The organism is Streptomyces sp. NBC_00503, from assembly GCF_036346895.1.
Classification (GTDB): domain Bacteria; phylum Actinomycetota; class Actinomycetes; order Streptomycetales; family Streptomycetaceae; genus Streptomyces.
This window is the reverse complement of the sequence record NZ_CP107855.1, coordinates 1537844-1648716: the sequence shown is the minus strand read 5'-3', so window position 1 is coordinate 1648716 and position 110873 is coordinate 1537844. Positions and strand designations below refer to the sequence as shown.

105 protein-coding genes, 7 tRNA genes and 3 pseudogenes (1 of these 115 cut by a window edge) are annotated in these 110873 nt (G+C 71.5%); 78 read left to right on the top strand and 37 right to left on the bottom strand.

Translation table 11 applies throughout. From position 1 onward, the window contains the following. The 3 genes from OG490_RS07730 to OG490_RS07720 form a co-directional block, all read right to left on the bottom strand. Window positions 1-321: the 5' portion of a gamma-glutamyl-gamma-aminobutyrate hydrolase family protein gene (locus tag OG490_RS07730; protein ID WP_330295539.1), read on the bottom strand. 426 nt of this gene lie to the left of the window's left edge; 321 of the gene's 747 nt are visible here — the first part of the coding sequence; it begins with the start codon at window positions 319-321; its stop codon lies off the left edge, out of view. Window positions 322-359: 38 nt separating this feature from the next. Beyond that, window positions 360-1859, bottom strand: a complete 1500-nt coding sequence (gene eat, locus OG490_RS07725) for an ethanolamine permease (protein ID WP_330295538.1) — start codon at window positions 1857-1859, stop codon at window positions 360-362. Between the two features lie 118 nt (window positions 1860-1977). Next, on the bottom strand, window positions 1978-2724 hold the full coding sequence (locus OG490_RS07720; protein WP_330295537.1) for a FadR/GntR family transcriptional regulator: 747 nt from the start codon (window positions 2722-2724) through the stop codon (window positions 1978-1980). A 77-nt stretch (window positions 2725-2801) separates the two neighbouring features. On the opposite strand from OG490_RS07720, the gene OG490_RS07715 reads away from it, so the two are divergent. From OG490_RS07715 to OG490_RS07700, 4 genes are all read left to right on the top strand, one after another. Next, complete coding sequence (locus OG490_RS07715) at window positions 2802-4181, top strand: glutamine synthetase family protein (RefSeq protein ID WP_330295536.1); 1380 nt, start codon at window positions 2802-2804, stop codon at window positions 4179-4181. Between the two features lie 61 nt (window positions 4182-4242). Further along, complete coding sequence (locus OG490_RS07710) at window positions 4243-5622, top strand: aldehyde dehydrogenase family protein (RefSeq protein WP_330295535.1); 1380 nt, start codon at window positions 4243-4245, stop codon at window positions 5620-5622. A gap of 5 nt (window positions 5623-5627) precedes the next feature. Continuing rightward, a complete protein-coding gene (locus OG490_RS07705; RefSeq protein ID WP_330295534.1) occupies window positions 5628-6431 on the top strand; it encodes a 3-oxoacyl-ACP reductase in 804 nt (267 codons plus the stop codon). 118 nt (window positions 6432-6549) lie between these two features. After that, window positions 6550-7848, top strand: coding sequence for a haloacid dehalogenase-like hydrolase (locus OG490_RS07700; protein WP_330295533.1), 1299 nt, complete (start codon window positions 6550-6552; stop codon window positions 7846-7848). A 30-nt stretch (window positions 7849-7878) separates the two neighbouring features. Here the strand turns inward: OG490_RS07700 and OG490_RS07695 are convergent, their stop codons facing one another. Beyond that, a complete protein-coding gene (locus OG490_RS07695; protein ID WP_330295532.1) occupies window positions 7879-9081 on the bottom strand; it encodes an amino acid deaminase/aldolase in 1203 nt (400 codons plus the stop codon). A 220-nt stretch (window positions 9082-9301) separates the two neighbouring features. Between OG490_RS07695 and OG490_RS07690 the strand changes: the two genes are divergently transcribed. The 4 genes from OG490_RS07690 (at window position 9302) to OG490_RS07675 (ending at window position 12639) form a co-directional block, all read left to right on the top strand. Next, the gene (locus tag OG490_RS07690) at window positions 9302-9724 is read left to right on the top strand and encodes a hypothetical protein (RefSeq protein ID WP_330295531.1); all 423 of its coding nucleotides are present in this window, start codon (window positions 9302-9304) and stop codon (window positions 9722-9724) included. Window positions 9725-9821: 97 nt separating this feature from the next. Continuing rightward, window positions 9822-10595, top strand: a complete 774-nt coding sequence (locus OG490_RS07685) for a hypothetical protein (protein ID WP_330295530.1) — start codon at window positions 9822-9824, stop codon at window positions 10593-10595. Continuing rightward, on the top strand, window positions 10592-11866 hold the full coding sequence (mycP, locus tag OG490_RS07680; RefSeq protein ID WP_330295529.1) for a type VII secretion-associated serine protease mycosin: 1275 nt from the start codon (window positions 10592-10594) through the stop codon (window positions 11864-11866). The genes OG490_RS07685 and mycP overlap by 4 nt, the downstream gene beginning before the upstream one ends. A gap of 32 nt (window positions 11867-11898) precedes the next feature. Next, on the top strand, window positions 11899-12639 hold the full coding sequence (locus tag OG490_RS07675; protein WP_330300816.1) for an SseB family protein: 741 nt from the start codon (window positions 11899-11901) through the stop codon (window positions 12637-12639). An 82-nt stretch (window positions 12640-12721) separates the two neighbouring features. On the opposite strand, the gene OG490_RS07670 is transcribed toward OG490_RS07675, so the two are convergent. Next, window positions 12722-13093: a DUF1844 domain-containing protein gene (locus OG490_RS07670; RefSeq protein WP_330295528.1), complete on the bottom strand. Its 372-nt coding sequence runs from the start codon at window positions 13091-13093 to the stop codon at window positions 12722-12724. 322 nt (window positions 13094-13415) lie between these two features. Between OG490_RS07670 and infC the strand changes: the two genes are divergently transcribed. From infC to OG490_RS07625, 9 genes are all read left to right on the top strand, one after another. Next, on the top strand, window positions 13416-14183 hold the full coding sequence (gene infC / locus OG490_RS07665) for a translation initiation factor IF-3 (protein ID WP_330295527.1): 768 nt from the start codon (window positions 13416-13418) through the stop codon (window positions 14181-14183). A 103-nt stretch (window positions 14184-14286) separates the two neighbouring features. After that, the gene (rpmI, locus tag OG490_RS07660; protein WP_030157249.1) at window positions 14287-14481 is read left to right on the top strand and encodes a 50S ribosomal protein L35; all 195 of its coding nucleotides are present in this window, start codon (window positions 14287-14289) and stop codon (window positions 14479-14481) included. Between the two features lie 103 nt (window positions 14482-14584). Next, on the top strand, window positions 14585-14971 hold the full coding sequence (gene rplT / locus OG490_RS07655) for a 50S ribosomal protein L20 (protein WP_330295526.1): 387 nt from the start codon (window positions 14585-14587) through the stop codon (window positions 14969-14971). Between the two features lie 118 nt (window positions 14972-15089). Next, on the top strand, window positions 15090-15950 hold the full coding sequence (locus tag OG490_RS07650) for a TrmH family RNA methyltransferase (protein WP_330295525.1): 861 nt from the start codon (window positions 15090-15092) through the stop codon (window positions 15948-15950). Between the two features lie 55 nt (window positions 15951-16005). Then, a complete protein-coding gene (locus OG490_RS07645; protein ID WP_330295524.1) occupies window positions 16006-17268 on the top strand; it encodes a sensor histidine kinase in 1263 nt (420 codons plus the stop codon). 153 nt (window positions 17269-17421) lie between these two features. Then, the gene (gene pheS / locus OG490_RS07640) at window positions 17422-18549 is read left to right on the top strand and encodes a phenylalanine--tRNA ligase subunit alpha (RefSeq protein ID WP_330295523.1); all 1128 of its coding nucleotides are present in this window, start codon (window positions 17422-17424) and stop codon (window positions 18547-18549) included. Continuing rightward, entirely contained in the window at window positions 18549-21077 is a 2529-nt protein-coding gene (gene pheT, locus OG490_RS07635; RefSeq protein WP_330295522.1) for a phenylalanine--tRNA ligase subunit beta, read from the top strand. Before pheS ends, pheT begins: the two co-directional genes overlap by 1 nt. Before the next feature lie 680 nt (window positions 21078-21757). Next, the gene (locus OG490_RS07630) at window positions 21758-23101 is read left to right on the top strand and encodes a transcriptional regulator (protein ID WP_330295521.1); all 1344 of its coding nucleotides are present in this window, start codon (window positions 21758-21760) and stop codon (window positions 23099-23101) included. 17 nt (window positions 23102-23118) lie between these two features. Next, the gene (locus OG490_RS07625) at window positions 23119-23685 is read left to right on the top strand and encodes an NUDIX hydrolase (protein ID WP_443065766.1); all 567 of its coding nucleotides are present in this window, start codon (window positions 23119-23121) and stop codon (window positions 23683-23685) included. 57 nt (window positions 23686-23742) lie between these two features. Here the strand turns inward: OG490_RS07625 and OG490_RS07620 are convergent, their stop codons facing one another. Further along, window positions 23743-24639, bottom strand: coding sequence for a 3-hydroxybutyryl-CoA dehydrogenase (locus OG490_RS07620; protein WP_330295519.1), 897 nt, complete (start codon window positions 24637-24639; stop codon window positions 23743-23745). 151 nt (window positions 24640-24790) lie between these two features. On the opposite strand from OG490_RS07620, the gene OG490_RS07615 reads away from it, so the two are divergent. Beyond that, window positions 24791-26068 carry a glycoside hydrolase family 10 protein gene (locus tag OG490_RS07615; protein WP_443065765.1) on the top strand — a complete coding sequence of 426 codons (1278 nt, stop codon included), beginning with the start codon at window positions 24791-24793 and terminating at the stop codon, window positions 26066-26068. A 27-nt stretch (window positions 26069-26095) separates the two neighbouring features. Here OG490_RS07615 and OG490_RS07610 read toward each other — a convergent pair whose 3' ends face one another. Both OG490_RS07610 and OG490_RS07605 read right to left on the bottom strand, forming a co-directional pair. Next, the gene (locus tag OG490_RS07610; RefSeq protein WP_330295517.1) at window positions 26096-26293 is read right to left on the bottom strand and encodes a DUF1918 domain-containing protein; all 198 of its coding nucleotides are present in this window, start codon (window positions 26291-26293) and stop codon (window positions 26096-26098) included. A 58-nt stretch (window positions 26294-26351) separates the two neighbouring features. Next, complete coding sequence (locus OG490_RS07605; protein ID WP_330295516.1) at window positions 26352-27329, bottom strand: DMT family transporter; 978 nt, start codon at window positions 27327-27329, stop codon at window positions 26352-26354. Between OG490_RS07605 and OG490_RS07600 the strand changes: the two genes are divergently transcribed. Genes OG490_RS07600 through OG490_RS07590 form a run of 3 tightly spaced genes read left to right on the top strand, consistent with a single transcriptional unit; the run spans window position 27328 to window position 30203 of the window. Then, window positions 27328-28770 (top strand): aminotransferase-like domain-containing protein, encoded by a 1443-nt coding sequence (locus tag OG490_RS07600; protein WP_330295515.1) that lies wholly within the window; start codon window positions 27328-27330, stop codon window positions 28768-28770. The genes OG490_RS07605 and OG490_RS07600 overlap by 2 nt on opposite strands. 31 nt (window positions 28771-28801) lie before the next feature. Then, window positions 28802-29377: a histidine phosphatase family protein gene (locus OG490_RS07595; RefSeq protein WP_330295514.1), complete on the top strand. Its 576-nt coding sequence runs from the start codon at window positions 28802-28804 to the stop codon at window positions 29375-29377. Between the two features lie 49 nt (window positions 29378-29426). Continuing rightward, window positions 29427-30203 carry an N-acetyltransferase gene (locus tag OG490_RS07590; protein ID WP_330295513.1) on the top strand — a complete coding sequence of 259 codons (777 nt, stop codon included), beginning with the start codon at window positions 29427-29429 and terminating at the stop codon, window positions 30201-30203. On the opposite strand, the gene OG490_RS07585 is transcribed toward OG490_RS07590, so the two are convergent. Further along, window positions 30200-30784, bottom strand: a complete 585-nt coding sequence (locus tag OG490_RS07585) for a chitin binding peritrophin-A domain-containing protein (RefSeq protein ID WP_330295512.1) — start codon at window positions 30782-30784, stop codon at window positions 30200-30202. The genes OG490_RS07590 and OG490_RS07585 overlap by 4 nt on opposite strands. Window positions 30785-30963: 179 nt before the next feature. Next, entirely contained in the window at window positions 30964-31743 is a 780-nt protein-coding gene (locus OG490_RS07580; protein ID WP_330295511.1) for a LysR family substrate-binding domain-containing protein, read from the bottom strand. A gap of 58 nt (window positions 31744-31801) precedes the next feature. On the opposite strand from OG490_RS07580, the gene OG490_RS07575 reads away from it, so the two are divergent. The 7 genes from OG490_RS07575 (at window position 31802) to OG490_RS07545 (ending at window position 37781) form a co-directional block, all read left to right on the top strand. After that, window positions 31802-32215: a DUF5997 family protein gene (locus tag OG490_RS07575; RefSeq protein ID WP_330295510.1), complete on the top strand. Its 414-nt coding sequence runs from the start codon at window positions 31802-31804 to the stop codon at window positions 32213-32215. Window positions 32216-32346: 131 nt separating this feature from the next. Continuing rightward, window positions 32347-32784 (top strand): helix-turn-helix transcriptional regulator, encoded by a 438-nt coding sequence (locus tag OG490_RS07570; protein WP_330295509.1) that lies wholly within the window; start codon window positions 32347-32349, stop codon window positions 32782-32784. Window positions 32785-32923: 139 nt separating this feature from the next. After that, window positions 32924-33952: an N-acetyl-gamma-glutamyl-phosphate reductase gene (gene argC / locus OG490_RS07565; protein ID WP_330295508.1), complete on the top strand. Its 1029-nt coding sequence runs from the start codon at window positions 32924-32926 to the stop codon at window positions 33950-33952. Continuing rightward, the gene (argJ, locus tag OG490_RS07560; protein WP_330295507.1) at window positions 33949-35106 is read left to right on the top strand and encodes a bifunctional glutamate N-acetyltransferase/amino-acid acetyltransferase ArgJ; all 1158 of its coding nucleotides are present in this window, start codon (window positions 33949-33951) and stop codon (window positions 35104-35106) included. The genes argC and argJ overlap by 4 nt, the downstream gene beginning before the upstream one ends. Continuing rightward, window positions 35103-36026 carry an acetylglutamate kinase gene (argB, locus tag OG490_RS07555; protein WP_330295506.1) on the top strand — a complete coding sequence of 308 codons (924 nt, stop codon included), beginning with the start codon at window positions 35103-35105 and terminating at the stop codon, window positions 36024-36026. The genes argJ and argB overlap by 4 nt, the downstream gene beginning before the upstream one ends. After that, complete coding sequence (locus OG490_RS07550) at window positions 36023-37222, top strand: acetylornithine transaminase (RefSeq protein ID WP_330295505.1); 1200 nt, start codon at window positions 36023-36025, stop codon at window positions 37220-37222. Before argB ends, OG490_RS07550 begins: the two co-directional genes overlap by 4 nt. Window positions 37223-37244: 22 nt before the next feature. Continuing rightward, on the top strand, window positions 37245-37781 hold the full coding sequence (locus tag OG490_RS07545; RefSeq protein WP_267761227.1) for an arginine repressor: 537 nt from the start codon (window positions 37245-37247) through the stop codon (window positions 37779-37781). A gap of 55 nt (window positions 37782-37836) precedes the next feature. On the opposite strand, the gene OG490_RS07540 is transcribed toward OG490_RS07545, so the two are convergent. Genes OG490_RS07540 through OG490_RS07530 form a run of 3 tightly spaced genes read right to left on the bottom strand, consistent with a single transcriptional unit; the run spans window position 37837 to window position 40671 of the window. After that, window positions 37837-38505: a L,D-transpeptidase family protein gene (locus OG490_RS07540; RefSeq protein WP_330300815.1), complete on the bottom strand. Its 669-nt coding sequence runs from the start codon at window positions 38503-38505 to the stop codon at window positions 37837-37839. Between the two features lie 33 nt (window positions 38506-38538). Beyond that, window positions 38539-39120, bottom strand: coding sequence for a pyridoxamine 5'-phosphate oxidase family protein (locus OG490_RS07535; protein ID WP_330295504.1), 582 nt, complete (start codon window positions 39118-39120; stop codon window positions 38539-38541). 45 nt (window positions 39121-39165) lie between these two features. After that, window positions 39166-40671: a HEAT repeat domain-containing protein gene (locus tag OG490_RS07530; protein ID WP_330295503.1), complete on the bottom strand. Its 1506-nt coding sequence runs from the start codon at window positions 40669-40671 to the stop codon at window positions 39166-39168. A gap of 172 nt (window positions 40672-40843) precedes the next feature. On the opposite strand from OG490_RS07530, the gene OG490_RS07525 reads away from it, so the two are divergent. Both OG490_RS07525 and argH read left to right on the top strand, forming a co-directional pair. Next, the gene (locus OG490_RS07525) at window positions 40844-42037 is read left to right on the top strand and encodes an argininosuccinate synthase (protein ID WP_330295502.1); all 1194 of its coding nucleotides are present in this window, start codon (window positions 40844-40846) and stop codon (window positions 42035-42037) included. 92 nt (window positions 42038-42129) lie between these two features. Further along, a complete protein-coding gene (argH, locus tag OG490_RS07520; protein ID WP_330295501.1) occupies window positions 42130-43560 on the top strand; it encodes an argininosuccinate lyase in 1431 nt (476 codons plus the stop codon). Window positions 43561-43635: 75 nt separating this feature from the next. Here the strand turns inward: argH and OG490_RS07515 are convergent, their stop codons facing one another. Together OG490_RS07515 and OG490_RS07510 are read right to left on the bottom strand one after the other, a co-directional pair. After that, window positions 43636-44055, bottom strand: a complete 420-nt coding sequence (locus tag OG490_RS07515; RefSeq protein ID WP_330295500.1) for a hypothetical protein — start codon at window positions 44053-44055, stop codon at window positions 43636-43638. A gap of 26 nt (window positions 44056-44081) precedes the next feature. Continuing rightward, a complete protein-coding gene (locus OG490_RS07510; RefSeq protein WP_330295499.1) occupies window positions 44082-44630 on the bottom strand; it encodes an HAD domain-containing protein in 549 nt (182 codons plus the stop codon). A gap of 85 nt (window positions 44631-44715) precedes the next feature. On the opposite strand from OG490_RS07510, the gene OG490_RS07505 reads away from it, so the two are divergent. From OG490_RS07505 to OG490_RS07495, 3 genes are all read left to right on the top strand, one after another. Further along, window positions 44716-45267 carry a TetR/AcrR family transcriptional regulator gene (locus OG490_RS07505; RefSeq protein WP_330295498.1) on the top strand — a complete coding sequence of 184 codons (552 nt, stop codon included), beginning with the start codon at window positions 44716-44718 and terminating at the stop codon, window positions 45265-45267. Beyond that, on the top strand, window positions 45264-46808 hold the full coding sequence (locus OG490_RS07500; protein ID WP_330295497.1) for an MFS transporter: 1545 nt from the start codon (window positions 45264-45266) through the stop codon (window positions 46806-46808). The genes OG490_RS07505 and OG490_RS07500 overlap by 4 nt, the downstream gene beginning before the upstream one ends. Before the next feature lie 69 nt (window positions 46809-46877). Then, window positions 46878-48365, top strand: coding sequence for a membrane-associated oxidoreductase (locus OG490_RS07495; protein ID WP_330295496.1), 1488 nt, complete (start codon window positions 46878-46880; stop codon window positions 48363-48365). Between the two features lie 14 nt (window positions 48366-48379). Here the strand turns inward: OG490_RS07495 and OG490_RS07490 are convergent, their stop codons facing one another. Next, window positions 48380-49012, bottom strand: coding sequence for a lysophospholipid acyltransferase family protein (locus tag OG490_RS07490; protein WP_330295495.1), 633 nt, complete (start codon window positions 49010-49012; stop codon window positions 48380-48382). Window positions 49013-49312: 300 nt separating this feature from the next. Between OG490_RS07490 and OG490_RS07485 the strand changes: the two genes are divergently transcribed. The 3 genes from OG490_RS07485 (at window position 49313) to OG490_RS07475 (ending at window position 51648) form a co-directional block, all read left to right on the top strand. Beyond that, window positions 49313-50476, top strand: coding sequence for a glycerophosphodiester phosphodiesterase (locus OG490_RS07485; protein WP_330295494.1), 1164 nt, complete (start codon window positions 49313-49315; stop codon window positions 50474-50476). Between the two features lie 73 nt (window positions 50477-50549). After that, the gene (locus OG490_RS07480) at window positions 50550-51104 is read left to right on the top strand and encodes a sigma-70 family RNA polymerase sigma factor (protein WP_330295493.1); all 555 of its coding nucleotides are present in this window, start codon (window positions 50550-50552) and stop codon (window positions 51102-51104) included. Window positions 51105-51141: 37 nt separating this feature from the next. Next, window positions 51142-51648 carry a GNAT family N-acetyltransferase gene (locus OG490_RS07475; protein WP_330295492.1) on the top strand — a complete coding sequence of 169 codons (507 nt, stop codon included), beginning with the start codon at window positions 51142-51144 and terminating at the stop codon, window positions 51646-51648. Window positions 51649-51658: 10 nt separating this feature from the next. On the opposite strand, the gene OG490_RS07470 is transcribed toward OG490_RS07475, so the two are convergent. Together OG490_RS07470 and OG490_RS07465 are read right to left on the bottom strand one after the other, a co-directional pair. Next, window positions 51659-52033, bottom strand: a complete 375-nt coding sequence (locus OG490_RS07470; protein WP_330300814.1) for a hypothetical protein — start codon at window positions 52031-52033, stop codon at window positions 51659-51661. 70 nt (window positions 52034-52103) lie between these two features. Continuing rightward, the gene (locus tag OG490_RS07465) at window positions 52104-52472 is read right to left on the bottom strand and encodes a hypothetical protein (protein WP_330295491.1); all 369 of its coding nucleotides are present in this window, start codon (window positions 52470-52472) and stop codon (window positions 52104-52106) included. Window positions 52473-52540: 68 nt separating this feature from the next. On the opposite strand from OG490_RS07465, the gene OG490_RS07460 reads away from it, so the two are divergent. The 11 genes and pseudogenes from OG490_RS07460 to OG490_RS07410 all read left to right on the top strand — a co-directional run bounded on the left by OG490_RS07460 (window position 52541) and on the right by OG490_RS07410 (window position 67217). Further along, the gene (locus OG490_RS07460) at window positions 52541-53212 is read left to right on the top strand and encodes an HAD-IA family hydrolase (protein ID WP_330295490.1); all 672 of its coding nucleotides are present in this window, start codon (window positions 52541-52543) and stop codon (window positions 53210-53212) included. A 380-nt stretch (window positions 53213-53592) separates the two neighbouring features. Continuing rightward, window positions 53593-54663 (top strand): methionine ABC transporter ATP-binding protein, encoded by a 1071-nt coding sequence (locus tag OG490_RS07455; RefSeq protein ID WP_330295489.1) that lies wholly within the window; start codon window positions 53593-53595, stop codon window positions 54661-54663. Next, on the top strand, window positions 54660-55328 hold the full coding sequence (locus OG490_RS07450) for a methionine ABC transporter permease (protein WP_330295488.1): 669 nt from the start codon (window positions 54660-54662) through the stop codon (window positions 55326-55328). Before OG490_RS07455 ends, OG490_RS07450 begins: the two co-directional genes overlap by 4 nt. A gap of 101 nt (window positions 55329-55429) precedes the next feature. Continuing rightward, window positions 55430-56293 carry a MetQ/NlpA family ABC transporter substrate-binding protein gene (locus tag OG490_RS07445; protein ID WP_330295487.1) on the top strand — a complete coding sequence of 288 codons (864 nt, stop codon included), beginning with the start codon at window positions 55430-55432 and terminating at the stop codon, window positions 56291-56293. A gap of 213 nt (window positions 56294-56506) precedes the next feature. Continuing rightward, a pseudogene (locus OG490_RS07440) lies at window positions 56507-57118 on the top strand (GNAT family N-acetyltransferase); the annotation flags it as partial. A gap of 244 nt (window positions 57119-57362) precedes the next feature. Further along, entirely contained in the window at window positions 57363-58574 is a 1212-nt protein-coding gene (cbiE, locus tag OG490_RS07435; RefSeq protein ID WP_330295486.1) for a precorrin-6y C5,15-methyltransferase (decarboxylating) subunit CbiE, read from the top strand. Between the two features lie 273 nt (window positions 58575-58847). Next, window positions 58848-62081 (top strand): nicotinate-nucleotide--dimethylbenzimidazole phosphoribosyltransferase, encoded by a 3234-nt coding sequence (cobT, locus tag OG490_RS07430; RefSeq protein WP_330295485.1) that lies wholly within the window; start codon window positions 58848-58850, stop codon window positions 62079-62081. A 276-nt stretch (window positions 62082-62357) separates the two neighbouring features. Continuing rightward, entirely contained in the window at window positions 62358-63578 is a 1221-nt protein-coding gene (cobA, locus tag OG490_RS07425) for a uroporphyrinogen-III C-methyltransferase (RefSeq protein WP_330295484.1), read from the top strand. 85 nt (window positions 63579-63663) lie between these two features. Beyond that, window positions 63664-64476 (top strand): TrmH family RNA methyltransferase, encoded by an 813-nt coding sequence (locus OG490_RS07420; RefSeq protein ID WP_330295483.1) that lies wholly within the window; start codon window positions 63664-63666, stop codon window positions 64474-64476. A gap of 84 nt (window positions 64477-64560) precedes the next feature. Continuing rightward, complete coding sequence (locus tag OG490_RS07415; protein ID WP_330295482.1) at window positions 64561-65055, top strand: very short patch repair endonuclease; 495 nt, start codon at window positions 64561-64563, stop codon at window positions 65053-65055. A 152-nt stretch (window positions 65056-65207) separates the two neighbouring features. Next, entirely contained in the window at window positions 65208-67217 is a 2010-nt protein-coding gene (locus tag OG490_RS07410) for a GmrSD restriction endonuclease domain-containing protein (protein WP_330295481.1), read from the top strand. Window positions 67218-67271: 54 nt separating this feature from the next. On the opposite strand, the gene OG490_RS07405 is transcribed toward OG490_RS07410, so the two are convergent. The 3 genes from OG490_RS07405 to OG490_RS07395 are packed head-to-tail and all read right to left on the bottom strand — an operon-like array spanning window position 67272 to window position 71294. Then, complete coding sequence (locus OG490_RS07405) at window positions 67272-68078, bottom strand: protein NO VEIN domain-containing protein (protein WP_330295480.1); 807 nt, start codon at window positions 68076-68078, stop codon at window positions 67272-67274. 19 nt (window positions 68079-68097) lie between these two features. Next, the gene (locus OG490_RS07400; protein ID WP_330295479.1) at window positions 68098-69930 is read right to left on the bottom strand and encodes a DEAD/DEAH box helicase; all 1833 of its coding nucleotides are present in this window, start codon (window positions 69928-69930) and stop codon (window positions 68098-68100) included. Then, window positions 69930-71294 carry a ParB/RepB/Spo0J family partition protein gene (locus OG490_RS07395; RefSeq protein WP_330295478.1) on the bottom strand — a complete coding sequence of 455 codons (1365 nt, stop codon included), beginning with the start codon at window positions 71292-71294 and terminating at the stop codon, window positions 69930-69932. The genes OG490_RS07400 and OG490_RS07395 overlap by 1 nt, the downstream gene beginning before the upstream one ends. A 121-nt stretch (window positions 71295-71415) precedes the next feature. Here OG490_RS07395 and OG490_RS07390 point away from each other — a divergent pair, with 121 nt between their 5' ends. Together OG490_RS07390 and OG490_RS07385 are read left to right on the top strand one after the other, a co-directional pair. Next, a complete protein-coding gene (locus OG490_RS07390; RefSeq protein WP_330295477.1) occupies window positions 71416-72153 on the top strand; it encodes a hypothetical protein in 738 nt (245 codons plus the stop codon). Window positions 72154-72390: 237 nt separating this feature from the next. After that, window positions 72391-73749 carry a DNA cytosine methyltransferase gene (locus OG490_RS07385; RefSeq protein ID WP_330295476.1) on the top strand — a complete coding sequence of 453 codons (1359 nt, stop codon included), beginning with the start codon at window positions 72391-72393 and terminating at the stop codon, window positions 73747-73749. 33 nt (window positions 73750-73782) lie between these two features. Here the strand turns inward: OG490_RS07385 and OG490_RS07380 are convergent, their stop codons facing one another. Both OG490_RS07380 and OG490_RS07375 read right to left on the bottom strand, forming a co-directional pair. Then, entirely contained in the window at window positions 73783-74370 is a 588-nt protein-coding gene (locus tag OG490_RS07380) for a hypothetical protein (RefSeq protein ID WP_330295475.1), read from the bottom strand. Between the two features lie 98 nt (window positions 74371-74468). Further along, the gene (locus OG490_RS07375; RefSeq protein WP_330295474.1) at window positions 74469-75944 is read right to left on the bottom strand and encodes a PIN-like domain-containing protein; all 1476 of its coding nucleotides are present in this window, start codon (window positions 75942-75944) and stop codon (window positions 74469-74471) included. Window positions 75945-76104: 160 nt separating this feature from the next. Between OG490_RS07375 and OG490_RS07370 the strand changes: the two are divergent. Continuing rightward, a pseudogene (locus OG490_RS07370) lies at window positions 76105-76476 on the top strand (TrmH family RNA methyltransferase); the annotation flags it as partial. An 18-nt stretch (window positions 76477-76494) separates the two neighbouring features. Here OG490_RS07370 and OG490_RS07365 read toward each other — a convergent pair. Next, window positions 76495-77721, bottom strand: a complete 1227-nt coding sequence (locus tag OG490_RS07365) for a serine/threonine-protein kinase (RefSeq protein WP_330295473.1) — start codon at window positions 77719-77721, stop codon at window positions 76495-76497. Window positions 77722-78273: 552 nt separating this feature from the next. Between OG490_RS07365 and OG490_RS07360 the strand changes: the two genes are divergently transcribed. From OG490_RS07360 to OG490_RS07345, 4 genes are all read left to right on the top strand, one after another. After that, window positions 78274-78459 (top strand): hypothetical protein, encoded by a 186-nt coding sequence (locus OG490_RS07360; protein WP_330295472.1) that lies wholly within the window; start codon window positions 78274-78276, stop codon window positions 78457-78459. A 268-nt stretch (window positions 78460-78727) separates the two neighbouring features. Next, window positions 78728-79114 (top strand): hypothetical protein, encoded by a 387-nt coding sequence (locus OG490_RS07355; RefSeq protein ID WP_330295471.1) that lies wholly within the window; start codon window positions 78728-78730, stop codon window positions 79112-79114. Further along, window positions 79111-80115, top strand: a complete 1005-nt coding sequence (locus tag OG490_RS07350) for a phosphotransferase (protein ID WP_330295470.1) — start codon at window positions 79111-79113, stop codon at window positions 80113-80115. The genes OG490_RS07355 and OG490_RS07350 overlap by 4 nt, the downstream gene beginning before the upstream one ends. A 64-nt stretch (window positions 80116-80179) precedes the next feature. Beyond that, the gene (locus tag OG490_RS07345; protein WP_330295469.1) at window positions 80180-80497 is read left to right on the top strand and encodes a TFIIB-type zinc ribbon-containing protein; all 318 of its coding nucleotides are present in this window, start codon (window positions 80180-80182) and stop codon (window positions 80495-80497) included. 136 nt (window positions 80498-80633) lie between these two features. On the opposite strand, the gene OG490_RS07340 is transcribed toward OG490_RS07345, so the two are convergent. The 5 genes from OG490_RS07340 to OG490_RS07320 all read right to left on the bottom strand — a co-directional run bounded on the left by OG490_RS07340 (window position 80634) and on the right by OG490_RS07320 (window position 81105). Then, a tRNA-Val gene (locus OG490_RS07340) sits at window positions 80634-80708 on the bottom strand. A 40-nt stretch (window positions 80709-80748) separates the two neighbouring features. Continuing rightward, window positions 80749-80820, bottom strand: a tRNA-Val gene (locus OG490_RS07335). Between the two features lie 19 nt (window positions 80821-80839). Next, window positions 80840-80911, bottom strand: a tRNA-Val gene (locus OG490_RS07330). A 1-nt stretch (window position 80912) separates the two neighbouring features. Next, window positions 80913-80986, bottom strand: a tRNA-Cys gene (locus OG490_RS07325). A gap of 46 nt (window positions 80987-81032) precedes the next feature. Beyond that, window positions 81033-81105, bottom strand: a tRNA-Gly gene (locus OG490_RS07320). Between the two features lie 180 nt (window positions 81106-81285). Between OG490_RS07320 and OG490_RS07315 the strand changes: the two genes are divergently transcribed. The 3 genes from OG490_RS07315 to OG490_RS07305 all read left to right on the top strand — a co-directional run bounded on the left by OG490_RS07315 (window position 81286) and on the right by OG490_RS07305 (window position 84164). Then, window positions 81286-82362: a chorismate-binding protein gene (locus OG490_RS07315; RefSeq protein WP_330295468.1), complete on the top strand. Its 1077-nt coding sequence runs from the start codon at window positions 81286-81288 to the stop codon at window positions 82360-82362. 93 nt (window positions 82363-82455) lie between these two features. Further along, window positions 82456-83283: an aminotransferase class IV gene (locus OG490_RS07310; RefSeq protein WP_330295467.1), complete on the top strand. Its 828-nt coding sequence runs from the start codon at window positions 82456-82458 to the stop codon at window positions 83281-83283. Window positions 83284-83339: 56 nt separating this feature from the next. Then, window positions 83340-84164: a GNAT family N-acetyltransferase gene (locus tag OG490_RS07305; RefSeq protein ID WP_330295466.1), complete on the top strand. Its 825-nt coding sequence runs from the start codon at window positions 83340-83342 to the stop codon at window positions 84162-84164. Window positions 84165-84177: 13 nt separating this feature from the next. Here the strand turns inward: OG490_RS07305 and OG490_RS07300 are convergent, their stop codons facing one another. Further along, a complete protein-coding gene (locus OG490_RS07300; RefSeq protein WP_330295465.1) occupies window positions 84178-84672 on the bottom strand; it encodes a DsbA family protein in 495 nt (164 codons plus the stop codon). Window positions 84673-84871: 199 nt separating this feature from the next. Here OG490_RS07300 and OG490_RS07295 point away from each other — a divergent pair, with 199 nt between their 5' ends. Beyond that, on the top strand, window positions 84872-85324 hold the full coding sequence (locus OG490_RS07295) for a hypothetical protein (RefSeq protein WP_330295464.1): 453 nt from the start codon (window positions 84872-84874) through the stop codon (window positions 85322-85324). A gap of 129 nt (window positions 85325-85453) precedes the next feature. After that, entirely contained in the window at window positions 85454-85630 is a 177-nt protein-coding gene (locus tag OG490_RS07290) for a hypothetical protein (protein WP_330295463.1), read from the top strand. A gap of 42 nt (window positions 85631-85672) precedes the next feature. Here OG490_RS07290 and OG490_RS07285 read toward each other — a convergent pair. Next, a pseudogene (locus OG490_RS07285) lies at window positions 85673-86227 on the bottom strand (CGNR zinc finger domain-containing protein); the annotation flags it as partial. 230 nt (window positions 86228-86457) lie between these two features. After that, entirely contained in the window at window positions 86458-86871 is a 414-nt protein-coding gene (locus OG490_RS07280) for an SsgA family sporulation/cell division regulator (RefSeq protein WP_030011909.1), read from the bottom strand. 177 nt (window positions 86872-87048) lie between these two features. Here OG490_RS07280 and OG490_RS07275 point away from each other — a divergent pair, with 177 nt between their 5' ends. Beyond that, window positions 87049-87552, top strand: coding sequence for a TIGR02611 family protein (locus OG490_RS07275; protein WP_330295462.1), 504 nt, complete (start codon window positions 87049-87051; stop codon window positions 87550-87552). Window positions 87553-87610: 58 nt separating this feature from the next. Then, window positions 87611-87682 (top strand) — tRNA-Val (locus tag OG490_RS07270). Window positions 87683-87753: 71 nt separating this feature from the next. Here OG490_RS07270 and OG490_RS07265 read toward each other — a convergent pair. Beyond that, window positions 87754-90126, bottom strand: a complete 2373-nt coding sequence (locus OG490_RS07265) for an SCO7613 C-terminal domain-containing membrane protein (protein WP_330295461.1) — start codon at window positions 90124-90126, stop codon at window positions 87754-87756. A gap of 112 nt (window positions 90127-90238) precedes the next feature. Between OG490_RS07265 and OG490_RS07260 the strand changes: the two genes are divergently transcribed. Continuing rightward, entirely contained in the window at window positions 90239-90724 is a 486-nt protein-coding gene (locus OG490_RS07260) for an SRPBCC family protein (RefSeq protein WP_330295460.1), read from the top strand. Window positions 90725-90762: 38 nt separating this feature from the next. Further along, window positions 90763-90834: transfer RNA gene (locus OG490_RS07255), tRNA-Val, on the top strand. A gap of 95 nt (window positions 90835-90929) precedes the next feature. Here the strand turns inward: OG490_RS07255 and OG490_RS07250 are convergent. Next, window positions 90930-91655, bottom strand: a complete 726-nt coding sequence (locus tag OG490_RS07250) for a 3'-5' exonuclease (protein ID WP_330295459.1) — start codon at window positions 91653-91655, stop codon at window positions 90930-90932. Between the two features lie 217 nt (window positions 91656-91872). Here OG490_RS07250 and OG490_RS07245 point away from each other — a divergent pair, with 217 nt between their 5' ends. The 3 genes from OG490_RS07245 to thrS all read left to right on the top strand — a co-directional run bounded on the left by OG490_RS07245 (window position 91873) and on the right by thrS (window position 95938). Beyond that, a complete protein-coding gene (locus OG490_RS07245; protein WP_330295458.1) occupies window positions 91873-92463 on the top strand; it encodes a DUF4365 domain-containing protein in 591 nt (196 codons plus the stop codon). Beyond that, window positions 92463-93698 carry a hypothetical protein gene (locus OG490_RS07240; RefSeq protein WP_330295457.1) on the top strand — a complete coding sequence of 412 codons (1236 nt, stop codon included), beginning with the start codon at window positions 92463-92465 and terminating at the stop codon, window positions 93696-93698. Before OG490_RS07245 ends, OG490_RS07240 begins: the two co-directional genes overlap by 1 nt. A gap of 260 nt (window positions 93699-93958) precedes the next feature. After that, entirely contained in the window at window positions 93959-95938 is a 1980-nt protein-coding gene (thrS, locus tag OG490_RS07235; RefSeq protein ID WP_330295456.1) for a threonine--tRNA ligase, read from the top strand. Window positions 95939-95982: 44 nt separating this feature from the next. Here thrS and OG490_RS07230 read toward each other — a convergent pair whose 3' ends face one another. Continuing rightward, window positions 95983-96648 (bottom strand): potassium channel family protein, encoded by a 666-nt coding sequence (locus OG490_RS07230; protein WP_330295455.1) that lies wholly within the window; start codon window positions 96646-96648, stop codon window positions 95983-95985. 67 nt (window positions 96649-96715) lie between these two features. Between OG490_RS07230 and OG490_RS07225 the strand changes: the two genes are divergently transcribed. Next, complete coding sequence (locus OG490_RS07225; protein WP_330295454.1) at window positions 96716-97276, top strand: HIT family protein; 561 nt, start codon at window positions 96716-96718, stop codon at window positions 97274-97276. A 57-nt stretch (window positions 97277-97333) separates the two neighbouring features. Here the strand turns inward: OG490_RS07225 and OG490_RS07220 are convergent, their stop codons facing one another. Both OG490_RS07220 and OG490_RS07215 read right to left on the bottom strand, forming a co-directional pair. Further along, window positions 97334-99004: a hypothetical protein gene (locus tag OG490_RS07220; protein ID WP_330295453.1), complete on the bottom strand. Its 1671-nt coding sequence runs from the start codon at window positions 99002-99004 to the stop codon at window positions 97334-97336. Between the two features lie 185 nt (window positions 99005-99189). Further along, entirely contained in the window at window positions 99190-101400 is a 2211-nt protein-coding gene (locus OG490_RS07215; RefSeq protein ID WP_330295452.1) for an elongation factor G-like protein EF-G2, read from the bottom strand. 405 nt (window positions 101401-101805) lie between these two features. Between OG490_RS07215 and pgsA the strand changes: the two genes are divergently transcribed. The 11 genes from pgsA (at window position 101806) to yajC (ending at window position 110753) form a co-directional block, all read left to right on the top strand. Continuing rightward, on the top strand, window positions 101806-102504 hold the full coding sequence (pgsA, locus tag OG490_RS07210; protein ID WP_330295451.1) for a phosphatidylinositol phosphate synthase: 699 nt from the start codon (window positions 101806-101808) through the stop codon (window positions 102502-102504). Beyond that, complete coding sequence (locus tag OG490_RS07205; protein WP_330295450.1) at window positions 102504-103421, top strand: phosphatidylinositol mannoside acyltransferase; 918 nt, start codon at window positions 102504-102506, stop codon at window positions 103419-103421. The genes pgsA and OG490_RS07205 overlap by 1 nt, the downstream gene beginning before the upstream one ends. Next, window positions 103418-104581 (top strand): glycosyltransferase family 4 protein, encoded by a 1164-nt coding sequence (locus OG490_RS07200; RefSeq protein WP_330295449.1) that lies wholly within the window; start codon window positions 103418-103420, stop codon window positions 104579-104581. Before OG490_RS07205 ends, OG490_RS07200 begins: the two co-directional genes overlap by 4 nt. 86 nt (window positions 104582-104667) lie before the next feature. Continuing rightward, window positions 104668-105207 (top strand): hypothetical protein, encoded by a 540-nt coding sequence (locus OG490_RS07195; protein WP_330295448.1) that lies wholly within the window; start codon window positions 104668-104670, stop codon window positions 105205-105207. A 123-nt stretch (window positions 105208-105330) separates the two neighbouring features. Next, a complete protein-coding gene (pdxS, locus tag OG490_RS07190; RefSeq protein ID WP_330295447.1) occupies window positions 105331-106245 on the top strand; it encodes a pyridoxal 5'-phosphate synthase lyase subunit PdxS in 915 nt (304 codons plus the stop codon). A 7-nt stretch (window positions 106246-106252) separates the two neighbouring features. After that, a complete protein-coding gene (pdxT, locus tag OG490_RS07185; RefSeq protein ID WP_330295446.1) occupies window positions 106253-106846 on the top strand; it encodes a pyridoxal 5'-phosphate synthase glutaminase subunit PdxT in 594 nt (197 codons plus the stop codon). 57 nt (window positions 106847-106903) lie between these two features. After that, window positions 106904-107656 carry a YebC/PmpR family DNA-binding transcriptional regulator gene (locus OG490_RS07180; RefSeq protein WP_330295445.1) on the top strand — a complete coding sequence of 251 codons (753 nt, stop codon included), beginning with the start codon at window positions 106904-106906 and terminating at the stop codon, window positions 107654-107656. A 136-nt stretch (window positions 107657-107792) separates the two neighbouring features. Then, a complete protein-coding gene (gene ruvC, locus OG490_RS07175) occupies window positions 107793-108329 on the top strand; it encodes a crossover junction endodeoxyribonuclease RuvC (protein ID WP_330295444.1) in 537 nt (178 codons plus the stop codon). Next, window positions 108326-108958, top strand: a complete 633-nt coding sequence (ruvA, locus tag OG490_RS07170; protein WP_330295443.1) for a Holliday junction branch migration protein RuvA — start codon at window positions 108326-108328, stop codon at window positions 108956-108958. The genes ruvC and ruvA overlap by 4 nt, the downstream gene beginning before the upstream one ends. 99 nt (window positions 108959-109057) lie before the next feature. Continuing rightward, window positions 109058-110119, top strand: a complete 1062-nt coding sequence (gene ruvB, locus OG490_RS07165; RefSeq protein ID WP_330295442.1) for a Holliday junction branch migration DNA helicase RuvB — start codon at window positions 109058-109060, stop codon at window positions 110117-110119. A gap of 166 nt (window positions 110120-110285) precedes the next feature. Next, entirely contained in the window at window positions 110286-110753 is a 468-nt protein-coding gene (yajC, locus tag OG490_RS07160; RefSeq protein ID WP_330295441.1) for a preprotein translocase subunit YajC, read from the top strand. Window positions 110754-110873 lie beyond the last annotated feature (120 nt).

Here is a 110873-nt window from a genome sequence, read left to right as displayed (position 1 = left end):
GTGGGCGGAGAGCGCCGCCGTGATCAGGGCCAGTTCCCAGTCGTCGCGCTGGGTGGCCGCCGGGCCGGTACGGGGATCGCGCGCGGCCCCGTAGCGGACCGGGTCCACGTCGGGGCCGCCCGCGACGACCAGGCCGTCCAGTCGGTTCAGCACCTCCGGCGCCGCCTGCGGATCGTCCGGCGGGAGCAGCACGGCCGTGCCGCCGGAGGCCTGGACGAGCTCGTAGTACCCGGTGGGGACGAGGGCCGTGGGGACGTCCCACACCCCGTAGCGGGTGGAGGCCTCGATGTAGGTGGTGATGCCGATGAGCGGCCTGGGCACGGTTGTTACCTCCGGCAGGAAAAGGAAGGGGACGGGGATCAGTCGCGGGACAGCTCGGCCTCGGCTTCCGCCAGCGCCGCGAACTCCTCCTCCGGCGCTGAGGCCACCAGGTGGTGCCGACTGTAGAACGCGAAGTAGGCGAGGGCGACGGCGTACACGGCCAGCGCGATGAATGCGGCGTCCTTGTCCACCAGGAAGGTGGCGACCAGGGCCGAGATGGCGAGGACGAAGGCCACCGAGGAGGTCGCGATGCCGCCCGGTGTGCGGTACGGGCGCTCCAGGCCGGGCTCGCGGCGCCGCAGCACGATGTGGGAGAGGGCCATCAGGGCGTAGGAGATGGTCGCGCCGAAGACCGCCATGTTCAGCATGCGCGGGCCGTTGCCGGTGGCGGCGGCCAGGGCGAAGCCGATGGCTCCGGGGATGAGCAGGCCCAGGTACGGGGCCTTGCGCTTGGAGGTCAGGGACAGGAAGCGGGGGAGGTACCCGGCCCGGGAGAGGGCGAACAGCTGGCGGGAACCGGCGTAGATGAGGGAGAAGAAGGAGGCCACGAGCCCGGCCAGGCCCGCGTAGTTGACGAAGGTCTTCAGCCAGGAGAGGCCGGGGTCGCCCTCCAGGGCGACGACCAGCGGGTTGCCCGCGTCCTTGACGGCGTCCGCGCCGCGCGCCCCGGTCGAGGCGAGGAAGGTGACCAGGGCGAGCAGGACCAGGACGCCCATGGAGATCGACAGGGCGCGCGGTACGGAGCGGACCGGGTCCTTGGCCTCTTCGGCGGCCAGCGGCACGCCCTCGACGCCGAGGAAGAACCACATGCCGAAGGGGAACGCGGCCCAGATGCCGAGGAAGCCCAGCGGCAGCCAGGAGCTCGCGCCGGTGGCGGTGGTGTCGACGGCGATGTTGTCGAGGTTGGCCGGGTCGAACTGGGTGAAGGCGCCGAGGGCGAAGACGATCAGCGCGATCACGGCTATGGCGGTGACGACGAGCGAGAAGCTCAGGGCCTCGCCGACGCCCCACAGGTGGATGCCGATGAAGACGACGAAGCAGGCGAGGTAGACCGGCCAGCCCGAGGTGAGGCCGAAGAGGTGGAGGGATTCGACGTAGTCGCCGATGAAGATGGCGATGGCGGCCGGGGCGAGCACGTACTCGATGAGGATCGCGGTGCCGGTGAGGAATCCGCCCCAGGTGCCGAGCGCCCGACGGGCGAAGCCGTAACCGCCGCCGGCGGTGGGCAGGATGGCCGACAGTTCGGCGAGGGAGTAGACCAGGCACGCGTACATCACGCCCATCACGACGGTGGCGATGGCGAGGCCACCGAAACCGCCCTGGGCGAGGCCCAGGTTCCAGCCGGAGAAGTCGCCGGAGACGACGTACGCGACGCCGAGACCGGTCAGCAGCAGCCAGCCGGCGCTGCCGCGGCGCAGGGTGCGGCGTTCCAGGTAGCCGTCGCCGTTGCCGTCGCTGCCGCTTCCGGGGGCGGCCTTCTCGAGGGAGGTGGTGGGTTCGGGCACGGCTGCCAGCCGTGCGCCGGTGTCGTCGGCCATGTGCGCTCCTGCCTAGGGCAATGGTTGTGGGGCGTACCTTTGCCGTTCGGGAGTGGCGGGCGCAAGACCCCTGCGTTAAACGGGGGTTACGAAAGCCTCTCGAGCCCCTCGGTCCGGATCAGGTCAGGAACCCCCGCAGCAGCGCCGCCGTGCCGCAGCAGTGCTCGCGCATCACCTCGCGCGCCGCGTCCGCGTCCCGCTCCAGCACCGCCTCCACCAGCACGCTGTGCTGCTGCTGGGAGTGCTCCAGGTTGCGCACCAGCAGCGGGATGCAGTCGAGCAGGTCGTTCACGGTCGCCCGGACGGCCGCGTACTGGGCCGTCAGGGTGGCGGATCCGGCCAGTTCGCACAGGGTGAGGTGGAAGAGCGTGTCCTGGCGGCGGTAGTCGGGCAGCGGAGCGTCGTGGGTGGCGGTCAGTGCGGAGAGCAGCCGGTCGGCGTCCTTCTCCGACAGTCCCTGGGAGGCGCACAGCCCGGCCGCGCCGACCTCCAGGACCTCGCGGAAGCGCAGCACGTCCTCGATGTCCACGCCGGCGACCCGCCGCCGCAGCTCCTCCTCGGCGCCCCCGGCCGGGGTGTCGGGGCGGTGCAGGACAAACGTTCCGCCATAGCGCCCGCGCCGGGCCTCCACCAGGCCCTGGTCCTGGAGTACCTTCAGCACCTCGCGGAGCGTGACCCGGCTGATCCCCATCCGCTCGGCCAACTCGCGCTCGGGCGGAAGCCGTTCCCCGCCCGGTACCAGTCCGAGCCGGACCACCTGGAGGATCTGCTCCAGCGCCTCCTCGAAACCGTTGCCCGCCCGTACCTGTCGCAGTACGGGATTGAGCCGCGCGATCGCGTCGCCTTCGCTGGCCGTATCGGTCATCTGAGCTCCTCCCCTTCCCAAGCAATGGTTCTATTCAATACCTTAGGCCCTCTCGGCTCACCGAAGGAGAGATTCCCGTGGTAGACCGCAAGCCGCCGCTGTCGCCCGAAGAGCTCCGTGCTCTCGTCGCCAGCGGTGAGATCGACACAGTGGTCCTGGCCTTCCCCGACATGCAAGGGCGGCTCCAGGGCAAGCGGTTCGCCGCACAGTTCTTCCTCGACGAGGTCCTCGCGCACGGCACCGAGGGCTGCAACTACCTGCTCGCCGTCGACACGGACATGAACACCGTCGACGGCTACGAGATGTCCTCCTGGGACCGGGGCTACGGCGACTTCGCCATGCACCCCGACCTCGCCACCCTGCGCCGGATCCCCTGGAACCCGGGCAGCGCCTTCATCCTGGCCGACCTCGCCTGGAACGACGGCTCGCCCGTGGTCGCCGCGCCCCGCCAGATCCTGCGCCGCCAGCTGGAGCGGCTCGCCGATCACGGCTACACCGCCATGGTGGGCACGGAACTGGAGTTCATGGTCTTCCAGGACACCTACGAGCAGGCCTGGGACGCCAACTACCGCGGCCTGACCCCCGTCAACCAGTACAACATCGACTACTCCGTCCTCGGGACCGGCCGCGTCGAACCCCTGCTGCGCCGCATCCGCAACGAGATGCAGGCCGCCGGCCTGGTCGTCGAGTCGGCCAAGGGCGAGTGCAACCTGGGCCAGCACGAGATCGTCTTCCGCTACGACGAGGCGCTGAAGACCTGCGACCAGCACGCCGTCTACAAGACGGGGGCCAAGGAGATCGCCTCCCAGGAGGGCGTCTCGCTCACCTTCATGGCCAAGTTCGACGAGCGCGAGGGCAACTCCTGTCACATCCACCTCTCGCTCAACGATGCCGACGGACGCAGCGCGATGGCCGGTGAGGGCTCCGACGCGGACGCTCACGACGGTATGTCACCCGTGATGCGGCACTTCCTGGCCGGCCAGCTCGCCGCGCTGCGCGACTTCTCCCTTCTCTACGCCCCCAACATCAACTCGTACAAGCGTTTCCGGCCGGGATCCTTCGCGCCGACCGCCGTCGCCTGGGGCGTGGACAACCGCACCTGCGCGCTGCGCGTCGTCGGCCACGGCCGTTCCATGCGCTTCGAGAACCGCCTCCCCGGCGGCGACGTCAACCCGCACCTCGCCGTCGCGGGCCTGGTCGCGGCCGGGATCTACGGCATCGAGAACCGCCTGGAACTGCCCGAGCCCTGCGCCGGCAACGCCTACACCGCCGACTTCGCACACGTCCCCACCACCTTGCGCGAGGCCGCCGAGCTCTGGGAGAACAGCGAGATCGCCAAGGCCGCCTTCGGTCCCGAAGTCGTCGCCCACTACCGGAACATGGCCCGCGTCGAACTGGACGCGTACGACTCCGCGGTGACCGACTGGGAGCTGCGCCGCTCCTTCGAACGCCTGTAGGACCGCCAGGCGGCACCGCACCACCGCACCCACCGCACCCGAACGTCTGAAAGGACACCGCGTGTCCGACGCGCCGGCCCCCTTCAATCTGACCGTCTTGAATCCGGCCACCGAGGAAATCGTCGCCGTCGTCCCGGCCGCCACACGGGACGACGTCGATGCCGCCGTCGTACGGGCCTGCGCGGCCCAGCGGATCTGGGCGGCGGCGGCACCCGCCGACCGGGCCAGGCTGCTGCGCCGCTTCGCCGCCGTCGTCGACGCGAACATCGAGGAACTGGCCCGGCTGGAGGTCCGCGAGGCGGGCCACACCATCGGCAACGCCCGCTGGGAAGCCGGCAACGTCCGTGACCTCCTCGAATTCGCCGCCGGGGGAGTCGAGCGGCTCTCCGGCCGGCAGATCCCCGTCGCCGGCGGCATCGACGTCACCTTCCTCGAACCCCTCGGCGTCATCGGCGTGATCGCCCCGTGGAACTTCCCGATGCCGATCGCCGCCTGGGGCGCCGCCCCGGCCCTGGCCGCGGGCAACGCGGTCATCGTCAAGCCCGCCGAGACCACCCCGCTCACCGCGCTGCGCCTCGCCGAGCTCGCCCTGGAGGCCGGACTCCCCGAGCACCTCTTCCAGGTGCTGCCCGGCCTGGGCGCCGTCGCGGGCGACGCCCTCGTCGAGCACCCGGGCGTGGCGAAGATCGTCTTCACGGGGTCCACCGCCGTCGGCAAGCGGATCATGGCCAAGTGCGCCGACCGGGTGAAGCGCGTCACCCTCGAACTCGGCGGCAAGAGCCCCAACATCGTCTTCGCCGACGCGGACCTGGAGGCCGCCGCGGCCGCCGCCCCGATGTCCTTCCTCGACAACACCGGGCAGGACTGCTGCGCCCGCACCCGGATCCTCGTACAGCGCTCCGCCTACGACCGGTTCATGGAGCTGGTGGCCCCCGGGATCGAGAACGTGGTCGTCGGGGACCCGTCCGACGAGAAGACCCAGATGGGGCCGCTGATCTCGCGGGTGCAGCTGGACCGCGTACGGTCCTACGTCACCGACGACCTCACGGTGATCCGCGGCTCCGCCCCCGAAGGGCCCGGCTTCTGGTTCCCGCCGACCCTGGTCACCGGAGTCGGCCCCGACGCGCCGGTCGCCGCCGAGGAGGTCTTCGGCCCCGTGGCCGTCGTCCTGCCCTTCGAGGACGAGGAGGACGCCGTACGCCTGGCCAACGCCACCGAATACGGCCTCTCCGGATCCCTGTGGACCCGCGACATCGGCCGCGCGCTGCGCGTCTCGCGCGCCGTCGCCGCGGGCAACCTGTCGGTCAACTCCCACAGCAGCGTCCGCTACTGGACCCCCTTCGGGGGCTACAAGCAGTCCGGGCTCGGCCGCGAGCTCGGACCCGACGCCCTCACCGCATTCACCGAGACCAAAAACGTCTTCATCAGCACGGAGGCCTGACCATCATGACCACCCAGCACACCGACGAGACCGAAGAGATCGTCTGCCGCCGCCTGGTCGGCCGCACCGCCGTCATCACCGGGGCCGGCAGCGGCATCGGCCTCGCCACCGCCCGCCGACTGGCCTCCGAGGGAGCCAACGTCGTCTGCGGCGACATCGACGAGACCGCCGGCAAGGCCGCGGCCGAAGAGGTCGGCGGCACCTTCGTGAAGGTGGACGTCACCAGCCCGGAGGAGGTCGAGGCCCTGTTCAAGACGGCCTTCGACACCTACGGCTCGGTCGACATCGCCTTCAACAACGCCGGCATCTCGCCCCCGGACGACGACTCGATCCTCACCACCGGGCTGGAGGCCTGGAAGCGCGTCCAGGACGTCAACCTCACCTCCGTCTACCTGTGCTGCAAGGCGGCCCTGCCCTACATGCAGCGCCAGGGCCGCGGCTCCATCATCAACACCGCCTCCTTCGTCGCCCGGATGGGCGCCGCCACCTCGCAGATCTCGTACACCGCCTCCAAGGGCGGCGTGCTCGCCATGTCCCGCGAGCTCGGCGTGCAGTTCGCCCGCGAAGGCATCCGCGTCAACGCGCTCTGCCCGGGGCCCGTCAACACCCCGCTCCTGCAGGAGCTGTTCGCCAAGGACCCGGAGCGGGCCGCCCGCCGCCTGGTGCACATCCCGCTGGGCCGGTTCGCCGAGCCCACCGAGATCGCCGCAGCCGTCGCCTTCCTGGCCAGCGACGACTCCTCCTTCATCAACGCCAGCGACTTCCTGGTCGACGGCGGCATCTCCGGCGCGTACGTCACGCCGCTCTAGCCACCCCCCGGGCGTTCACCCGGAAGCCATCCCCCCGACAGCCGGGCGTCGCACGACGCCCGGCTGTCGTGTTTAGCGTCCGAGATGATCTTCGTAGGAATCAGGAGTGTCCACCTCAGTGACCCGACCCGACACCGTACGACGGCTCCAGGCCGTCGGCGCCGCCGTCGCGATAGCCGCCGGCGCCCTCGTGGCCGCCGCACCCGCCGCCCAGGCGGCCCGCCCCGGCGCCCAGTGCACCACCCCGCAGCTCAAGGCGGGCTGGTACGGGGACAACCAGGCCCGGCTCCAGCAGCTCATCGACACCTACGGCAAGTGCGGCCCGCACCGGCCCGGCCGCAACAAGCCCGTCGCCGTCTTCGACTGGGACAACACCGTCGTCAAGAACGACGTCGGCGACGCGACCATGTACTGGCTGCTGCGCAACGGCAAGATCCGCCAGCCCGCCGAGGGCGACTGGACCACCACCAGCCGCTACCTGACCCCGGCCGCCGCCAAGGCCCTGGCCGAGGCCTGCGGAACCCTCGCGAAGCCCGGAGCCCCGCTGCCCACCGGCACCCCCGAGGGCGTCGGCTGCGCCGACGAGCTGAACGCCGTCTACGGCACCGCCGCGACCCGCGCGGCCGCGCCCGCCTTCGCCGGCTGGGACCACCGGACCATCGAGCCCGCCTACGCCTGGCTGCCGCAGCTCATGCAGGGCTGGACCGCCCGCGAGATCCGCGGCTTCGCCGCCGCCGCGCAGAGCGAGAACCTGGCCGCGCCGGTCGATGCCAAGCAGCAGGTCGGCTCCGCCACCGCCACCGGCTGGGTGCGCTACTACGACCAGCAGAAGGACCTCATCAACGGGCTGCAGAAGGCCGGCTTCGACGTCTGGATCAGCTCGGCCTCGCCGCAGCCGGTCGTCGAGGTGTGGGCCAAGGGCGTCGGCGTGGACCCCTCGCACGTCATCGGCATCCGCAACACCACCACGGACGGTGGGAAGTTCACCTCCCACCTCCAGGGCTGCGGGTCCGTCAAGGACGGCGAGGACACGATGATCACCTACGTGGACGGCAAGCGCTGCTGGATCAACAAGCAGGTCTTCGGGGTCCGCGGCGCCGCGGCCGAGAAGGTCCAGCCCGCCGCCCGCCGCCAGGTGTTCGCCGCGGGCGACTCCGACACCGACGTGACGTTCCTGCGGGACGCGACCGCGCTGCGGCTCGTCGTCAACCGCAACAAGAACGAGCTGATGTGCCGCGCCTACGACAACAGCGACGGCAAGTGGATCGTGAACCCGATGTTCATCCAGCCCAAGAAGCAGAAGGCGGCCGCGTACCCGTGCGCCACCACCGGCTTCACCGGCCGCGACGGCACCCCGGGGCCCGTGCTCCGGGGTGACACGAGCGTCATCCCGGACCAGACGGACACCGTCTTCTAGGAGCCTGCCGGCGCTTGCCGGCCGGCCCGGTCACAGGAAGGTGCGGCCCTCGCCCCGGTAGGTCGGTGCGGTGGCCGTCACCCGGTCGCCCTCGACGAGGTGCAACTCGTCGAAGCGCTCGCACAGTTCGCCGGCCTTCGCGTGCCGGAACCAGACCCGGTCGCCGATCAGCAGATCGTCGGCCGGGCTGCCGAGCAGCGGGGTCTGCACCTCGCCCGCCCCCTCCTGGGGGTCGTAGCGCAGGCCCTGGGGGAGGTACGGAACCGGCAGCCGGTCCGCCCCCGGCGCCCCGGAGGCCGGATACCCGCCGCCGAGCACCGTCACCACCCCGACGCCGGGCCGACGGACCACCGGCTGGGCGAACAGCGCCGCGGGCCGGCCGCTGAAAGAGGTGTAGTTGTCGAACAATCGCGGTACGTAGAGCCCCGAACCGGCGGCGATCTCCGTGACCGCGTCCTCGGCCGCGGTCTGCTGCACGCTGCCGGTGCCGCCCCCGTTGACGAACTCCAGGTCCGGGACCACCGCGCGCACGGCCCGTACGGCCTCGGCCCGGCGGGCGGCCAGCTCCTTGCGGGCGGCGCCCTGCATCAGGCGGATGACGCGCGAGCGCACCGGACGCCCGGCGAGCGCGTCGCCGACCCCGGCCACGTGGCCCTCGTAGCCCATCAGTCCGACGACCCGGAAGCCGGGCCGGGAGACCACCGCGCGGGCCAGCGCGGCCAGCTGGGCCGGCTCGCGCAGCGGGGAGCGGCGGGCGCCGACGCGCACCTTGCCGCCGAACAGCTGCAGGGCGGTGTCCAGCTCCAGGCAGACCCGGATCTCCTGCGTGCCGCCGTCGCGGGCCCGGTCGATGAGCTCCAGCTGGGCGGGGTCGTCGATCATCACGGTCACCGCGCCGGCCAGCTTCGGATCGGCGGCGAGCTCGGCGAATCCGGCCCGGTCGGCCGACGGGTAGGCCAGCAGCACGTCCTCGAAACCGGAGCGGGCCAGCCAGATCGATTCGCCGAGGGTGTAGGACATGATCCCGGCGAACCCGGGCCGGGCCAGGACCCGTTCGAGCAGCACGCGGCACCGTACGGACTTGCTGGCCACCCGGATCGGCTTCCCGCCGGCCCGGCGCACCAGGTCGTCGGCGTTCGCGTCGAACGCCTCCAGGTCCACGAGGGCGAGCGGGGCGTCGAGGTGCGCGGTGGCCCGGTCGTATCGGGCCCGGTCGGCGGCGGGGGAGTTCATGGGCGGCAGCCTGCCAGATGGGTGTACCCGTGGGTAGGGGGGTGAGCCGGGATCCCGGGCTCCCGGCCAGGTCAGGGACCCGGGTGAAGGGCGGGTCAAAATTTGGTCTCGACCAGTGGATGCCCGTTTTGGCCGTTGAGACGTCCGTTCGAATGTGACTACTCTCGCCCGTCCCCGGCCGATCTCCGGCGGGGAGTCACTATTCAGGGGGAAGCGCCAGATGGCGATCCGCAAGTCCACCATGCAGGAACAGGTCGCACAGGCCATCCGCGAGATCGAGCCGACCGACCGCCCGGTGGTCACCTTCCACACCATCACCGGCCCGAGCCCCTGGCTGATGAACGAGCTCGGCCTGATCGGCCAGCTCTTCGTGAAGTACTACTTCGTCACCCTGACCGAGCAGGTCGTCGTCGTCCACCGCGCCTCCCGGGTCAGCAACCGCCCCAAGGAGCTCGTGCACGTCATCCCGCTCGCCGAGGCCCGTGACAAGGTCACCGACGTGAACCGCAACACCCTGTGGTCCTCCCTGCGCTTCCTCTTCCCGGGCGACGAGAAGCCGACCCGCCTGAACATCAACCGGTACTGGCGCAACGAGCTCGACCAGTTCGTACCGGCACTGAGGGGCAATCAGATCGCCCAGTAGACCCCCGGCCCCGCGGGCCCGCGCAGGCGGGTCCGCGCGGGCGGGCGCGTAAGGTTGTCGGCAGGCAGCCGTACGGAACGGGGGGCGGAGCCGCCGGATGAGCACGTCCACACCGCACGGCGAGGTCCTGACCGCGCCAGACCGGCCCCCTGCCCCGCCCAGGCACAGGCCCGCAAGGGTGTTCGCCGCCGTGGTGTGCGGCCTCCTGGGCCTCGGTCTCACGGGAGCCGCCGGCTGCACGGCCGTCACCGAACACCGCGCGAAGAACCGGCCCCTGGCCGCCGGCGCCGCCTACCTCAAGGCCGCCTCCCTCTGGCACGAGACCCCCGTCGACGCCCTCTTCCCGCCCGTCCTCAGGGCACAGGACGCCGGGCCCGGCGGCGCCGACCGCACGTGGACCCGTATCGCCCTCGCCCCGGACGCCGACTGTCCCGCCGCCCTCGGCGCCGACTGGCGGGCCCTGCTCGCCGGAGCCGGCTGCACCCGGGTGCTCCGGGCCACCTACACCGACGCCACCCGCAGTTCGCTCGTCACCGCCGGCATGGTCTTCACCCCCGGCGACGCCGCCGCCATGAACTCCCTGCGCGGCCGGCTCACGGCCCCGCCCGGCTACGGATTCCCCGACGACCGGCGCGCCGCCTGGACGGCCTCCGTGCTGCCCGAGGCCCCCGTCGTCGTCTACGGAGTCTCCGCGTTCACCGACGGCCGTATCCTGGACGCCCCCCGCCCCGCCGAGGACACGATGGCCAAGGACGCCACCGGAGCCGTGGCCCAGGCGGGCCTCGGTTACGAGGCCAAGGCCGTCACCGATCAACTGGCGCGCGCCGTACGGGCCCTCGCCGCGCCTCCCGCCCCGGAGCCGGCCCGATGAGCGGCTCGGGGGCCCGGCCGGTGCAGGGCTCGGGAGCCGGTCCGACAGCCGGTCCGACAGTCGGTCCCACCAGCCGCTCCGGAGCCGGTCCGGTACGGCGGCGCGCTGCCGCCGCGGGGATCGCCCTCGGAGCCCTCCTCGTCGCCGTCGCCGTGCCCCCGGCCGCCGCCGACGCCATCCGCGACCGCCAGTGGGGCCTCAGCGCCCTGCGCGCCGAGGAGGCCTGGGGCACCACCCGTGGCCAGGGGGTCACCGTCGCCGTCCTCGACACCGGGGTCGACGCCACCCACCCCGACCTGGCCGGCCAGGTCCTCGACGGCACCGACCTCGTCGGCATGGGCGCCGGCCCGGGGGACCGCGCCTGGGCCCGGCACGGCACCGCCATGGCCGGGATCATCGCCGGACACGGCCACGGCCCCAACCGCCGGCAGGGCGTCTTCGGCATCGCCCCCCAGGCGAAGATCCTCCCGGTCCGCGTGATCCTGGAGGAGGGCGACCCCGGCCGGGCCAAGGCCCGCGACAGCAAGGGCGGCGCCCTCGCCGAGGGCATCCGCTGGGCCGCGGACCACGGCGCCGACGTGATCAACCTGTCCCTCGGCGACGACAGCAGCTCCGCCCACCACGAGGCGGGCGAGGACGAGGCCGTCCAGTACGCCCTCGCCAAGGGGGTCGTCGTCGTCGCCTCCGCCGGCAACGGCGGCGAACAGGGCGACCACGCCTCCTACCCGGCCGCCTACCCCGGGGTCATCGCCGTCACGGCCGTCGACCGGGGCGGCAAGAAGGCCCCCTTCTCCACCCGCAGCTGGTACGCCACCGTCAGCGCCCCCGGAGTCGACGTGGTCATCGCCGACCCCGACCGCTCCTACTACGAGGGCTGGGGCACCAGCGCCGCCTCCGCCTTCGTCTCCGGTGCGGTCGCCCTGGTCAAGGCCGCCCACCCCGGACTGTCCCCGGCGCAGATCAAGAAGCTGCTGGAGAGCACCGCCTCCGGCTCCCCGGCCGGCGGCCGCGACGACTCCCGCGGCTTCGGCCTGGTGGACCCGGTCGCCGCCCTCCAGGCCGCCGAGTCGCTCCCCGCCGAGCCGCCGGTCCCGCTGCCCGTCCCGACCGGGCAGCCCTACTTCGGCTCCGGCCCCGACCCGGTGCGCAGCCCCGAGCGCGGTGCCCGCCTGGGCGCTCCGGCGGGAGCCGCCGCGGGGCTGGCACTGCTCGTGGCGGCCGGGGTACTGGCCCGGCGGCCCCGGGCCGCGCGGGGGGATAGGGTCGGGTAACTGTGGCGATCAAAAACATGGCGATCAAAGACATGGCGACCAAAAACATTCCGGACCCGGGCTTCTCCGACGACGACGGCTCCGCGGACCCCCGGCTGAGCGCGGCCCTGGCCGCCTGGGCCGAGGACCGGAGCACGGAGCCGCAGGTGCTGGCCGCCCTGAAGGACGCCCGCCTGCTGGTGCCCGTCGTCGCCGTCCTCGGCGAGGTGGAGACCGACCCCGAGACCGGGCTCAAGCGGGAGAAGACCAGCGACATGGCGGTCCCCACCCTGCGGGCCGGGGACCGGCGGGCGCTGCCCGCCTTCACCTCCATCGCCTCGCTGGCCCTGTGGGACCCGGCCGCCCGCCCGGTGGCCGTCCCGCTGCACCAGGCGCTGGCCGCCGCGGCCCACGAGAAGGCCGACACCGTCGTCCTGGACCTGGCCGGTCCGGTCACCTACCAGCTCACCGGCCCGGCGCTGCTCGCGCTGGCCGAGGGCCGCACCGACGCCGGGCCGCTGGCCGACCCCGCGGTGCGCGAGGCGGTACGGGCCGTCGTGGCGGCGGAGCCGGCCGTGCTCGGCGCCCACCTGGGCCCGGGCGGCGAGGACGCCGACGGCACCCTGGCGATCGTGCTGGCCGCGGGTCCCGAGGCTCCGGCCGCGGCCCGGCGGGTCGCAGAGGCCCTCGCCGGCGACCCGACCCTGCGCGCACGCCTCGTAGGAGGGCTGGACCTGGCGCTGCTCCCGCAGGGGGCACCGGTTCCGCCGGGCGAGCCGCTGTTCGCCCGCTGAGACCGGCGGGCCCCGCACGCCCCGTAGAACGCGAAAGAGCCGCCGGGAACCTTCCCGGCGGCTCTTGTGTGTCGGTGGGGGGTTACGAGTACACGGGACCCGTGAACTTCTCGCCCGGTCCCTGGCCCGGCTCGTCCGGTACCAGCGAGGCCTCGCGGAAGGCGAGCTGGAGGGACTTCAGGCCGTCGCGCAGCGGGGCGGCGTGGAAGGAGCTGATCTCGGTGGCGCTCGCGGTGACCAGGCCGGCCAGGGCGTTGATCAGCTTGCGGGCCTCGTCGAGGTCCTTGTGTTCGGAGTCCGGCTTGTCCAGGCCCAGGTTGACCGCTGCCGCACTGAGCAGGTGGACGGCCACCGTGGTGATGACCTCGACCGCCGGCACGTCCGCGATGTCGCGGGTCATGTCGTCGTAGTCGGGGGAGTCGTGCGTGGAACCGGAGGGCGTCGCGTCAGTCATGTGCCACACGATATGCCGTGCGGCAGGCTTGCAACGCGGGTGCTAGTATGTACTTCGACCGGCCGGACACTTATGTGCCCGGCCCACAAGTGGAGGCTCCGATTCTCCCACCTGACCACCCTCACGGGAGGCAGGTCACCGGTCAGGTGGTATCCATCGTTCCGTACGGACGATGGAAAGCTGCCCGATTTTGCGCCCCGCGGTTCGCACGCGACGGTGCTCCGGTTGTATTGGAGCCCCTCCCTGTGCCCGGCGGGGCTTTTTTCATTCCCGCCGCGGTCGGTCTGACGGAAAAACGTCAGCGGCTGTCCTCCAGGCAGCCGTGTGGTGCTACCGAGGAGGATCCATCAGCACCGAGCCCCGCATCAACGACCGGATTCGCGTTCCCGAGGTACGACTCGTCGGCCCCAGCGGCGAGCAGGTCGGCATCGTGCCGCTTGCGAAGGCGCTCGAGCTCGCGCAGGAGTACGACCTCGACCTGGTCGAGGTCGCGGCGTCCGCACGCCCGCCGGTCTGCAAGCTCATGGACTACGGCAAGTTCAAGTACGAGTCGGCCATGAAGGCCCGTGAGGCGCGCAAGAACCAGGCGCACACGGTCATCAAGGAAATGAAGCTCCGACCGAAGATCGACCCGCACGACTATGACACCAAGAAGGGTCACGTCGTTCGGTTCCTCAAGCAGGGCGACAAGGTCAAGATCACGATCATGTTCCGTGGTCGCGAGCAGTCCAGGCCGGAACTCGGCTACCGACTGCTGCAGCGCCTCGCTTCGGACGTCGAGGACCTCGGGTTCATCGAGTCGAACCCGAAGCAGGACGGCCGAAACATGATCATGGTTCTCGGTCCGCACAAGAAGAAGACCGAGGCGATGGCCGAAGCCCGCGAGGCGCAGGCCGCCCGCAAGGCCGAGCGCCAGGGTGTTGCGGTCAGCGACGAGAGTGGTGACGAGGCTGCGGCCGCCGACGCCGCGCTCGAGGCCGAGAACGCCGCACTCGAAGCCGAGGACGTGGACGCAGAGGACGCCTCCGACGAGGCGACCGACGCCCCCGACGAGGCAGCCGCCTCTCACGAGGCTCCTGCCGAGGCCTGATTCCGAGGCAGCCCGTCTCGGATTCACCGACACAATATGACGCTCCCGAGCCGGTCCCGAGCAGGACCGGTGGGGACGCCACCGACGAGGAGATAACGGCGCTATGCCGAAGAACAAGACGCACAGCGGGACCAAGAAGCGCTTCAAGATCACCGGCTCCGGCAAGGTGCTCCGCGAGCGCGCTGGCAAGCGCCACCTGCTCGAGCACAAGTCGTCCCGTGTCACCCGTCGCCTCACCGGCACCGCGGAGATGGCCCCCGGCGACGCCGCGAAGATCAAGAAGCTTCTCGGCAAGTGACGTCCCTCCGCTCCCCGTCAGAGGGAGCGGGACGTCAGTACCGGGACCCCATCGAATTCGGGCCGTGTGAAGAACACCACGGCCCCGCTACAAGGAGTTAAAAGTGGCACGCGTCAAGCGGGCAATCAACGCCCACAAGAAGCGCCGGGCAATCCTCGAGGCGGCCAAGGGCTACCGCGGTCAGCGTTCGCGCCTGTACCGCAAGGCCAAGGAGCAGGTCACCCACTCGCTGGTCTACAACTTCAACGACCGCAAGAAGCGCAAGGGCGACTTCCGTCAGCTGTGGATCCAGCGCATCAACGCTGCTGCCCGCCAGAACGGCATGACGTACAACCGCCTCATCCAGGGTCTGAAGGCCGCCAACATCGAGGTGGACCGCAAGATCCTCGCCGAGCTGGCCGTCAACGACGCCAACGCGTTCGCCGCGCTGGTCGAGGTTGCGCAGAAGGCCCTTCCGGCCGACGTCAACGCCCCGAAGGTCGCTGCCTAAGCAGCACGCCTTCAAGGCTGCAGTAATTTGCCCGGACCCGCAGGCCTCGCGCCTGCGGGTCCGGTGCGTTGTCCGACCGAGTTCCACCCGCAGTACGCACGGAAGCGAGCCGACCGCCATGGGTACCCCCGCCGAGCTGATCTCCCCCCGGTCCACCCGGGTGGCCGCCGCCAGGCGACTGGCGCGCCGCAACTTCCGCACCAAGGAGCGCCGGTTCATCGCCGAGGGCCCGCAGGCCGTGCGCGAGGCCGTCGAGCACCGGGGCGCCGAGGGCGCCTCGACCCTGATCGAGCTGTTCGCCACCGTCGAGGCCGCCGAGCGCTACTCCGACATCGTCGACGCCGCGCTCGCCGCCGGGGCCCGCGTCCACTACGCCTCCGACGAGGTGCTCGCCGAGGTCTCGCAGACCGTGACCCCGCAGGGGATCGTGGGCGTCTGCCACTTCCTCGACTCGCCCTTCGAGGAGATCCTCAAGGCCGGGCCGAAGCTGGTCGCCGTCCTCGCCCACGTCCGCGACCCCGGCAACGCCGGTACGGTGCTGCGCTGCGCGGACGCCGCCGGAGCAGACGCGGTGGTGCTGACCGACGCCTCCGTGGACCTCTACAACCCCAAGTCGGTACGGGCCTCCGTGGGCTCCCTCTTCCACCTCCCGGTGGCCGTCGGAGTCCCCGTCGAGCAGGCCGTCGCGGGGCTGCGCGCGGCCGGCGTACGGATCCTGGCCGCCGACGGGGCCGGTGACGAGGACCTCGACGCCGAGCTGGACGCGGGCACCATGGGCGGACCCTCGGCCTGGATCTTCGGCAACGAGGCCTGGGGCCTGCCCGAGGAGACCCGGGCGCTCGCCGACGCGGTGGTGAGGGTCCCGATCCACGGCAAGGCCGAGAGCCTGAACCTCGCGACGGCCGCCGCCGTGTGCCTCTACGCCTCCGCTCGTGCACAGCGGGCGCCCGGAGGGTGCCGCTCCGTGACCCCCAGCTAGTAATGTGGCGGCCCGGGGGCCCACTGCGGTACTCGGAGATGTGGGGTACGGGGACATGACCGTCGGTACGAACAGTTCGCCGGGGTCCGCCACGGCGGCCGGCACACCGGTCCTGGCGGCCGCGCCCCAGCGGGCCGAGACCGCCCGGGTGCCCGCACAGCCCGCGCAGGCCTCCCACCCCGCGCACGCATGCCCCGTAGGCCTCTCGGGTGCCGGGCCGCAGGGCGCGCAGGGGCACGGGGAGTTCGCCGGGCTCGGGATCGACCCCGACGACCTGCCCGACGGGCTCGTCATCGCCGATGCCACCGGCCGGGTCGTCTGCTTCAACTCCGCCGCCGCACGCATCACCGCCCTCCCGGCGGGCGACGCGATCGGCGTGGGCATCGAGCAGGCGCTCCCGCTCGAAGACCTCGAAGGCCGCCGCTGGTGGGCGCTGACCGACCCCTACGGGGGCCTCCTCACCCGGCGCGGACAGCCCGAGCGCAACCTGCTGCTCCCCGGCGGCCGCGAGGTGCTGGTCTCCGCCCGGTACGTGCGCACCCACCCCAGGGGCCCGCTGAGCCGCCTCGTGGTCACCCTGCGCGGCACCGAGGCCCGGCGGCGCACCGAGCGCAGCCACGCCGAGCTGATCGCCACGGTCGCCCACGAGCTGCGCTCGCCGCTGACCTCGGTCAAGGGGTTCACGGCGACGCTGCTGGCCAAGTGGGAGCGGTTCACCGACGACCAGAAGCGGCTGATGCTGGAGACCGTCGACGCCGACGCCAACCGCGTCACCCGGCTGATCGCCGAGCTGCTCGACATCTCCCGCATCGACTCGGGGCGACTGGAGGTCCGCCGCCAGCCCGTCGACATGGCCACCGCCGTCGGCCGGCACGTCCAGGCGCTCACCGCGAACGGCCAGGCCCCGGAGCGGTTCCTCGTGAGCGTGAGCCGTCCGCTGCCCGATCTGTGGGCGGACCCGGACAAAATTGACCAGATCCTCGGCAACCTGCTCGAAAATGCGGTGCGACACGGCGAGGGAACGGTCACCATCGAGGTAGCGCCGACCAGCTTCGCGAACGCCGCGGGCAAGACCGAGAAGGGAACCGCCGTCACCGTGACCGATGAGGGCCCCGGGATCCCCGAAGAGTCGATGGGCCGCGTCTTCACCCGCTTCTGGCGGGGCAGCAAGCGCGGCGGCACCGGCCTGGGCCTGTACATCGTCAAGGGGATCGTGGAAGCCCACGGCGGCACCATCAGGGTCGGCCGCGGCCCCGGCGGCGGGGCCGAGTTCCGATTTATCCTGCCCGTCGCCGCCCCGGCGTACCTCACGCAGTAGACCTGCGGAGCGTCCCGCCAGGAAGCCCGACGGGCCCCTTCACCCCCAGCGACCTTTAGACTCGACCTTTGGCACCTTTGTGTCCTTGTGCCGAGCGCGTCGTGCGTATCGCGGCGGGGACCCACCAGCCAGCCATCGGAAGTACGGGAAGAGATGTCGGCACCGAACAAGTCGTACGACCCTGTTGAGGTCGAGGCACTGAAACCGGAAGAGATCGAGCGCATGCGGGACGAGGCGCTCGCCGCCTTCGCCTCCGCCGGCGACCTCGACGCGCTGCGCGAGGCGAAGACCGCGCACATGGGCGACCGCTCGCCCCTGGCGCTCGCCAACCGCGAGATCGGCGCGCTGCCGCCGCAGGCCAAGGCCGCGGCGGGCAAGATCGTGGGCCAGGCCCGCGGTGCCGTGAACAAGGCCTTCGGGGCCCGCACGGTCGCGCTCGAAGCCGAGCGCGACGAGCGGGTGCTGGTCGAGGAGGCAGTGGACGTCACGCTGCCCTACGACCGGGTTCCGGCCGGCGCCCGGCACCCCCTGACCACGCTGATGGACCGCATCGCGGACATCTTCGTGGCCATGGGGTACGAGGTCGCGGAGGGCCCCGAGGTCGAGGCGGAGTGGTTCAACTTCGACGCCCTCAACTTCACTCCCGACCACCCGGCACGCCAGATGCAGGACACCTTCTTCGTCAAGGGCCCCGAGGGCACCGAAGGCGACGAGTCCGGCGTCGTGCTGCGCACCCACACCTCCCCGGTGCAGGCGCGCTCGCTGCTGGAGCGCAAGCCCCCCGTCTACATCGTGTGCCCCGGGCGGGTGTACCGCACCGACGAGCTCGACGCGACGCACACCCCGGTCTTCCACCAGGTCGAGCTGCTCGCCGTGGACGAGGGCCTGACCATGGCGGACCTCAAGGGCACGATGGACCACATGGTCCAGGAGCTGTTCGGCGAGGGCACCACCACGCGCCTGCGCCCGCACTTCTTCCCCTTCACCGAGCCGTCCGCCGAAATGGACATGCAGTGCTACGTGTGCCGCGGCGCATCGGTGGGCAACCCCGACCGCCCGTGCCGCACCTGCTCCAGCGAGGGCTGGATCGAGCTCGGCGGCTGCGGCATGGTCAACCCCAAGGTGCTCATCGCCTGCGGTGTGGACCCGGAGAAGTACAGCGGATTCGCCTTCGGGTTCGGCATCGAGCGGATGCTGATGTTCCGCCACAACGTCGAAGACATGCGAGACATGGTCGAGGGTGACATCCGTTTCACCCGGCCGTTCGGGATGGAGATCTGATGCGGGTCCCGCTTTCTTGGCTGCGGGAGTACGTCGACCTCCCCGCGGGTGAAACCGGTCGCGACGTCGCGACCAAGCTCGTCGACGCCGGCCTCGAGGTCGAAACCGTCGAGCAGCTCGGCGGCGGGCTCAAGGGCCCGCTCGTCGTCGGCCAGGTGCGATCCATCGAGGAGCTGGAAGGCTTCCGCAAGCCGATCCGCTTCTGCACGGTGGACGTCGGCCAGGCCAACGGCACCGGCCTGCCGCAGGAGATCGTCTGCGGCGCCCGGAACTTCTCCGTCGGCGACAAGGTCGTCGTGGTCCTGCCCGGCGCGGTGCTGCCCGGCGACTTCGCGATCGCCTCGCGCGAGACCTACGGCCGCACCTCGCACGGCATGATCTGCTCCGGCGACGAGCTGGGCATGGGCGACGACGGCACGCACGGCATCATCGTGCTGCCGCACGAGCACGAGGTCGGCACCGACGCGATCAAGCTCCTGGAGCTGGTCGACGAGGTCCTCGACATCGACATCACCCCGGACCGCGGCTACTGCATGTCCATGCGAGGTGTGGCCCGTGAGGCCGCCACCGCGTACGGCCTGCCGCTGCGCGACCCGGCGCTGCTCGACGTGCCCGCGCCGAACTCGTACGGCTACCCCGTCAAGATCGAGGACCCGCAGGGCTGCGACCGCTTCACCGCGCGCACCGTGACCGGTCTCGACCCCGAGGCGCGCTCCCCGATCTGGCTCACGCGCCGCCTGCAGAAGGCGGGCATGCGCCCGATCTCGCTCGCCGTCGACATCACCAACTACGTGATGCTCGAGCTCGGCCAGCCGCTGCACGCCTACGACCGTTCGCGCATCGACGGCGCCATCGGCGTCCGCCGCGCCGAGCAGGGCGAGAAGTTCACCACCCTCGACGGGGTCAAGCGCACCCTCGACGCCGAGGACCTGGTGATCACCGACAACAGCGGCCCCATCGGGCTCGCCGGCGTCATGGGCGGGGCCAACACCGAGATCGCCGACTCCGTCACGGACCCGGCGACCGGCGTGGTCACCGGCACCACCGAGGTGGTCGTGGAGGCCGCGCACTTCGACTCCGTGTCGATCTCGCGCACCGCCCGCCGCCTCAAGCTGTCCTCCGAGGCCTCCAAGCGCTTCGAGCGCGGTGTGGACCCGCAGGCCGCCGCCGCGGCCGCGCAGCGCACCGTGGACATGCTCGTCCTGCTCGCCGGCGGCACCGCCGAGGCCGGAGTCACCGAGCTCACCGCCCCGGGCGCCCCGCGCACCATCGCGATGAGCGCGGACCACCCCGACCGGGTCGCCGGCATGGAGTACGGCCGCGAGACCGTCGTACGCCGCCTCCAGGAGGTCGGCTGCGACGTCTACGGCCAGGACGAGCTCGTCGTCACCGTCCCCTCGTGGCGGCCCGACCTCGCCGAGCCCAACGACCTCGCCGAAGAGGTCATCCGGCTGGAGGGCTACGGGAACCTCCCGTCGACCCTCCCGCAGGTGCCCTCCGGCCGCGGTCTGACCGCCCGGCAGCAGCTGCACCGCCGGGTGGGCCGCGCGCTGGCCGGCGCGGGCTACGTGGAGGCGCTCAGCTACCCCTTCCTCGGGGAGGGCGTCTTCGACCAGCTCCAGCTGTCCGCGCACGACGCCTCCCGCCAGGTCGTCAAGCTGGTCAACCCGATCTCCGACGAGGAGCCGGCGCTGCGCACCACGCTGCTGCCGGGTCTGCTCGGCGCGCTGCGCCGCAACGACAGCCGGGGCAGCCACGACCTCGCCCTCTTCGAGACCGGCTCGGTCTTCCGCGCCGCCGCGCAGCCGGGCGTCGCGGTACGCCTCGGCGTCGACCGGCGTCCCACCGACGAGGAGATCGCCACCCTGAACGCGGCCCTGCCCGCGCAGCCGCGCTACGCCGCGGTCGTGCTGGCCGGGGCCCGCGAGCAGGCCGGCTGGTGGGGCAAGGGCCACCCGGCCGACTGGGCCGACGCGATCCAGGCGGCCCGCTCGCTGGCCGTCGAGGCCGGTGCGGAGCTGGTCGTGCGCCAGGGCCAGTACGGCCCCTGGCACCCGGGTCGCTGCGCCGAACTGATCGTCACCCTCGACGGGGTGGAGACGGTCATCGGCCACGCCGGTGAACTCCACCCGCGGGTGGTCAAGGCGATGGGCCTGCCGGCCCGTACCAGCGCGATGGAGCTCGACCTGGACCGCCTCGCGGCGGCCGGCGGCGAGGCCCTCCAGGCGCCCCGGATCTCCTCCTTCCCGGTGGCGACCCAGGACGTGGCGCTGATCGTCGACGCGTCGGTTCCGGCCGCCACGGTCGAGGCCGCGCTGCGCAAGGGCGCCGGTGAGCTCCTGGAGTCGCTGCGGCTGTTCGACGTCTTCGAGGGCGAGCAGGTGGGCGAGGGCAAGAAGTCCCTGGCCTATGCGCTGCGCTTCCGGGCGGCCGACCGGACGCTGACCGCCGAGGAGTCGACGGCGGCGCGCGACGCGGCCGTTGCCCTGGCCGGTGAGCGCACGGGCGCGGTGCTGCGCGGAGCGTAGCCGCTGGCGCTTGGCTTGAGGGGGTGCATCCCGATTCGGGGTGCGCCCCCTTACGCGTTCCCCTGCCCTGGCTGCGCGGGGGCGGGCCGGGCCCTGCGGGGCATGTCCCCTACCCGCCCTTCCACCGTTCCCCGGGCTCTGCCCGGACCCGCGCCTCAAACGCCGGCGGGGCTGGATTTTCCAGCCCCGCCGGCGTTTGAGGCGTTTCGGGAAGGGGCGGGGTGGGGGAGCTGCCCGCAGGGCCCCGGGGTCGGGCGCGCAGCGCCGGGGCGCGGACGTCCGGGCGGCTGGGTGCGGGCGTCCGCGCCGGAATCGGGGGCCACGCGGGCCGGGCCCGGTGGGTGGGCCCGGCACGCGTTCGGTCCGGCTCGGACGGGGCCCGGCGACCAACCAGGGCCCGGCGGAGCCGAAGCGCGCCGCCCGCCTGCCGTGGAGTGTCGGGCAGACAACAGGACGGGCGGCGCGGTTTTCGGGTCGTCGCACTGTACGAGGGGGAGCCGACGACCCGGGCTACCTCTTGGCGAGGCCCTTAAGTGAAGCGCCCGCAGGGGGTCCTCCGGGAGGGTGCGTATCGCATTTATGCGCGTACTGGGTTCACACCCTGTGTGAATTGGACACAGTGCACCCCGTGTGAACCGCGCACCCATTAGCCTGGGTCCGACGAGCCCTTGGAGGGGCCTATGCAGCCCAACGCACTGCTCGATGCCCTCCTCGCCGAGGCGGGCATGTCCCACGCCGGACTCGCCGCGCACGTGAACCAGGCGGGCCGCACCCGGGGACTGGCCCTGCGGTACGAACACACCGCCGTGGCGCGGTGGTTGAAGGGGCAGCGGCCCCGCGGGCAGGTGCCCGACCTGATCTGCGAGGTGGTCGGAGGCCGGCTGGGCCGGGCGCTGTGCCTCGACGACGTCGGGTTCGGGGTGCCGGGGCAGCACGGCGCGGGCTCGCACGCGTCCCCGCTCAGCGGCTTCGTCGACCGGGCGGCCGCCCTGTGGCGCTCCGACGGGCAGGGCCGGCTCCCGATGCTCAACGCCGAGGCGCTCACGGGGACGCCCGCCGTGATGCCGGTGTGGGAGTGGGAGAACCCGCCGGAGGACGCCGACGTGTCCCGCGAGGGGCCCACCCGGGTGGGCCCGGAGCACATCGAGATCCTGCGGGCCGCCCGCGCGCACTACGAGCTGATGTACCGCCGGGCCGGCGGTGTGGCCACCCGCGACCGGATCGTGCGCTTCCTCGGCAGCGAGACCGCTCCGATGCTGCGCGGCAGTTACTCCGACGGGCTCGGCCGCAGCCTGCACCGGGCGACCGGTTCCCTGGTGGCGGTGGCGGGGATCTGTGCGTACGACTCGGACGCGCACGGGCTGGCCCAGCGGTACTTCCACCAGGCCCTGCGGCTGGCCAAGGCGAGCGGGGACCGCGGGCTGGGGGCGTACGTGATCGCGCTGATCGTCAACCAGTCCCTGCATCTACGGGAGTTCCGCCAGGCCGTGGCCTTCGCGGAGGCGGCCCTGCGTGCCGCGGGCCGGCACACGACCCCGGCGCTGGCCGCCGACCTGTACGCCATGCAGGCCAAGGCGTACGCCCAACTCGGGGACACGGCAGCCGCGTTGGCCTGCATCCGCAACGCGGAGGCGGCCGCGGAGCGGATCAGGCCCGGCACGGAGCCCGATGAGACGGGGTACGTGCAGCCCGGGCTGGTCAACGTACAGGTGGCCGAGGCGCTGCTGGGGATGGGGGACCTGCGGGGGGCACACGAGCAGGCCGCGGCGGCGGTGGGGACCCCCGCGCACGACCGGGGCCGTGTGCACCGCCTCGCGATGCTGTGCGAGATCCAGTTGCGCCAGGGCGAGGCCGACCAGGCGGTGGCTTCGGCGGCGGAGATGGCGGAGCGGGCCAAGGGCATGGAGTCGCTGCGGCTTCGCGACCGGCTGCGGGCGGTCCGCGAACAGCTGCTGACCAGCGGTTGTTCGGGTGCGGAGGAGACCGCGGAGCTCATCGACGGAGCGCTGCGCGTTCCCCTGTGACCGGGTGAACTGCTGCCATGTTGCCACCTACTCGATCGGAAGGTGGCAGAACCGTGCAGTGGATGAACCTGAGTGAGCAAACCGTGTATGCCAACCGTTGGTTCGACGTGAACCTCGCCGATGTGGAACTCCCCGACGGCCGGCACCTGGACCACTTCGTGATCCGGCTGCGCCCGGTCGCCGTCGCCACGGCCGTCAACGAGGCCAACGAGGTGCTGCTGCTGTGGCGCCACCGCTTCATCACCGACAGCTGGGGCTGGGAACTGCCCGCCGGGGTGGTCGAGGACGGCGAGTCGCTGGAGGACGCCGCCGCCCGGGAGATGGAGGAGGAGTCGGGCTGGCGGCCCGGCCCGCTCCGCCATCTGATGACCGTGGAACCGTCCAACGGGCTGACCGACGCCCGCCACCACCTCTACTGGGCGGACGGAGCCACGTACATCGGCCACCCCGAGGACGCCTTCGAGTCCTCGCGCCGGGAATGGGTCCCGCTCAAACTGGTGCCGGACATGATCGCGCGCGGCGAGGTCCCGGCCGCCAACATGGCGGCCGGGCTGCTGCTACTGCACCACCTGCGGCTCGGCTGACGCCGTGACGGGTACTGGCGCCGTGACCGGGCCGGGCGCCGGTGACCGGTACGGCGGTCAGCCGTACGGGTAGAAGCCCGAGCCGGTCTTGCGGCCGAGGCGGCCGGCGTCGACCATCCGCTGGAGCAGCGGGGGAGCCGCGTACAGGGGCTCCTTGAACTCCGCGTACATCGAGTCGGCCACCGAGGCCACCGTGTCCAGACCGATGAGGTCCGCGAGCTTCAGCGGGCCCATCGGGTGGGCGCAGCCCAGCTCCATGCCGTTGTCGATGTCCTCGCGGCTCGCGATGCCCGACTCGAACATCCGGATCGCGGACAGCAGGTACGGGATGAGGAGCGCGTTGACGACGAAGCCGGAACGGTCCTGGGCGCGGATCGCGTGCTTGTTCAGCACGCCCCCGACCAGGGCCTCGGCCCGCTTGATGGTCTCGTCGCTGGTGGTCAGCGCCGGGATCAGCTCGACGAGCTGCTGCACCGGGGCCGGGTTGAAGAAGTGGATGCCGATGACCTGGTCGGGCCGCGAGGTCGCGACGGCCAGCTTGACCAGCGGGATCGAGGAGGTGTTGGAGGCGAGGATCGCGTCCGGGCGGGTGATCACCTGGTCGAGGACCTGGAAGATCTCCGTCTTGACCTGCTCGTTCTCGACGACCGCCTCGATGACGAGGTCGCGGTCGGCGAACTCGCCGAGGTCGGTGGTGAACGACAGGCGGGCCAGGGTCGCGTCCCGCTCCTCCTCGCTGATCTTGCCGCGTTCGGCGGCCCTCGTCAGCGAGGTGTGCAGGCGGGTCCGTCCGAGCTCCAGGGCCTCGCCGGTGGTCTCGGCGACCATCACCTCGAGACCGCTGCGGGCGAACACCTCCGCGATGCCCGCGCCCATCTGGCCACAGCCCACTACGCCGACGCGTGCGATGTCGTCTGGGAGGTCCGTCACATCGTGCCTTTCGCTGCTCTCCATCGCGGGTCCCCCGTACTCGTGCAGTGGTAACTGCGTTCCGGCGCCCGCCACGCCCCCCGACGTTACCCCCGTCCTTGCCCGGCGTGTCGGGCCGGGGCGGGCATGCTGGGCGGACAGCAGGCAATGTCACGGAGCGGAACGGAGTCGTCACATGGCGCACATCGGGAGGCGGGGGATGTTGGCCGGGGCAGCGGGGGTGCTGGCGGCCGCGGCGACGGCCGCCCCGGCGAAAGCGGTACGGGGATCCGAGGGCGCGGCGGCCCCGGAGCGCAAGGCCGCGATCAGAGCCCCCGAGGCGGAAAAGACCGAGTTCAGGGGGGTGTGGGCGGCCTCCGTGCAGAACGTGGACTGGCCCTCCGAGAGCGGACTGCCCGCCTCCGAACAGCGCGCCGAGCTGCTCCACCTGCTCGACCGGGCCGTCGCCCGCCGCCTCAACGTGGTGATCCTCCAGGTCCGCCCGACCGCCGACGCGATGTGGCCCTCGGCCCGCGAGCCGTGGTCCCAGTGGCTGACCGGTGAGCAGGGAGTGGATCCCGGATGGGACCCGCTCGGCACCGCCGTCACCGAAGCGCACGCCCGGGGGCTGAAACTGCACGCCTGGTTCAACCCGTACCGGGTGGCCAACCACACCGATCCGGGCCGGCTCGTCCCCGAGCACCCGGCCCGCCGCAACCGCGGCTGGACCGTCCCCTACGGCGGCAAGCTGTACTACAACCCCGGGCTGCCCGAGGTGCGCCGCTTCGTGCAGGACGCCATGCTCGACGCGGTCGCCCGCTACCCGCTCGACGGGGTCCACTGGGACGACTACTTCTACCCGTACCCCGTCGAGGGCCGCGATTTCGACGACGACGCCGCGTACGAGAAGTACGGCCGGTCCTTCGCCACCCGCGCCGACTGGCGCCGCCACAACACCGACACCCTGGTCCAGGAGATGTCCGGGCGGCTACGGGCACTGCGCCCGAAGACGCGCTTCGGCATCAGCCCCTTCGCCATCTGGCGCAACTCCGACCGCGATCCGCTCGGTTCGCCGACGAAGGCGGGCGTGGCCACGTACGACGACCTGTACGCGGACACCCGCAAATGGGTGCGCGAGGGCTGGATCGACTACATCGCACCGCAGGCCTACTGGCAGATCGGGCACCCGGCCGCCGACTACGCGGCCATCGTCCCCTGGTGGGCGCAGACCGTCGCCGGCACCCGCGTCCAGCTCTACGTGGGGGAGGCGCTCTACCGCTGCGACGCCGAAAGCTCCACCGCGGCCTGGCGCGATCCGCGGGAGCTGTCGCGGCACGTGCGCTTCGCCGCCGGATACCCGGAGGTCCGCGGCCATGCCTACTTCTCGGCGAAGCAGGTGGACGCGGACCCCAACGGGGCGATGGCCAGGGTGGTCGCGGACCACTACCCGACGGTGGTGGCGCCGCCGTCCTGAATCACTGATCGCGGTCAGTGGCCGCGGTCAGTGGTCGTGGTCGGCGGGGTGCTTCACGATGCAGTCGGGGCCGGGGGACATGACGGCCTCGTGCCCGTCCGTGAAGCGGACCCGGTAGGGAGGGGTGCCGTTCTCTCCCAGGACCTGGGTGATCTCTCCGACCTTGTCGTGCTGGCCCACGATCCTGCCGTGCTGAACCAGCTGGTCGCCCTCGGTCGCGCGCATAGCTGACCTCCTACGGTGGCGGTCCGATCCGGTGCTAGCAGTTTAGGTCGTTTCACTGCTATTTGGCCCGTTGGGTCACGGCGATGCAGACCAGCACCGCGCAGGCGGCGACGGGCGCGGCGGGGGACAGGTGTTCGCCGAGCAGCACCACCGACCACACCAGGGTCAGCAGCGGCTGCGCGAGCTGCAGCTGGCTCGCGCGGGCCGCGCCGATCTCGGCCATGCCCCGGTACCAGAGGTAGAGGCCGAGGAAGGCGGAGCCGACCGCGACCCAGACGAGCCCGGCCAGCCCGTGCCGGCTGAGGTGGGCCGGCTCGTACGCGAGCCCGAGCGCGGAGCCGGCGATGCCGATCGGCAGGCACAGCACCAGCGCCCAGGCCGCGACCTGCCAGCCGGGCATCAGCCGGGCCAGGCGGCCGCCCTCGGTGTATCCGGCCGCGCACACCAGGAGGGCGGCGAAGAGGAGGCCGTCGCCCGCCGAGAGGGAGCCGCCGCTCTGGGACACGGTGAAGCCGAGGACCACGGTGGCCCCGGCGGCGGCCGCCACCCAGAACCTCCGCGAGGGCCGGGCCCCGGTGCGCAGCGAGGAGATCACCGCGGTGGTCAGCGGCAGCAGGCCGACGACGACGGCGGCGTGCGAGGTCGTGGAGGTCTGGAGCGCGAGGGTGGTGAGCAGCGGGAAGCCGATGACCGTGCCGCCCGCGACCACCGCGAGGCCCAGCCAGTGCGCGCGGTCGGGGAGCGCCACGCGCCCGGCCAGCAGGCAGCCGGCGGCGACCAGGCCGGCGAGCAGGCAGCGCAGTCCGAAGAGGGACCAGGGGCCGAAGCTCTCCAGGCCCCAGGCGGTGCCGGGGAAGGTCAGCGAGAACGTGACGACACCGGCCGAGGCGAGGACGGTGCCTCCGCCGAACCGGCTGCGGGGGACCGTGTCCGTCGCCGGGCCGTCCGTCGCCGGGCCGCTCGCGGCCGGGCTGCCGGTGGCCGAGGTCCGAACCGCTATCGCCTTGGGGAGGGTAGCGCTATTCTTTGCTGTCATGTACGAGCGTAGCAGTGTGGCGGAGCTGGCGGAATCCCTGCGGTCGGAGCTGAACCGCTACCCGTTGGGTGGAAAGCTCCCGTCCAGCCGGGCTCTTGTCGAGAGCTACCGCGTCAGCCCCGTCACCGTGACCCGGGCCCTGGCGCAGCTCGCGGCCGAGGGCCTCGTGGTCACCCGCCCCGGAGCCGGCGCCTTCCGCGCGCAGCCCCGTACGCAGTCGCCCGCGCCCGGGGACACCTCCTGGCAGGCCGTCGCGCTGAGCGCCGAGGGTGCCGGCGAAGTGGTCCCGCGCTCCGTCGACGCCTCCGGGGTGCTCGCCACCCTGACCGTGCCGCCGACCGGGGTCATCGAGCTCAACGGCGGCTACCTGCACCCCACCCTCCAGCCCGAGCGGGCCATGGCCGCCGCCCTCGCCCGCGCCGGACGGCGGCCCGGCGTGTGGGGGAGGCCTCCCGTGGAGGGGCTGGCGGAGCTGCGGGACTGGTTCGCGCGGGAGATCGGCGGACCGGCCGGGACCGTCGGCGCGGCGGACGTCCTGGTCACCGCGGGCGGGCAGAGCGCGCTGACCACCGCCCTGCGGGCGCTCGCCCCGCCCGGGGCGCCGATCCTCGTCGAATCCCCGACCTATCCGGGGCTGCTGGCCATCGCCCGGTCCTCCGGGTGCCGGCCCGTGCCGGTCCCGATGGACGCGGACGGGGTCCGGCCGGAACTGCTGGCCGCCGCCTTCGAGGCGACGGGGGCGCGGGTGTTCGTATGCCAGCCGCTGTTCCAGAACCCGACCGGGTCCGTGCTGTCCGACGAGCGGCGCGCCGAGGTGCTGCGGATCGCGCGCGCCGCCGGGGCGTTCGTGGTGGAGGACGACTACGCGCGCTCCCTGGTCCACGAGGACTCCGGCCCGCTGCCCCCGACCCTGGCCTCCGAGGACACCGACGGGGTGGTCGTGCACGTCCGCTCGCTGACCAAGACCACCTCGCCCAGCCTGCGGGTGGGCGCCCTGACCGCCCGCGGCCCGGTACGGGACCGGCTGCGTGCGATCCAGGTCGTGGACAGCTTCTTCGTGCCCCGTCCGCTCCAGGAAGCCGCCCTGGAACTGGTCGGCGCGCCGGCCTGGCCCCGCCACCTCAAGGTCCTGGCCGAGGAGTTGCGCCACCGCCGGGACACCCTGCTGGGGGCCCTGCGCCGGGAGCTGTCGGAGCTGGAGGTGCCCCACCCGCCGCGCGGCGGCTACCAGATGTGGGCCAGGACCGGCGGGGGCCTGGACGACGTCGCCTTCACGGCGGCCGCGCTGCGCGCCGGGGTGCAGGTCGCGCCCGGGCGGCCCTTCTTCTGCGCGGAACCGCCCGCTCCGTACGTCCGGATGAGCTTCGCCGGGGTGTCCGGCGCGGGCGAACTGACCGAGGCGGTCAGGCGGCTGCGGTCGGGGCTCGGTCCGGACGCTTGACCCCGTGGCACATGCGGCTCACCATCGCCGCATGCATGTTCGGGTTTCGCTAGTAGCAGCAGCCCGTAGTAGCTCGCTGCTCGCAGAGCGCTTCGACGACGACCGCCCCATCGACGTGGACGGCTGGCGCGCGGTGGAGTCCGCCGCGCGCGGGCTCGTTCCGCTGGGCTCGGCCGACCTCCGCTACTGTTCGCCGACCTCGCGCAGCCGGGCCACCGGCGCGGCCCTCGGGTACGCGCCGATGGCGCAGCCCGCGCTGCGCGAGTGCGACATGGGCCGCTGGCGGGGGCTGACCCTGGCGGAGGTGGCGGCCCGGGAGCCGGCCGCCGTGGACCTGTGGCTCGCGGACCCCCGGGCCGCCCCGCACGGCGGGGAGTCCCTGCTCTCCTTCATCGCCCGGATCGGCGGCTGGCTCGACACCCGGCCGGCGGACGACGGGGGAGCGATCGTGGCGGTGGCGGAGCCCTCGGTGGTCCGGGCCGCGCTCGTCTACGCCCTGAACGTGCCCCCGTCGACCTACTGGAGCGTGGACGTCCGTCCCCTGTCCACGATCACGCTGGCGGGCCGGCCGCGGCGCTGGAACCTCTCCCTCCAGGCGCCCGTCTGAACCGACAAAATCGGTTGAGGCGCAGGTGGGGTGTGCTTAGCCTGCGGGCATGGACGAGACCACAGACATCGGCGGCCCGGGCATCCGGATCACCACGCTCGCGGAGCGGCCCGAACTGGCGGCCCGGCTCTGGGACATGAAGGACTCGTGGCCCGAGTTCGCCCAGCACGACGCGCTGGCCTGGCTGCTGTACCCGCGGATGGTGGCCGAGTTCCCGGAGTACGTCCTGATCGCCACGGACGGCGACGCGGTGGTCGCCCGCGGCTTCAGCGTGCCCTTCGCGCAGCACGCGCCGGGCCGCGAGGGGGTGCTGCCCCCGCAGGGCTGGGACCGGATCCTGATGTGGGCATTCTCCGACCTGCGGCGCGGGGTCGAGCCCGACACCGTGAGCGCGATCGAGATCAGCATTGCGAGCGACCGGCAGGGCGAGGGCCTGTCCGGCCGGATGCTCGCCGCGATGCGCGAGACCGCCCGCGCGCGCGGCTTCACCGAGGTGGTGGCGCCGGTCCGGCCCAGCGGAAAGCCGGCCGAGCCGGACACCTCGATCCACGAGTACGCGTACCGCACCCGCGAGGACGGTCTCCCGTACGACCCGTGGCTACGGGTCCACGTGCGGGCGGGCGCCGTCATCGACTCGGTGGCCCCGCTGTCGATGACGATCACCGGCTCCCTCGAGCAGTGGCGCGAGTGGACGGGCCTGCCCTTCGACACCGCCGGCCCGGTCCGCGTTCCGGGCGCCCTGTCCCCGGTCCACTGCGATCCGCAGCAGGGCTACGCGGTCTACGTCGAGCCGAACGTCTGGGTCCGGCACGGGCTCACGGCCTAGAGGAGCGAGACGGGGGCGGTGGCGGAGGAGCCGAGGTAGATCCCGCCGATGCCCGCGTAGTTCGCCCGGTAGCCGCGCAGGATCTCGTCCAGCGGGATCGTCAGCCGGGCCGGGGTGTCGCAGCGGGCGGCGCCGAACTGGTCGGTGACGGCCGTGCACAGGGTCCGGCCGCCGAGGGTGGTGAAGGTGACCGGTACGCCGTCCAGCCCGGCCGGTGCGTCCGCGATGCGCACGGTGGCGCTGAGGTTCTTGACGCCGAACAGCAGCCCGTTCAGCTTCGCCGGGCCGGCCGTCGCGGCCGTCGCGGCGGTGGCCACGGCGGGACGGACCCGCTCGGGGTCGTCGCAGAGCTGGCGCTCGGGGGCGTAGACCTGGCCGGTGGGGCAGGCCAGCACGGTGGCGATCCCGCCCCCGCACTGCACGTAGAACCGCTGGTCCTGCGCCCGCGGCAGCCGCCCGGTGACCCCGCCCGCGCACGAGCCCTCGGTGGTGCCGACGGCCCCGGCGGGTACGACCCCAAGCCCCAGGGCGAAGGCCGCCCCGGCGGCCAGTGCGGCGAGTCCCTTGACGATGCGTAACACCCTTGCCCCCAGATCACTCACTGTGACGTAATGAATACGAGGTGACTATAGGGGCGGGCGCGCGACGGGCGCAGTGCATTGCGGGGACCGTCCAGACGTGCGAATGTCCGCCGGCTCGAAGGCGCCGGCGGACTGGTGGGAGCTCCTCTGCCTGTGCGGCAAGATCCGAAAGGGACGGCCTAACGCCCGCGGGGCTTGCCGCGCTTGCCGGTGGACTTGGCCGTGGCCTTGCCGCCCTTGGGGGCGCCGGCGCGCGGGTTCCTGGCCGTCGGCTTGCCGCCCGACTTCGGGGCCGGCTTGCGCTGCGGCTTCGCCTTCTTCGGCTCGGGCTCCGGCTGGGTGCGGCCGCGGCCGCGGGAGCTGTTGACCGTCCGCCCGCGCACGATCCCGATGAACTCCTCCACCAGGTCGGGGGTCTCGTCCTCCTCGGGCCAGGACAGCGCCACGCGCGAGGCGGGGGCGTCCAGGAGGGTGCGGTACGTCAGGTCCTTGCGGTGGTGCAGACGCGCGAGCGACTGCGGAACGGCGAGCACCCCGATCCCCGCCGCCACCAGCTCGATCGCGTCGGCGGTGGTCTCGGGGCGCTGCAGTGCGGGCTTGCCCGGCAGCTGCTCCCAGTCGAGGGTGTCGTCGAGCGGGTGGAGCACGATCTCGTCGGCCAGATCTGCGAGCGAGACCTCCTCGGCCGACGCGACGAGGTGGTCCTTGGGGATCACGACGACCGTGGTCTCGGTGTAGAGCGGGATCGCGCTGAGGTCCGTACGGTCGATCGGCAGCCGGACGAATCCGGCGTCGGCGCCGCGCTCCCGCAGCAGGGCGGGGGCTTCGGCGGGGGTGACCGGGATCAGGGTCAGCGGGACGTCGGGCAGCCGCTCCTTCCAGACCCGGACCCACTTGGTGGGCGTCACCCCGGGTACGTACGCGAGCTTGAACGTCGGGGGTGTCCGGGAGTCTGTCACCCGGCCAGATTACCGGCCGTGGTCGGAGGGGGCGCACACGCTCTATACCCTTGACACCATGACGTCGCAGCAGAACGCCCAGACCATGAAGCCCGCGACCGCGGCGAAGAAGCTGGGTGTGTACCTAGAGGCCACCCCCGCAGAGTTCCAGGAGGGTGTCGTCTCGCGCACCGAGCTGGCCGCCCTCCAGACCGAGCCGCCCCAGTGGCTGCAGGACCTCCGGAACAACGGTCCGCACCCCCGTCCGGTGGTCGCGGCGAAGCTCGGGATCTCCATCTCCGGCCTGGCCCGCGGCGGTGTCACCGAGGCGCTCACCACCGAGCAGATCGAGGCGCTGAAGGAGGACATGCCCGAGTGGCTCGCCAAGGAGCGCGCCACCCAGGCCGATGTCCGCAAGGAGACCGTCCGCATCAAGCAGATGCAGGCCGAGAAGGCGGAGAAGGCCGAGAAGGGCGCCAAGGGCGAGAAGTAGGCCCGACCTCGAGCCAGTAGGCCCGATCCCGAGCCAATAGGCCCGATCCCGAGCCGGGCCCCGTGCGGGGCCCGGTTTTGCAGCACCGGACGGCTGCCGTCCGCCGCCCCCGGCGTGCCATGCTGGTGCACGTGATGCTTGAGGACCTGGTGCGGCTGCGCCGTGCCCGCGATGCGATGGACCGCGATTACGCGAGCCCGCTGGACGTCGCGGCACTGGCGGGCATCGCCCTCATGTCGCCGGGGCACTTCTCCCGCAGTTTCCGCGCGGCCTTCGGCGAGACCCCGTACAGCTACCTGATGACCCGCCGCGTCGAGCGGGCGAAGGCGCTGCTGCGCCGGGGCGACCTGAGCGTCACCGAGGTCTGCTTCGAGGTCGGCTGTACCTCGCTGGGGTCCTTCAGCTCGCGCTTCGCCGAGCTGGTCGGCGAGAGCCCCAGCGCCTACCGGGCCCGTTCCCACGAGGCGGGCGCCGCCCTCCCGGCCTGCGTGTCCAAGATCCTGACGCGCCCGGTGAGGAACCCCCGGCCGGGCGGTCCCGCGGCGGCCGGCCCCGACTTCGCACCGTAGCGCGGGCGGGGCGACCGTACGGCCCGCCCCGGCGAAGCCGTCCATGCCTGCCCGTTTCCCCACCGCGTGGCCGACCCCGGAACCCTTTGCATAAAACTGCGGAGATACGTATAGTCATGCCATCGATGAGGAGGGTCCGATGGTGGTACGTGTAGCGGTGGCCGGTGCGAGTGGATATGCGGGCGGAGAGCTCCTGCGCCTGCTCCTGGCCCACCCCGAAGTCGAGATCGGCGCGCTGACCGGGAACTCCAACGCCGGGCAGCTGCTCGGTTCGCTCCAGCCGCACCTGGTGCCGCTGGCCGGCCGGACCCTGGAGGCGACCACGCCCGAGGCGCTCGCCGGGCACGATGTCGTCTTCCTGGCGCTGCCCCACGGGCAGTCCGCCGCCGTCGCCGCCCAGCTGGGCGAGGACGTCCTCGTCGTCGACATGGGCGCCGACCACCGGCTCAAGGACTCCGCCGACTGGGACAAGTTCTACGGCGCCCCGCACGCCGGGACCTGGCCCTACGGCCTCCCCGAGCTGCCCGGAGCCCGCGCCGCGCTGGCCGGCAGCAAGCGCATCGCCGTGCCCGGGTGCTACCCGACGGCCGTCTCGCTCGCGCTCTTCCCCGCCTACGCCGCGCAGCTCGCCGAGCCCGAAGCCGTGATCGTCGCCGCCACCGGCACCTCCGGGGCCGGCAAGGCGCTCAAGCCGCACCTGCTCGGCTCCGAGGTCATGGGCTCCATGAGCCCGTACGGGGTCGGCGGCGGCCACCGCCACACGCCCGAGATGATCCAGAACCTCAGTCCCCTCGCCGGTGAGCGGGTCTCGGTGTCGTTCACGCCGATGCTGGCGCCCATGCCCCGCGGCATCCTCGCCACCTGCTCCGCCAAGGCGCTCCCCGGCACCACCGCCGACGCGGTCCGCGCCGCGTACGAGAAGGCGTACGCCGACGAGCCCTTCGTGCACCTGCTGCCCGAGGGGCAGTGGCCGGCGACCGCGTCCGTCTACGGTTCCAACGCCGTTCACATCCAGGTCGCGTACGACGAAGCCGCCCAGCGGATCATCGCGATCAGCGCCATCGACAACCTCACCAAGGGCACCGCCGGCGGCGCTGTCCAGAGCATGAACATCGCCCTCGGGCTCCACGAGAGCCTGGGTCTTTCCACGATCGGAGTCGCACCGTGAGTGTCACGGCAGCACAGGGGTTCACGGCAGCCGGCATCGCCGCCGGGATCAAGTCGAACGGCAACCCGGACCTCGCCCTCGTCGTCAACAAGGGCCCGCGCCTGGCCGCAGCCGGCGTCTTCACCTCCAACCGTGTCAAGGCCGCACCCGTCCACTGGTCCGAGCAGGTGCTGCGCGGCGCCGCCGTCAGTGCGGTGGTCCTCAACTCCGGCGGGGCCAACGCCTGCACCGGCCCCAAGGGCTTCCAGGACACCCACGCCACCGCCGAGAAGGTCGCCGAGGCCCTGGGCGCCGGGGTCAACGCCGGCGAGGTCGCCGTCGCCTCCACCGGCCTGATCGGCGTACTGCTCCCCATGGACAAGCTGCTCCCCGGCATCGACGCCGCGGTCGCCGCGCTCAGCGCCGACGGCGGCGAGGCCGCCGCCATCGCCATCAAGACCACCGACACCGTGCACAAGACCGCCACGGTCTCGCAGGACGGCTGGACGGTCGGCGGCATGGCCAAGGGTGCGGGCATGCTCGCCCCGGGCCTGGCCACCATGCTCGTCGTCCTCACCACCGACGCCGACCTGGACAGCGCCACCCTCGACAAGGCGCTGCGCTCCGCGACCCGCAAAACCTTCGACCGGGTCGACTCCGACGGCTGCATGTCCACCAACGACACCGTGCTGCTGCTCGCCTCGGGCGCGTCCGGCCAGGTGCCGGCCTACGAGGCGTTCGCGGAAGCCGTCCGCACCGTCTGCGACGACCTGGCCCGCCAGCTGATCGGCGACGCCGAGGGCGCCAGCAAGGACATCCGCATCGAGGTCATCGGCGCGGCCACCGAGGACGACGCGGTCGAGGTCGGCCGGTCGATCGCCCGCAACAACCTGCTCAAGTGCGCCATCCACGGCGAGGACCCCAACTGGGGACGGGTCCTCTCCGCCATCGGCACCACGAAGGCCGCCTTCGACCCGGACCGCCTCAACGTCGCCATCAACGACGTGTGGGTCTGCAAGAACGGCTCGGTCGGCGAGGACCGCGACCTGGTGAGCATGAAGGGCCGCGAGGTCCGCATCACCGCCGACCTGTCCACCGGCTCCGAGTCCGCGGTCATCTGGGCCAACGACCTGACGGCCGAGTACGTCCACGAGAACAGCGCGTACTCCTCATGAGCACCGCACGCAAGCACACCGCGCTGCCCAAGGCCCAGATCCTCATCGAGGCCCTGCCCTGGCTGACCCGCCACAACGGCAAGGTCGTCGTCATCAAGTTCGGCGGCAACGCCATGATCGACGAGGACCTGAAGGCGGCCTTCGCCCAGGACGTGGTCTTCCTGCGCCAGGCCGGCCTCAAGCCGGTCGTCGTGCACGGCGGCGGCCCGCAGATCAACGCCCAGCTGGACAAGCAGGGCCTGATCAGCGAGTTCAAGGCCGGTCTGCGCGTCACCACGCCGGAGGCGATGGACGTCGTACGGATGGTCCTGGCCGGGCAGGTCCAGCGCGAGCTGGTCGGGCTGCTCAACCAGCACGGGCCGCTCGCCGTCGGCATGACCGGCGAGGACGCCCACACCATCACCGCCACCAAGCACACCCCCGAGATCGACGGCGAGCTCGTCGACATCGGACGGGTCGGCGAGATCACCGCCATCGACACCGGCGCGATCGAGGCCCTGCTGGCGGACGGCCGGATCCCGGTCATCTCCTCCATCGCGCGCAGCGCCGACGACCACCACGTGTACAACGTGAACGCCGACACGGCCGCCGCGGCGCTCGCCGCCGCACTCGGCGCCGAGACGCTGATGGTCCTCACCGACGTGGAGGGGCTCTACGCGGACTGGCCCAACAGCGACGAGGTCATCAGCCGGCTCACCGTCAGCGAGCTGGAGAAGCTGCTCCCCGAGCTGTCGAGCGGCATGGTCCCCAAGATGGAGGGCTGCCTGCACGCCGTCCGCAGCGGTGTGACCACCGCGAGGGTGATCGACGGCCGGGTCCAGCACTCGATCCTGCTGGAGATCTTCACGGACGAGGGAATCGGCACGATGGTCGTGCCCGACGCACAGGCAGTCGATACACCGGGAGGGGACCCCGCATGACCGGCAACCAGGAGTACGCGACCCGCTGGCAGGGGTCGCTGACCAACAACTACGGCACGCCCGCGCTGGCCCTCGTACGCGGCGCCGGCGCCCAGGTGTGGGACGCGGACGGCAAGCAGTACACCGACTTCGTGGGCGGGATCGCGGTCAACGCCCTCGGCCACGCCCACCCGGCGATCGTCTCCGCCGTGACCGGGCAGGTCTCCACCCTCGGCCACGTCTCCAACCTCTACGCCTCCGAGCCGGTCCTCGCGCTCGGCGAGCGGCTGCTCCAGCTCTTCGGCCGCGAGGGCAAGGTCTTCTTCTGCAACTCCGGCGCCGAGGCCGTCGAGGCCGCCTTCAAGATCGGCCGGCTGACCGGGCGGACCCACATGGTCGCCACCGACGGCGGCTTCCACGGCCGCACCATGGGCGCCCTGGCGCTCACCGGCCAGCCCAAGAAGCAGGACCCCTTCCGCCCGCTGCCCGGTGACGTCACGCACGTCCCGTACGGCGATGTGGAGGCCCTGCGGGCCGCCGTCACCGAAGAGACCGCGCTCGTGATCATCGAGCCGATCCAGGGCGAGAACGGCGTGGTCGTCCCGCCCGCGGGCTATCTGACGGCCGCCCGCGAGATCACCCGCGCCACCGGCACCCTGCTCGTCCTCGACGAGGTGCAGACCGGCATCGGCCGCTGCGGCCAGTGGTTCGAACACCAGGCCCACGAGGGCGCCCTGCCCGACCTCGTCACGCTCGCGAAGGGTCTCGGCGGCGGACTGCCGATCGGCGCCTTGGCCGCCTTCGGCCCGGCCGCCGATCTGCTCCAGCCCGGCCAGCACGGCACCACCTTCGGCGGCAACCCGATCGCGTGCGCCGCCGGCCTCGCCGTCATCGACACCATCGCGTCCGAGGGGCTCCTCGGCCAGGTCAAGGAGCGCGGGGAGCGGCTGCGGAGCGGAATCGAAGGATTCGCACACCCGCTCGTCTCGCATGTCCGCGGTGCGGGGCTTCTGCTGGGTATCGTGCTGACCGAGCCGCTCGCACCGCAGGTGCAGCGCGCGGCTCAGGACGCCGGCTTCCTGGTCAACGCGCCCGCCCCCGACGTCGTACGGCTCATGCCCCCGTACGTGCTCACCGAGGCCGAGGCGGACGCGTTCCTCCAGGCCCTGCCGGGCGTGCTGAACGCAGCGAAGTCCGCCGCGGACGTGGACGGATGATCAATCGGGGAATGGGACGACGATGAGTCAGGCGCAGGAACACGAATCGAACGGCCAGTCCGTTCCGCAGACTCGCACCGCCCGCCACCGCCGGATCGTGGACATCCTCAACCGGCAGCCGGTCCGCTCCCAGAGCCAGCTGGCCAAGCTGCTCGCCGACGACGGACTGAGCGTCACCCAGGCGACGCTCAGCCGCGACCTCGACGAGCTCGGCGCGGTGAAGATCCGCAACACGGGCGGCGAGCTGATCTACGCGGTCCCCAGCGAGGGCGGCTTCCGCACCCCGCAGGCACCCCTCGGCGAGTCGGCGAAGGAGGAGCGCATGCGGCGCCTCTCCGGAGAACTGCTGATCTCGGCGGAGGCCTCCGCGAACCTCGTGGTCCTGCGCACCCCGCCGGGTGCGGCCCAGTTCCTCGCCTCGGCGATCGACCAGGCCGAGCTCCAGGCGATCCTCGGCACGATCGCGGGCGACGACACGCTGATGCTGATCAGCCGGGACCCGGCGGGCGGCCAGGCACTGGCCGACCACCTGCTGCGGCTGGCCCAGAAGGAAAGCTGACGCGGCAGGAGAACTGACGCGGCAGGAGAGCTGACGCGGGGCCCGCGCAGGGCCGTCAGTACCGGGTGACCGCCAGGGGCCCGGACTCCGTACCGATCGCGATGTGCGGGTGCCTGCGCGGGTTCGCCCAGCGCAGGATCTCCCGCATGGCACCCTCCGGGACGGACACGCAGCCGGCCGTGGCGCCCCTGCCGTTGACGTGCAGGAAGATGCCCGCGCCCCGGCCCCGTACCGGCCGGTCGTAGTTGAAGGCGATGACCAGCGCGTGCGCGTACTGCTTCGCGTACCCGGCCAGGTGCTCGGCCTCGCCCGGCGCGCAGTCCGCGGGCAGCGGCTCCACCCAGCGGTTGTAGCTGCCCGAGGCGTTGTCCTGGCACCACCAGGAGGCCGGGGTCACCCGCCGGTAGCCGACCTGCGTCCCCGCCGGGGCGTGCGCGATGCCGAAGGCGTACGGGAGTGCGTACAGGCCGGCCGGCGTGGTGTCGGTGCCCTGGGTGCGGGTCGCGCCCTCGGTCAGGCCGTTCGCCCCGAAGCGGGCCGGCGCGCTGCCGGCCTCGTACCAGCGCCCCGCCCGCCGGTCCCACCAGGTCACCCGTCCCGACGTGGAGCCGGGCGCGGGGGCGACCGCGGTGATCAGCTGGCTGCCGCCGCCGGTGTCGGCGAGCCGGGCGGCCAGCGGCGGCGAGCCATGGGGGCCTTGCAGGATCAGGGTGGTGACGGCCAGTGAGGCGGCGAGAAGCGCGGTACGCAGCACACGTCAGACGGTACGGGGCGGGAGGGGCAGCGGCAGCGCAGGCAGGCCGTCGACGCTCACCCCGATGAACTCCTTCTTCTCGCAGTACGCGTTGAACTCCTCGTCCGTCTTGCGGCCGAAGTACTCCGCGTGGAGGGTGCGCTCGCCCTGGTACTCCATGAAGGGGATGGCGTAGCCGCACACGTCCGCGATCCGACGGGCCTTGACGAGGATGACGGCGCGCGCCGAGGGTCCGTCGGCGTCCCCGAACAGCTCGACCAGCCCCTCCCAGCGAGGGTCGTCGCGGAAGACGGCCTCGCCGTCGCCGTGGATGCGCACGATGTTCGGCGGCCCGGAGAACGCGCACCACATCAGTGTGATGCGGCCGTTCTCGCGGACGTGGGCGATGGTCTCCGCGCCGCTGCCCCCGAAGTCCAGGTAGGCGAGGGTCTGCTCGTCGATGACGACGAGGGTTCCGGCGCGGCCCTTGGGGGAGAGGTTGATGTGCCCGTCACCGGACAGCGGAGCGGTGGCGGTGAAGAAGATCGGCTGCTCCTCGATGAACTTGCGCAGCCGGCCGTCGATACGTTCGTAGAGCTTTCCCATGAGCCGATTATCAGTCAGGGTGACCCGGCCCCGGTCAAGGGGATTTCAGCTGGTGGGACCGAGCCGGGAGCGGAGCAGAGCCAGCTGGTAGTCGCCGAACAGGTGCGCCGACCGCGTGAGCAGCCCGCCGAGTTCGGCCGCGTCCCCTTCGCCCGCGCGCAGGCCGGCCTGCCAGTCCCAGAGGGACACGGTCTCCCGTGCCGTCTCGCGCAGCCCGGGATCGGAGTCCTCCAGCAGGGCCACCGAAGCCCGCAGCCCGGCGATCCCGCCCCGCTCGCGCAGCAGCCGGAAGGCCGCCCGACGGATGTGCAGGGGCCGTTCGGGGGCGATGCGCTCGGCGAGGTGGTCGGGGTCCAGCCGCCGGGCCACCGGGAGCAGGCTCAGCGAGGCCTCGCGGGTGACCGACGCCGAGGGCTCGTCGAGCAGGCGGATCAGCACCGCGTCCTCCACGTGGCCGTTCATCCGGCGCAGCCCCGCCAGGGCGGCGGCCCGCACCGCGCCCTCGGGATGCTCCAGCAGGCCGCGCACAAGCGGCGCGTCGGGGCGCCCGGCGCATTCGGCGAAGCCGGTCACCGCGTACGGGGAGACCGGCTCGGGGCCTTCGAGCAGTGCGCGGTAGTGCGCGTACGGGTCCCCGCCGTCCTGTTTGACCAGCCAGCGCGCGCAGGCCCGTACGAGGCTGGACCGGTCGACGAGGTGCCGGGAGGCCTCCCGGGCCCGCCCGGACCGGCGCAGCGCGGTGACCCCGGCGGCGCGGACCATCGGGATCCGGGCGCGGAGCAGGGTGTCGACGGCTTCGTCGTCCGGCCCGTCGGCGGCGAGCGCCGCCAGGGCCGCGTCGTTCCACAGCCGGGCCGTCAGCGGGTCCGGCTCCGCGGCTGCCCGCCGCGCGAGCTCCCGTACGCCGATCCCGTGCCCCGGGGCCACGGCCAGCCGGGCCGCGAACTGCCGGGTCGCCAGGTCGCGGCTCAGGTGCAGCCGGTCCACGACGGAGGTGCGCTGCGCGTCGGTCAGCGACTTCGGGCCCGATGTCGTCGATAGCTGCTCGGGACGCCACCATGCGGCGAAGACGGAGTCCCGGCCGCCCAGGGCGGCCTCCAACTGCTGCACCGCCCAGGCGCCGTGCTCGCGCCGGCCCAGCCGCAGGACGAGCGGGGCGAGAGCGGGCAGCGCGTCTTCCGGGTCCTTGGCCACGGCTCCGCCGAGCACCTCCCGGGCGCGTTCGCGGACCGCCGGGACCCAGTCGGTGCACCGGATCAGGACCAGCTCCGGCGGCGGGAACCGCGACGCTCCAAGCGCGGCCGCGCGGACCCGCCCGTCGGCGTGGCACAGCCGGGCCTCGACCCGGGTGCTCCTCAGGACCCCGTACGCGGTGTATTGCAGGCGCCGCACCTCCTTGTCGAAGGCGATCCAGGCCCTTGGCCCGGTCCAGGTCTCGGGCCCGGTCCAGACTTTCGGTTCGGTCCAGGTGAGCCGGCCGCCGACGGCCGTGCCGTCCCCGCCCAGCAGAGCCGCCGCGGCGGCGCGCCCCTTCTCCGCTTCCTGCCCCATGTCCCGCACAATGCCCTCCCCGAATCGCCTCGCCCGCCGATCGTAGGCGGGTGATCGCGGTCGCGCCGCTGATATTCGGGCTGGTCAGGCCCTTGCGCGGGGCGTAATTGACGAAACATACGGAGTAGTGCATAGTTATGCCTGTCGTTGAATGCACCGTAAGGAGAAACCCGTGACCGAGCGCGTCGTACTCGCCTACTCGGGCGGCCTGGACACCTCCGTCGCCATCGGCTGGATCGCCGAGGAGACGGGCGCCGAGGTCATCGCTGTCGCCGTGGACGTCGGCCAGGGCGGCGAGGACCTGGACGTCATCCGCAAGCGTGCGCTCGACTGCGGTGCGGTCGAGGCTGAGGTCGCGGACGCCTCGGACGAGTTCGCCAATGAGTACTGCCTCCCGGCGATCAAGGCGAACGCCCTCTACATGGACCGCTACCCGCTGGTCTCGGCCCTTTCCCGGCCGGCCATCGTCAAGCACCTGGTCGCCGCCGCCAAGAAGCACGGCGCCACGACCGTCGCCCACGGCTGCACCGGCAAGGGCAACGACCAGGTCCGCTTCGAGGCGGGCATCGTCGCCCTCGCCCCGGACCTCAAGTGCATCGCCCCGGTCCGCGACTACGCGATGACCCGGGACAAGGCCATCGCCTTCGCCGAGAAGGCGAACCTGCCGATCGCCACCACCAAGAAGTCCCCGTACTCCATCGACCAGAACGTCTTCGGGCGCGCCGTCGAGACGGGCTTCCTGGAGGACATCTGGAACGCGCCGATCGAGGACATCTACGAGTACACCTCGAACCCGTCCCTGCCGCGCGAGGCCGACGAGGTCGTCATCTCCTTCAAGGAGGGCGTCCCGGTCGCCATCGACGGCAAGCCCGTCACCGTGCTCCAGGCGATCCAGCAGCTCAACGACCGCGCCGGCGCCCAGGGCATCGGCCGGATCGACATCGTCGAGGACCGCCTCGTCGGCATCAAGTCCCGCGAGGTCTACGAGGCTCCCGGCGCGATCGCCCTGATCACCGCCCACCAGGAGCTGGAGAACGTCACCGTCGAGCGCGAGCTGGCCCGCTACAAGCGGCAGGTCGAGCAGCGCTGGGGCGAGATGGTCTACGACGGCCTGTGGTTCTCCCCGCTCAAGCGGGCGCTGGACGGCTTCATCAACGAGGCCAACCAGCACGTCACCGGCGACATCCGGATGACCCTGCACGGCGGCCGCGCCGTCGTCACCGGCCGCAAGTCCGACGAGTCGCTGTACGACTTCAACCTCGCGACCTACGACTCGGGCGACACCTTCGACCAGTCGAAGGCCCAGGGCTTCATCGAGATCTTCGGTCTCTCCGCGAAGATCGCGGCGCGCCGCGACCTCGCCTGATCCCACACGCTGTACAAACGGCCTCCCCGTTACCTCCGCGGCGGGGAGGCCGACGCACATCCCAAGTCATGCAGTCATGAGGAGCAGTAGCTGTGAGCAGCAACAACGGTGGTGACGTCCGGCTCTGGGGCGGCCGGTTCGCCGACGGTCCCGCCGAGGCCCTCGCGAAGCTGTCCGCGTCGGTCCACTTCGACTGGCGCCTGGCGCCGTACGACATCGCCGGCTCCCGTGCCCACGCACGGGTGCTCGCCAAGGCGGGCCTGCTCACGGCCGAAGAGCTCGACCGCATGATCGACGGCCTGAACCGGCTCGAAGCCGACGTGGCGGACGGCTCCTTCGTCGGCACCATCGCCGACGAGGACGTCCACACCGCCCTGGAGCGCGGCCTGCTGGAGCGGCTCGGCGCCGACCTCGGCGGCAAGCTGCGCGCCGGCCGGTCCCGCAACGACCAGGTCGCCACCCTCTTCCGGATGTACCTGCGCGACCACGCCCGGACTGTCGGCGGCCTGATCGCCGAGCTCCAGGACGCGCTGGTCGGCCTGGCCGAGACGCACGCGGATGTGGCCATGCCGGGCCGGACCCACCTGCAGCACGCGCAGCCGGTGCTCTTCGCCCACCACGTGCTGGCCCACGTGCAGTCCCTGTCCCGGGACGCGGAGCGGCTGCGCCAGTGGGACACCCGGACCGCGGTCTCCCCGTACGGCTCGGGCGCCCTGGCGGGCTCCTCGCTCGGCCTGGACCCGGAGGCCGTCGCCGCCGAGCTGGGCTTCGAGCGCGGCTCGGTCGGCAACTCCATCGACGGCACGGCCTCGCGCGACTTCGTCGCCGAGTTCGCCTTCATCACCGCGATGATCGGGATCAACCTGTCCCGGATCGCGGAGGAGATCATCATCTGGAACACGAAGGAGTTCTCCTTCGTGACCCTGCACGACGCCTTCTCCACCGGGTCGTCGATCATGCCGCAGAAGAAGAATCCGGACATCGCGGAGCTGGCGCGGGGCAAGTCGGGGCGCCTCATCGGCAACCTGACCGGCCTGCTGGCCACGCTGAAGGCCCTTCCGCTGGCCTACAACCGCGACCTCCAGGAGGACAAGGAGCCGGTCTTCGACTCCTGCGACACCCTCGAGGTCCTGCTCCCCGCCTTCACGGGGATGATGGCGACCCTCACGGTCAACCGGGAGCGGATGGAGGAGCTGGCTCCGGCGGGCTTCTCGCTGGCCACCGACATCGCCGAGTGGCTGGTCAAGCAGGGCGTCCCGTTCCGGGTGGCGCACGAGGTCGCGGGCGAGTGCGTCAAGGAGTGCGAGGGGCTCGGCATCGAGCTCGACGAGCTCACCGACGAGCAGTTCGCGAAGATCTCGGAGCACCTGACGCCGGAGGTCCGCACGGTCCTCAACGTCAAGGGCGCGCTGGCCTCCCGCGACGGCCGCGGCGGCACCGCCCCGTCGGCGGTCGCCATCCAGCTCACGGAGCTCAAGGCCGACCTGGTCATCCAGCACGCCTGGGCCGCGCACAAGCAGTAGTCACCAGTCCGCAGTGCCCCGAGGGGCGGTGGGAGCCGGCGCCGGCTCCCACCGCCCCTCGGGCGTGTGCGGGTGTCAGCAGACGATGGTGATCGAGAACGGCCGGTCGCTGTCCACGGCGGCGCTGCCGCCGCTGGACGGGGTCGCGGTGCGGATGAAGAGGGTGTTCGCGTTCACCTGTCCGACCAGGATGGAAGAGTTGCCCGGACCGGGGTCGTTCCCGCCGTTGGTGTTGATGGTGCCCAGGAGGGCGCACCCGTTGAGACCACCGGACGTGGTGATGTTGTAGCGGCCGATGCCGAACTTGTTGATCCCGGTGATGCCCTGCCCGCCCAGGATCTGCCCGTTCGCGGCGACCTTGGCCCAGGCGGTGGTGGTCGCCGCCAGCTGGGCGGCCCGGTGCGGCTCGGCCGACGCCGAGGACACCGCGACCGCGCCACCGATCGTGAGCGCCATCGCGGCGGCCCCGAGGGTCAGCTTCTTGGACACGTTCATGGTTCTCTCCGGTAGGAGCGCTCGAATCAGCCTTCGGATCCACCGGCCCACCCGGCCAGCGCGTCGAAGTCGGCCCGGACCAGGCCGATCTGCTCGTCGATCCGCAGCAGCAGGGCGTGCGCGGGATGGTGCTGCTCGACGTACTCGCGGTCCAGGTCCGTGATGTCGTCGTCGATCCAGGCGAAGGGCCGGTTCCCCGCGTACTCCAGGATGTACTGGGTCTTCCAGAAGGTCCCGCGCGGCGCCCGTCCGTGCATCTGGGGCCAGTCGATGTACGGGAGCCTGGGCAGGCCCAGGTGCGGGCCTATCCAGTCGTTCGCCTCGTCCTTCCAGGTCGTCGCCCACACCAGTTCGTACGCGTCCGCCAGCGCGAGCAGCTCCGCGCCGTGGTCCGGATTCAGCCAGACCCGCAGCGGCTTCGCGCTCTCGGCCTCCCGCCAGCCCGTGGGTCGCATCCGGTGCGTCGCATACCCGGCGGGACGGCGCTGGGCCTTGGCCGCGTAGGGGTTCAGGGGGCCGTCCACGTCGATCAGCAGCAGCGGCCTGGCGTGCGGGTTCTTCGCCGTCTTCGTCATTTCGGAAGGATTCCTTTCGTGCCCCGGTGGGGCACTCCATTTATTCAATGAGACATGACTGTCTCATTCGGGGTATGCTCGTCTCATGGCCATGGATCGTGATCAGGTGCTCCGCTCTGCCGCCGCCCTGCTCTCCCGCAAATCGACCGCGACGATGGACGAGGTCGCGCGAGCGGCCGGCATCGGCCGCGCGACCCTCCACCGGCACTTCGCCGGGCGCGACGCCCTCGTACGGGCGCTCGAAGAGCTCGGCATCCGGGAGTTCGAGGCGGCGTTCGACAACGCCCGCCTAGAGGAGGGACCGGCCCCGGAGGCGCTCAAACGCCTCGTCGCCGAGGCGGAGCCCAACGGCGAGCTGCTGGCCTTCCTCGTCACCGAGAACCAGCTCTTCGAGGGCGACCAGGTCAACGAGGGCTGGGCCCGGCTCGACGCCCGCGTCGGCGCGCTCTTCCGGCGCGGCCAGCAAGAGGGCGACATTCGGATCGACCTGAGCCCCGCATGGCTCACCGAGGCCTTCTTCGGCCTCGTCGGCACCTGCGCCTGGGCCGTCATGGACGGTCGGGTCGCGACGAAAGACTTTCAGTACATGATCACCGAGTTGCTGCTCGGTGGCGCAAGACGGAGTGTGGAGAAATGAGCCGTACCGAACAGCTGACCCAGGCGAAGGGGACGGAGGGCAGGAGTCCGGGGCGCTGGGTCGCGCTCTCCGTGCTCGTCCTGGCCGTCCTGCTGGTCGCGGTCGACGCCACCGTACTCGGTCTCGCCACGCCCTCCCTCAGCGAGGACCTCAAGCCGTCCGGCACCCAGCTGCTGTGGATCGGCGACATCTACTCCTTCGTCATCGCCGGACTGCTCGTCTCCATGGGCTCCCTCGGCGACCGCATCGGCCGAAAGAAGCTCCTGCTCGTCGGCGCGACCGCCTTCGGCGCCGTCTCGGTCCTCAACGCCTACGCGACCAGCCCCGAGATGATGATCGTCGCCCGCGCCCTGCTCGGCGTGGCCGGCGCGACCCTGATGCCCTCCACCCTCGCGCTGATCCGCAACATCTTCCACGACCCCAAGGAGCGCAGCCTCGCCATCGGTATCTGGGGCGCCACCGCCTCCGCCGGCGCCGCTGTGGGCCCGGTCGTCGGCGGAGCCCTGCTCCAGCACTTCTGGTGGGGTTCGGTCTTCCTCATCAACCTCCCCGTGATGATCGTCCTGGTCATCGTCGGCATCAAGCTGCTGCCCGAGTCCAAGAACCCGGTCTCGGGCCCCTGGGACCTGGTCAGCGTCGGACTCTCCCTCGTCGGCATCATCGGCGTGGTCTACGCCGTCAAGCAGGTCGCCACCCACGGCATGGGCTGGGAGGTGTGGGCGGCCGCCGCCATCGGCGCGGGCGCGCTCTACGCCTTCGTACGCCGTCAGTTCACCCTGACCGCCCCGCTCCTGGACATGCGGCTCTTCAAGCACCGCGGCTTCTCCGGCGCGGTCCTCGCCGATCTGCTCACCGTCTTCGGACTGTCCGGACTGGTCTTCTTCCTCTCGCAGTTCCTCCAGCTCGTCCAGGGCCGCGAGCCGCTCGAAGCCGGCCTGGCCGAACTGCCCGCCGCCATCGGCGCGGTGGTCACCGGCCTGGTCGCGGGCAAGTACGCCCGCAAGTACGGGGTACGGGCCATCGTGACCGGAGGCCTCGCCGCCATCGGCATCGCCCTGGCCGCGCTCACCGTCATCCACAAGGAGACCGGCTACCCGCTGCTCGGCGCGGCCCTGCTCATCGTCGGCCTCGGCGCGGGCTTCTCCTTCACCGTCACCGCCGACGTGATCCTCTCCAGCGTCCCCAAGGAACAGGCCGGTTCGGCCTCGGCCGTCTCCGAGACCGCGTACGAACTCGGCGCCGCCCTCGGCATCGCCCTGCTCGGCTCGGTCGTCACCGGCGTCTACCAGAGCTTCACCGCACCGGCCTCGGTCTCCGGACCCGTGGCCGACGCCGCCCACGAATCCCTCGGCGGCGCCGTCGAGGCCGCCAAGTCGCTGGACCCGGAGACCGCGCAGCGGATGGTCGGAGCCGCCCAGGACGCCTTCGTGGACGGCCTGAGGCTGGCCTCCGGCGTCGGCGCGGCCGTCCTGCTGGCCACCGCGGTGGCCGCCTGGTTCCTCCTCAAGGGCCAGGAGCTCCAGGACGGCATCGAGCACTGACGCCCAGCCAGAGGGTGGTGTCCCGCCCGGAGTTGACAGTCCGTGGAACCCCGGGACACCATCCCCGCGATGGAGATCACCGAACTGACCCCGGCCGAACGCCGCGTATGGGACGCCTTCCCGCGCGGTGAGGGTGTCGACTTCCGCGAGCACCCCGACGAGACCGGGGCGGTCGGGGAGACCTGGGGGCCGGAGCGGACCGTACGCGCCGAGGTGCTCAGCGCGTTGCTGCTCGGTGGCCCCACCGCCGCGGGACAGGTCGCGGGGATCAACATCCGGGGCGCCCGGATCGTAGGCAAGCTGAACCTCAAGTACGCCGTCGTCGAGCACCCGATCCGGCTCCGCGCCTGCTGGTTCGAGCGCAAGCCCCTGCTCTACGGGGCCCAGTTGCGGGTCTTCGTGGCCAACGACTCGACCCTTCCCGGCCTGACCGCCGACACCGTCCGGGTCGACACCTCGCTCAGGCTGTCCTGCTGCACGATCACCGGCCCCGTCCGGCTCTCCGGGGCCCGGATAGGGGGCGGCCTCTTCATCCGCCGCGCGGTCATCGGAACCCCGCAGCCCGCCGGGGAGGCCACCCAGGAGCGCCCGGAGCCCCTGCTCCAGGTCAACCATGCGGACATCGGCACCGACATCATCGCCATGGAGCTCACGGTCCACGGCCAGACCCGCATCAACGGCACCACGGTCGGGGGCCAGATCAACCTCGACGACTCCCGGCTACTGGCCCCCGGGGCCATCGCCCTGCACGCCGAGAACCTGACCGTCGGCACCGACCTGCGGGGCCACCGGCTGGAGGCCCGTGGCCTGTTCAACCTCACCGGCTCCCGGATACCGGGCCAGCTCTACCTGGGCCGCGCCGTCCTGGGCAACCCCGGCGGAGTCGCCCTGCGCGCATCCAGCTGCGTCATCGGCGAGGTCTGGCTGAACTCCGTCGCCACGATCCAGGGGACGGTGACGCTGCGCCGCTCCCAGTTCGACATGCTCCTCGTGCCGCCCACCACCTGGCCGGAGAAGATCCGCATGGAAGGGCTGACCTACCGCACCCTCGCCCCGCACCTGCCCGCCGAGGAACGGCTGCCCGCCCTGGAGCGGGAGGAGTCGGGCTACCTCCCGTACTCCTACGAACAGCTCGCCGCGTCCTACCGTACGGTCGGCGACGAGGCGGCCGCCAGGACCGTGCAGCTCGCCAAGCTGCGCCGCCACCGACGCACCCTGCCCCGCCGCGCCCGGCTCTGGGGGCTGCTCCAGGACGCCACCGTGGGCTACGGCTTCCGGCCGCTGCGCGCCGCGGGCTGGCTGCTGGCGCTGCTGATGAGCGGGACCGTCGCCTTCTGGCTGCACCACCCCCGGCCGCTCAAGGCGGGGGAGGCGCCGGAATTCAATCCGGTCTTCTACACGATCGACCTGATGCTGCCGATCATCGGCTTCGGCCAGGAGGAGGCCTTCGCGCCGGCCGGCTGGTACCAGTGGCTGTCGTACCTGCTGATCGTGACCGGCTGGGTCCTGGCCACGACGACCGCGGCGGGCGTCAGCCGGTCACTGCAGCGGCAGTAGGAGCGCTACGGGCGCTACGCGGCTTCCTTGGCTTTGGTCGCGTACATGTCCACGTACTCCTGGCCCGAGAGCCGCATGACCTCGGCCATCACCGAGTCGGTGACGGCGCGCAGCACGTAGCGGTCGCGGTCCATGCCCTCGTAGCGGGAGAACTCCATCGGCTCGCCGAAGCGGACGGTGACCCGGCCCGGACGCGGCATGCCGGCGCCGCCGGGCTGGAGCTTGTCGGTGCCGATCATCGCGAAGGGGACCACGGGCGCGCCGGTCATCAGGGTCAGGCGGGCGATGCCGGTGCGGCCGCGGTACAGGCGGCCGTCGGGGGAGCGGGTGCCCTCGGGGTAGATGCCGAAGATCTTGCCCTCTTCGAGAATCCGACGGCCGGTCATCAGGGCGGCGACGCCGCCGTTGGCCCCGTCCCGGTCCACGGGGATCATGCCCGCGCCGGTGAAGAACCAGGCCATGGCGCGGCCCTTGATGCCCTTGCCCGTCACGTACTCGTCCTTGCCGATGAAGTGGACCGTGCGGTCGCACACCAGCGGCAGGATCATCGAGTCGATGAAGGTGAGGTGGTTGCCCGCCAGAATCACCGGCCCGGTGCCCGGGATGTTCTCGATGCCCTCCACGCGAGTGCGGATGATCAGGCGCATGAGAGGTCCGACGGTGGCTTTGATGAGGCGCGTACGGAACAACGTGGGCCCTCCGGCATCGAAAAGCGGTTCGCAACCACCACACGGCGGTGGTGCAGGTGAGGACGATACTCGCGGGTCAGCCCTGATCGCACATCGGGTTCACGAGGTGGATACGCAGTGTTGACGCACGTTTCCGCCATGTTCCGCCCACGCACCCCCGCCAGCCACCACCCCTTGCCTACCATCGGCACGCGGATTCGGGCCGTAGGACCCGGAGATCCCGGGATCCCGGCCCCGGTCGGATGGGGAGTGGCATTCATGACGCAGGGTGGGGCAGCACGGCGCACGGTACTGGGGGCGGCCGTTCTGGCGGCGGGCGGCGCGGCGGTCGGACTCACGGCGGGCGCCACCACCGCGTCGGCCGCGACGGGCGGCCGCGACGGAGGCTACCGGGACCTGCCGTCGCCGACGGTCATCGGGCACCGGGGCGCCGCCGGATACCGGCCGGAGCACACCTTCGGCTCCTACCAGCTCGCACTGGACCTCGGCGCCGACGTGATCGAACAGGATCTCGTGCCCACCAAGGACGGCCACCTGGTGTGCCGCCACGAGAACGAGATCGGCGGCACCACTGATGTCGCCGACCACGCGGAGTTCGCCTCCCGCAAGACCACCAAGACGGTCGACGGGGTCGCGGTCACCGGCTGGTTCACCGAGGACTTCACCCTCGCCGAACTGAAGACCCTGCGCGCGAAGGAACGCATCCCCGCCGTCCGCCAGCGCAACACGCTCTACGACGGCCGCTGGACGGTCCCCACCTTCGAAGAGGTGCTGCGCTGGGCCGACCGCGAGGGCCGGAGCCGCGGGAAGAAGATCTGGCTGCACGTCGAGACCAAGCACCCCAGCTACTTCCGGGCCCTGGGCCTCGGCCTGGAGGAGCCCCTCGCCAAACTGCTGCGCCGCTACGGGCGCGACGGGCGCGGAGCCCCGCTCTTCCTGCAGTCCTTCGAGCTCTCCAGCATCCAGCGGCTCTCCCGGCTGGTCTCCGCCCCGCGCGTGGTGCTCCTCTCCGCGGCGGGCACCCGCCCGTGGGACTTCGAACTGGCGAAGGACCCCCGTACGGTCGCCGACCTCGTCAAGCCCGAGGGGCTGAAGTGGATCGCCGGCTTCGCCCAGGGCATCGGGCCGACCATGGACCTGATCCTGCCGCGCGACGCGGCGGGCAAGCTCGGCGCCCCGACCACCCTGGTCAAGGACGCCCACGCGCAGGGGCTGATCCTGCACCCCTACACCGCGCGCAACGAGAACACCTTCCTGCCGGCCGAGTACCGCAAGGGCACCGACCCCAACGCCTACGGCGATGCCTTCGGCGCCTTCAAGAAGTACTTCGAACAGGGCATCGACGGCATTTTCACCGACCAGGCCGACACCGGACGCCTCGCGGCCGAGGCCTTCCGTCCGGGCCGGGGCGTCAACCCGTAGCCGGGGCTTCTCGTACGAGTGGGCCGCGCCCGGCGGGGAAACCGCCCGGCGCGGCCTTCGCGTCCCGCCCGGCATGGACCTGCTGAAGGCTGACCTCCTCGACAAGCTCCGCCCGTTGCTCCGTGCCGAAGCGGCCGCGGAGGCCGCCGGTACCGGGGTGGACGCCGCCGACCTCGAACAAGCCGTCTGGGTCAGGCTGCTGGAGCACCGGCGCACCCTCGCGGAGCCGGCGGACTGGCTGCGCCGGGCGGTGCGGGCGGAAGGCCGCCGGGCGCGGCGCCGGGCCCGGCGCGAAGTCCCGTACGACTCCCGCCACCACTCCGTGGACGGCCCCCGCCGGCCGTCCGGCGATGGCGGTAGCAGCTCGGGCGCGGAACCGGAAGACGCCCTTCTGCACGGCGAGGAGAACCGGGCCCTCCGATCGGCGGTCGCCCGATTGCCCGGAAGGTGTCCGGAGCTGATGAAGGCACTTCTGTCGCCCAGGGACCTCACCTACCGTGAAATCGCAGGAGAGTTGGGTATCTCACAAGGAAGTTTGGGGCCCGTCCGTTCCCGTTGCCTGGGATGTCTGCGCAGAATGCTGGCCGTAGAGGTTGCGGCTCCCGTCCTTCGGGGAATGGAGCGGTAGACCAAAAGGCCACCAGGTGAGCGGGAGGCATGCGCACATGGGCATGAGCGTGACCATTTCGGCGGCAACTGCCGAGGATGCCGAGCAGATCATCAAGTTGCAGTACTTGGCTTTCCAGAGCGAAGCCGAGCTGTACGGCAACTACCTCATCCAGCCGCTCACCCAGTCCCTGGACTCCCTCAAGGCCGAGCTGGCCTCGGACACCGTCCTGGTGGCCCGGCTCGGCGGCGAGATCGTCGGGGCCGTGCGCGGCAACGTGGACGAAGAGGGCACCGGCAAGATCGCCAAGCTCTGCGTCCACCCCCGGCTCCAGGGTCACGGCCTCGGCGCCCGGCTGCTGAAGGCGGTCGAGGCCGCCCTCTGCGGGTTCGACGGGACCACCCGCTTCCGGCTGTTCACCGGCCACAAGAGCGAGTCGAACCTGCGGCTCTACCGCAAGGCCGGCTACACCCAGGTCGGCGGGCGCACCGCGTCCGACGGCGTCCGCCTGGTGATCCTGGAGAAGGAGGCCAAGGAGGCCACCGACTTCGCGGTCAGCGCCTAGAAGCCGACGGTCAGCGCTTGGCCCGGAGCCAGAGCATTCCGGTGATCGGCAGGATCACCGGAATGAACAGGTAGCCCATCCCGAAGTCCGACCACACGGTCGAGTCGGGGAAGGACTCGGGCCGCACCAGGGTCCAGGTGCCCACGACGAGGACGCCGGTCAGCTCGGCGGCGCAGCAGATCAGCGCCGCCTTGCGGGCCGCCTCCCCGCCGCGCACCAGCGAGTACGTGATGAAGCAGTAGACGAGTGCGGCCAGGCCGGTCAGCGTGTAGGGCAGCGGCGCCTGGTCGAACTCGGTGGAGATCTGGTAGACCGAGCGCGAGACCGCGCCGACCGTGATCACTCCGTAGAGCCAGACCAGCAGCACCCCCGGCCCGGTGACCAGACGCTTGCGTTCGGCGGGCGGCGTGGAGCCCGTGCCGGTGTCCGTGTTCGCGTTCGTGTTCGCGTTCGTGTCAGGCACCGGCGTTTCCCCAGATGTCGTAGAGCCGTACTTCGAGCACGGCGAGGACGACCGCGCCCGCGGCCACCGTCACCGAGCCCCACTTGGTCCGCTCGGTCAGCGAGAGCATCCCCGCGGCCGGGATCGTGGCGAAGGCGCCCACCAGGTAGGCCACGAAGAGCACCGTGCCCTGCTCCGGCTTCTCGCCGCGGGCGAGCTGCACCAGGCCCACCACCAGCTGGCCCAGGACCAGGACGCTCACCACGGCCATCCCGATGAAGTGCCAGTCCTTGGTCGGCTGGTCCCGCCAGGCGGCGAAACCGCACCAGGCGGCGAGGGCGAGTGCGGCCACGCCGATGGCGACCGTCAGGGCTTCGAGCATGCAGCGAGGGTATTACGGGCCGAAAGACCCGATGCGCTCACCCCTGCTCCGGGGCTTTCCTGGAAGGCATGAAGCTGCAAGGAGTACACGGCCCGAATTTCGACGCGCTGCTGTTCGACAACGACGGCACGCTCGTCTCCTCGATGGAATCGGTGTTCCGCTGCTGGGCCCGCTGGGCCCGGGAGTACGGGATCACGGAGGAGGCCTTCGCCGCGGTCGAGCTGAACGGCCGCCCCGCCGCGGAGATCATCGCCGAGCTCCTGCCCGAGGAGGTGCGGGCCGGGGCGCTCGCCCGGATCGAGGCCCTGGAGGTCGAGGACGTGGCGGGCGGTGTCGTCCTGCTCCCCGGCACCAAGGAGCTGCTCTCCGCCCTCCCCGCCGGCCGCTGGGCCGTGGTCACCTCCGCCACGCGCCCGCTCGCCGAGGCCCGGCTGCGGGAGGCCGGCATCGACTTCCCCGAGATGGTGGCCGCCGACGACATCACCCGGGGCAAGCCCGACCCGGAGCCCTTCCTGCTGGCGGCCGCCCGGCTCGGCGTGGACCCGGCCCGCTGCGTGGTCTTCGAGGACGCCCCCGCCGGGCTGGCCGCGGGCCGCGCGGCCGGGATGACGACGGTGGCCTTGACCACAACGCACACCGCGGCCGAGCTCGAGGCCGACGTGGTCGTACGGGACCTGTCGGCCGTGTCGGTGCTGGTCGGGGCCGAAGGCGTGAGGGTCGAGACGGAGGATTCGGCCTGACCGAGGTTGTCCGGTATGTGGCCGAAATCCGTCCGCTATTCGGACATCTTTGATCGGTCACGGGAATCGTCTGGTTTACTGGGCCCATGACCACGACGAGCAGCCGCACCCTTGCGACCGAGGCGACGATGACGCCCGGTGCTCGTTGTATGTGTCGAATGCGCGCCTTCTGAGGGCCCCCTTCCCGCACTCTCGCGCCCCGAAGCGAGACCCGGCGAGCTCCATCCGCGCCACGCATTCCATGTGAAACCGGATCGCTCCTGCCCCGCGCACGCGCCGACACCGCCGTTTTCGGACGGTTCGAGCCGTATCGCGTCCCCAGATGTTTGCCCCGTGCCCGGCACCCGCTGCGCCGTGCACTCGACAGCGACGGAAATCCTGTGATCACCACATCGGGCCTCACGAAGGTCTACCAGTCCCGTGGCCGCGAGGTCACCGCCCTGGACGGCGTCGACCTGCACGTCCGCGAGGGCGAGGTCTACGGAGTCATCGGTCAGAGCGGCGCCGGAAAGTCCTCCCTGATCCGCTGCGTGAACCTGCTGGAACGCCCCACCACCGGCACCGTGAGCGTGGACGGCGTCGACCTCACCGCGCTCGCCGGCCGGGGCCGCCGCGCAGGCAAGGAGCTCCGCGAGGCCCGCAGCCGCATCGGCATGGTCTTCCAGCACTTCAACCTGCTGTCCTCGCGCACCGTCCAGGGCAACATCGAGCTGCCCCTGGAGATCCTCGGGATATCCGGCCGCGAGCGCTCCCGCAAGGCCGCCGAACTCCTCGACCTCGTCGGCCTCGCCGACAAGGCCAAGTCCTACCCCGGTCAGCTCTCCGGCGGCCAGAAGCAGCGCGTCGGCATCGCCCGCGCCCTGGCCGGCGACCCCAAGGTGCTGCTCTCCGACGAGGCCACCAGCGCCCTGGACCCCGAGACCACCCGCCAGATCCTCCAGCTGCTGCGCGACCTCAACCGCCGGCTCGGTCTGACGGTGCTGCTCATCACGCACGAGATGGACGTGGTCAAGTCCGTCTGCGACTCCGCCGCCCTGATGAAGCAGGGCCGGATCGTCGAGTCCGGCACGGTCACCGAGCTGCTGGCCACCCCCGGCTCCGAGCTCGCCCACGAACTGTTCCCGCTGACCGGTTCCGCGACCACCGCGGAGCACACGGCTCTCGACGTCACCTTCCACGGCGAGACCGCGACCCGGCCGGTCATCTCCCAGCTGGCCCGCACCTACAACATCGACATCTCGATCCTCGGCGCCGCGATGGACACCATCTCCGGACGCCAGGTCGGCCGCATGCGCATCGAACTGCCCGGCCGCTACGAGGACAACGTCGTGCCGGTCGGATTCCTGCGCGAACAGGGGCTCCAGGTGGACGTGGTCGAGGCCGACGCGGACACGGGTGTGCAGGACGTCGACGGCGAACTCGCCGAGCTGGTCAAGGATGGTGCGAAGTGACCTGGTCCGAAATGCAGCCGCTGCTCACGCAGGGCACGTTCGACACCCTCTACATGGTGCTGTGGTCCACCCTGGTGACCATCCTGGGCGGCCTGCCCATCGGCATCCTGCTGGTCCTCACCGACAGGGGCGGCCTGCTCCAGAACCGCCCGGTCAACAAGGTCCTCGGCGTGATCGTGAACATGGGCCGCTCGCTGCCCTTCATCATCCTCCTGATCTTCCTGATCCCGGTCACCACGGCGGTCGTCGGCACCTTCATCGGCCCCACCGCGATGATCGTCCCGCTCGCCATCGGCGCCATCCCCTTCTTCGCCCGGCTCGTCGAGACCGCGGTCCGCGAGGTGGACCACGGCCTCGTCGAAGCCGTCGAGTCCATGGGCGGAGGCATCCCGACCCTGGTCGGCAAGGTGCTCCTGCCGCAGGCCCTACCCTCGCTGATCGCGGCCGTCACCACCACCGTGATCACCCTGATCGGCTACTCCGCCATGGCCGGCGCGGTCGGCGGCGAAGGCCTCGGCTCCAAGGCCATCACGTACGGCTTCCAGCGCTTCGAGACCGGCTTCATGGTCGCGACCGTCGTGGTCCTGATCGTGCTCGTCACGGTGATCCAGCTCGCGGGCGACGGCGTGGTACGCCTCCTCGCGCGCCGGGGTCGGACAGCCTGATCCGGGCCCGGCCGGACAATCCAGACTTTTCTCCCAAGAAAGCCCGCACTTGTCGTGCTTGGGCCACCACCGCAATACAAGAAGCAAGAAAGGCACTCTTCGTGCGTAAGAACATCAAGCTCACCGCCCTCGCCGCCACCGCCGCCGCGCTGACCCTCTCCCTGAGCGCCTGCGGCAGCTCCTCGGACCCGTCCTCCACCAAGGCGGACGGCGGCAAGGTCGACGAGAGCAAGGCGCTGGTCGTCGCGGCCTCCCCGACCCCGCACGCCGACATCCTGAAGTTCGTCAAGGACAACCTGGCGGCCAAGGAAGGCCTCAAGCTGGAGGTGAAGGAGTTCACGGACTACGTCCTGCCGAACACCGCCACCCAGCAGGGCCAGGTCGACGCGAACTTCTTCCAGCACGTGCCGTACCTGAACGACTTCAACAAGAAGAACGGCACGGACATCGTGCCCGTCGTGAACGTGCACCTGGAGCCGCTGGGCCTGTACTCCAAGAAGGACAAGGCCCTCACCGACGTCAAGGCCGGCCAGACCGTCGCCGTCCCCAACGACCCCACCAACGAGGGCCGCGCGCTCCAGCTGCTCGCCGCCAACAACCTCATCACCCTCAAGGAGGGTGTCGGCACCGGCGCCAAGCTGTCCGACATCACCGACAAGAAGGGCCTGCAGTTCAAGGAGCTGGAGGCCGCCACGGTCCCGCGCGCCCTGAACGACGTGGACGCCGCCGTCATCAACGGCAACTACGCCATCGAGGCCAAGCTCGTCCCGGCCAAGGACGCGCTCGTGCTGGAGAAGGCCGAGGGCAACCCGTACGCCAACATCCTCGCGGTCAAGAACGGCAACCAGAACGACCCCCGGATCCAGAAGCTCGCGAAGCTCCTGAACTCCGACGAGGTCAAGAAGTTCATCGAGGACAAGTACCAGGGCTCGGTCATCCCGGCCTTCGGCAAGCCGACTTCTTGATCCACTAGTTCGACCGGCCCGATCCGGCCAAGCCGCCCGGCCCCGTACACCCCTTCGGTGTACGGGGCCGCACGCTGCCCGCTTCCGGGCAACCCGGGCCTGCACATCACCAGGCCGATGCTGCATGCTGTGGCCTACGACCCGCACAAACGGTCCAGCACCACGGTCGAAACGCATCACGGTCGCACCAAGGTCACAGGCATGGAGCTGCGCATGACTACCACCTTCCCGGACGTCACCATCAGCACGGACCGGCTGGTGCTGCGCCCCTTCGAGGAAGAAGACGTCACCGCGCTCACCGAGATGATGAACGACGAGCACGTCACCGCCTGGACCTCGGTCCCGCACCCCTACACCCAGGCCGACGCGCTCACCTGGGCCACCCGCACCGCCCACGCCGAGCGCACCGAGGGCCGCGGCATCGTCTTCGCCGTCACCGAGTTCCTCACCCACCGCCTGGTCGGCATCGTCCACCTCCAGGGCACCAACTGGCGCACCCGCACCACCGAAGTCGGCTACGTCACCGCCCCCTGGGCCCGCGGCGAGGGCTACGCCAGCGAATCCGTACGCTCCGTCGCCCGCTGGGTCTTCCGCGAACAGGGCTTCGAACGCATCGAACTGCGCACCGCCGCCGACAACACCGCCTCCCAGCAAGTGGCCCAGAAGATCGGGTGCATCAGTGAGGGCGTCCTGCGCAGCGCCTGCATAGTGCGCACCCAGAACTCCGACGGCTCCTGGTCCGACGCCCGCAGCGACCTCATCGTGTGGGGCCTGGTCCCCGAAGACCTCGACGACGAGGCCGACGGCTACTCCGAGGGCTACGCCGACGAGTACTCCGAAAACCAGCCCGGCAGCCACTCCGGAAGTCACTCCGCCAGCCACTCCACCAGCCACTCCGGTGGTCACCCGGACGGCGGATCCGGCCGGTACGACGGCTACGGGATCCACCCGTCCGACGCGAACGGCTACGCGGTCTCGTCGGACTGGAACTGACCCGATGACCAGGTAGTCTCACCGTGCCCGACCCCATGGAAGCTCCGCCCGCCCCCACCTCAGGAGACTGACGAAGATGGCCGACCGGGTCACGGTGATCGGCTGGGACGGCTCCCCCCTGACCGCGGCCGCCCGGTCCGCGCTCTCCGCCGCCACCCTGGTGGCCGGCGCCGCCCACCACCTCGCGCTCCCCGAAGTCCCGCCCACCGCCGAACGCATCCGCCTCGGCAGCCTGGGCCTGGCCGCCGGCCGGATCGCCGCCCACCGCGGCACCGCCGTGGTCCTCGCCGACGGCGACCCCGGCTTCTTCGGTGTCGTACGCGCCCTGCGCGCCCCGGAACACGGCCTGGAAGTCGAAGTCGTACCGGCCGTGTCCGCGGTGGCCGCCGCCTTCGCCCGCGCCGGGATGCCCTGGGACGACGCCCAGGTCGTCGTCGCCCACCGGCTCACCCTGCGCCGCGCGGTCAACGTCTGCCGCGCCCACCCCAAGGTCGCGGTCATCACCTCGCCCGGCGCCGGCCCCGCCGAACTCGCCCTGCTGCTCGAAGGGGTCCACCGCACCTTCGTCATCTGCGAGGAACTGGGCACCGACAAGGAGCAGGTGACGGTCCTCACCTCCGACAAGGCCGCCGACCACAGCTGGCGCGACCCCAACGTGGTCATCGTCATCGGCGGCCAGAGCGCCGCCACCGACCCCGCCTGGCTCCTCGGTCAGAGCGCGGCCCAGACCTCCGGCCGCGGCTGGGCCCGGCCGCAGATCGACGTGGGAGAAGGGGAGTCGGCGCAACTGCGCGCCGCCCAGCTCGCCCGCCTCGGACCGCGCACCGGCGACCTCGTCTGGGACATCGGCTCCGGCTCCGGAGCCCTCGCCGTGGACGCCGCCGCCCTCGGCGCCGCCGTCATCGCCGTCGACGCGGACCGGCACGCCTGCGAACGAGCCGCCACCGCCGCCCGCGCCCGGGGCGTACAGCTCCAGGTCGTCACCGGCCGCGCCCCGCACGTACTGGAGACCCTGCCCGAGCCCGACGTGGTCCGAGTCGGCGGAGGGGGCGCCGAGGTGGTCGCCGCCGTGGCCGACCGCCGTCCCGAACGGATCGTCACCCACGCCTCCACGCGCGACGAGGCGGAGGCCATCGGCCGGGTCCTCGCCGCGGGCGGGTACGCCGTCGAGTGCGCGCTGCTCCAGTCCGTCGGCCTCGACACCCGGACCTGGACCGAACAGCAGCGCTCCGTGGTCTTCCTCCTGGCCGCCGAACGCCCCGTCAAACCTGCCCGTCCACTTCACTAGCGACGGCCCCGGGGTAGGCTGGCCGATCGTCGCACCGCCCGGACGATTCGGGCATGCGGGACCGGCAGGACGCGGGACGTGGCGTAGTCCACAGAGGACCGTGGCGGTTATGGCCGCCATGATGGCGAACGAGCAGGACAATACTTACTGGTTGTCGTGCAGGCGTACGTGAGGCGAATGGGCCCCACGGCAATCCGGCACGGCATCAGCGCTCGGCGGGCTCGTGGCCGACCGGGCGGTAGAAGAGGCAACACCGATGGGCGAGGGGTACGCATGACTGACACCGGCCAGGTTCCGGGCGAGGGTCTCCCGGACAACACGGGCATGGTGGGTCAGCCGGGCATCCCCGCCCCGGTGCCCATGCAGTCCCCCGCGACCGGGGGCTACGCCTTCCAGGACCTCGTGGACGACCCGGCCGAGCCGGAGGACGAGGAACTGCTGCTGATGCCGAGCAGCCAGGGCGCGTGGAGCGACCCGCAGGTCGTCCCGCAGATGCCCGTCTTCCCGGAGCCCCCGGCGTACGCGGACGCCCCGTACACCGAGTACGCCGAGCAGACCGCCTACGCGGAGCCCGCCGCGTACGCCGAGTACCAGCAGCCGGCCGCCCCGGTGGCCTACGAGCCCTACCCGCAGCCCGGCTTCCCCGAGCAGTCCTTTGCCGACCCGGCCTCCTACGGCGCGGGTGCGCACGAGGCCGGCGGCCGGGACTCCGGTGCGCTGGACCTCGGCGGCCTCGTGGCCCCGCAGGAACAGGGCCAGGGGGTTGCGGCCCCCGTCGCCCCCGCCCCCGTCCGGCGGCCGCTGCACATGGGCCCGCCCGTGCCCGATGCCACCGGGGGAGTCGTACGTTCCCTCGCCGACCGGGGTCCGGCCGCGGCGCCGGCTCCGGCCCAGGCGCAGGTCCCGGCTCCGGTCCCGGTCCCGGCCTCCGTGCAGATCCCGGCTCCGGTTGCCCCCGTGGCTCCCGAGCCCGTGGGCTCCCTGCTGAGCACCCCCGCGGTGCCGGTTCCGGTGCGCCAGCCCGGTCCGCCGACCACGGGACCCGAGTACCTGGACATCCCGCACCCGGAGGCCGTCGCGGCTCCCGGCGCCCCGCAGCCGGCCGAGATCCCGGTCCAGGCCGGGACCCCGTGGACGGTGGAGCAGGCTCCCGGGTCCGTGACGGAGGCTCCGGCCGGGGTTCCGGCGGAGCTCGCGGTGGAGACTCCGGCAGCGCTTCCGGTGGAGGTTCCGGCCGAGGCCGAGGCCGAGGCCGCGGCTCCGGTCGCCGACGCGGTGGCCGAGCCGGCCCCCGTCGCCGCCCCTGCCCCCGTGGCTGTGGCCGTCGTCGCGGAGCCCGAGCCCGTCGTGGCCGCGGAGCCCGCGCCCGAGCCCGTGGCGGCCCCCGAGCCCGAGCCGGTCGTCGCCGAAGCGGTGGCCGTGGTGGATGCCGAGGCCGAGGCCGAGCAGCAGCCCGTCCCGGCCGCCGAGCCCGCGCCGGTCGAGGTGGCGCAGCCGGAGCCCGTGGTCGCCGAAGCCGAAGCCGTGGCCGAGGCCGTGGCGGAGGCCGCGCCGGTCGCCGTCGCGGAGCCCGAGCCGCAGGTCGCAGAAACGGTGGTCCAGGCCGCCGGGCCGGAGCCCGTCGCGGCCCCCGAGCCCGCGCCGGTCGACGTACCGGCGCAGCCCGAGGCGCAGCCGGAGTCCGAGCCCGCAGCCGTGGCGGAGACCGCCCCCGCGGACGAGCAGGACTCCGGTCAGGAGTCCGAGCCCGAGGCCCCGGCCGCCGAGGCCGCCACCGAAGCGGCCCCGGCGTACGCCGACGCCGAGCGCGAGGCCGTCCTGCGCGTCATGCGCGAGCGCCGCGACATCCGCAAGGGCTTCCGCAGCGACCCCATCCCGCACGAGGTGCTGCTCCGCGTCCTGGAGGCGGCCCACACCGCCCCCAGCGTCGGGCACTCCCAGCCGTGGGACTTCGTCGTCATCAAGTCCGCGGAAACCCGCCGGACGATGCACGAGCTCGCCGAACACCAGCGCGAGGCCTACGCGAAGTCGCTGCCCAAGGGCCGCGCGAAGCAGTTCAAGGAACTCAAGATCGAGGCCATCCTCGACACCCCGGTGAACATCGTGGTCACCGCCGACCCCACCCGCGGCGGCCGCCACACCCTCGGCCGGCACACCCAGCCGCAGATGGCCCCGTACTCCTCGGCCCTCGCCGTCGAGAACCTCTGGCTCGCCGCCCGCGCCGAAGGCCTCGGCGTCGGCTGGGTCAGCTTCTTCGACGAGCGCGAGATGGTCCGCGCGCTCGGTCTGCCGGAGCACCTTGAGGTCGTGGCCTACCTGTGCGTCGGCTACGTGGACGAGTTCCCCGACGAGCCCGAGCTCGCCCAGGCCGGCTGGTCCCAGCGCCGGCCGCTGGCGTGGGTCGTGCACGAGGAGACGTACGGGCGCCGCGCGCTGCCCGGCGAGGAGCCGCACGACCTGCTCTCCGAGACGGTCGCCAGCATCCGCCCGCTCGACGCCAAGGCGCTCGGCGAGGCCTGGGAGCGGCAGAAGCGCATGACCAAGCCCGCCGGGGCGCTCGGCATGCTCGAAATCATCTCGGCGCAGCTGGCCGGACTCTCCCGGGTCTGCCCGCCGCCGATCCCGGAGCCGGCCGCGGTCGCGATCTTCGCGGGCGACCACGGTGTGCACGCCCAGGGCGTCACCCCCTGGCCCCAGGAGGTCACCATGCAGATGGTGGCCAACTTCCTGGGCGGCGGGGCCGTCTGCAACGCCTTCGCCAACCAGGTCGGCGCCGAGGTCTGCGTCATCGACGTGGGCGTCGCGGGCGACCTCCCGGCCACGCCGGGCCTGCTCCCGCGCAAGGTCCGCCCCGGCACGGCCGACCTGTCCACCGGCCCCGCGATGACTCGCGAAGAGGCCGTCGCCGCCATCGAGGTGGGCATCGAGACGGCCCGCGACCTGGTCGCGGCCGGCAACAAGGCGCTGCTCACCGGCGAGATGGGCATCGCGAACACCACCGTGTCCGCCGCCCTGATCTCGGTCTTCACCGGGGTCGACCCGGCGGAGGTCACCGGCCGCGGCACCGGCATCAACGACGAGACGCACGCCCGCAAGGTCGAGGTCGTACGCCGCGCCCTCGAGCTCCACCAGCCCGACCCGGCGGACCCGATCGGCGTCCTGGCGGCCATCGGCGGCCTGGAGCACGCGGCGATCGTCGGCCTCCTCCTCGGCGGCGCCTCCCTGCGCACCCCGGTGATCCTGGACGGCGTCAGCGCCGGCGCGGCCGCCCTGGTGGCCCGCGCCATCGCCCCCGAGTCCCTCTCCGCCTGCATCGCCGGCCACCGCAGCGCGGAGCCGGGCCACGTCGCGGCGCTGAACAAGCTCGGCCTGCGTCCGCTGGTCGACCTGGACCTGCGCCTGGGCGAGGGCACCGGCGCCCTCCTGGCCCTCCCGCTGGTCCAGAGCGCGGCCCGCGCGATGCACGAGGTCGCCACCTTCGACTCGGCCGGAGTCACGGAGAAGTAGCCCCTGCCGGCGGGGCTGGACATGCCGCTGCGCGGCATTCCAGCCCGCCCGGCGTTCGAGGGCACGGGCGCGCAGCGCACGTAGGGGGTCTGGGGCGAAGCCCCGGTTTCGGGAAGGGGCGGGGTGGGGAAGCCGCCCGCAGGGCCCGCCCCGCGCCCCCGCACGGCCCGCGCCGTATGGTGGACCCGCACCACACAACCGCACGTCAGTACCCGCCGCTCCAGCGCCGCAGCGGCACACAAGAGAACCGCCGCTGCCCCAGGAGCCGCAACCGCCATGGCCGACACCCCCGCCTACCCCGTCGGACTCCGCCTCAAGGGCCGCCGCGTCGTCGTCATCGGCGGCGGCCAGGTCGCCCAGCGCCGCCTCCCCGCGCTCATCGCGGCCGGCGCCGACGTCCTGCTCGTCTCCCCCTCCGCCACCCCCTCCGTGGACGCCATGGCGGAGACCGGCGAGATCCGCTGGGAGCGCCGCCGCTACGAGGCCGGCGACCTGGCCGGCGCCTGGTACGCCCTCATCGCCACCCGGGACCGCGCGGCCAACGACGCCGCCTCCGCCGAAGCCGAGCGCGAGCGGGTCTGGTGCGTCCGCGCCGACGACGCAGAGGCCGCCACCGCCTGGACCCCGGCCACCGGCCGCGTGGAGGGCGTCACCGTCGCCGTGCTGACCGGCAACGACCCCCGCCGCTCCGCCTCCGTCCGCGACGCCGTCGTCGAGGGCCTGCGCGACGGCACCCTCGCGGCCCGCGGCCACCGCCACCACACCCCCGGCGTCTCCCTCGTCGGCGGCGGACCCGGCGACCCCGACCTGATCACGGTCCGCGGCCGCCGCCTCCTCGCCGAGGCCGACGTGGTCATCGCCGACCGGCTGGGCCCCCGTGACCTCCTCGACGAGCTCGGGCCGCACGTGGAGGTCATCGACGCCGCGAAGATCCCGTACGGCCGGTTCATGGCCCAGGAGGCCATCAACAACGCCCTCATCGAGCACGCCAAGGCCGGCAAGGCCGTGGTCCGGCTCAAGGGCGGGGACCCGTACGTCTTCGGGCGCGGCATGGAGGAGCTCCAGGCCCTCGCCGAGGCCGGCATCGCCTGCACCGTCGTCCCGGGCATCTCCAGCTCCATCTCCGTGCCCGGCGCGGCCGGCATCCCGGTCACGCACCGCGGCGTGGCGCACGAGTTCACCGTGGTCAGCGGCCACGTCGGCCCCGACGACCCGCGCTCCCTCGTGGACTGGGCCTCCCTCGCCAAGCTCACCGGCACCCTGGTCGTCCTCATGGGCGTGGACAAGATCGGCCTGATCGCCGAGGCGCTGGTGCGCCACGGCCGCCCCGCCGACACCGCGGTCGCCGTCATCCAGGAGGGCACCACTGCCTCCCAGCGCCGCGTGGACGCCACCCTGGCCACGGTCGGCGAGACCGTCAGGGCCCAGGAGGTGCGCCCGCCCGCCGTCATCGTCATCGGCGACGTGGTCAACGTGCACCGGCCCGCCGCCGAGTAGGGCGGTACGCCCGCCGCCCCGGGCGGCAACCGCACAACCGAGCAGAGCCGTTGGCACCGCACCCAGGACAAGGCAGTATCACCCTGTGGCTGATCTCATCACCGTCGAGGACCCCGACGACCCGCGCCTGCGCGACTACACGGGCCTGACCGACGTAGAACTCCGGCGCAGGCGCGAGCCCGCGGAAGGTCTCTTCATCGCAGAGGGCGAGAAGGTGATCAGACGCGCCAAGGACGCCGGGTACGAGATGCGCTCGATGCTGCTCTCCGCCAAGTGGGTCGATGTCATGCGCGACGTCATCGACGAGCTCCCGGCCCCGGTCTACGCCGTCAGCCCGGAGCTCGCCGAACGCGTCACCGGCTACCACGTGCACCGCGGCGCCCTCGCCTCGATGCAGCGCAAGCCGCTGCCCACGGCCGAGGACCTGCTGGCCACCACCCGGCGCGTGGTCATCATGGAGGCGGTGAACGACCACACCAACATCGGCGCCATCTTCCGCAGCGCCGCCGCCCTCGGCATGGACGCGGTGCTGCTCTCGCCCGACTGCGCGGACCCGCTCTACCGGCGCTCGGTCAAGGTCTCGATGGGTGCGGTGTTCTCCGTGCCCTACGCCCGCCTGGAGGCCTGGCCCAAGAGCCTGGACTCGGTCCGCGAGGCCGGCTTCAAGCTCCTGGCGCTCACCCCGCACCAGAAGGCCTCGCCGATCGACGAGGCCGCCCCGCAGAACCTGGAACGGGTCGCGCTGATGCTGGGCGCGGAGGGGGACGGGCTCTCGACGCAGGCCCTGGTCGCCGCCGACGAATGGGTACGGATCCCGATGGCGCACGGGGTGGACTCGCTGAACGTGGGCGCGGCCGCGGCCGTCGCCTTCTACGCGGTGGCCAGCGGCCGCCCGTAGCCGGGCGGAAGGCGGCGGAAGTCGCTGCTGCCCCTGGCCAGCACTCCGGGGTTCGAGCAGCATCGGCCATATACTTGTGAGCCGATGAACAAGCTGCCTCGAAAGCCAGCCGGTGGCGTCTGGTCGCCACCGCACGGATCCTGGGCATCCTCTGCCGCGAACCGCCGCAGCATGCTCGGGAACCGGAGCCGGGACACCACCCCGGAGCGCGCCCTCCGCTCTCTTGTCCACGCCACCGGGCTCCGCTACCGGGTTGCGGCCAAGCCGCTTCCGGGGATGCGCCGTACCGCTGACCTCGTCTTCCGTCCGACCCGCGTAGCCGTCTTTGTCGACGGCTGCTTCTGGCACGGCTGCCCGGAGCACTTCGTGCCGCCGAAGACGAATCCGGACTACTGGCGGGAGAAGATCGGGAGGAATGTGCAGCGCGATAGGGACACTGACGCGCGTCTCGAGGAAGCAGGGTGGCTCGTCCTGCGGTTCTGGGAGCACGATCCGGCCGAGGCGAGTTCCGCGATCGTCTGCGCGGCGGTCGAGGCGCGCCGACGCCCGGCAGCGGTCCGGGCCGAATCGGAGGGCTAGCCCGGAACTCGGCACGGCCCGTACGCGAGTTCAAGAACTCAGACGTAGAGCCTCCCCCGCCTCGTCTACCGTATCGATCAGCGCAGCTACGACTGCGCTGGTCCAGGTCGAACGCGGCCTGAGCCGGAGCAGCAGGGCGGGGACACCAACGTATGGCAGTCGAACGTACGAACCGGGACATCAAGACGCTCATCGGCCAGATAGCCGATGGGGAGATCATGCTCCCAGAGATCCAGCGGGGCTATGTATGGCGGGCGTCGCAAGTCGCGAAGCTCGTGGAGTCGATGTACCTCGGCTATCCGGCGGGAACGCTCCTCCTGTGGAAAACGGATGAGGGAGCGGAGACCCGCACCGCGGCGATCGGCGCCGGGCAGGGGCTTCCCAGCGTGATGCCGCTGTACCTCCTCGACGGGCAGCAGCGGCTCACCTCGCTGTTCCGCGTCTTCAAGGACCACCCCACAGCGCAGATCGTCTTCAACATCGAGACGGAGGCGTTCCAGAATCAGAGCAACGCCACGCTCAGGAGCCCGAAGTGGGTCAAGGTCTACGATGTCGTCGGCCCCGACGCTGATCCGTTCACGCTGCAGATGCAGCTCCGTTCGGCCGGGCTGTCCATCGACGGCGCGGAAATCGGGCGGCGCCTCAAAGCGCTTGAATCGATCTCGCAGCGCGACTTCCACATGGAGGTCCTCCACGGCTTCAGCTATGAGGAGGTCACTCAGATCTTCGTCCGGGTCAACAGCGGCGGCCGCCCCCTGAAGACGACCGATCTAGCGATGGCGACGCTCTCGGCCCGCTCGCCGGGATTCCTCGGAGAGCTCGAGAAGGAGTCGGCGCGGTGGGCGGAGCGCGGCTACCGGGCTGTCGATGCCAACTTCCTCATCAAGGCGATCACGCTCAGCCTGTCTATCTCAGGCAAGCGGACCTCATCGGTCTCCAGGCTGACCACGGCCAGTCCGGAGGCCGTCGCGGAAGGCTGGGAGCGGGTACGCCGCGGACTCGAGCGGGTCGTTCCGCTGCTCTGCGAGCAGCTGCTCGTCCCGACCACGGCGCTCATTTCGTCCGTTACTGCCCTGCACCCGCTGATCGTCTTCTACGGTCGGCTGCCTGCCGGCGCCCGTGTAGACCCCGAGGTAGAGAAGGGCCTGCTCTACTGGTTCCTGGCAGCGAGCGGGAACAACCGCTACGGCGGGGCGACTGACAGCGCATTGACCCAGGACGTCAACGCCCTCGACTCCGACGAGCCTGTCCGCGCGCTCCTCGCCAACCTGCGCTTGGACGAGAACGGCTTCAGCGTGACCGCCCGCGATCTGTCGGGGCGCAACATCCAGAGCCCGTACATCATGCTCTCCTACCTGGCAGCTGCCCACTCCGGCGCTGAGGACTGGTGGGCTGGCGGGCCGATCTCCATCACCGCCGAGGGGACCGACAAGCTGCAGTACAGCATGCTGCACCCGGCCGCGCAGCTGCGTAGCCACCCGAACAAGTACTCGTCGGCGGAGATCAACGAGTTGGCGAATATCGTCTTCGTCTCGCAGCAGACGGCCAAGAACATGATCGGCAACCGGTCTCCCGCCGAGTACACCAAGGAAGTACAGGCCGACGACCTGGCCGCCCATGCTGTTCCGACTGACCCCCGGGTCCTGGAGGCCGATGGGTTCCGGGACTTCCTCGTCGCCCGCCGTACGCTCCTCGCGGAGAGGATCTCCGCCCTCCTCGAGTGCTTCCGCCCGGCCTTCATCGACGCAGGCGGCGCCAGCGGCCTGCGGTCCGAAGCCCCCCGCAAGTCCCTCGTGCTCATGGGGTACGCCGCAGGAAGCCGCACTCTGTTGCTCGCGGAGGCGCAGGCCGGGGCGCAGCACTGGGTTGGCAGGATCGACACGGCTGAGCTGGACGCCGCGCTCGACGCAGCTGCCAGCGGCCTCGACAGCGATGTCACCGTGGCCGGCGAGACAGCGCCTCTGAAGGTTGATGAGGACGGGGTGACCCTGCCGGTCGGTCCCTTCAAACTCCGCGGCACTGCGGACCAGTGGCGGGCGGCATTGAAAGACGCGTTCTCGGATGCCCTGCCTGCGGCCGACTGTCCCGAGGCGGAATCACCGGCGTGGGTCGGCGAAGCCGAGGAGTTCCTTCTGGCGGACATCGGCATCCAGGGGGCGTAAGAATCCTCCGATCGAGGCGGGAGGGCTGTCGCAGCGCTCCCGCCTCGAGCCGCTCTACGCGCTTTGCAGCAGCCCGGCCCTTCCTGCGCCGAGCAAGGGGGCCAGCCGCGGGATGCCCGGGACAACCGCATCCGGAGGAACGTCGAGTCGGCATGCCTCCCAGCGCCCGAAGGGCCCCGTATCCTGCGGAACCTGGGCGGTGATCCACTCTGCAGCGACGGAGGCGACCGCAGCGATATCGAGGTCCCGGGTGAGGTGTACGACCACGAGTTGCCACGCGGGGTCGCGCCGCATCGTCTCGTACTCATGGCGGGACAGGTAGAAGGTGACTCTCCCGCGCCGCACCGTGCTCTTCGCCTCAATGTGCAGCGGCTGCCGCCTCGCATGTACGGCGATGTCGTACCCGAAACCATCGGAATACGCGGCTACGTGCTCGACCCGGACGTCAGTAGCCTCAGCGATGAGATTGACGAGAGCCAGTTCACCGGCGCTGCCGATAAGGGCCCGCGCCTCCGTATCTACCTTGCCCCAGACCGCACTGACCTGCTCGTATGCCTCGTTCTCAGGGATGCCCAATGCCTCCGCAGCCCGTAGGGCGTCCTCCGGGAGCTCTTCCGGGCCGCGCACGAGGAGGTCTGCGTCCGGGAGCCAGGGCGCGCCGCTGGAGGCGAGAGCGGCACGGAAGACGCGTTCGCCCACTGCGGCGCTGCTGACAAGGTCCTTGAGCAGGCCGTTCTCTCCGAGCCACGAGTAGGCCGCTTCGTACTGAGTGGGGGTGAGGTCGCTGAAGTCGGCATGGTTCGTGAACAGCGCGCGGCACCGTGCAGTGCTGGAGGACGGGAGCCGTTCCAGCCACCGCACGGCGGCACGCAGGACAGGATTAGGCGGAACGGGCACGGAGGTGGCCCATCAGTGCCTGGAGGTCCCTCTGGTCGAGACCGCCGCCGACGGCAGGCTCCTCGTCGAGGTCTGCGAGCTCTTGGACGGCGGAGTCGTCGAGGATGCGCCCCATGAAGAGCAGCTTGTCGCTCAGCCGCTGATCGACGACCTCGTCGATGCTCCCTTCGGCGGCGAGCACGGTGATGCGGGTCTCCGTCTCGGGCGCGAGACCGAGCCGGTGGATTCGGTCCAGGCTCTGCAGGAAGCGCCCGGCCGCGAAGTCGCGGTCGACGTACACCGCGTCGTGGCAGTCATGGTGCAGGCTGATGCCCTCACCGAGGGTAGCCGGGTTGGAGAGCAGCACCATGCAGTCCGGGTCCTTCCGGAAGCGCTCGATCTCTGCTCCGCGGTCCTCCGTGCCTCCGTGGACCATCGCCGGCCGGAACTCCCTGAGGACCCGCTCCAGGGTGTTCAGGCTGCGGATGAACGTGGACCACACCAAGGTCTTGCGGCCCCGGGCCGCGTTCTCCGCGACGATGGCCAGGACTTCGCGGTACTTCGGCGACATCTCGTAACTGGGGAGGTCCCGCATCAGGTCGAAGAGCGGGCTCCCTTCAGGGACTGCCAAGGGCGGGACCTGGTACGTCAGCGGTTCGTACCGTGTAGTGCCGACAGCGAGCAGGGCAGGGCTGGTGGCCGCCATGAGCATATAGACGATGATCTTGCCGAGGGCCTGGAAGTCGCCTTCAGATCCGGCAGCCCGTGCCGAGAACCGGCCGACCAGGGCTTCGTACACCTCCTGGTGCAGCGGGGGCATCGGCAGTATCCGGAGAGTCGTCTTCACCGGGGGCAGCCCCAGTTCGCTCTTGGTGGTGCGGGTGAACAGCGGACGCAGGACCTGGCTCGCCTTGGCGAGGTCGCCGCCGGCCACGGCCTGCGTCACTTTCTGGCGGCCGTGCCCGGGCCACACGAAACCGAACAGGTTCTCGATGTCCTTGACGCCGTTCGGAGCCGGTGTGCCGGTCAGGATCAACCGGTGGCGGGCCCGCGGACCCAGGGCCAGGCAGGCTGCCCCGTACGTCCCCTCCGCGCCGAGCTTCATCCGGTGCGCCTCATCGAGGAGGACCATGGAAGGACGTGCGGTCAGCCACTGGCCGAGCTCGTCGACGGACGGGCTGAGGCGTTCGTAATTCACGATGAGCACGTCCGCAGCCGGGTCGACGTCCCGGGACAGGACTTCCATGCGCAATGGCTCGCTGAGGCATTGCGCATTCTCGTCCTGCCACGACTCGTAACAGGATTTCGGACCGACGACCAGCAGGCGCTCGATGCCCTTGGTTCGGCGCAGTGCCTGGAACACAGCGAGCCCGACGCGCGTCTTACCGGCGCCGGGGACGGAGAAGTTGGCACCGTGGCGCAGTGAGAGGAGCTTGGCGATGTCCCGGCGCTGGAAAGACGTGAGGTCTGCAGTCCAGCCAGGACCGAGCAGCCCGTCGACCTCGTCCTCCTGTACTTCACCGGCGCCTCCGGATACCGGGTCGAGGCGTTCGGCCACAGTCTGGGCGTCCGCGGCGGAATCCGTTGCAAGGGCTGCCAGTTGGCTGTCCCATGAGACGCTCGTCTGCGCAGGCCATGTCGTAAGCGCCACGAGGTTCGTGAGCAAGTCGTCGATGTCTACATCCATGCTCCCGGGGGAGCGCTGCACACTGGTGCGGAAGCGCAGGGCGAGGCGGCGCAGGTCGCCCTCGTGCCCGGAGCCGGCCCGCAACCGGGCTTTCGTCACGCTGTCGCCGAAGCCGATCTCCAGGCTCGGTACAGCTGCAGACCCCGTCATCAGTTTTCCCGGGTAGCGTTGAGCAGCCACTCGACGCCGTCACCCGGCGAGCTGAACGTACGGCCCGCCTGCTTGGCCAGGCGCGCGAGGCTCGCGCGGAGGGTGAGCAGGGCGTCGTCGAAAGCGTCTTCGTCGAGTGCGCGCTTCGACTTCGCCTCGGCGAACTCCGACGCGCACTGGTTCACATAGTCGGCAGCGTCCGTCAGACGCTCCGGTACCGCGATCTTCCGCTTCTGCAGCTGGGCATTCTGGCCGGCCATCTTGACGGCGACGTCGAACGTGCCGCGGGCCGCCTTGATCTTTGCAGCGGCCTGCGTCACCTCCGCGGGCGTGAGCTTGTCGCCAGCGAGAGTCGCAGCCTTGGCCTGCAGCAGGCTGTCGGTGAGGGCCCGGGTCGTCTTCACCGCAGCGGTAGCGTCCGGGACCGCGACGCCCGGCAGGCCGGGGATGGACACTGCGGCGGATGCCTGCGCGGCAGGGCGCAGGTCGTCCGGCAGCCGCTCGTCGAGGAAGCGGGTGTGGAAATCGGCCTCAGCGAGTCGGACCGAGGTCTTCGGATAGTTCAGGATGACCATCGCGAGCCGGGACTCCTTCAGCTGCTCGGCTGCATCCGGGTCCGTCTTCGCGAGCTTCGTGCAATCGCGCTGCAGCTCGCGGAGCTTCTCCTGGTGGTCTTCGAAGTCGACCAGCCGCAGCCCGACGCCGCTGACTGGGCCCTTGCTGCGTTCGATGGCGTCGTTGACCAGCTCGTAGACCCACCGGTCCTGGCGGAGCGTAGTGGTCTTGATGTTGAAGTCCCTTGCTACGTCTTCCACGCGGCGCCCGTTCGCCAGTTCCTCCTCGATCGCGATCAGGCGGTTGATGTAGGAGTACTCGCGCCGCTTGTCCTTCCGCAGCTGGAGGGCGAGCTCGACGCTGTTGATGTCACCCCGCGAAGTATCCGCAGGCAGCACACCCACGCGGATGTCCTTGATTCCGAGTTTGCGAAGGGCCGCGCAGCGGGTGTTCCCGTCGACAAGGATGCCGTCGGGGCTGATGATGCCGGGTTCCTTCTGCCCGAAATCGTCGAGCTCGTCCTGCAGTGCGGTGAAGTCAGGGTCGGTCTGGTTCGGATTCGAGGGGCTGCGGCTGAGGAGGTGGGCGAGGTAGTCCTGGGCGGTCTCGCTCCAGGGCTGCTCTTCCAGCACCTGGTTCTGGTCGGGGTCCAGCGTGCGCTGTGCGCGGATGCGGTGGGTGTCGGGGTTGAAGTAGAGGAGGTCTACCGGCATGGAGATCACGCTCAGGTGCTTCTGCTCACCGCGCCACTCCACTGTGATCTTGGCACCGTTGTCGGCCATGGCCTGCTTGAGCCGTTCCTCGACCATGGACCGGATCCGCTCGCCCTCGGGCGGAACACCGAACTTCGCAGCCATAGCCAGAACCTCTCCTAGGTAACAGTCGCTCACTCGTCAGGAATAATGGCAGGAGCTGCTGACAACCGGTCTGGTGATCACCCAGACTCGGTCATCTGAGGACCCGAAGAACGGAGCAGAGGTGCCCCTCCCCGCTTGGAACGACCCGGAACTCAAGGGCGGAACCATGATCAGGGGCGCGCTGTGGCTCGTCCAGGAGATTGGTGAAGGCAACACCTTCACCAAGGAGCAGCTCCGCTACGCGTTCCCCGGCATCGCCCAGGCAGACCGCCGCCTCCGCGACCTCCGGGCCTTCAAATGGGTCATCCTCACGAACACCGAGGACGCCTCGCTCATGGCTGAGGACCAGCGGTTCGTAGAAGCCGGGGTCCCGGTGTGGGATCCGGTCGCCCGCCGAGCGGCTGCACCGCAGAAGGCAATCACGGCCAAGCAGGTGCAGGCCGTGCTCGCAGGCGACGGTTACATGTGCACGGTGTGCGGTATCGGCGGAGCAGAGCCGTACATGGACGACTCGAACCAGACGGCAGTCCTATCGGTTACCCGGCGCCCCACGATCCTTCCAGACGGCCGGGAGGAGACGCTCCTGGTCACGGAATGCAAGCGCTGCCGGGCTGGAGGTGACGGCCAGGCTGCACGTGCTGACGAGGTTGTCGCCGAGATGAAGAACCTCGACCCGGCTGACCAGCGGCGGCTGGCGCGCTGGGCAGAGCGGGGCCGCCGGGGATCGACACCGCTTGAGCGGGCTTGGAACGCCTACCGCCGCCTCCCTGGGGATGCCCGACCGGAAGTCCTGAGGGTGCTGGACGTCTGACCAGCGCCGGCAGCGCTCCCCATGCGGATGTCCATGATGGAAGCTGTCAGTGGCGCCGCGTAGACTTCACTCCTTGTCCGGCTTGCAGTGGCGAAGAGCCACCGCTCTACCGCCACCTGCGACTATGGTGCTGCCGCGGGGCCTGTGCTGCCGGATGCGTGTGTGTTTATTTAGGCGGTCGCAGCAGCACCGCCGGTTCTGCGCTGGGGAGCCTGGCGTGCCTGGAGGGAGATCGCTATGTCGGCTATCGAGCATGGAAAGCCGCTTGAGGTCGTCGAGATCTGTGCGGGCGCGGGCGGCCAGTCCCTCGGACTGGAGCGGGCAGGCTTCCGCCACCGACTCGCTATCGAACTCGACCACCAGGCTGCCGAGACCCTGCGCTGCAATCTTGTGGAATTCCTCGGATACAGCGAGAAGGAGGCGCAGGACTCCGTCAGGGTCGGCGACGTCGCTGACCCTGCTGTCTGGAATCCGGTCCTCGATGCGGAGAAGGTCGACCTCCTCGCGGGGGGAGTGCCCTGCCCGCCCTTCAGCATCGCAGGGAAGCAGCTGGGCACGAGCGATGAACGTGATCTGTTCGCTTGGGCAATCGAGCTCTGCGGCAAGGTGCAGCCGAAGGCGCTCCTACTGGAGAATGTGCGAGGACTCAGCGCCAACCGCTTCGCCGGTTACCGCCAGCACGTGCTCGACCGGCTCAAAGAGCACGGGTACATCGCAGAGTGGCAGCTCCTCCAGGCGGACGACTTCGGTGTCTCCCAGTTGCGTCCGCGCTTCGTACTGGTTGCGCTCCAGCAGGAGTTCGCTCCCTACTTCGAGTGGCCGGAGCGTCGGCCCGGGAGCGCCATGTCGGTAGGCGAGCTCCTGGTGGACCTCATGTCGGAGAAAGGCTGGAAGGGTGCCCAGGAGTGGGCCGAAGCAGCCACCGGTATCGCGCCCACCATCGTCGGCGGGTCGAAGAAGCACGGCGGCGCCGACCTCGGTCCCACCCGTGCTAAGCGCGCATGGGCAGAAAAGGGCGTGGACGCGATGGGTGTTGCCAATGAGGCGCCCCCTGCCGCCGGGCCGCCTGTCATTGAGGGCCGACCGCGCCCGAAGCTCACCACGGCCATGGTCGCCCGCATCCAGGGTTGGCAGGATGCGGATGCCGAGGGCGACAAGGGGGAGAACGATTTCCGCTGGAGGTTCCACGGCCGGAAGACCAGCGTGTACCGCCAGATCGGGAACGCATTCCCGCCGCCCGTCGCCAAGGCGCTCGGCGTATCGATCAGGAACGCGCTGAACAAGGTCGGCGAGCCCCGCGAGCTCGTGGAGACCGCGGATGTCGTCACCGACCCTGTGTACAAGCTGCTGCGCAGCAGTACGCGGGCCCTGTCAGTCGACCAGATCATCACCAAGCTCGAGGCAGCGGGAACTGCCATGGACCAGCCCGGGGTGGAGCGGCACCTCAACCACTTGAAGCACGACTTCGAGGTGACTACGGTGACGCGTTCCAATGGGGCCGTCGCGTACAGCATCGGCGAGTTCAAGGCATTCGTAGGCCAGGACGACCACCAGCGCCACGACCTCTTCAGCCAGCACCGCTCCAAGATCAGCTGACGGCGCGGGACAGCGCCCTGCGCGGCGGCCAGGTCACGCGTCGAGAGACGCGATCAGCTTCTCCTGCTCTGCCTCAGGCAGGGAGGACTTCTTGATCGTCTTGGCGACGAGGGCTTGTGTCTGCGTAGGATCGAGGTCGAGTGATACCAGCAGGTAGCAGCCGGCTCCGTCACGCTTCACCGAGTCGATGCGGAGGCCTAGTTCGCGGAGTTCGCGTATGCGCCGTTCAGTGTGGATGTCATCCGCGTTGATGGCGCGCAAGACGTCCGTCCCTACCGGCTTGCCCATGTGCTCATGGAGAAGTCCGAACAGGTCCTGGTTGGCGACGGTGTCATAAGGGACGGCCAGGTATTTTGGGGGGATCCGGTCTCCGAACCGCTCCTGCAGGGATTGGCTGACACGCGAGCGCATCTCTGCGAAGGCGGGACGGGACGGCGGCAGGGTGGCGCGAAGCAGTTCCTGCATTGAACGGGCCAGATCCTTCTTCGCCACCAGATAGGCGCCGAAGACCGCGTCGGCAGATTCGTCGTTCTCTTCAAGCAGAGTCGCCAACTGCCCCACAGCGAACTGGGTATTGGGCTTGTGGCGTTTCCAGGAGGCGTACGCTTCCTCGTTCTTCATGGTTCCTCTTCAGTACTGTGCTCGGCAGCAGGGACGGGTGGCTATGCGGGGTGCGACACGCTTGTTCCGGCGGGAGGCATTCGTGGCGGTAATCGGGATCACTCGAAGGCAGGCCGGTTCGCCTCAGCCTGCTGCGCGGCAAGGCTCCGGAGAACCGCGTGGTCGGACTGCGGCAGCTCCTTGAAAAGCCGGAGGAACCAGGATGCGATCCAAGAGGAATCGCGGTGGACCCAGTCCCCGGGCCTGAACACAGTCGCGGGTTCCCACGAGCCGGGCGGGGCCTTGTCTCCCCGGTAAGCAGCAGCGATGTCTATCTTGCATTCAGCTGAGGAAGGCTCGCGCCGCCCCAGCTGCGCAGTAACACCGATCAGCCACCACTGGAAGGTGCGGAAAGACGGCGCCGCCGATTCCAGAGCAGTCCGCGTCCCGGCCGTGGTGAGCTCGACAGAGCGGGATGCTTCGTTGGCGAGGCCTGGAGGCGGTGTCGTATGGGCCGCGTTGTGCACGGTGACAAGGTCGGCCTCCTCCTCTACCAGCAGGTCCTGAACTGAAGAGACGCGTTCGATCTCTTCGTACGTGGTCGCGTTCAGATCGGTGTGGAGGAACTGCTTGATGCCGGCGTAGAACAGTGAGGGGGTCTCGATACGGAGCTCCGCATCGGCCCGCGTCCGCACTTCCTCGAAGAGCATCGGCCAAGGGCGCTGAGTGCCTCCCGCTCCCCTTCTGGTCTCGTACCAGTCCTCCTTCGTGTCGTTGGACACGAAGAGGATGCGGCGGGAGCCGGTTGGAAGGTTCTTTGCATGTTCGACTACCTCCTCCCAGAGGAGGAAGTCGCCTGCGGCCTTCAGCGGGGTGTCTTTGCCGAGGTCCCGGTAGCCCGGAGGGATCTCGTTGGGGAAGCGGAAGCCGACAGCTTCCTCGATCCGCGCTCGCAGCACGGAGTCGTCGGGCTGAGTGCCGATCCGGTCGCCGTACATACGGGCGACGCGGAGGAGGACGGGATCGTCAGCCTCGGCGAGGTCCGCTGGCAGCCCGTGCTGGGACTTCAGCGCATCGAGGTGTTTCTTCAAAGTGGCGCGGTATTCCTGCAGCAGGTTGTTCGCCGCTGAGTCGTTGATGAGCCGTGCCAGTTCCTCGCCCGCGTCGAGCGCCGCTCCGTACTTCGCAAGCTGCTTGCTCACGACGTTGCGGGCCGCAACGACTGACTTCACCGCTTGCATCAGGTGCTGGTTGACCTCCTTCGCAGCGTCGGTGAGAGCGACCTTGCGGGATTCCAATGTGCTCCGCCGTCCGCGTACGAACTCCAAACCCACCTGGTGCGGCATCCAGAGGCGATCCGATACCGACTCCAGCGCTGTGAACACGTCCTCGCGAGCCGACTCGGTGTACTCGTACAGGCTGAGCAGGATGTTCGTATCGAGGACGATGAGACCGTTAGTGAAGAACGGCTCCCGAGTGGCGTCCTCCGCTGAAGGCGCTGGCTGGAGCCAGGACCTGAAGCGCTGGATCAACAGGGGCTCACTCGGGTCCACTTGCTCTCCTTGGAACTCGCCATCACCTGACACGAAGATCATGCTGTCATGAGATCGATCCTGGTGGAGACGAGTACGAGCACCTCGTAGGCTGAATGGATAAGAGCATTAGCCGACCGCGAACCACTCAATCCAGACTCGATCAGCTTTGGTGGGCATCCGAGGTCAGAGGCCAAGTCCCGGGGGAGACCAGCGGGGCACGCTGCTGCTCTCGCCCGACTGCGCGGACCCGCTCTACCGGCGCTCGGTCAAGGTCTCGATGGGTGCGGTGTTCTCCGTGCCCTACGCCCGCCTGGAGGCCTGGCCCAAGAGCCTGGACTCGGTCCGCGAGGCCGGCTTCAAGCTCCTGGCGCTCACCCCGCACCAGAAGGCCTCGCCGATCGACGAGGCCGCCCCGCAGAACCTGGAACGGGTCGCGCTGATGCTGGGCGCGGAGGGGGACGGGCTCTCGACGCAGGCCCTGGTCGCCGCCGACGAATGGGTACGGATCCCGATGGCGCACGGGGTGGACTCGCTGAACGTGGGCGCGGCCGCGGCCGTCGCCTTCTACGCGGTGGCCAGCGGCCGCCCGTAGCCGGGCAGCCCAGACGGCCTAGAGCTTCTGGGCGGCCGCGATGCCCAGCGCGACGATCAGCGTCACCACGACGAAGACGATCAGGCGCTGGCGCATCAGCTTCGGGTCCGGCCGCGAAGGCCGCCGCCCCGTGCCCGTCGTACGAGGCGCCGGGCGGCCGCCCGTGCGCCCGGCGGTGGAGCCGGTGCCCCGCGAGCCGGTGCCCCGCGCCGACGAGGGCCGCGAGTGCGGTCCGCTCTGCGGTCCCTGGCCGCCCTGCCCGCCCTGTCCCTGTCCCTGGGACGGTCCCGGCCCCTGGGGCTGCGGCGTGGGGTGGTCGCCGGTACGGAGCTCCGCGCGCTGGTCGGCGTACCCCTCGGCGAGGCGCCCCGTCGGCCGCTCGGTGCGGGCCCGCTGCACAGGCGGACGGCTCTCGCCCATCCCGTGCGCCTCGCGGGCCGCGATCTCCTTGAGCCGCATGGACAGCTGGAGCGTGGTCGGCCGGTCCTCGGGGTCCTTGGCCAGGCAGGCCCGTACGAGGGGCGCGAGGGCGTCCGGGACGCCCTGGAGGTGCGGTTCCTCGTGCACCACGCGGTAGAGCATGACCTCGGAACTGCCGTGCCCGAAGGGGGAGTCGGCGGTGGCCGCGTAGGCAAGGGTGGCGCCGAGCGAGAAGACGTCCGTGGCCGGGGTGACGGCGGCGCCGCGCACCTGCTCGGGCGCCAGGAACCCGGGGGAGCCGACGGCCGTTCCCACGTGGGTGAGGGTGCTCGCGCCGGTGGCCCAGGCGATCCCGAAGTCGATGATGCGCGGGCCCTTGGGGGACAGAAGAATGTTCGAGGGCTTGAGGTCGCGGTGCACGACCCCCGCCTCGTGCACGGCGACCAGGCCTTCGGAGAGCGCTGCGCCGATGGAGGCGATCTGGGAGGCCGTCAGCGGGCCTTCCTCGGCCACCTTGTCGTGCAGGGAGGGCCCGGGTACGTACTGGGTGGCGAACCAGGGGCGCTCGGCCTCCAGGTCCGCGGCGACCAGGCGCGCGGTGCATCCGCCGCGGATCCGCCGGGCGGCGGACACCTCGCGGGCGAAGCGGGAGCGGAACTCCTGGTCCTCGGCCAGATCGGGCCGGATCACCTTGAGCGCGACGCGCTGTCCGCGCCGGTCGGAGCCCAGGTAGACGACGCCCATGCCGCCGGCGCCGAGGCGCCGGTGCAGCCTGAACGAGCCGACGACACGCGGGTCCTCGCGCCGGAGCCGCATCATCGCCATGTCCACCCCGCTGACCGGTCGTCCTGTTGACGTGCCACAGCTTACGGACCATCCGGCATGCGCGCTCAGAGGCCGCGCCCTCGCCGGGGGATTCGATAGTCAGTACGGGGCAGTCCACTTGAGGGATTCCCGGACCACCGGTCGGACGCATGTACGGAGCGGGGTGCCGCGGCCAAACGGTGCACGGGCCAAGGGAATTGGGGTGACGGGCGGGGTAATCGCGGGGTACGGGACGGGGTGCGGGCCGGACCCGGCCGGGTGATCTTGGGAGTGCCTGGTCGGAGGCGTGGTGTGTGCGGGGAGTGACGGAAGTGAGCGAAGTCACTACCCTCTGGTCATCCCCTCCGGGAAGACCCTCACCCCTGGGGGTCGACCTCCACCCAGGGGAGTACGCCGGAGGGGGGCTCGTCATCCTCCCGGAGGCCCGGCAATGGGTACGAGGGCATGAGGCCAGAGGCCTTCTCCGCGCCTAGTGTTGAAGACAAGCGGCGGGTGGAGCACTCGTCCCCCGAGGTCACAAACCCGCCGCTGCCAATCGACAGGGAGAGGACCATGGCGGACATCGCACGGCAGGGACGCAAGGCATTCGCGTTCAACGGCCATGAGTCCGGCCGTCGCCACCCGCTGGTGGCCGCGGCCATGGTGCTCCCCCTGGCCGCCCTCCTGCTCTTCCTCTTCGGAGGCTTCGACCAGGTGGTGGCGCAGGCGTCGTCCGTAAGCGTGATGCTGGGGCGCTGAGCGGCGCCCCGGGCCCAGGAGAGCGGCCTGGGCCGGGACTGTCACCGGTCGAACCCCGTGGGGACGGGGGAGCGGCCAACGGACGGCAGGTGAAGGGTGTTGCCCGTACGACTGGGGAGTCGGACGGGCAGCACCCTTTTTCATGCCCGCGGACCCGTGCCCACGGTCCGCCCCGCCCCACCCCACCCCTTCGATGTCAGTGGCGCTGCGTACCCTCGTGCCGAGGAGCATCCGCCGGGTGCGGTGGCGGGGACACGGGGGAGTCGTCATGGAGGTGGGGCTGGAGCCGGAGCGGCCGGGCCGGCCGGAGGGCAGCGTCTGGCAGCTCGTGCGCCAAGGGGAGCCGCTCGGCGCGGTCGTCGTGGAATCGGCCGATTTCCCATGGCTCCACGGCCGCTTCGCGCCGGAAGCCGGCTTCGAGCGCGTCCGTTCCTGGTTCGAGGCCGTGCAGACGCTGATGGCCGAAGAGACCGACGACAACCTCTCCGACCACCTCTCCAGCAACCTCTCCGACGAGCGCTTCGGCGAGCGCTTCGACGAGGCGTACGCCCCGATCGCCGAGGAGTTGACCCTCCTCACCCCCGCCGGGCTCCCGACGTCGGGCTTCCTGCTGCACATCGACGGCGCCGAGGCGTGGTTCCGCTGGAGCGAGTGAGCGCGGCCGCGCTGGCGGCGCACGCGGGGGCCGGGCAGTACCAGGTCCTCGCGGACCGGGCCGACGGCACCGTCGTGCGCTGCGGGGAGGTCGTGGTCAAGGCGCACGCGGGGGACGGCGATCCCAGCGCGCTGGGGGTACGGATCCGGATCGCGGGGGACCCGGCGCTGGCCGGGGTCCTGCTGCCACCGCTGCGGACCGGGCTGGGCCAGGTCGACGGACGCCCCGTCTCCCTGTGGCCCTACGGGGCTCCGGTCGACCCGGACCACCCGGAGGACGCCCCCTGGGAGGCGGCCGCCGAACTCCTGGCCGCCCTGCACCGAACCCCCCTCCGCCCCCTCCCGACCCCGATGCCCCCTATGCGCGGCCCCGCCAAACTGGCCCGAGCCCTCCACAGACTCGCCACGGCCTACCCGGACCCGGACCCGGAACGGGCCACCGGCCCGGCCGCGGCCCCCGGAGCCGGGGGCTCGGCGGGGTCTCGCCCGGGTCGGGATCGGGATGCCGTGCGGCTCGTGCGGTCCGTGTGGGCTGCCGCGGGGACGTTGCCCGGTTGGGCCCGGGGGGAAGGGGTGCAGCCGGAGGGTGGGGTGCTGTGTCACGGGGACCTGCACCTCGGGCAGTTGGTGCGGATCGCCGGGCCGGCGGGGTGGCAGTGGCGGCTCATCGACGTCGACGACCTCGGACTCGGAGCCCCGGCCTGGGATCTCGCCCGGCCGGCGGCCTGGTACGCCGCCGGGCTGCTCGATCCGCCGACCTGGCTGCGCTTCCTCGACGCGTACCGCGCCGCCGGTGGCCCCGCCGCCGGTCCGCCCGGCAGTGACCCCTGGCCGGAACTCGACGTCGCCGCCCGCGCGCTCACCGTACAGACGGCCGCACTGGCCCTGGCCAAGGCGGCCCGGGAGGAGCGCCGACTGGACGACGTGGAGCGGCTGATGGTGGAAGCCTGTGTCCGAATTGCGGCTCTCCCGGCCGACTTGGAGCTACTGGCTCCGTCGTAGGGTGAGCTTCACGCCACCGGGTACGCATCCGGTGTCGACCAGACGGCGAGGAGTTGATCCGCTCATGCAGTGTCCGAAGTGTCACGCGATGATGCACACGTACAACCGCAACGGTGTCCAGATAGAGCAGTGCAGCGGCTGCCGCGGCATCTTCCTCGACTACGGCGAGCTCGAGGCGCTGACCCGTCTGGAGTCCCAGTACACGGCCCAGTACGGCCAGGTCCCGCCGCCCGCCGCGCCGCCGGCCCCGGCGCCGTATCCGGCCCAGCACGCCCCCGCGCCCGCCTGGGGAGCCCCGCAGCACGGCGGCTACGGCCATGGCCACGGACACGGTCACGGACACCACAAGGGCGGCTTCGGCCGGATGCTCTTCTCCTCCTGACGGCTGCCGGGGCCCCGCGAACCAACCACCGGGGCCCCACCCCGCCCGTCGTACCGCCCGCGCCGGCAGGCATGCGCGTACACGCACCGCACACGCGAAAGCCCCGGCCGTCGTAACGGCCGGGGCTCCCGGATGCTGGTGCGCGATACTGGGATTGAACCAGTGACCTCTTCCGTGTCAGGGAAGCGCTCTCCCGCTGAGCTAATCGCGCGGGACCACGGTCTGAAACCGCAGGTGGTACGTGTACTGCGTGCGCGATACTGGGATTGAACCAGTGACCTCTTCCGTGTCAGGGAAGCGCTCTCCCGCTGAGCTAATCGCGCGGGGATCCTTGCGGACCAGTGGACGATACTGGGATTGAACCAGTGACCTCTTCCGTGTCAGGGAAGCGCTCTCCCGCTGAGCTAATCGTCCTTGGAGGTGGAGACGGGATTTGAACCCGTGTAGACGGCTTTGCAGGCCGTTGCCTCGCCTCTCGGCCACTCCACCATGGAGCAAGAGCGGGGGTTCTCGGGAAGATGATCCCCCACCACAGAGCGGACGACGAGACTCGAACTCGCGACATCCACCTTGGCAAGGTGGTGCTCTACCAACTGAGCTACGTCCGCAGGTCACCGTGTTCGCTCCGGGGTTTTACCCCTTCGCTCCCTGGCGACGAGTTGAACTCTAGCGGATTCCCGGGCCAGCTCAAAAACGCGTTTCCGCAGCGTGCTGCCGCTCGATCACCACCGGTCACCTGGCGGACGCCTCACCGGCGCCGGCGCGTCACCGGTCATAGACTCGCAGCCGTGCACGACCTGCCTCCCCTCGCCCGCTTCGGCGGCCTTCTCGCGACCGATCTCCGAGATGTCACCCATGACCCCGCCGCCCTGGAGTCCACCGGCTTCTGGGCGGTCGCCGCCGACTTCGAGGGGCGGCTCGTCTGCGCGCGCTTCGGAGACATACGCCCCGACCCGGTACGGGCGCCTGTTCCGGGGGCCTGGACCGGCCCCGACGCGGACCAGTGGACCTCCTCCCTCGACCGTGCCGCGTACATCGCGGGCGTGCGCCGTATCCGCGAGCACATCGAGGCGGGCGAGGTCTACCAGGCCAACCTCTGCCGCGTGATGTCCGCGCCCCTTCCCGAGCCGCCCGGTGCCGGCGGCACGGCCGATGTCGACGCCCTGACCGCGCTGCTCGCGCGCGGCAACCCGGCCCCGTACGCAGGAACGATTCGCCTGCCGGCCCACGGCGTGGAGATCGCCACCGCGTCCCCCGAGCTCTACCTGCGCCGCACCGGCCGCCACATCGAGTCCGGCCCCATCAAGGGCACCGGCCGTACCGCCGCGGACCTGCTGCCCAAGGACCACGCCGAGAACGTGATGATCGTGGACCTCGTACGCAACGACCTCGGCCGGGTGTGCGCCACCGGATCCGTCGCCGTCCCCGAGCTGTGCGCGCTCGAAGAGCACCCGGGCCTGGTCCACCTCGTCTCCACCGTCACCGGAGAGCTCGCCGAGGGAGCCGGCTGGCCCGAGCTGCTGGCCGCCACCTTCCCGCCCGGATCGGTCACCGGCGCCCCCAAATCCTCCGCCCTGCGGATCATCGAGGCCCTGGAGACCGTCCCCCGCGGCCCCTACTGCGGCGGCATCGGCTGGGTGGACGCCGACCGGGGCACCGCCGAGCTCGCCGTCGGCATCCGGACCTTCTGGATCGACCGCGAGACCCCCGGCGGCCCCCGCCTCTGCTTCGGCACCGGCGCCGGGATCACCTGGGGCTCCGACCCCGACCGCGAGTGGGCCGAGACCGAGCTGAAGGCCGCCCGCCTGCTGCGGGTAGCGTCAGGGGAGATCGCGGCGCACGCGAGCGAAACGCAGGCGACTTGAAACGCGCGTGACCGAGACGCATGTGACCGAGACGCGCGTGACCGAGACGCGCGTGACCGAGACGAACGCGAACGAAAGCGGGAGGACCGTACGGTGAGGATCTGGCTCGACGGAGCACTGCGGGACGCCGACGACGCGAAGGTGTCCGTGTTCGACCACGGCCTCACCGTCGGCGACGGGGTCTTCGAGACGCTCAAGGCGGAACACGGCACGACCTTCGCCCTCACCCGCCACCTGGAGCGGCTGACCCGGTCCGCCCGCGGCCTGGGCCTGCCGGACCCCGACCTGGACGAGGTCCGCCGCGCCTGCGCGGCCGTACTGGAGGCCAACCCGGTCCCCCTCGGCCGGCTGCGCGTCACCTACACCGGGGGAGTCTCCCCGCTCGGCTCCGACCGGGGCGAGACCGGCCCGACGCTGATCGTCGCCCTGGCAGGGGCCACCCGCCGCCCCGACACCACCGCCGTGATCACCGTGCCCTGGGTGCGCAACGAGCGCTCCGCCGTGACCGGGCTGAAGACCACCTCGTACGCCGAGAACGTGGTCGCGCTCGCCGCCGCCCACCGGGCCGGAGCCTCCGAGGCCCTCTTCGCCAACACGGTCGGGCGGCTCTGCGAGGGCACCGGCTCCAACGTGTTCCTCGTCCTCGACGGGGAACTGCACACCCCGCCCGTCGCCTCCGGCTGCCTCGGCGGCATCACCCGCGCCCTCGTCGCCGAGTGGTCCGGGGCCAAGGAGACCGACCTGCCCTTCGAGGCGCTGGAGCAGGCCGAGGAGGTCTTCCTGACCTCCTCGCTGCGCGATGTCCAGGCCGTCCTACGGATCGACGGGCGCGAGCTCGGCACCGCCCCCGGCCCCGTCACCGCCGAGGCCATGCGGATCTTCGACGCCCGCTCCGCCGAGGACGCCGACCCCGCGTCCTGACCGGGCCGGGGCAAACTCCCTGTGCTTCGGGCCGCGGGGCGGGTAGAACTCGACTGATGACCACCACCCTGCGGCCGAGCGGGCCGCTTCAGCAGAGCACCGGCGGGGCGCGCTCGCGCCCGTACGAGATCCGCGTCAACAGCAGGCGCGTCGGCGCCCTGCTGCTCGCCGCCGACACCCCCTTCGGGCCGACGGTCGCCGAGATCCGCGACCTCGCCGTCGAGGAGCCCGACCGGCGGCGCGGCCGCGCCACGGTCGCCGCGCTCGCCGCCGAGGAAGTGCTGCGGAGCTGGGGCTGCCGACGGGTCCGCGTCTCGGTCCCCGCCGAATCTGCGGGCGGCCTGCGGATGGCCGACTCCCTCGGGTACGCCGAGTACAGCCGCAACATGGCCAAGGAACTCCCGGCCGAGCCCCCCACCCTGCCCGAGGGGGTCTCCGGCCGCCCGATGACGGAAGCCGAGTTCGAGACCTGGCTCGCCGGAGCGCGGGAGAGCTACGCGCAGAGCTGGATCAGCCGCGGCATGCCGGCGCAGGCCGCGCACGCCAAGTCGGTGGCCGACCACGAATCCCTGCTGCCCGGGGGGCTGGCCACCCGGGGAGTCAGCTTCGGCGTCCTGGAGGCGGCCGGCACGCCCGTCGGCACCGTGTGGGTCGCGCCGAGCGGGGAGGCCTCGTACGTCTTCGACGTCGCGGTGGCCGAGGAGCACCGCGGCCGCGGCTACGGCCGGGGCCTGATGCTCCTCGCCGAACGCACGGCACTCGCCGCCGGCCACAGGGTCCTGGCGCTGCACGTCTTCACCGACAACACCCCGGCCCTGCGGCTCTACGAGTCCCTCGGCTACCGGACGACCGACTTCAACTACGCCAAGGACCTGATCTAGGCCGTTTCTCCCGCTACTCAGCCAGCAGTCGGTCGGTGATCTCCTCGATGCGGGCGCGCAGGCCCTCCTGGCTCTTGCCGCCGTCGAGGCGCTGGCCGTCGATCACGTACGTCGGGGTGCCGGTCACGCCGATCGCCTTGCCCTCGGCCTGGTCGGCGTCCACGATCAGGATGTGCCGGCCGTCGATCAGGGCCGTGTCGAACTCCTCGGCGTCCAGGCCGAGTTCACGCGCCACGTCGACGAGTACGGCCTCGCCGCGCTTGCCGAGCTCCGCGGTGCGGGCGAGCACGGCCTCCACGTACGGCCAGCCCTGCCCCTGCTCGACGGCCTCCTCGGCCGCCTGCGCGGCGGCGAAGGCGTGCTTGTGCTTCTCCAGCGGGAAGTGGCGCAGCCGGATGTCCAGCCGGTCGCCGTAGCGGGCCCGCAGGGCGCGTACGTCGTCCAGGGCGCTGTTGCAGTCCGGGCACTGGAGTTCGCACCAGACATCGAGGATCACGGAATCGGTCATGCGGACAGTCTCCCAGCCCCCGGCCGGGGCGGCCGACCGGGACCTCGGGATGAGGGACGACCCGGAGATGTCCCGGAGATCCGCTCGGGGCGGGCTCCGGACATGGCCGGGACGGTGGTCGCCGGTGCAGGATGGATGGGGACAGAACGCCCGGCCCGCCCGGCCGGGTCCGACCGACCGCACCGCCCTGGAGGCCCGCATGCTTGCCGAGACCATTTGTTCCGCGGTGGCCGCGGCGGGCCTGGGCATCGCCGCGCTGACCGCCTACCGCAAGCGTTTCCTCGCGGCCACGCGGATCGCGGCGTACTCGTTGGTGCCCCTCGGCCTGGTGATGACCGGCGTGGTCCAGTGGGCGTCCGGGATCGTCTTCAAGCCGACGGTGTGGATCGGGTTCGGGGTGCTGGGGCTGGCCTGGCTGCTCTTCATCACCACGCGCGCCGTGGAGCGGCGCGGGCTCGGCGCGGGAGAGAAGCCGGCGAAGGAGCCGAAGGCCACGGGCAAGGGTCGAGGCGCTGGCGCACAGGCCGTGGCTCCGGCCGCCTCCGCGCCCTCCCTGGGGGGCGGCAGCCGTCCGCAGGCGCCCCCGGCCGCTTCCGCGCCGGGCGAGGACTTCTCCGACATCGAGGCCATCCTCAAGAAGCACGGCATATGACATCCCCCCGGTCCTCCGGGGGGATTCCGGCCGGGAACCACCTGATCTGACGGGATCCGGCGAACTCGGGCGCGGAGTCTGGCGTGTTGAGCGGCGGACCGGGGCGGGCTGCGCCATCATCGGCCCGACATGCTCGACACATCGCAGGGTGAGCCGGCCGTTCCCGCGCCGGCCACCGCCCCCGCCGTTGCCGAGGAGCCGCGAGGCTGCCTCTTCGCGCTCTCCCAGCCGCCCCTGATGATCTTCCTAGGCGTGATCGGTGGTCTGCTGCTGCTCGCCGCCGTGCACGATCTCTTCCTGCTGTGAACCGGTCCCCTGCTCGGGTCCCTGCTCCGGTCCCGGGTCCGAACCCAGCTCCGACTTGCGCCGGGCCCGGTACGCCGCCACGTGCAGCCGGTTCCCGCAGGTGCGGCTGTCGCAGTAGCGCCGGGAGCGGTTGCGGGACAGGTCCACGAAGGCCCGCCGGCAGTCCGGGGCCTCGCAGCGGCGCAGCCGCTCCTGCTCGCCGGAGACCACGATGAACGCCAGCGCCATGCCGCCGTCGGCGGCCAGGTGGTCGCCCACCGAGGCGCCCGGCGCGAAGTAGTGCACGTGCCAGTCGTAGCCGTCGTGGTTGGTCAGCTGCGGAGTGGTGCCGGCCGTCGCGACGAGCTCGTTGATCAGTACCGAGGCTGCGCGCGAGCTCGGTGCCGCGAAGATCTGGGCGAACTTCCCGCGCACCGTCCGCACGCCCGCGAGGTCGCGGGCGCCGAGCTCGCCGACGTCGCTGATCGCGTACTCCCGGACGAACCCGCGCAGCGCGTTCACGTCCGCCAGCACGTCGGACTGGTCCGCCTCGGCCGAGGTGTTCACCAGCGCGACGACGACGTCGAGCGCGCGACGGGTGTCGTGGGGGATCTGCAAGGGGTCTCCCTCAGGGGCCGGGCCTGCGGTGGCGGTCTGCTGCCGCCGCTGGTGGCCGACTCTAGCGGGTGCCTACAAAGCGCACCGGCGCCGTCCACGCGGGTGGCTTCCGCGTGAACAGCGCCGGCACTTCCGTATGTGGTTGTCCGCCGCACACCGTCGCCCCGAGTCGGACGGTGTCGTGCGGCTCCCGGCCGAGGCCGGGAGAGGGTTCCCTCTGTAGGCCTGGCTCAGGATTCGGCCAGGATGTGGGAGAGCTCCTTGTCGAGGTCGAAGTGCCGGTGTTCGGTCCCGGGTGGGACCGCGGCGTCCGTCCGCTTGAGGAACGATTCGAGTGCTCGGGCGGGTGCTTCGAGCAGTGCTTCTCCCTCCGGTGAGCTCAGGGCGATGCAGACGACTCCCTGACCGTGGCTACGGGACGGCCATACGCGGACGTCGCCGGTACCGGTGGGCCGGTGAAGGCCCTCGGCGAGGAGGTCGCGGGCGAATACCCATTCGACCGTCTCCTCGGCGCCGGTGTGGAAGGTGGCGTGCACGGCGTAGGGATCGGCCGTGTCATACCGCAGGCCCGCGGGAACAGGCAGTGAGGACTCGCTCGACACAACGAGGCGCAGGTGCAGCTCGCAGCTGACCGTGGTGTTCATAAGCGCCAGGGCCTTTCGCTCAGTGTGCGCTCGGGGATTCGCACGTCGGCGAAATCGACATGCCACCTACGGTGCCGTTGTAAACCCCTCTGACCGTTTTGCGGACCTCTGGGTCCCTCGAACGGCGGATCCAAACGCCCATTCACGTGTGCTTCGCGCTCCGGTAGATTCGACCCCATGAACACGGGGAGTGACCGCGAGACCAACGAGTCCGCAACCGAGTCCGCCGCCATCGAGCCTGCCGCCGGGGCCGCCGCAGCAGGGTCCGCCGCCGGGTCCGCCGCCGGGTCCGGCGCCAAGGAGGAAGCGCCGCACGTCTCCAAGGCGCCCGCCTTCATCAAGGCCCGCCGCGGGCTGCACCTGAGCTGGCAGGTCGGAGTCTTCGTCGTCGGCCTCGCCGTCATCGGCGCCGGCATCGCCATGCTCGTCCTGCCCGGCCCCGGCTGGGTCGCGATCTTCGCGGGCCTCGCGATCTGGGCCACCGAGTTCGCCTGGGCCCACCTCGTCCTGCGCTGGACCAAGCGCAAGGTCAGCGAGGCCGCGCAGAAGGCCCTCGACCCCCGGGTCCGCCGCCGCAACATCGTCCTGACCAGCGTCGGCCTCGTCATCGCGGGCGCCCTGATCGGCTTCTACCTCTGGAAGTACGGGCTCGTCCTGCCCTGGAACCTCAAGGACCAGTGAGCGCTCCGGCCCGTGGCCGGGAGCACCGCTGACATGCGGTAATGTTTGCGGTGCGTCCGGGCGATTAGCTCAGTGGGAGAGCACTTCGTTCACACCGAAGGGGTCACTGGTTCGAACCCAGTATCGCCCACCCGGACCAGAGGCCCGGAGACTTTCACAGTCTCCGGGCCTCTGGCGTTTTCCCCCGTTCGGCCCCCCGATTCACCTCAGACGGCCGATCGCCTCCCGCAGCCGCCGGGCGTCGCGCAGCCGCTTCTCGTACGTGGCCCCCACCGCCAGCAGCAGCACCCCGGCCAGCGCCGGCGGCAGCCAGCGCGGCAGCGCGTCCACGACCTGCACCACGTACGGGGTCAGCTCGTGCAGGGCCACCGCCACCAGCGTCGCCCCGCCCAGCAGCAGCGGGGCCTTGAGCCGGCGCCGCGCCCCGGCCAGGGTCACCGCCAGCGCGGCGAGGCCCAGCAGCAGCGGCCGTAACCAGTGCGGGTCCGCCCACACCGCGAGGGTGCTCGGCAGCAAGGTCGCCGCCAGGCCCGGCCCGTACGCCGTCCAGGAGGCCGCCTGCGGATCCCGGCGACGCCGTACGAAGCCCACCGCCAGCGCCGCCGCCGACACCGGCACGGTGTACGCCTCCGGCACCGTCACCCCGGAGGCCGCCAGCCGCACCCAGGTCGCCGCCAGGAACAGCGCCCCGGCCGCCCAGCCCGCCGACCGGCGCTCCGGGCGCACCGCCGCCCCCGCGCAGACCGCCCCGGCCAGCCCCAGGACCAGCGCGAGCAGCGGCGTGGCCGCCCGCTCGGCCCCGAGGGCCAGCAGCACCGCGAGGGACACCGCCCCGGCGGCCGTGAGCTCCGCCGGAGCCCTGACGGGGCCCAGCCGCGGCCCGAGCGCCACCACCACCGCGGGAACCACCAGCACCGGCGGCCCCCACCACGCCACCGGGAGCTCCAGCAGCGCGCCCAGCGCCACCGCCAGCAGGGCCGCGTACCCGACGGCGAACGCCGCCGCCGTGCGGCGGGCCCACGCGGAGCCGGGCCCGTACGCCGCACCCGCCGCCGAAGCGGCCCCCAGCAGCCCCAGCACCCCGACGGTGGCCAGACGGCCGTCCAGGGCCGCCAGGGACACGTTCAGGGCCCCCGCCCCGGCGCACGCCGCCGCCGCGATCCCGCGGCCCGCGTCGACGGCCGCCGTCCGCAGCGCGAGCGTCCCCGCCGCCAGCGTCACCGCCAGCTGCGCCACGAGGACCGCGCCCGCCGGCAGGCCGGCCGCCACCGGGGCCGTGAACAGCCCCGCCCAGGCCAGCGCCACCGCCACGGCGCCCGCCGCCGGCCTCAGGCGCTGCGGAACCACCCGCAGCAGCCACCACGCGGCCGCCGCCGTCAGCAGCAGCGCCACCACCGGGGCCGCGCCCGTGCCGTGCCCGGCCGCCGGGGTCGGGGTCGTCGGCGCCCACACCTCGTCCAGCACCCGCAGCCGCTCCACCAGCACCGTCACCACCCACGCCGCACCCCACACCGCCGTCAGCGCGGCCACCCCCGCACCGGCCCACGCGAGGCCGCGCCGGACCGGAGCCGGGAGCACGAGGACCCGTACCGCCCCCAGCAGGGGCAGCGCCACCACCAGGTACGCCACCGCCGCCCAGGAGGAGTCCAGCCCCGGAGCCAGCAGCCCGCCCGCCGCCGCCACCGCCGCGACACCGGCCGCCACCGCGAAGGCCGGGAGCCCCGCCGGACGCCAGGCCACCGCCACGCCCAGCGCGCACACCGCCGCCAGCAGCGCGGCCGCGCCCAGCGGCAGGCCACCCGACTCCGGCGCCACCGACTCGGCCAGCCCCGTCAGCAGCGCCGCCCCGCCCACGACCGAACCGGCGACCGCGGCCCAGAGCGACCAGCGCCCCGGGCGGACCAGCGCGAGCGCCGCGTCCAGCGCCGCCGTCGCCAACAGCGCCCAGCCCAGGGCGATCCCGTTGCCTCCCGCCGCCACCGCGGCCAGCGGCAACGGCAGCTGCGCCGTCAGCACCGCCGCGGGCAACGGGATCCGCAGCCCCGGCAGCGCCAGCCCGTACCCGGCCCACACCGCCGCCAGCACCGCGGCCGCCCCCGCCGCGTAGGCGGTGGAGTCGGTGTCCGGCATCCCGACCGCGTACAGCGCGTACGCGTCGAGCACCGTCAGCAGCAGCCCGACCGCGCCCACCGCCTCGGCCGTCGACCGCAGCCCGCGGCGCAGCAGCGCCGCGGGCGCGCCCAGCGCCGCCGCCGTCACCACGGCGAGCACCGCGCTGCGCCCCGCGATGCCCAGGGATCCCCAACTGACCAGCGTGAACGCCAGCGCCGCCACGGCCAGCAGCACCGCGCCCAGGATCAGCAGCACGTTCTGCGCACCCGGCGCCGAGGCCTCCGGCCCGCCCTGCACCGGCTTCGGACCGGCGGGATGGGCGGGCACTCCCCAGGCCAAGGGGGCCCGGCCGCGCAGCAGCCACTCCCGACGGCTCAGCAGGTAGTGACGCCGGGCGTCGAGTTGGAACAGCTCGCGGTCGATGAGCACCAGCTCTTCGGCCGGTGGCAGAGGGTTCTCCATGTGCGGAGTGTGGCCCCCATCACGCCCCGGGCACATGGGTGCGCGTACTCATCCCCGAGCCAATTCCGGCTGAGTAGGGATGTCGCGTCCCGCCACGGGTCAGACTGGGCCCATGGACCCGAGCCGTGGCCGCCGCGCCCGCTGGACCCACTACCGCTTCCGCAGCGTGTGGGACCTCGACGCCCCACCCGCCCGCGTCTACGCCGCCCTCGAGCGGCCCGAGGCCTACCCCCTGTGGTGGCCGCAGATCCGCGAGGTCGTCCCCTCCGGCGACGAGCGGAGCGGCACCGCCCTCATCCGCTCGACCCTCCCGTACACCCTGCGCGTGAGCGCCGCCGAAGTCCTGCGCGATCCCGCGCGCGGAATCCTGGAGGTCGCCCTGAGCGGTGACCTCGAGGGCTGGGCGCGCTGGACCGTCGCTCCGCGATCCGGCGGAACGCGGGCCCTCTACGAGCAGGAGGTCGAAGTCCACCGGCCCCTCATGCGGTGGCTCTCCGTCCCCGGGCGACCCGTGTTCCGGCTCAACCACACCCTGATGATGAGGGCCGGGCAGCGCGGACTGGCAGCACATCTGGCAGCCGGAGCGGAAGCGGTTTGAACCAGCCCCGAGCCTTCTGTATTGTTCAGTCCGTTCCCGGGCGATTAGCTCAGCGGGAGAGCACTTCGTTCACACCGAAGGGGTCACTGGTTCGATCCCAGTATCGCCCACCGGGACAGGCCGGTCCGTCTTATGACGGACCGGCCTTCCGCATGTACGGGCCCTCCGCGCGCCGTGGCACCTGCGCACGCAGCGGGCCCCTCCGCTACGCCGCCTGCGGCAGCTCCGGACGCAACGGCCAGTGCGGATCCACCGGCTCCGGCGTCCCCTGCCGGGCGAACCAGGCCTGCAGCCCCCGCGCCTGCGCCGCGTGCCAGACCTGCTGCAAGGTGTGCAGCTCCGCCGGGGACAGCCTCTCCAGCCGCCCCGCGAACCGCCGCCCCACCGCCCGTACGAGCTCCAGCGAAGCCAGCGCGTCCGCCGCCGCGTCGTGCGCGGCCTCCAGCTCTATCCCGTAGTGCGCGCACAGGTCCGTCAGCGTCCGCCGCCCCTTGCGGTAGCGGTCCAGGTGCTTGTCCAGCACCCGCGGATCCAGCACCGTCAGCGGCCGGTTGTCCAGATAGCGCGACAGCGAAGACGCCCGGTGTCGACGCAACTCCCGGTCCAGCAGCGTCAGATCGAACGGCGCGTTCATCACCACCACCGGCCGCCCCGCCACCTGCTGCTCCCCGAGCGCCCGGGCTATCTCCTCCACCACCGGCGCGGGCCAGCGCCCGTTGCGCTGGAGGTGGTCATCGGTCAGACCGTGCACTTCCGTGGCCCCCGGAGGCACCGGGACACCGGGATTGACCAGCCAGCGCGTCGAGCGGACCCGGCCGCCCGCGCACTCCTGGACGATGAGCGCGGCGGACACGATCCGGTCCCGCTCCACGTCCACCCCGGTCGTCTCCGTGTCGAATGCGGCCAGCGGGCCCTCGTACCAGCGTGTCATGGCGAACTCCTCGTCACCCGTGGACGGATGGGGCGCATCCGGGCACCGCTGCCTCGAGCCTGCCACCCTCCCGAATCGGTTGTACCCGGGCTCTTTGCCGCGTACGCCGTTTGCGCCACGCCGACTGCGGAGACAACTCCAGTGGGGGACCGCACACATGACCGGTCGTCACCCCGAACCCCTCGTAGAAGAGCCCGGAAGGCATGGGGAGCCGGCCATGGCGCTCGCGCAGCCCGAACCGGGTGGGGTGCTCGCCGGCCAGATCGAGCCGCGGACCGACCCGCGGAGCGGACCGCTGCGCGGCACACTCGCCACCACCGCCTGCATGGAGACCCTCCAGGTGGGATACCTGCACGCCGTCGTCGCCGCGGCCGGCTGCTCGCTCTCCCAGCCCTTTCCGGACAACGGCATCGACTGGCACGTCAGCCACGGCGCCCCCGAGCACGTGATCGACGACGAGGTGACCATCAAGGTCCAGCTCAAGGCGACCTACCAGATACCGGCCGGACCGGCCGGGCCCACCTTCGGCTTCACCCTCGACAACGAGCACCTGGTGAAGCTCGCCCGCAGCCCGGTCGCCGTGCACAAGATCCTCGTCGTGATGCTCGTACCGCGGGAACGCGACCAATGGCTCAGCGCCGGACACGACCGGCTCGACCTGCGGCACTGCTGCTACTGGACCAATCTCGCCGGACACCCCGTGACCGGCCGGCGCCGGACCACCGTACGGATCCCGACCACGCGGATCTTCGACGACCGGGCGCTCTGCGAGATCATGACCCGGGTCGGGTCGGGAGGGACACCCTGATGAACTGGCAGTCACCGCACCTGGAGCCGTTCCCGCTCCCGTCCCCGCAGTACGGCGCCGCCGCACCCGATCCCGCGCAGGTCGATCCGCTCGTGCTCGGCGCCCTGCTGCACCGGCACGGCTGGCTGCGCCGCGGCGGCACGGCCGGACGCTACGGGCGCTGGACCCCGCCTGCCCCCCACGGGACGGACAGCAGCCGGAGCACCAGCCTCCTGATCCCCGAGAGCCGCGCCTTCCCCGACTGCGCCGACCTCCTCGAAGAGGCCCTCACCGCCCTCTCGCGCAGCGCCCTGCCCTCGGCGCGCGAAGTGCTCTACGGGCTCAGCGTGCCGAGCGACGAGATCCGCTGGGAGCGCGAGATCCCGCAAGGGGCGTACGGGCTCCGGGGCGAGGCCGACTGGACCGTCCAGGAACAGTTGCGCTCGGCCGCCCGCCAGCTGCTCCTCGCCGGGGCCCTGGCCGACCGGGCCCGGGCCGGGTACTACGGGGCCCGGCACCGGGGGCAGGCGGAGCGGGCGCTGGACGGGGTCCTGGTCGGACCGGCCCCCGGCGGGCGGCGGCTCACCGCGTACGTCCCCGTGGACGGGGGCCGCGGCACCATGACCCGGCTCCACCACGCCCTGCACGCGGCCCGCGAAGCCGTGGACTACCAGCGGGCCACCGGAGGCATGGAGGCCTTCGACGCGGCGGTCGAAGCCGGGGTCAGCCGGGAACTGGCCGAAGCGCTCATCGCACTGGTCCGCGGCTCCGAAGGGGCCAGGGTCTCCCTCGCCTGGGCCCCGGCCGCGGGCGTCCCGGCGGGCTGCGCGGCCAGGCCGGAGCCGGTGGAGTTCTCGCCCGGGGACCTCCCGGTGCTCCGGGACGCGGCCGCGCGCTACACCCGCGACGAGCCGGCCGTCCCCGTCCGGGTGGCGGGCGCGGTGGTCCGGATGCGGCGCTCGGCGCCGGGTGGTGGCGGCACGGTCCGGCTGCGGGTCCTCGCCGGGGCGGAGATCCCGTACATCCGGGTGGTGCTCGACGAGGAGTCGTACCGGGTCGCGGGGCACGCGCACCTGGTCGGGCTGCCGATCCGCGTGAGCGGTCGTCTGCAGCGGCGGGGCGGGTTCCGCCGCCTGACTGACGCGACCGACGTCCGGCCGGTGCCGCTGGACGAGGTCGAGCGGGACAGGTTGATGAAGTCCCTGGACGGGGACGGAACCCTCGACCCGGGGGACGTTCTCCCGTCGGACGACTGACAGGTCCCTGCGGGGCGTGTCCCCTACCCGCCCTTCCACCGTTCCCCGGGCGCTGCCCGGACCCGGTCCTCAAACGCCGGACGGGCTGGAAATGCCGCTGCGCGGCATCGTCCAGCCCCGCCGGCGATTGAGGCGCGGGGTCCGGGGCGGAGCCCCGGGAACGGCGGCCCGGAACAACCGTTTAGCGGCGCAGCCCATCGGCTCGGTACGATTCAGGCGCGCGGTATTCCCTCGCGCACCCCCCTGAGTCAGGAGAGACCGTGTCAGACGTCCGTGTGATCATCCAACGCGATTCCGAGCGGGACGAGCGCGTGGTGGCCACGGGCACTACGGCGGCGGAGCTCTTCGCCGGCGAGCGCACCATCGTCGCCGCGCGCATCGCCGATGAACTGAAGGACCTCTCCTACGAGGTGCGGGACGGTGAGAGCGTCGAGCCGGTGGAGATCTCCTCCGAGGACGGCCTGAACATCCTGCGCCACTCGACCGCGCACGTCATGGCGCAGGCCGTGCAGGAGCTCTTCCCCGAGGCCAAGCTGGGCATCGGCCCGCCGGTCCGGGACGGCTTCTACTACGACTTCGACGTCGCGAAGCCCTTCACCCCCGATGACCTCAAGGCCATCGAGAAGAAGATGCAGGAGATCCAGAAGCGCGGCCAGAAGTTCGCCCGCCGCGTGGTCACCGACGAGGCGGCCCGCGAGGAGCTCGCCAACGAGCCGTACAAGCTGGAGCTCATCGGCCTCAAGGGCTCCGCGGCGACCTCGGACGACGGTGCGGACGTCGAGGTGGGCGGCGGCGAGCTGAGCATCTACGACAACATCGACGCGAAGAGCGGCGACGTCTGCTGGTCCGACCTGTGCCGCGGCCCGCACCTGCCGACCACCCGCAACATCCCGGCGTTCAAGCTCATGCGCAACGCCGCCGCCTACTGGCGCGGCAGCGAGAAGAACCCGATGCTCCAGCGCATCTACGGCACCGCGTGGCCGTCGAAGGAGGAGCTGAAGGCCCACCTCGACTTCCTCGTGGAGGCCGAGAAGCGCGACCACCGCAAGCTCGGCACCGAGCTCGACCTGTTCTCCGTACAGGACGAGATCGGCTCCGGCCTGGCCGTCTTCCACCCGCGGGGTGGCGTCATCCGCCGCACCATGGAGGACTACTCGCGCAAGCGCCACGAAGAAGAGGGCTACGAGTTCGTCTACACCCCGCACGCCACCAAGGGCACCCTCTTCGAGAAGAGCGGTCACCTGGACTGGTACGCGGAGGGCATGTACCCCCCCATGCAGCTCGACGGTGGTACCGACTACTACCTCAAGCCCATGAACTGCCCGATGCACAACCTGATCTTCGACGCGCGCGGCCGCTCCTACCGCGAGCTGCCGCTCCGGTTGTTCGAGTTCGGCACCGTCTACCGGTACGAGAAGTCGGGCGTGGTGCACGGCCTGACCCGCTCGCGCGGTTTCACCCAGGACGACGCGCACATCTACTGCACCAAGGAGCAGATGGCGGAGGAGCTCGACCGCACGCTGACCTTCGTGCTGAACCTGCTCCGCGACTACGGTCTGACCGACTTCTACCTGGAGCTGTCGACCAAGGACCCGGAGAAGTTCGTCGGCTCCGACGAGATCTGGGAGGAGGCCACCGCCACCCTCCAGCAGGTCGCCGAGAAGCAGGGCCTCCCGCTGGTCCCGGACCCGGGCGGCGCCGCGTTCTACGGCCCGAAGATCTCGGTCCAGTGCCGCGACGCGATCGGCCGTACCTGGCAGATGTCGACCGTGCAGCTCGACTTCAACCTGCCGGAGCGCTTCAACCTGGAGTACACCGGCCCCGACGGCACCAAGCAGCGGCCGGTCATGATCCACCGCGCGCTGTTCGGTTCCATCGAGCGGTTCTTCGCCGTGCTGCTGGAGCACTACGCGGGCGTCATGCCGCCGTGGCTCGCCCCGGTCCAGGCGGTCGGCATCCCGATCGGCGACTCGCACATCGAGTACCTGCAGGAGTTCGCCGCCGAGGCGAAGAAGAAGGGCCTGCGGGTCGAGGTGGACGCCTCGTCCGACCGGATGCAGAAGAAGATCCGCAACCAGCAGAAGCTCAAGGTCCCGTTCATGATCATCGTCGGTGACGAGGACATGGCCGCGGGCACCGTCTCCTTCCGCTACCGCGACGGTTCGCAGGAGAACGGCGTCCCGCGCGACCAGGCGCTGGCCAAGCTCGTCGACGTCGTGGAGCGCCGCGTACAGGTGTGACGGGATCCCCGCCGGGCGCGGGGACACGGGAGCCCCCGGGGAACTCAGTTCCCCGGGGGCTCCGCCTCGTCCTGGCGCCGGAACACCTGGAGCATCCAGGACGAGAAGGAGCCCGTCACCGCGCCCAGCAGGGCCAGGCCGCCCGCCATCAGACAGGCGGCGATGATCCGGCCCGCCGGGGTCACCGGGGCCATGTCCCCGTAGCCCACCGTGGTCAGGGTTTCGCAGACCCACCACACCGCGTCCCCGAAGGTGCGGATCGTGGCGTCCGGGGCGCGGCGCTCGAAGTGGTAGACCCCGAGCGCGCCCGAGAATCCGAGCAGCCCGGCCGACAGGCCGGCGTACGACATCACGCGCCCGTACAGCCCCCGGCGCGGGTGGTCGCTCTTGGCCTGGATCGCGTCGTGGACCCTGACCATGCGCAGCGGCCGCAGCAGCGGCAGCGCCACGATCAGGGTGTCCAGCCAGTGCAGGCGCACGAAGTGCAGGGGCCGCATGCCGCTCAGGACCAGCCGGGCCAGGTAGTCCACGAGGAAGCAGAGCCAGGTCAGCGCGACGAGGGCGAGGCCGATGTCCCGCCACAGGGGGTGGACCCGGAAGGCGAGCACGGAGACGGCGAAGCCGGTGAGGAAGATCAGGGAGGCGTAGAACAGCGGCAGTTCGGTGCGGCGTTCCCAGATCTGGTCGCGGGTCCCGGGTGCATCGTGCATGGGCTCAGCATCGCGGCCCCACCACTGGTCTTCGCCCCGGCGACACGCCGCGCGGGGGCAAGGTCATATGCTGCATCCCATGACGATTGAGCCGGAGCAGCAGATCGGTGTGGGCACGCAGGACGCGTTCCAGCGTCTGTGGACGCCCCACCGGATGGCCTACATCCAGGGGGAGAACAAGCCGACCGGGCCGGAGGCCGGGGACGGCTGTCCCTTCTGCGGGATTCCGGAGATGTCCGACCAGGACGGCCTGGTCGTGGCGCGCGGCAAGCACGTCTACGCCGTGCTGAACCTCTACCCGTACAACGGCGGCCACCTGATGGTCGTGCCGTACCGGCACGTCGCCGATTACACGGACCTGGACGCCGCCGAGACTCTCGAGCTCGCGGACCTCACGAAGCGGGCGATGGTCGCGCTGCGCAAGGCTTCCGGGGCGCACGGGTTCAACATCGGGATGAACCAGGGGCAGGCCGCCGGAGCCGGGATCGCCGCGCACCTGCACCAGCACATCGTGCCCCGCTGGGGCGGGGACACGAACTTCATGCCGGTCGTGGGCCACACCAAGGTGCTGCCCCAACTCCTCGCGGACACCCGCCAGATGCTCGCGGACGCCTGGCCGAACGACTAGAACGACCAGAATGGCCAGGCCGGACGCGGCCCCCGGCGCCGGCCGGGGAGCCGCGCCCTACGCGTCGTAGACGTCCGCCTTGCGCGGGGCCGCGTCCTGGATCAGGCCGCTGACGATCGACGAGCGGTTGGTGAAGCGCTCGGTGTCCACGCCGTTCTCGTCCAGGACCCGCATCGCGGCGGCGTGCACCGCCCGCAGGACGGGGGTCGCGGCGCGCATCGCGTCGTCCGCCATGAAGCGGTGGCGCCACGGCTGGCCGGCCCAGACGTGGCGGACGCCGAAGGGCTCGGGCAGGACCAGCTTGCCGCCCAGGAAGTCCAGGAGCGGCGGGTACCAGGTGAACGGGGCGCGCACGGCGAGGCGTACGACCTCGTTCGCGTCCACCAGGGGCAGCGCGCGCTCCTCGGTCTCCCAGAACCTTATGGACTTGGGGACCTCGATCACCGGGGCCTTCGACTTGGTGGTGAACAGGCCGTGCACCGGGCCCAGCGCGTGGCCGGTGACCTCCACGCGCAGGGTCTTGTAGAGCACGGTGACCGTGACCAGCATGGTGATGACGAGCTGGCCGTCCCAGAGCGGGTACTGGATGCCGAGGTAGTGCCGGTTGCCGGCGCTGAACTGCTGCTCGTTGCAGATCCGGGTGATCTCGTGCGGTTTGATCAGGAAGGTGTCCACGTCCGCGCCGGTGGGGCGGGCGACCTCCTTGGCGCCCTCGCCGACCGGGGTGACGATCCAGTGCATGATCGAGGCGGGCGGCAGGCCACCGGTGTGCAGGGGGCCACGCTCCAGCTTGCGCAGCTGGGTGTCGATCGCGCGTATGACGTCCCAGCTGCGGAACGGGTGGATCTCGGCGCCCTCGGTCTTGGGGGCCAGCTCCTCGGCCATCTGCCAGCTGCCCCAGCGGGTGCCCATGCCGAGTATGCCCTTGGGGCCGGCGTAGAAGACGGAGTTGCTGCGGTCCTCGGCGGTGAGCTTGGCGAGGGAGTGGCGCAGGTCCTCGCGGGCCTTCTCGTCGGGGTTGCCGGGGACGGCTTCGGGGATCTTGGCGGCGACCCCGCCGCCGCCGGCCAGCAGGCCGTCCCAGCGGGAGCGCATGTCCTCGGCGGTGGCCTCGCAGAGCCGGCGGGCGAAGAACCAGCCGAGGGCGGGGGCGATGACCATGGCGCGGACGTAGAGCCCGAGGACCCCGGTCACCGGGAGCCGGAACATCAGGACGGCGACGACGATTGCCACGCCGACCAGGAGCGCGGTGCCCATCCAGGAGGCGCGCTTGGCCTCGGAGGCGGCCAGGGCCCGGCGGCCCCAGAAGAGGCCGAGCCACAGGAGCAGGCCGGGGAGGAACACGACTCCGCAGACGAGCATGATCCAGCGGAGCTTGCGGTCGCGCTCCTTGCGGATGCGGGAGGCGGCCAGGCAGTGCTCGACGACGGTCTGCGGGTCGGCGCCGAAGGACTGGATGAGCGGTTTGCGGGTGGCCGGGATGGTGCGCGCCTCGACGGCGCGGCAGAAGGCCTCGCCGAGGTTGGGTTCGAGGAGGGAGATCTTGCCGGGTTTGACGACCGACTCGTGGTACTCGTTGTTGGCGTCGAGGATGCTCGGCAGTTTGGTGTCCTGCGCGCCGTCCCGGTAGGCCGCGGAGGAGAGGGCGTTGGTCGCCGCGGTCTGCCCGCTGCCGCCCTGGAGCGGGATCTGTGCCCCGGGCCTGAAGTCGAATCCGTCGTCCGCCACCGTTGCCCCCATCGCTGTGCGTCGTGCTCGTGTGCGGGTCCGCCCGCCTGCCCGCTCGATTGCGTGCTGTATCGGTCTACCCGCTCCACCCCGCCGAAGAGCCTATCGGCGGATTCCTCCCCATGGTGATGGGACAGGCAAATGCCGCCCACCGCAAGCGGGTTGGGTGGGCGGCTCAGGTGGCGCTATGTCAATTGGCTTCCCTTCTCTGTCTGTTCGCGTAGCTTGTCCGCCAGCTGTGGCGGCATCGGCTCGTGGCGCGCGTACGTTCGGCTGAAGCGTCCGGTGCCGTGCGATACGGAGCGCAGTTCGACGGCGTAGCGGCCGATCTCGATCTCGGGGATCTCCGCGAGGACGCGGCTGCGGCCCGGGGCGGCCTGGTCGGTGCCGACGACCCGGCCGCGGCGGCCCGCGAGGTCGCTCATGACGGGTCCGACGTACTCGTCCGGGACGAGTACGGAGACCTCGGCCACCGGTTCGAGGAGGCGGATGGCGGCCCCGGCGGCCGCTTCGCGCAGGGCGAGGGCGCCGGCGGTCTGGAAGGCGGCGTCGGAGGAGTCCACCGAGTGGGCCTTGCCGTCGAGGAGGGTGATGCGTACGTCGACCAGCGGATAGCCGGCCGCGACCCCCCGGGCGGCCTGCGCGCGGACGCCCTTCTCGACTGAGGGGATGAACTGGCGGGGGACGGCTCCGCCGACGACCTTGTCGACGAACTCGACGCCGCTGCCGGGCGGCAGCGGATCGACCTGGATCTCGCAGATGGCGAACTGGCCGTGGCCGCCGGACTGTTTGACGTGCCGGCCGCGCCCGGCGGCCTGGGCGCCGAAGGTCTCGCGGAGGCTGACCCGGTGGGGGACGGGGTCGACCTGGACCCCGTACCGGGTGCGCAGGCGTTCGAGGGCGAGGTCCTGGTGGGCTTCGCCGAGGGACCACAGGACGAGCTGGTGGGTGTGCGGGTTCTGTTCGAGCCGCATGGTGGGGTCTTCGGCGACGAGGCGGGCCAGGCCCTGCGAGAGCTTGTCCTCGTCGGCCTTGCTGTGGGCCTCGATGGCGAGGGGGAGCAGCGGGTCGGGCATCGACCAGGTCTCCATGAGCAGGGGCTGGTCCTTGGCGGAGAGGGTGTCCCCGGTCTCGGCGCGGGTGAGTTTGGCCACGCAGGCCAGGTCGCCGGCGATGCACTGGGTGAGGGTGCGCTGCTGTTTGCCGAAGGGGGAGGTGAGGGTGCCTATGCGTTCGTCGGCCTCGTGGAGGCCCTGGTCCTGCCGGGAGGTGTGGCCGCTGACGTGGACGGTTTCGTCGGGGCGCAGGGTGCCGGAGAAGACCCGGACGAGGGAGACGCGGCCGACGTAGGGGTCGGAGGAGGTTTTGACGACCTCGGCGAGCAGGGGGCCGGAGGGGTCGCAGGTGACGGCGGGGCGGTCGGCGCCGCCGGGGGTGGTGACGGTGACGGGGGCGCGTTCCAGGGGGGTGGGGAAGCCGCCGGTGATCAGTTCGAGGAGTTCCACGGTGCCCAGGCCCTTGCGGGCGCCCTCGGCGGCGGGGGCGGCCATCAGGACGGGGTGGAAGGTGCCGCGGGCGACCGCGCGCTCCAGGTCGTCCACGAGGGTCTTGAGGTCGATGTCCTCGCCCGCCAGGTAGCGGTCCATGAGGGTCTCGTCCTCGCTCTCGGCGATGATCCCCTCGATCAGGCGGGCGCGGGCGTCGGTGATGAGGGCGAGTTCGGCGGGGTCCGGATCGCGTTCGACGCGGTCCCCGGAGGAGTAGTCGTAGACCCGTTGCGAGAGCAGGCCGAGCAGTCCGGCGACCGGGGCGTGGCCGTCGTGGCCGGCGGGGCCGTGGAGGGGCAGGTAGAGGGGGCGGACGGCGTCGGGGTCGTCGGCGCCGAAGGCGTCCCCGCAGACGCTGGTCATCTGGTCGTAGTCGGCGCGGGCCGCTTCGAGGTGGGTGACGACGATGGCGCGGGGCATCCCGACGGCGGCGCATTCGTCCCAGACCATGCGGGTCGGGCCGCAGAGCCCGTCGCCGTCCTCGGCGGCCGAGACGACGAAGAGGGCGGCGTCGGCGGCGCGCAGGCCGGCCCGGAGCTCTCCGACGAAGTCGGCGTATCCGGGGGTGTCGAGAATGTTGATCTTGATTCCGGCCCACTCGACGGGGACCAGGGAGAGCTGTACGGAGCGCTGGCGCCGGTGCTCGATCTCGTCGTAGTCGGAGACGGTGGCCCCGTCCTCGACGCGGCCGGCGCGGTTCACGGCCCCCGCGGTCAGGGCCAGGGCTTCGACCAGGGTGGTCTTGCCGGATCCGCTGTGGCCGACCAGCACGACGTTCCGTACGGAGGCGGGGCGGTCGGCCGTCGGTGCCCTGCCGGCGGCTCCGGCTTGGTGCGATGTGGCTCCCATGATGCTCGTGCCTCCCGATTGGAGAGGAAATGGGCTCCTTCGAGCTTTGCACTGCCGTCACACCGCGTCCATACGTCGTACCGGAGCCGCTCACCCCGGTGTGCGGGAGGCGGGCGCCGGGGAGGGCCGCGGGGCGGGCCGCGGGCAGGTACGGAGCCGCGCCGGAGCCGTACCGGAGCCGCATGGGAGCCGTACCGGAGCCGCACTGGAGCCGTGCCGGAGGCGGCTCTCCGCGGCGGGCCGCAGGCGCCTTCCGGGGCGGGCCGCAGGGGTGCCGATGGCGGAAGAACGGCTTCCGCGGCGCGAACCGGTGGGTGCGCGGCGCCGAGGAGCCGGGGTGCTGGCTACGATGGGCCAGCCGGTGGCCGTGGTGGCCGTGCGGCCCAGCGACCCTCCGGGAAGGCCATGCTGAACAAGTACGCGCGTGCATTCTTCACGCGTGTTCTCACGCCATTCGCCGCTTTTCTGCTCCGGCTGGGAGTGAGTCCCGACGCGGTCACCCTCATCGGCACGGCCGGAGTGGTGGCGGGAGCACTGGTCTTCTTCCCCATGGGCGAGTTCTTCTGGGGCACGATCACCATCACGCTCTTCGTCTTCTCCGACCTGGTGGACGGGAACATGGCCCGCCAGGCCGGGTCGTCGAGCCGCTGGGGCGCGTTCCTCGACTCCACGCTCGACCGGGTCGCGGACGCGGCGATCTTCGGCGGGCTCGCGCTCTGGTACGCGGGCTCCGGGAACAACAACGCCCTCTGCGCGGTCGCGATCTTCTGCCTGGCCAGCGGCCAGGTGGTCTCGTACACCAAGGCGCGCGGAGAATCGATCGGCCTGCCGGTGGCCGTGAACGGGCTCATCGAGCGCGCCGAACGACTGGTGATCACGCTGGTCGCGGCCGGTCTGTCCGGGCTGGAGACCTTCGGGGTGCCCTCGTGGATCGGCGTACTGCTGCCGATCGCGCTGTGGGTCGTCGCGGCGGGCTCGCTCGTGACGCTGATCCAGCGGGTGGTCACCGTACGGCGCGAGTCGGCGGAGGCCGACGCGGCCGCGGCTGCCGCCGCCTCCGCGGCTCCGCCCGCCCCCGCCTCTCCCGAAAGCGGTACGGCCTGATGGGCAAGGCGCAGGACAAGCTGGTCGACGGGCTCTACGGGCTCGGCTGGGCCGGGGTCAAGAAGCTGCCCGAACCCGCGGCGGCGGCCCTCGGCCGCCGGATCGCGGACTTCACGTGGAAGCGGCGCGGCAAGAGCGTGCTGCGCCTGGAGTCGAATCTGGCCAGAGTGGTGCCGGACGCGACGCCGGAGCGGCTGCGCGAGCTGTCCCAGGCGGGCATGCGCTCGTACATGCGGTACTGGATGGAGTCCTTCCGGCTGCCGACCATGGCCAAGGAACGATTCAGCACCGACCTGGACATGAAGGACGACCACATCCTGCGCGAGGCCCTGGCCTCCGGGCGCGGAGTCGTGGTCGCCCTGCCCCACCTGGCCAACTGGGACCTGGCCGGCGCCTGGGCCGTCACCCACATCGGCGTCCCGTTCACCACGGTCGCCGAGCGGCTCAAGCCCGAGACCCTCTACGACCGCTTCGTCGCCTACCGCGAGAGCCTGGGCATGGAGGTGCTCCCGCACAGCGGCGGCGCCGCCTTCGGCACCCTCGCGCGCAGGCTGCGCTCCGGCGGGCTGGTCTGCCTGGTCGCCGACCGCGACCTGTCGGCGTCCGGGGTGGAAGTGGACTTCTTCGGCTCCGCCGCGCGCATGCCGGCCGGACCCGCGCTCCTGGCGCAGCAGACCGGCGCGGTACTGCTGCCCGCCACGCTGTACTACGGGGACTCGCCCCAGATGTACGGCCGCATCCACTCCCCGGTGGACGTGCCCGAGAAGGGGACCCGGCAGGAGAAGACGGCCGCCATGACCCAGGCGCTCGCCGATGCCTTCGCGCAGGGGATCGCCGAGCATCCGGAGGACTGGCACATGCTGCAGCGGCTGTGGATCGACGACCTGGAGCCCCAGGGCGAGGAGCGCTCCGCGTGAAGATCGGCATCGTCTGCCCGTACTCGTGGGACGTGCCGGGCGGAGTCCAGTTCCACATCCGCGACCTGGCGGAACACCTGATCCGCCTCGGCCACGAGGTGTCGGTCCTGGCCCCGGCGGACGACGAGACCCCGCTGCCCCCGTACGTGGTCTCGGCGGGCCGGGCCGTACCGGTGCCCTACAACGGCTCGGTCGCACGCCTGAACTTCGGCTTCCTGTCGGCCGCGCGGGTGCGGCGCTGGCTGCACGAGGGCGTCTTCGACGTGGTCCACATCCACGAGCCGACCGCGCCTTCCCTCGGCCTGCTGACCTGCTGGGCGGCGCAGGGCCCGATCGTGGCCACCTTCCACACCTCCAACCCGCGCTCGCGGGCCATGCTGGCCGCGTACCCGATCCTCCAGCCGGCACTGGAGAAGATCAGCGCACGGATCGCGGTGAGCGAGTACGCGCGGCGCACGCTCGTGGAGCACCTCGGCGGCGACGCCGTGGTCATCCCCAACGGCGTGGACGTGGACTTCTTCGCCAAGGCCGACCCGAATCCCGAATGGTCCGGCCAGACCCTCGGCTTCATCGGCCGCATCGACGAACCGCGCAAGGGCCTGCCCGTCCTGATGGCGGCCTTCCCCCGCATCGTCGAAGCCTGCCCGGACGTACGCCTCCTCGTGGCCGGCCGCGGCGACGAGGAGGAGGCCGTCGCCACTCTGCCCGCCGAACTCCGCTCCCGGGTCGAGTTCCTCGGCATGGTCTCCGACGAGGACAAGGCGCGGCTGCTGCGCAGCGTCGACGTGTACGTGGCCCCGAACACGGGCGGCGAGAGCTTCGGCATCATCCTCGTCGAGGCCCTCTCGGCCGGAGCGGCGGTCCTCGCCGCCGACCTGGACGCCTTCGCGCAGGTCCTGGACCAGGGCGCGGCGGGGGAGCTCTTCACGAACGAGGACCCGGACTCCCTGGCGGAATCGGCCATCGCCCTCCTGCGCGACCCCGAGCGCCGCGCCGGCCTCAGCGCCCGCGGCTCCGCGCACGTGCGCCGCTTCGACTGGTCAACGGTCGGCGCCGACATCCTGGCCGTCTACGAGACCGTGACGGACGGGGCGACCGCGGTGGCGGAGGACGAGCGGGTCCCGCTGCGGACCCGGCTGGGACTTTCGCGCGAAGCGTAGGCGGCGCTGCCGGGCGCACGGGCCCGGCACCCGGCCGCGGGGCGCGAAAGCGGTGACCGGGCCGGCGAAAGGTAAAGTCGCCGCCCGTGATCGAAACCCTTGTCTGGACTGCTCTGGCACTCGGTGTCGTCGGGGTCTACCTCAGTTGGACCGCCGGGCGGCTCGACCGGCTGCACTCGCGGATGGACGCCGCCCGCGCCGCGCTCGACGCACAGCTCGTCAGGAGGGCCTCCGTGGTGGTGGAGGTCGCCGCCTCGGGGGTCCTCGACCCCGCTTCCTCCATCGTGCTGTACGAGGCCGCGCACGCGGCCCGGCAGGCCGAGGAGGAGCACCGGGAGGTCGCCGAGAGCGAACTGAGCCAGGCGCTGCGCGCGGTGTTCGCCGACGCCGGCCAGGTCGACGCCCTGAAGGCGGCCCCGGGCGGGGTGGAGGCGGCCGAGGAGCTCGCGGCGGCCGTCCGCCGGGTGCCCATGGCCCGCCGGTTCCACAACGACGCCGTGCGCGCGGCCCGCGCCCTGCGCAGGCACCGCAAGGTCCGCTGGTTCCGGCTGGCGGGGCACGCACCGTTCCCGTTGGCCTTCGAGATGGACGACGAGCCTCCGGTGGATCTGGCCGAACGCCCGTAACTTGTACCCAATGGCCAAAATGCGAAGAGCCACCGGCTGCACATTGGCCCTTGCAGTGGACTGCTCCAGAGGGTTTCCTCGGTCGAGTACCACCTGAATCTTCCTTTCGAGTGAGGTCAATCCGTGAGCACGCTTTCTTCCAACCAGTCCGCTGAGTCGGCTATCGGCACGTCCCGCGTCAAGCGCGGCATGGCCGAGCAGCTCAAGGGCGGCGTGATCATGGATGTGGTCAACGCCGAGCAGGCGAAGATCGCCGAGGACGCCGGCGCCGTGGCCGTCATGGCCCTGGAGCGGGTCCCCGCCGACATCCGCAAGGACGGCGGCGTCGCCCGGATGTCCGACCCGAACATGATCGAAGAGATCATCGAGGCCGTCTCGATCCCGGTCATGGCCAAGTCGCGCATCGGCCACTTCGTCGAGGCCCAGGTCCTGCAGTCCCTCGGCGTCGACTACATCGACGAGTCCGAGGTCCTGACCCCGGCCGACGAGGTCAACCACTCCGACAAGTGGGCGTTCACCACCCCCTTCGTCTGCGGTGCCACCAACCTGGGCGAGGCCCTGCGCCGCATCGCCGAGGGCGCGGCCATGATCCGCTCGAAGGGCGAGGCCGGTACCGGCAACGTCGTCGAGGCCGTGCGTCACCTGCGCCAGATCAAGAACGAGATCGCCCGCCTGCGCGGCTACGACAACAACGAGCTGTTCGCCGCCGCCAAGGAGCTGCGCGCCCCGTACGAGCTGGTCAAGGAAGTTGCCGAGCTCGGCAAGCTCCCGGTCGTGCTGTTCTCCGCCGGTGGCGTCGCCACCCCGGCCGACGCCGCGCTGATGCGACAGCTCGGTGCCGAGGGCGTCTTCGTCGGCTCCGGCATCTTCAAGTCGGGCGACCCGGCCAAGCGCGCCGCCGCCATCGTGAAGGCCACCACCTTCTACGACGACCCGAAGATCATCGCGGACGCCTCCCGCAACCTGGGCGAGGCCATGGTCGGCATCAACTGCGACACCCTCCCCGAGTCCGAGCGCTACGCCAACCGCGGCTGGTAATCACCTCATGACGAACACCCCCGTAATTGGTGTCCTGGCACTCCAGGGCGATGTACGGGAGCACCTGATCGCCCTGGCCTCGGCTGACGCCGTGGCCAGGCCGGTCCGGCGTCCCGAGGAGCTCGCCGAGGTCGACGCCCTGGTGATCCCCGGCGGCGAGTCCACGACGATGTCGAAGCTCGCCGTGCTGTTCGGCATGCTGGAGCCGCTGCGCGAGCGCGTGCGGGCCGGGATGCCGGTCTACGGCACCTGCGCCGGCATGATCATGCTCGCGGACAAGCTCCTGGACGGCCGTGAGGACCAGGAGACCCTGGGCGGCATCGACATGATCGTGCGCCGCAACGCCTTCGGCCGCCAGAACGAGTCCTTCGAGGCGCAGGTCGACTTCGCGGGCATCGAGGGCGGCCCCGTCGAGGGCGTCTTCATCCGCGCCCCCTGGGTCGAGTCCGTCGGCGCCTCCGCCGAAGTGCTCGCCACGTACGACGGTCACACCGTCGCCGTGCGCCAGGGCAACGTGCTCGCCACCTCGTTCCACCCCGAGCTGACGGGTGACGACCGGGTCCACGCGTACTTCGTCGACATGGTGCGCGCGGGGCTCTGACGGCGTCCCGGTAGGATCTGAGGCGAACATTGTTGGTGACGCGAAGGAGACAGGCAGATGTCCGGCCACTCTAAATGGGCTACGACGAAGCACAAGAAGGCCGTGGTTGACGCCAAGCGCGGCAAGCTCTTCGCGAAGCTGATCAAGAACATCGAGGTCGCGGCCCGTATGGGCGGCGCCGACATCGATGGCAACCCGACCCTCTTCGACGCCATCCAGAAGGCGAAGAAGAGCTCGGTCCCCAACAAGAACATCGACTCCGCGGTCAAGCGCGGCGGCGGTCTCGAGGCCGGCGGCGCCGACTACGAGACGATCATGTACGAAGGCTACGGCCCCAACGGTGTCGCGGTGCTCATCGAGTGCCTCACCGACAACCGCAACCGTGCCGCGTCCGACGTGCGGGTCGCCATGACCCGCAACGGCGGTTCGATGGCCGACCCGGGCTCGGTCTCGTACCTGTTCAACCGCAAGGGCGTCGTACTGCTGCCCAAGGGCGAGCTCTCCGAGGACGACGTCCTGGAGACGGTGCTCGAGGCGGGCGCGGAAGAGGTCAACGACCTCGGCGACCAGTTCGAGATCATCAGCGAGGCCACCGACATGGTCGGCGTCCGTACCGCGCTCCAGCAGGCGGGCATCGACTACGACTCGGCCGACTCCAACTTCCTGCCGACCATGCAGGTCGAGCTGGACGAAGAGGGCGCGCGCAAGATCTTCAAGCTGATCGACGCGCTGGAGGACAGCGACGACGTGCAGAACGTCTTCGCCAACTTCGACGTCTCGGACGAGGTCATGGAGAAGGTCGACGCCTGATAAGCGTCCACCGCGCACAGCGTCGGGCCGCGGGCCGACGGGGACACACCCCGTCGGCCCGCGGCTTTGTCAGTGGCACCCGATAGCCTGCGTAACCTGCACGTACGTGCGTACGGGCGAGCGAAGGAGGGGCGGGGTGCGGGTACTCGGCGTTGACCCGGGGCTGACGCGATGCGGCGTCGGCGTGGTCGAAGGCGTGGCCGGACGCCCCCTGACGATGCTGGGCGTGGGAGTCGTACGGACGCCCGCGGACGCGGAGTTGGGCCTGCGGCTCGTCGGCATCGAGCAGGGCATCGAGGAATGGCTCGACGAGTACCGCCCCGAAGTCCTCGCCGTGGAGCGGGTGTTCAGCCAGCACAACGTCAGCACGGTGATGGGCACCGCCCAGGCCAGTGCCGTCGCGATGCTGTGCGCCGCACGGCGGGGGATACCGGTCGCCCTGCACACCCCCAGCGAGGTCAAGGCCGCCGTCACCGGCAGCGGCCGCGCAGACAAGGCCCAGGTCGGGGCCATGGTGACCCGGCTGCTGCGGCTGTCGGCCCCGCCCAGGCCCGCGGACGCCGCGGACGCCCTCGCCCTCGCCATCTGCCACATCTGGCGGGCCCCCGCCCAGAACCGACTCCAGCAGGCGGTGGCCCGGCACGCCACCACCCTGAAAGGCCGCACCTCATGATCGCCTTCGTCAGCGGCCCGGTCGCCGCGCTCGCCCCCACCCTGGCCGTCATCGAGGTCGGGGGAGTGGGCATGGCCGTGCACTGCACGCCGAACACCATCGCCGGACTGCGGACGGGCGAGACGGCCCGGCTGGCCACCTCCCTGGTCGTACGGGAGGACTCGCTGACGCTGTACGGCTTCGCCGACGACGACGAGCGGCAGGTCTTCGAGCTCCTGCAGACCGCGAGCGGGGTCGGGCCGAAGCTCGCGCAGGCGATGCTGGCGGTGCACAGCCCGGACGCGCTCCGCATCGCCGTCTCCATGGGGGACGAGAAGGCCCTGATGGCCGTCTCCGGCATCGGGAAGAAGGGCGCGCAGAAGCTCCTGCTGGACCTCAAGGACAAGCTGGGCGCTCCGCTGGGGTCGAGCGGGATGGTCGGCGCGCAGCGCGCGGTGGCCTCCGGCCCGGCGCCGTGGTCGGAGCAGCTGTCGGCCGCGCTCATCGGCCTCGGCTATGCGTCCCGGGACGCGGACGACGCGGTCTCGGCCGTGACCCCGCAGGCCGAAGCCGCCATCGCCGCCGGTGGCTCCGCCCCCGTCCCGCAGCTCCTGCGCGCGGCCCTGCAGTCCCTGAACCGGGCCCGGTGACGACCGTGCGGCGCCGTTGCCGGGGGCCGGCCCCCGGACCCCCGCGCCTCAAATGCCGGCGGGGCTGGATTTACGAACTGAGAAGGCAGACTGAACACCGTGAACTGGGATGACGAGAGCGACGACCGGATCGTCGCGGCCGCGGCGGACGGCGAGGACACCGCCGTCGAGGCGGCCCTGCGGCCCAAGGACCTCGGCGAGTTCGTCGGCCAGGAGAAGGTCCGCCAGCAGCTGGACCTCGTCCTCAAGGCGGCCCGCCAGCGCGGGGCGACGGCCGATCACGTCCTGCTCTCCGGCGCGCCCGGCCTCGGCAAGACCACCCTGTCCATGATCATCGCCGCCGAGATGGGCGCGCCGATCCGGATCACCTCCGGCCCGGCCATCCAGCACGCCGGCGACCTCGCGGCGATCCTCTCCTCCCTCCAGGAGGGCGAGGTCCTCTTCCTCGACGAGATCCACCGCATGTCCCGGCCCGCCGAGGAGATGCTGTACATGGCCATGGAGGACTTCCGCGTCGACGTGATCGTCGGCAAGGGTCCGGGGGCCACCGCGATCCCGCTGGAGCTGCCCCCGTTCACGCTGGTGGGCGCCACCACCCGGGCCGGGCTGCTGCCCCCGCCGCTGCGCGACCGCTTCGGGTTCACCGGGCACATGGAGTTCTACGCCCCCGAGGAGCTGGAGCGGGTCATCCACCGCTCCGCGCGCCTCCTCGACGTGGAGATCGACACGGCCGGCGCCGCCGAGATCGCCGGACGTTCCCGCGGCACTCCCCGCATCGCCAACCGGCTGCTGCGCCGGGTCCGGGACTACGCCCAGGTCAGGGCCGACGGTGTGATCAACCGCGAGGTCGCCGGTACCGCCCTGAAGGTCTACGAGGTGGACGAGCGCGGGCTGGACCGCCTCGACCGGGGTGTCCTGGAGGCGCTGCTGAAGCTCTTCGGCGGCGGGCCCGTCGGGCTGTCCACGCTCGCGGTGGCCGTCGGCGAGGAGCGGGAGACCGTCGAAGAGGTGGCCGAGCCGTTCCTCGTGCGCGAGGGGCTCTTGGCCAGGACCCCCCGGGGCCGGGTCGCGACCCCGGCCGCATGGGCTCACCTGGGACTTGTTCCGCCGCAGCAGACCGGTGGCGGATCAAGCGGACAACAGGGGCTGTTCGGGGCCTGACGGCGCGGAGGTTCGCCTCGTCAGGAACTGCGGTGACATGCTGGGCGTTGTTCCATCGGTGCGGACTCGCCTAGACTCCGCCGATGCCGACCCTTACGGTCGGCGTACCCACCCCCCGTAGAAAAGGCCGCGCACTCGTGCGGTCGATGCGAAGGACCTGCGTCCCTTGAATATCATCTCCCTCCTTCCGTTCCTGCTGATCATCGGCGCGATGTTCCTGCTGACCCGCAGCCAGAAGAAGAAGCAGCAGCAGGCCGTGCAGATGCGCGATCAGCTGACGCCCGGCACCGGTGTCCGCACCATCGGCGGCATGTACGCCACGGTGAAGGAGATCGGTGACGACACGGTCACCCTCGAGATCGCTCCCGGCGTCCACGCGATGTTCGCGAAGAACGCCATCGGCGCCGTCCTCGAGGACGAGGAGTACAACCGCATCGTCCACGGCGTGAGCGATGATCTGACCATCGACACGCCGGTCGTCCCGGACGACGCGTCCTCCCTGACCGAGGGCGAGGCTCCCAAGCTCGACCTGGGCAAGAAGGACGAGCCCAAGGCCGACGAGCCCGCGGCGCAGGAACCCAAGGACGACGAGCCCAAGGACGGCAAGTCCGACGGTGAGGCCGGCGCGAAGTAGCGCCTGGCAGGGGACCGTGCAGGGAGCCTGACCGGCATCCCGGGCGGTCCCCGCCAGTGACCCTTCTGCGGGGGGCAGGGGTCCCCACACACATTTCGTGGCCGTCCACGCGCTGACCCG

What these genes read in the sequence shown, in the direction of transcription:
- OG490_RS07545 (WP_267761227.1), top strand. Translation starts at nt 37,245, where the DNA reads ATGAGTCAGGCGCAGGAACACGAATCGAACGGCCAGTCCGTTCCGCAG.
- OG490_RS07480 (WP_330295493.1), top strand. Translation starts at nt 50,550, where the DNA reads ATGGACCTGCTGAAGGCTGACCTCCTCGACAAGCTCCGCCCGTTGCTC.
- OG490_RS07605 (WP_330295516.1), bottom strand. Translation starts at nt 27,329, where the DNA reads ATGACAGCAAAGAATAGCGCTACCCTCCCCAAGGCGATAGCGGTTCGG.
- argB (WP_330295506.1), top strand. Translation starts at nt 35,103, where the DNA reads ATGAGCACCGCACGCAAGCACACCGCGCTGCCCAAGGCCCAGATCCTC.
- OG490_RS07410 (WP_330295481.1), top strand. Translation starts at nt 65,208, where the DNA reads ATGGCAGTCGAACGTACGAACCGGGACATCAAGACGCTCATCGGCCAG.
- eat (WP_330295538.1), bottom strand. Translation starts at nt 1,859, where the DNA reads ATGGCCGACGACACCGGCGCACGGCTGGCAGCCGTGCCCGAACCCACC.
- OG490_RS07510 (WP_330295499.1), bottom strand. Translation starts at nt 44,630, where the DNA reads ATGACGAAGACGGCGAAGAACCCGCACGCCAGGCCGCTGCTGCTGATC.
- OG490_RS07460 (WP_330295490.1), top strand. Translation starts at nt 52,541, where the DNA reads ATGAAGCTGCAAGGAGTACACGGCCCGAATTTCGACGCGCTGCTGTTC.
- cobA (WP_330295484.1), top strand. Translation starts at nt 62,358, where the DNA reads ATGGCCGACACCCCCGCCTACCCCGTCGGACTCCGCCTCAAGGGCCGC.
- OG490_RS07485 (WP_330295494.1), top strand. Translation starts at nt 49,313, where the DNA reads ATGACGCAGGGTGGGGCAGCACGGCGCACGGTACTGGGGGCGGCCGTT.
- OG490_RS07300 (WP_330295465.1), bottom strand. Translation starts at nt 84,672, where the DNA reads ATGACCGATTCCGTGATCCTCGATGTCTGGTGCGAACTCCAGTGCCCG.
- OG490_RS07610 (WP_330295517.1), bottom strand. Translation starts at nt 26,293, where the DNA reads ATGCGCGCGACCGAGGGCGACCAGCTGGTTCAGCACGGCAGGATCGTG.
- pdxT (WP_330295446.1), top strand. Translation starts at nt 106,253, where the DNA reads ATGACGAACACCCCCGTAATTGGTGTCCTGGCACTCCAGGGCGATGTA.
- OG490_RS07305 (WP_330295466.1), top strand. Translation starts at nt 83,340, where the DNA reads ATGACCACCACCCTGCGGCCGAGCGGGCCGCTTCAGCAGAGCACCGGC.
- OG490_RS07670 (WP_330295528.1), bottom strand. Translation starts at nt 13,093, where the DNA reads ATGACTGACGCGACGCCCTCCGGTTCCACGCACGACTCCCCCGACTAC.
- OG490_RS07505 (WP_330295498.1), top strand. Translation starts at nt 44,716, where the DNA reads ATGGCCATGGATCGTGATCAGGTGCTCCGCTCTGCCGCCGCCCTGCTC.
- cobT (WP_330295485.1), top strand. Translation starts at nt 58,848, where the DNA reads ATGACTGACACCGGCCAGGTTCCGGGCGAGGGTCTCCCGGACAACACG.
- OG490_RS07550 (WP_330295505.1), top strand. Translation starts at nt 36,023, where the DNA reads ATGACCGGCAACCAGGAGTACGCGACCCGCTGGCAGGGGTCGCTGACC.
- OG490_RS07590 (WP_330295513.1), top strand. Translation starts at nt 29,427, where the DNA reads ATGGACGAGACCACAGACATCGGCGGCCCGGGCATCCGGATCACCACG.
- OG490_RS07615 (WP_443065765.1), top strand. Translation starts at nt 24,791, where the DNA reads ATGGCGCACATCGGGAGGCGGGGGATGTTGGCCGGGGCAGCGGGGGTG.
- OG490_RS07620 (WP_330295519.1), bottom strand. Translation starts at nt 24,639, where the DNA reads ATGGAGAGCAGCGAAAGGCACGATGTGACGGACCTCCCAGACGACATC.
- rpmI (WP_030157249.1), top strand. Translation starts at nt 14,287, where the DNA reads ATGCCGAAGAACAAGACGCACAGCGGGACCAAGAAGCGCTTCAAGATC.
- OG490_RS07225 (WP_330295454.1), top strand. Translation starts at nt 96,716, where the DNA reads ATGCTGCATCCCATGACGATTGAGCCGGAGCAGCAGATCGGTGTGGGC.
- OG490_RS07675 (WP_330300816.1), top strand. Translation starts at nt 11,899, where the DNA reads ATGGCGACCAAAAACATTCCGGACCCGGGCTTCTCCGACGACGACGGC.
- OG490_RS07575 (WP_330295510.1), top strand. Translation starts at nt 31,802, where the DNA reads ATGACGTCGCAGCAGAACGCCCAGACCATGAAGCCCGCGACCGCGGCG.
- cbiE (WP_330295486.1), top strand. Translation starts at nt 57,363, where the DNA reads ATGGCCGACCGGGTCACGGTGATCGGCTGGGACGGCTCCCCCCTGACC.
- OG490_RS07385 (WP_330295476.1), top strand. Translation starts at nt 72,391, where the DNA reads ATGTCGGCTATCGAGCATGGAAAGCCGCTTGAGGTCGTCGAGATCTGT.
- OG490_RS07530 (WP_330295503.1), bottom strand. Translation starts at nt 40,671, where the DNA reads ATGGGGCAGGAAGCGGAGAAGGGGCGCGCCGCCGCGGCGGCTCTGCTG.
- OG490_RS07355 (WP_330295471.1), top strand. Translation starts at nt 78,728, where the DNA reads ATGGAGGTGGGGCTGGAGCCGGAGCGGCCGGGCCGGCCGGAGGGCAGC.
- OG490_RS07230 (WP_330295455.1), bottom strand. Translation starts at nt 96,648, where the DNA reads ATGCACGATGCACCCGGGACCCGCGACCAGATCTGGGAACGCCGCACC.
- pgsA (WP_330295451.1), top strand. Translation starts at nt 101,806, where the DNA reads ATGCTGAACAAGTACGCGCGTGCATTCTTCACGCGTGTTCTCACGCCA.
- OG490_RS07400 (WP_330295479.1), bottom strand. Translation starts at nt 69,930, where the DNA reads ATGACGGGGTCTGCAGCTGTACCGAGCCTGGAGATCGGCTTCGGCGAC.
- OG490_RS07365 (WP_330295473.1), bottom strand. Translation starts at nt 77,721, where the DNA reads ATGGCGATGATGCGGCTCCGGCGCGAGGACCCGCGTGTCGTCGGCTCG.
- OG490_RS07295 (WP_330295464.1), top strand. Translation starts at nt 84,872, where the DNA reads ATGCTTGCCGAGACCATTTGTTCCGCGGTGGCCGCGGCGGGCCTGGGC.
- OG490_RS07395 (WP_330295478.1), bottom strand. Translation starts at nt 71,294, where the DNA reads ATGGTCGAGGAACGGCTCAAGCAGGCCATGGCCGACAACGGTGCCAAG.
- OG490_RS07685 (WP_330295530.1), top strand. Translation starts at nt 9,822, where the DNA reads ATGAGCACGTCCACACCGCACGGCGAGGTCCTGACCGCGCCAGACCGG.
- OG490_RS07215 (WP_330295452.1), bottom strand. Translation starts at nt 101,400, where the DNA reads ATGGGAGCCACATCGCACCAAGCCGGAGCCGCCGGCAGGGCACCGACG.
- OG490_RS07500 (WP_330295497.1), top strand. Translation starts at nt 45,264, where the DNA reads ATGAGCCGTACCGAACAGCTGACCCAGGCGAAGGGGACGGAGGGCAGG.
- OG490_RS07275 (WP_330295462.1), top strand. Translation starts at nt 87,049, where the DNA reads ATGAACACGGGGAGTGACCGCGAGACCAACGAGTCCGCAACCGAGTCC.
- pheS (WP_330295523.1), top strand. Translation starts at nt 17,422, where the DNA reads ATGTCGGCACCGAACAAGTCGTACGACCCTGTTGAGGTCGAGGCACTG.
- pheT (WP_330295522.1), top strand. Translation starts at nt 18,549, where the DNA reads ATGCGGGTCCCGCTTTCTTGGCTGCGGGAGTACGTCGACCTCCCCGCG.
- OG490_RS07290 (WP_330295463.1), top strand. Translation starts at nt 85,454, where the DNA reads ATGCTCGACACATCGCAGGGTGAGCCGGCCGTTCCCGCGCCGGCCACC.
- OG490_RS07490 (WP_330295495.1), bottom strand. Translation starts at nt 49,012, where the DNA reads ATGCGCCTGATCATCCGCACTCGCGTGGAGGGCATCGAGAACATCCCG.
- OG490_RS07250 (WP_330295459.1), bottom strand. Translation starts at nt 91,655, where the DNA reads ATGACACGCTGGTACGAGGGCCCGCTGGCCGCATTCGACACGGAGACG.
- OG490_RS07260 (WP_330295460.1), top strand. Translation starts at nt 90,239, where the DNA reads ATGGACCCGAGCCGTGGCCGCCGCGCCCGCTGGACCCACTACCGCTTC.
- OG490_RS07650 (WP_330295525.1), top strand. Translation starts at nt 15,090, where the DNA reads ATGGGTACCCCCGCCGAGCTGATCTCCCCCCGGTCCACCCGGGTGGCC.
- OG490_RS07705 (WP_330295534.1), top strand. Translation starts at nt 5,628, where the DNA reads ATGACCACCCAGCACACCGACGAGACCGAAGAGATCGTCTGCCGCCGC.
- OG490_RS07690 (WP_330295531.1), top strand. Translation starts at nt 9,302, where the DNA reads ATGGCGATCCGCAAGTCCACCATGCAGGAACAGGTCGCACAGGCCATC.
- OG490_RS07600 (WP_330295515.1), top strand. Translation starts at nt 27,328, where the DNA reads ATGTACGAGCGTAGCAGTGTGGCGGAGCTGGCGGAATCCCTGCGGTCG.
- OG490_RS07645 (WP_330295524.1), top strand. Translation starts at nt 16,006, where the DNA reads ATGACCGTCGGTACGAACAGTTCGCCGGGGTCCGCCACGGCGGCCGGC.
- OG490_RS07375 (WP_330295474.1), bottom strand. Translation starts at nt 75,944, where the DNA reads ATGATCTTCGTGTCAGGTGATGGCGAGTTCCAAGGAGAGCAAGTGGAC.
- OG490_RS07265 (WP_330295461.1), bottom strand. Translation starts at nt 90,126, where the DNA reads ATGGAGAACCCTCTGCCACCGGCCGAAGAGCTGGTGCTCATCGACCGC.
- OG490_RS07465 (WP_330295491.1), bottom strand. Translation starts at nt 52,472, where the DNA reads ATGCTCGAAGCCCTGACGGTCGCCATCGGCGTGGCCGCACTCGCCCTC.
- OG490_RS07535 (WP_330295504.1), bottom strand. Translation starts at nt 39,120, where the DNA reads ATGGGAAAGCTCTACGAACGTATCGACGGCCGGCTGCGCAAGTTCATC.
- OG490_RS07245 (WP_330295458.1), top strand. Translation starts at nt 91,873, where the DNA reads ATGGCGCTCGCGCAGCCCGAACCGGGTGGGGTGCTCGCCGGCCAGATC.
- OG490_RS07415 (WP_330295482.1), top strand. Translation starts at nt 64,561, where the DNA reads ATGAACAAGCTGCCTCGAAAGCCAGCCGGTGGCGTCTGGTCGCCACCG.
- OG490_RS07495 (WP_330295496.1), top strand. Translation starts at nt 46,878, where the DNA reads ATGGAGATCACCGAACTGACCCCGGCCGAACGCCGCGTATGGGACGCC.
- OG490_RS07695 (WP_330295532.1), bottom strand. Translation starts at nt 9,081, where the DNA reads ATGAACTCCCCCGCCGCCGACCGGGCCCGATACGACCGGGCCACCGCG.
- OG490_RS07720 (WP_330295537.1), bottom strand. Translation starts at nt 2,724, where the DNA reads ATGACCGATACGGCCAGCGAAGGCGACGCGATCGCGCGGCTCAATCCC.
- OG490_RS07630 (WP_330295521.1), top strand. Translation starts at nt 21,758, where the DNA reads ATGCAGCCCAACGCACTGCTCGATGCCCTCCTCGCCGAGGCGGGCATG.
- ruvA (WP_330295443.1), top strand. Translation starts at nt 108,326, where the DNA reads ATGATCGCCTTCGTCAGCGGCCCGGTCGCCGCGCTCGCCCCCACCCTG.
- OG490_RS07180 (WP_330295445.1), top strand. Translation starts at nt 106,904, where the DNA reads ATGTCCGGCCACTCTAAATGGGCTACGACGAAGCACAAGAAGGCCGTG.
- mycP (WP_330295529.1), top strand. Translation starts at nt 10,592, where the DNA reads ATGAGCGGCTCGGGGGCCCGGCCGGTGCAGGGCTCGGGAGCCGGTCCG.
- OG490_RS07360 (WP_330295472.1), top strand. Translation starts at nt 78,274, where the DNA reads ATGGCGGACATCGCACGGCAGGGACGCAAGGCATTCGCGTTCAACGGC.
- OG490_RS07475 (WP_330295492.1), top strand. Translation starts at nt 51,142, where the DNA reads ATGGGCATGAGCGTGACCATTTCGGCGGCAACTGCCGAGGATGCCGAG.
- argC (WP_330295508.1), top strand. Translation starts at nt 32,924, where the DNA reads ATGGTGGTACGTGTAGCGGTGGCCGGTGCGAGTGGATATGCGGGCGGA.
- OG490_RS07515 (WP_330295500.1), bottom strand. Translation starts at nt 44,055, where the DNA reads ATGAACGTGTCCAAGAAGCTGACCCTCGGGGCCGCCGCGATGGCGCTC.
- OG490_RS07625 (WP_443065766.1), top strand. Translation starts at nt 23,119, where the DNA reads ATGTTGCCACCTACTCGATCGGAAGGTGGCAGAACCGTGCAGTGGATG.
- OG490_RS07205 (WP_330295450.1), top strand. Translation starts at nt 102,504, where the DNA reads ATGGGCAAGGCGCAGGACAAGCTGGTCGACGGGCTCTACGGGCTCGGC.
- OG490_RS07280 (WP_030011909.1), bottom strand. Translation starts at nt 86,871, where the DNA reads ATGAACACCACGGTCAGCTGCGAGCTGCACCTGCGCCTCGTTGTGTCG.
- OG490_RS07380 (WP_330295475.1), bottom strand. Translation starts at nt 74,370, where the DNA reads ATGAAGAACGAGGAAGCGTACGCCTCCTGGAAACGCCACAAGCCCAAT.
- OG490_RS07595 (WP_330295514.1), top strand. Translation starts at nt 28,802, where the DNA reads ATGCATGTTCGGGTTTCGCTAGTAGCAGCAGCCCGTAGTAGCTCGCTG.
- OG490_RS07240 (WP_330295457.1), top strand. Translation starts at nt 92,463, where the DNA reads ATGAACTGGCAGTCACCGCACCTGGAGCCGTTCCCGCTCCCGTCCCCG.
- OG490_RS07345 (WP_330295469.1), top strand. Translation starts at nt 80,180, where the DNA reads ATGCAGTGTCCGAAGTGTCACGCGATGATGCACACGTACAACCGCAAC.